This window comes from Haladaptatus rarus (genome assembly GCF_054177585.1).
In genome coordinates this window covers 167,046-276,948 of sequence record NZ_JBPEHG010000002.1, presented here as the reverse complement: position 1 = coordinate 276,948, position 109,903 = coordinate 167,046, and the positions used below count along the sequence as shown (strand labels likewise).

Sequence of the window (109,903 nt, the reverse complement as noted above, 5' to 3'; positions counted from 1 at the left end):
CAGCTACGCGAACTGAGGAGTGGATGATGCCGACGGCCAGTCCCGTGGCGACGGGTTATCTTCCGCTGCTGTTTCGGCCGGCCCTTAGCTCCACGTGGTGTCGGTGGCCGCTTGGCCCACGCAGTTGTCGCGGGTGAGCGCGAACGGATGTGAGCGCGAGTCGTGGAAGAGGTTCTGAAACTTGTTTTCAGGTTCTCTTCCTTTGGTTCAAATCCTGCAGCGCCCATTGTTCTGCGACGAACGACGGTGATGAGCGACGGAAACCAAACGAAAGTGGATGATTCAGCCGATGATTCAACTGATGACGATGACGACGAAGAACAGGAGAACGATCTCGTTGACGATCCACGAGTTCGTATTCATCCAGTCGCGAGCCTTCGGCAGGAAGGCTTCCGCTCGGTCACCGAACGCGAGGAGGGTGAGTGACGGCAGTGCGAGAAACAGGAGCGTGACGAGGATGAATGGAAGGGAGTCCGTCCACGGGAACCCCCGAGCCGCGAGGTAAGAGCCGACGGAGACGGAAGTGAGGATGTCGGTCGGGAAGAATCCCAACAGGAGAAAGCCGAGCCTGAACGAGAACCGGGGGGTCGCTTTCTCAAGCTTTCCCATCCACTCTGGCGGCTCCGATTCCTCTCTCGTCCGGTAGGTATTCACCATGGCGACGAGGAGCAGAACGAGGATGATGATGTCGAGGAGGCCCTTCGAAGCCCCTTGGTCGGTCGCGCCGTCGCTGAAGACGTACGCGAGTAAAACGACGAGTGAGATCGAGAGTGCCGCGCCGAAGACGAATGCAGTGGAGTTCCGTCGCCAGTTCTCGCTCGTGGCCAGGAAGATGGCACTGAGTATCTGCGGCCCCGCGACCATCACGAACGCCAGTGGAAGGATTTCGAGAAAGCTCATGGCTCGACCAGCTCCCTCTTTCCGCCGACCAGCTCCCAGTTACCTTTCCCCCTATCTGCTCTCGGTTCAGATGTCCCGTCCATGATTCCCCCTGCGATCGAAATCTGCTCTCCGGGTCACTCCCTGGTTCACGAATACTATCTGACTCGTCCCGTCACCCCCTCTGGGATACGCCGTGAGTGAAGTTTGACCATACGCTACGATTTCCAACAAGATAAGTACGAATGGCGTAACCACCGACCCACACGGGTCAGATGGATTCGAATGACTCGTGGGTTACCACCTGACGAGCGTGTTAGCCAATCGTTATGCCGATTGTCACCATCGAACATAGCATGGTGTGTCCGTATCTCGAATACAGCGACGAAGGTACCGAAACGACGTTCGACGAGCCACGGGCCTTCTGTACCGTCATCGATGAGTTCGTCCAGCCGATGCGGGCGGACATCTGCAACGATCGGTACGATTTGAACCACGACCGCCACTGCGAGATATACCGCGACCACGACACGACAAAAGATCACACAACAGCGAACGACCGGGCCGCACCGAACGTCGAGGATGACGACGGATGAGCTACGAGACGTATCTGGCAGGAGAGCCGGTCATCGTCACGGCGGCGCTGACCGGCGGCGTCCACGGGAAAGAAGCCAACCCGAACATGCCGGAGACGCCGAAGGAGATCGGGCGTGCCGCCGCCGCAGTAGAGGAAGCAGGTGCCGCCATCGTTCATCTGCACGCCCGCGAGCCGAACGGCGAACGATCGTTTGCAACCGAGCGATTTCAGGCGATAGACGACGCCGTCAGAACACACGCGGACGACGTCATCATCCAGCACTCGACGGGCGGGACGGCCGCCCCAATCGAAGACCGTCATCTCCCGCTTCGAACCGACCCCACGCCGGAGATGGCGTCGCTCGACATGGGACCGCTGAACCGATACGACCATCTGACGAGCGAGAACACGCGATCGATGGTCGACGGACTCTACGACGAGATGGTAGAGCGCGGTATCAAACCGGAACTGGAGATGTTCAACGACGGCCATCGGAACGAGGTGTACGGCCTCCTGGAACGCCGCAACTTAGACGACCCTGTGTACGCGACCCTCATCTTCGGGCCGGGTACGCTCACCCGACCGCACCCAAAGAATTTCCTGAACGCCATCGACGACCTGCCCGATGGCGCGCTGTTCAACACGCTCGGATTTGGAAAGCACCAGCTACCGTTCGCAACGATGGGTATCCTGTTCGGCGGGCACGTCCGAGTAGGGTTGGAAGATAACGTCTACTACCGCCGGGGTGAACTCGCCGAGAGTAGTGCCCAGCTCGTCGCGCGCGTCGTGCGTGTCGCAGATGAACTGGGCCGTGAGGTCGCGTCACCCGCACAGGCACGGGAGATTCTCGGACTCTGATTCGCATCGTACTCTACGATCCTCACAGACCGCGTTATTCAAGCAATCTGACCCTCACTTTCTACTCGAATGCTTCCCCTGTTCCACGATCTCTCCGGCGAGACGGTGCTGGTATTCGGTGGAGGACGTGTCGGTCTCCGGAAGGCTCGCTACTTCGCGCGGGAGGCGGAAGTCGTCGTCATCGGTCGGGAGTTCGCCGACCGAAACGTCACATTCCCGTTCGACGCGGTCGAAGTACACCTCCACCCGGACGACGTTTCGGCGTGGTTCGACCGCGCCGCCCCCGCACTCGTCGTCGCCGCGACCGACGATAGCACACTCAACGACGCTATCGAAACCGAAGCACGAGAGCGAAGTATACTGGTCAACCGTGCCGACCAACACGGCGACCGCGAGGCCGGGAGCGTCGTCGTCCCGGCGACGATTCGAGACGGAGGCGTCGTCACCGCAGTCGCAACCGGTGGCCGAAGCCCCGCCCTGAGCAAGTACCTGCGACAGCGAATCGAACCGCTTCTCGATGGCGCGGACGCGATGGCAGACCTGACAGCCGACGTCCGAGAAGAGTTGAAAAGCGAAGAAGTATCAGCCGAAGATCGACGCAAAGCGATTCGAGCAGTCGTCGAGTCGGACGCCGTCTGGAACGCGCTTGCGGCCGGAGACGATGGCCGAAAGGAAGCGAACGCCGCGATGGAAGACGCTCTCGACCATTCACCTATCCGAGACTGAGGCTTCCGCAACCATCACTCGATACTGAGCGTTCCGTCACCACCTGGGTTCGGTGCGATCTCCTCCCCCGTCCGGCGGTCGATAACGTGGATGACGCCAGCGTCCTTCTTCGCGGGGCAGACCTCCGCAGCACGGACGTTCTCGGGGAGTTCGTCGTCAGAGAAAAAGTACTCCTTCGGTGTTCCGAGGCCGGTCGAGAAATCCATCTCCCAGTTGGCGGCGACCTCGGCACATTTGCCAGCGCCGAAACAGCGTGCTCCTTCGAAGACGATCTTGTACGGCTTCTCCGAAATCGGTGGGGTGTTCGTCACGGTTCGAACCCCCGCAGTGCGTCGAGTGTTTCGGCTGCGCCTCCGTCAACGATGGTCTTCCGAGCGATCAGAAGCCCTTCATCGAGTGACTCGGCGTCACCGCCGGCGTAGATCCGGAACGCGGCGTTGAGCGCGACTGCGTCGGCGAAGCCTCCCTCGCGCTCGCCGGACAGTACGGATTCCGTGATCTTTGCGGAATCGGTGGCTACGTCACCGACTTCCAGATCGTCGCGCTCGAAATCCATCCCGTAGTTCGCCGTCTCGATCTCGTAATCGTCCAGTTCACCCGACTCCTCGTTCCATTCGGCGACCTTGGTGTACCCCGGTCGGATGTCGTCGTAACCCTCCAATCCCTGGAACAGGATGGCTCGCCCGACGTTCGACGTTCGACTCTCTCGCAAGGTATCGACGATACGTTTCGCAAACGAGAGGTGATAGAAGCTTCCGAGATGAACACCTGCGTCGCCGGGATTCGCTAGCGTCTCGATCGTGTTCACGAACGTTCTGACGCCGACCGCAGTTCGGCGGTCGCGAAGGGCATCGACGTTCGGATTGAACCGCGACTGGTCGTAGAAGCCGAAGCCGACCGAATCGACCATCTCAGCGCTCGCTTCCGGGTCGAGATCGGTTTCGACACCGAGTTCGGCCAGTACGTGGCGATAGGCACAGCCCTCCGAAACCGGTACACGGTCACCGCTGTGGACGACGACGGGCGTTCCCGAAGCGGCCGCCACGACCCCCGCTGCCACGCCGAGAAGTGCCGTCTCGTCCTTGCCGTCGTAGTTCGCACCGCAATCGACCGGATCGGCATCGGGGCGAGCCACCGCGACCGAACTGTCGCGCATCGCGTCGAGGAATCCCGCCAGTTCCTCGGGCGTGTTGCGTTTCCAACGGTTCGCCACCCAAAATCCGCCGAGTGTCGTGGGGTCGGCATCGCTCGCAAGGACGCGTGCGAACGCCTCGTAGGCCTGTTCGTAGCTCATGTCCTCGGCCGATTTCGGCCCGGAACCGACCTGCGACATCAGCTCTCGAAGCGACATCATTCGACCCCCCTGTCGGAGACTGCCGTTTCCGTCGCAGGAGAGAGGCCCACCGATGGCGCGCCTTGCAGGAACTCGGCGACACGGTCACGGACGGCTACCACGTCACCGATGACTGTCACGGCGGGCGGTTCGATGCCGACTTCGTCCCGGCGCTCGACGATGGTATCGAGTGTTCCCGTGACGGTGAACTCCGCATCTCGGGTCGCTTTTTCGACCATGGCGACCGGCATCTCCTCGGGAACACCGCCTGCTCGCAAGGCAGCGACGTTGTCGGGAAGTCGGCCGACTCCCATCAGTATCACGAGCGTCCCGCCTGCTCGCACGTTCGCGGCCAGCGCGTCCCAGTCGAGCGCACTCTCCGCTTTCGTCGGGTCTTCGTGACCCGTGACGACGGTGACGCTGGACGCGTGCTCGCGGTGCGTGACCGGGATACCGGCGACTGCTGGCCCGGCGACCGCACTCGTGATTCCGGGGACGACCTCGAAGTCGATGCCCGCGGCGGCGAGGTGCTCTGCTTCCTCGCCGCCGCGACCGAACACCGTCGGGTCACCGCCTTTCAGACGAACTACGTCCTTGCCTTCCCGTGCTTTGCGAACCAGCAGGCGATTGATCTCCTCCTGCGTGGTGCGCTCTCCGTTCGGGCCGGGACGCTTGCCGACCGAGATGACCTCGGCCGTCTCCGAGCAGGAGCCGACGATTCGGTCGTCGGCCAGCCTGTCGTGAAGGACAGCGTCCGCCTCGTCCAGTAATTTGCGTGCCTTTACCGTCAGCAGTTCCGGATCGCCCGGCCCTGCGCCAACCAGATAGACTGTTCCAGTGTGCATCGAATCACCGCTCGTCTGCGAGTCGCTTCGCCCGACGGTACCGCGATCGATAGCGGTTCGCGGGGTCACTCACCTCGCCATCACGGACGGTTCGCCCGTCGGTGACGGCGTCTCCGCGCTTCGATTCATCCCTCTGTTCGACTTTCAGAAACTCACGGCACGCCGAGACGAACAGCGAACACGGTTCTCGGCATGGGAATACGCCATCGCCGCGCGGAACGTCGAGTTCGTCGTCCTCGGTCGCGTCCCACTCGCGGCGCTTGCAACACTGCGAATCCACACAACAGGCTTCAGTAGCGTATTCGAGCACCTCTCGGTCGAGTTCCTCGACCTCGGCGTAGATGCCGGTCTGGCGTGCTGCCGTCTCGTCGAAATGTGTCACGTCGAGGTGGCTTTCGCGCTCTCGATGCCAGTTGGCGACCGTCGCCGGGTAGACGTACTCGACCATCCGATAGAGGTCGTCGCCATCCTGCGTCTCGAACGACCAGCCGGATGGCAACGTCGGCGCACTCTTCAGCGGCCTGTACGTGCCATCGTCTGTGAACCGCGACAGGTCACGTATCGCGGTCGGGTCATCGTAGGTCGCGAGGTCTGCGTCGGTCGTGGTGTCGGCACCGGCATCGTCCGCCACTCGGCCCCCGACGGCCTCGTGGTCGTCTACGTGGCGAGCCTCGTACCGGCGTTCGTATTCATCGCCCTCTTCGGAAAGCGAGACGGAGAGCACGAGTTGCCCCCACGTCCGGGTGACGCCGGTTCGGAATCTTCCGTCGGTTTCGGCTCCAGTTTCGACGAGCGCATCGTAGCGTTCCGGAACTGGCTGATCTGCGTGCTCCAACCAGCGCAGGAACGCCCGGCGATGGGTGCCGTACCCCCGGACGATGCGGTTCCAGTAGTACCAATTCGAGATGTATCGTGGGTGGTCACGGGCGACCGAGCGGAACTCCGATCCGGTGAGACCGTCGCGTCTCGTCTTCGGCGTCTCGATCGAAAACTCGTCGTCGGTGCGAGCGACTCGGAGCCCGTCGAGATCGACGCCATCGGTCGCTGCCTGCGCGAGTTCGTCGATTTCGTCGGGCTTCGAATCGCGGAATCGATCGTTCGTCTTCGAAATCGATCTTTTCGTCTCTATCGCTGCACCGACATCCATCGCTCGTTCGAGAACCACGTCGGCGACCAGCGGTTCCGTTCCCACGGCACCCGAGTACCAGACCGTCCGTCCCGCCACGTCGGCAGGCACGTCGTAGCCTGCGCTCGCGTCGTCGGTCAGTCCGATGTCCTCCGGGATGTCCTCCTGTGTGTGGTAGCCGTCGGCGACGAACAGGGGAACGACGACGATTTCGTCGCGCTCGAAGTGGCTGGTGAGGTCGTCGATCCGGGGTTCTTCGTCCATGAACAGTGCTCGAACCTCCCCGAATCGGTCTCGCCTGCGGATACGTTCTGCGTGCGTTCGTGTCGCTCGAGCGCTAATCTCGTTGCGCTCCGTGCCATGGCCTACGATGGCGAGACCGGTTTCCGACCCGACATCGCCACCGGTCACGCGCTCGGCTCGTCGAACGACGACCTCGGTCATCGCCTCGTGTGTCCCAACGGGGTCGGTGTAAGTCACCGATTTCTCTTCGTCGAGGCTCCAGCCGTCGGCGATTCGAAGTTCGCGGGGGATCACCTGCTCGGTGAAATACCCCTCGCTGGTGAACAGCGGGACGACGTACACATCGTCGCTCTCGACGGTTCGAAGCACTTCGCGTGGCGACGGCTCTTCCTTCCAGAACGCCTCGTGGACCCCCGAGAAGACGTTTCGAGAGCGGAGTTCGTCAGCGTGATCGTAGAGCGGTTGGGCCGACTGGGAGTCGAGATGCGAGCCATGGCCGACCAACACGAGCGCCGCGCGGGTCATTCTTCTCGGACGTCGTCGGCTCCCCGGCGCTCCGAGAGATGTTCCCAGATCTCGGTGCAGCCGCTCCCGTCTGGCACCTCGTTCAGATGGTCGTCTTCCGCGGAGTCGTCCGTCGAATGGTCGTCTTCCGAGTGATCGTTCGCCCGGTAGTCCTCCAGCTCAGCCATTCGTCGTCACCTCTCGGTTCACCGGTTCGACGACCGAGTAATCGTCCAGATACCAGCGTTCGTCTGCGTTGCGTCGTGTCATCACCCCACGGTTTACTGTACGACTCCTAAACGGTGCGTCTTGGCGTAATTCCGGCCGATGCTCCCACGTTTCGGTAAGATTCGTGGGTTTCTCTGACGGGCGTGAAACCGGAACTTCTCGCGTGTACGTCGAGAGGGAGACGGTGGCGGTCGTTTCGCGGGTCGTGACGTGTCATACGATGCGGCGGCAGTTGCGCCTGCCGACGCGCTGAGGGTGTGGGGAGCCCGAGATGGTGGTATGACCACCGCGATTCGCACGCTGGACGAGGGTGCGTGGGTGAACGTAAACGACACCAGAACCGTCGGCGTCAGTGACATCTGGAAGCTCGCTCGTCACGACATCTGCGACTGCGACGTCGCATTCTTCCTCGTCGAGGTGTTCATCGACGTTGGCGTCGATGGGCGATGGGTCGAGGCGCGCGCTGCTGGCCAGTGTATCGGCTGTGGTGAGCGCGGGACGACAGGGTGGCTCCGGGTCGGGCACGTCGATGACGACGAGTTTCGCTCGATCGCCGTCGAGACGGTTCACCGGCCGGGAGGAGTAATGACCGACGCATGAATTGCCACCGACGTCCGTCGATTTCGCCGCCTCGTAGCTACCCGTGATACTTGCCGACATTCCCGACCCCCGGCGGGGATTGACGGGGAGAACGGGGGTTTACGGGTGGGTTCTGTACGATGAGCCATGCCGACCGATGTCGAGAAGTGGAAAGACGAGGTCTACGGAAAAGAGATACGCGAGCATATCCTTCGATTTGCGGATGAAGGATGGGACTCGATTCCCGACGACGAACACGATGCGTGGTTCGAGCGGTTCAAATGGTGGGGATTGTACCACCAGCGCGACGGCCAAGAGAGCTACTTCATGATGCGAATCGGGCCGCCGAGTGGCGTGCTCGAACCCGGCCAACTCCGGGTCATCGGGGAGATCGCACGCGACTACGCGACCGGGCCAGCCGCGAACCCCGAATTCGGCAACGGCTTCGCCGACGTGACGACGCGGCAGGCGGTTCAGCTTCACTGGATCAACGTCGAAGACGTCCCCGAGATCTGGGACCGATTGGAGAATGCGGGCCTCTCGACGATGCAAGCCTGTGGCGACTCGTGGCGCAACATCGTCGGTTGTCCGGTCGCCGGAAAGGACGAGCGAGAGTTCGTAGACGCGCTTCCGGTGGTCGAAGATCTGGAAGAGAATATGAAGGGCAATCCCGACTACGCGAACCTTCCGAGGAAGTGGAAGGTGTCGGTCACGGGCTGCCGCGAAGGCTGTGGACAGGGCGACATCAACGACATCGGCATCGAACCCGCCGAGAAGGAGGTCGATAGGGAGACCGTCCGTGGATTCAATATCCGCGTCGGTGGTGGACTGGCCGGACGCGAACCCCGCTTCGCCCGTAATATCGACGTGTTCGCCGAACCGGACGAGGTCACGCCCATCCTTGGCGGACTTACGGGCCTGTTCCGCGACTACGGCAACCGCGACAATCGGCGCCGCGCCCGTATCAAGTTCCTCGTAGACGAATGGGGGCCGGAGAAGATTCGGCGCGTCCTCCAGGAGGAGTACGTCGAGTTCGAGTTGAAGACGGCAGGCAACGACCTCCGCGAGGAGTACTCGTACAACGCTGGCGTCCCTGACGACCACGGCCACGCCGACCACGTCGGCGTCCACGAACAGCCCGACGGAAACTACTACGTCGGACTGAACGTCCTCGTCGGACGCGTCGGCGCGGAGGATATGATAAAATTGGCAGACATCGCCGACAGATACGGCTCCGGCGAGGCTCGCCTGACGCAACGCCAGAACATCATCCTGACCGACGTTCCGGAAGCGAATCTCGACGCGATGCTGGACGAGCCACTGCTCGACCGGTACAGCCCCGACCCGCATCCCTTCCAGCGCGGGTCGATCGCCTGCACCGGAACCGAGTTCTGTTCGCTCTCCATCGTTGAGACGAAGAACCGGCAGGTGCGCCTCTCGCGCTGGCTGCGGGAGAATGTCGACCTTCCGGAGGACGTCGAGAACTTCCACATCCACCTCTCGGGCTGTACCGCCTCCTGTGCACAGCCCCAGATCGCCGACATCAGCCTCCGGGGGATGAAGACGCGCAAGGACGGTGAACCGGTCGAAGCCCTCGACATCGGTCTCGGCGGCGGTCTCGGCGAGGATCCCAGCTTCGCGTCGTGGGTTCGAGAGCGTATCGCCGCGGACGAGGTGCCCGGCGCGATACGGAATCTCATCGCGGCGTTCGAAGAAAACCGCGAGGAACGCGAGCGAGACGGCGAAGTCGTCGAGCGAGAGACGTTCCGCGAGTTCGTGCAGGCCCACGACGAGGAGGCGCTGGCCGAGTTCTTGGAACCCGAGGAGACCTCCTACGACGACCCGTACATGCACAACACGAAGAAGACGTGGTATCCCTACGCCGAGGACGACGCGATGGACGCAAGCCCGGCTCCGAATAGTCCGGACGGCTCGAACGACGCGGTCGCTGGTGACGACTGAGATGGCAGACCGCGTGCTCTCGGTCACCGCCTCCACCACCTTCGATCTCGTGGATGCCGTCGTGGAGGGCCACGGCTGGACAGAGGAGGCCGTCGGGATTCTGAACGTCACGACCCCGAAGGGCGAGGAGGCGCCAGAGGAAGTGCTGTTACAACTGGAGTTGGACAACACCGGACTGGAGAATCTACCCGCCCACGCCGAGACGGTGTCGCTGTCGCCAGCACAGGCGCGGGAGTTGGCTGGTGAGTTGGAACGGTACGCAGAGTCTGCAGAGGAAGCGTAACCGCGGGTCGGCAGAAAACCGAGGGTTTGCGGCATCTTTCGAGTAAGCAGTCGTTTCGAAGCACACGTTGCCGTAACGTCTATCGTGGTTCCAGGACGGATTCGCACCGCGATAAAGCTCTCGTGGAACAGTCCGTAACGGTTCGTTTAATGCCCGTTTAACTTTAGCCACCGACACCATCCCGAATATCGGGGACGATACTATGCCCCAACCACAAAATGGCGGAGACGACCGCAACGACAGCAGTCAGCAACGGTCACGAGAAACTGCTGGACAGGGCGGTGCGAATCAGCCGCGAGAGCAGTCGAGACGTGGTCGTGAGAAGACGAGCATGTCGGATCGGCTCGCCAAGACCGGTCTTCTGTCCGGATTGGCGATCGTCGGCTTCGTGTTGTTGCTGTTCGCGCTCGGCCAAGCCGTCGGTTTCGACCTGCTGGGACTGGTCGCTGACGTGGTCAGCTCCCAGACGGGGCGTTGGCTCGTCGTCGCGCTCTTCGCCCTGCTCCTCATCGGAGTTGCGGAGCGGGGACTCCGTGGATCGTTCAACGACATCTAACGCTCCCCGACTCGATTTTGTTACGGTGTGAAGTCTGGCACGCAGTATCTATTCAATCCATCCTGATATTGCTCGTCGCACAGGCGCAGGTCTCGACCGGATCGAGAACGTCGTCGATGGGCATCGCTTCGCCACAATCTGTACAAAGGATATGTGTACCGGAGCGCCGCTGCTTCTCTCGGTAGTATTCGAGCGCACGTCTGCCGATTACCGCCGCAGTTCCGACGCCGACTGCGCTCATCAGGATGGTGTCAAATTTGCTCGCGCGTGCCATGCTGGCTCAAGGTTTGGCCAGTGCCTTAAAGCTAATGCTGCAATTATCCAGAATAAGTCTTGTGGCGTTCTCTCGGTTCCGCGACGCAAGCGGTTCTTATAAACATCAGTTCGACGTAGAACTGTTCGTATGATTTCCCTCACGGGTTCAGTTGTCGGGTTCGTCGTGAACCTCCTTATCGGCGCGCTCGGCATCTACATCGGTGCAAGGGTCGTAACGGGAACCGACGACTACGGATACGCGCTCATCACGGCCATCGTCGGGTCGATAATCGGGGTCATCGTCGCGTTCATCTTCGGCTGGTTATTCGGGTGGATCGTCGTACTCGTCGCGTGGATATGGGTCATCAACTGGCGCTATCCCGGTGGGTGGGGCAACGCCATCGGTATCGGCCTCATCGCGTGGCTCTCGGTCGTCGGTATCACGTACGTCCTGGTGACCCTCGAAATCCTCACGTCCAAGATGCTCGGCATCCCCGGCATCTAACCGGAACTGCGGGTATCTAACCGCACAGCGTTCTAATCGCCTAGCTCTTCTCCGATCAGATCGACCGCGTTCCGAACAGCCCCGACCGAGGAGAGATATCCCGCGCCGACGGTCGTTTTCAGTGCCTTGGCGGCGGTGCCGGTCACCACCGTCGGCCCGATCTGTGCGACCGCACCGTCACCGACCGAGACGAGCCAGCCCGGCGAATCGAAGGTGAACTGCTGGAGTCGTGGGTCGAACACGTCGTCGCCGCCATCGACGAGCCGAGCGATGTTTTTGGCGACGACTCGTGCCTCGCGCACGGCGGCTTGCGCGCTCGCAGGAACCGGTTCGCCGTCGCCGTCCACGACCTGTGCGGCGTCGCCGACGACGAAGGTTCCGTCGCCGAGTCGAAGCGTGCTATCGACGCGGGCGCGGTCGCCACCCAGAGCGTCCGGGCCGCGAATCCCTCCCGTCCAGACGAACTGGTCGTAGGTAAGTTCGGTTCCATCTATCAGGACGATCTCGTCCTCGTCTGCGTGCTCGACCGCAGTTCCGGTTCGAACGTCGACGTCGCGCGCTTCGAGTTCGCTCCGAATCGCCTGCTGGAAGTTCGCCGGGAACGATGGTGCCACCTCACCGAACTGCTCCAGCAGAACGATCTCCGTGTCGAACGATTCTTCGCGGGCGAACGCCGCGAGTTCGCCCGCGATCTGGACACCCGACAGTCCCGCACCGCCGACCACGACGCGTCCGCCCTCGTTCGTCAGGAAGTCGTCCCGAATCTCGTGGGCGTGGTCGAGTCGCTTCAGGGGTGTCGCGTGCTCCTCGATACCCGGCAAATCGTAGAAGGCGGTCTCCGCACCGAGACAGATGCCAGCGTAGTCGTACGCCAGTTCCCCGTCGTCGAGGACGACGCGGTTCGCGTCGGGGTCGACCGATTCGACACGGGACGTCCGTATCTCGCAGTCGAGCACGTCTTCGAGTGGGATCAGGATATCGTCGGCGAGGGAGGGTCTACGGACGACGCGGTGGAGTTCGTGCTGGACGAGATGGTCGCCCGTCTGTTCGACCACGACGAGGTCTATGTCGTCAGGGAGGGAACGTTCGAGTTTTCGGGCCAGCGTAAGACCGGCGTAGCCCGCGCCGAGGACAGCGACTTTCATGAAGGGAGGGTAGGAAGAGGGAGCCTAAAGGCGTGTTCCCCGCTAGAACAGGGAGTCGCTCTCTGGTAGCAGTTCGGCAGGGCCGCCGACCTTCCAGCTCATCGTCTCGACACCGCACTCGGCGACGATTTCTTCGACGTACTCTACGTGGTCGGCGGTCGTGTTGACGTACACACTCGCACCCGTGTCGGTGGAGAAGTAGACGGGGATGTCCTCTTTCTCGCGGAGTCGGCGAACCGCGTTGAAGATCGCCAGCGTTTCGGGTTTCCAGTACACCCACCCCGCCGGGCCGGTCATGGTCGTCGCCGCGAGCGAGAGCGAATCGTGTTCCGCGGTCTCGAAGATGCGGTCGAAGTCCCCGGCGCGAAGCGCGTCACGCATCTCGACGAGTTGGTCGTGGATGTGCGCGAGTCGAGCTTCGAACATGTGGCTGTCCGCGGCCTCGCGGTGGGCCTCCTCGGTCTCTTTGTACGCGGGGACGAGTCCGGCGACGATCCGTACGTCGTCTTCGATGGGCGATTCGAGTCGCTCCGAGCGACAGTCGTGGTCGTTCAGTCCTGCGTGCAGGTCGGAGAAGCCACCCGTCACGGCCCGTGCCGCCGAGGAGGAACCGAGGCGCGCGATGGTCGAGATTTCGGGATGAGTCAGGTCGAGCCCTGCCGCTTCTACAGCGGCCATCGCCGCCGCGGCGAAGCCGGACGACGACGAGCCGAGGCCGACGTTCGAGGGGAAGCTGTTCTCGCTCTCGAACCGGACGCGGGTGTCGATCTCGGCGAGTTCGCGCACGCGCGAGACGACTGTACTGACGCGGTCTGCCTTGCGGCCCGACAGCTCCTCACCGTCCACGACGAACACGTCGCTGTCCAACGACTCGTCGAACTCGACGGTCGTCTTTGTGTGGCTCGGGGCGGTACAGACGCTGATGCTGTCGTGGTAAGGGAATCTGCGTTCCGTATCGCGCATCCCGTGGTACTTGACGAGCCCCTGGATGGGGTGAGCTTTCGCGGTCGCTTTCATACGTCGATGGGTGCGTGATGGGCGTTTAAACGCTGTGGAATCCCGCCCGTGGCGAAGATATAGTGATGAAAACGCTGGAAAACGATTGGTATTTGGAGCTACTTCTCTTGTCGCTCCACTCCCGCGAATCACTGGAATCGAAGGCGAAGCAGAGTTACGAACTGACGCTTGAGCAAAGTCACGTCGTCGGTATTCTCGATGGTTGCCACTGGCGCGACGTAGCCTTAACGTTAGTAGTATCCTCGCATCCACCCGAATCAGCCATCTCGATAACTTCCGGCACACGCTACGCCAGATTTCACTCACGAACTGCGAAAACGGAGCGATTCGGTTCAGAACCGTTCTCGAAATCGCCCTCTCGACCCTGTTTCTCAGTCTTTGCGCTTGACGACGTCACCGAGGGTGGTGCCCCCGGTCGAACTGCCGCCGCTCCACTCCTCGTCGTCGGCTCCCGCACTTCCGGCGGTGAGACTGATGCTGAGCTTTCGCTCCAGTTTCTTCTGGACGCTGTCGCTCGGCAGGATGTCGCCGTGTTCGAGCTTGCGGATCAGGCTCGCCTTCTCGTTGAGTTCTTTGGCGAGGTCTTCCTGACTCAGTCCTTCCGCTTCGCGTGCGTTGCGAATCCGGTCGTCGTAATCCGGCGCAATCTCTTCCATGTCGTCGAACATGTCCGAACGCCGTCGGCGCGAACCACCCGACGACCCCGAACTACCGGTGCTGGTGCTCGACCCACCTGAGGACGAAGACGACGAGGTGGAGTATTTCGTCGACGTCGAGGACGACTGTTGGGTTTTGACCTCGGTCCCGAAGCCGACACAGTTGTCACACACGTCCAACTCCGCGCCTTCGACCTTGATCGTCTTCGGAGAGGCCGTTTCTGCACCGCACATCTCACACTGAACCATGTGTTGATGTTTACCGCCTCGACTGATAAATTGCACGCCACGTTATGCCAGTGCGCGCCACGAGTAGTAGAATCGCTGGAGTGCCGTCAGATGGCCGATGACGGCGAACAAACCGAGTAACAGCGTGACCAACGGGTAGCCAGCGACCGAGGTGACGAAGGCAGCGACCGCGCTGACCACGCCGATGAGCGCCAACCGGTCTGCTCGCCCGAGCAGACCACCGTAGACGCGGTCTAGGCCGACCGCCTGCGCTTGCGTGCCAAGATAAGAGGTCATCAGCACGCCCGTCACAGCCGCCAGTCCGAGCGCGTACTGGCCGAGACCCGCCGCGAGACCGACGATGAGGACGATGTCGGCGTAGCGGTCGAGCACGTGATCCAGCAGGTCACCCGCCGCGGAGTCGGTTCCGAGTTCGCGCGCCAACGCCCCATCGAGCAGGTCGAGCCAGCCGTTCATGAAGACGAGTATCGCACCGACGAGATACCAGCTCGGGGTATCTGCGCCGAGATAGAACGCCCAGCCAGCGCCACCAGCGAGTGCGAAGGCGACGACGCTGACGGCGTCCGGGGTCAGTCCAACCCGCATCGACGCTGAGACGAACGGGCGAAGTGCACGGTTTGCGACGGGGCGAAGTTGGTCGAGCGTCATAGGTACTCCAGATAATCGACAGTTCCAGCGGAAGGCGCGCGCTCCCCCCGGATAACCGCTTCGATGTCCGCCGCGACGGCCTCCGGCGTGCGGTCTGTCGTATCGATCTCGTACACCGAGTCCGTACCGTGTTCCGCGACCGCTTCAGAGAGGATCACGTCGAGGGCTTCGCTTTCGGCGTTTTCTTCCGCCTTCGATTCCGATTCGCCGCGTTCGATCAGTCGTTCTCGCAATCGCTCTGGATGACACCGCAGGACGATGACCCTGTCCGCTTCGAAGTGGTGCGCGAGATGTGAATCGAGGAGTAGGTCGTCGCGCTGCTCGGCCAACCACGCTCGAATCGCGTCGAAGTCCGCGAACAGGCTACCGCGTTCGTCGTCCGTCCCCTCGTTCAGCCCTTCTTCTCGAATCACGTCGTTCAGATGGACGACGTCGAGGTCGGAGTCGACCAGTTCGGTCGCCGTCGTCTTCCCGGTTCCGGGTGTCCCGGTGATTGCGACCTTCACTCCGACAACACCTCGTTGAGTTCGCTCACTGCTCGTCGCGTCTCCGATTTCGTCCCGCAGGTGATGCGCACGCAGTCCGGAAGCCCGAAACTCGTACAGTCGCGGAGGATGACGCCGCGTTCCTGGACTGCCGCCGCGACAGCACTCGCGTCACCGACCGCTGCGAGCACGAAGTTCCCGTGGCTCTCCCACGTCGGGGCGTCGAGTTCGTCGTAGATGTACTGACGCGCCCATCGCGCCGTCTCGACCGACCTCTCGACGTGGTCGCTGTCGGAAAGCGCGGCGAGTCCCCCACGACACGCGAGTTCGCTCGCGGCGAAGGGCGTGTTCACGCGAGCGTAGGCGTCCGCCCACTCGTCGGGGACGACCGCGTAGCCGAGGCGAACGCCCGCCAGTCCGTAGGCTTTGGAGAAAGTTCGAAGAACGGCCATATCGTCGCGCTCCGAGAGGAGCGAGATCGCACTCGGTGCGTCGGCATACTCGCCGTAGGCCTCGTCCACGAGCACGAGGGTCTGGTCGTCCGTCTCGTCGGCGATCTTCTGTACCGCATCCAACGAGAATCGTCCGCCGGAGGGGTTGTGGGGGCTAGTGAGATAGACGATTCGCTCCCCGTTATACGCCGAGAGCACGGTATCTGCCGTGAGTGCGAACCCGTCGTCTTTCGAGAGGCGGTACTGGTTCACCTCGCCGTGGTGGTAGCGTGCGCTCATCCCGTAGTAGGCGAAGCCGGGTTTCGGCACGAGGACGGTGTCGCCGGGATCGAGCATGGCCCGTGCAATGTAGTCGAGTGCGCCATCGCCGCCGTTCGCCAGCCAGATCTGCGCCGGTTCGACGTTCCACCGTTCGGCCAGTCGAGCGGTAAGGTCGGTGTGTGACGCTTTCGGATACGAACTCGCGTTCGCTGCCGCCGTCTGGATGGCGTCCACCGCCGCCGGACTCGGGCCGAAAGGGTTCTCGTTCGACGCGAGTTTCACGAGGTCGTCGGGGTCGAATCCGAGCTCCCGAGCGACCTCCTCGATGCCCCGTCCGGCCTGATACGCGACGTGCGCGGAGAGGTCTCGTGGTTCCATATCGGGACGGAGTGACCGACCGCCCTTAAGGATGGCCACCCGAGCCAGCACGCCTAAGGATTCCCGTATCGACCCATTCGTGGGGGTTGTACAATGACACACCATCGACACGACCAGCCGCGTCGCGATGACGAACGCGGATCGCAGATTCAGCGATACGGCGGGCCGAGGGGGAGCGAGCAAGAACGTCGCGGTCGGGAACAGCGACGCCGGGAACGGGAGCGTCAGCAACGACAGCGACGGTACGGACGTCGACGAGTGCAAGGACAGCAACAGCCGGGTTCACAGCAGGGTGGGCAGCACCAAATGGAGCAACGACAGGTCGGCCAACAGCAGGTCGGTCGGCAGGAATCACAGCAACGGAGACGACAGCGACGGGAACAGGAGCGACGACGACAGCAACAGCGTCGCTACGGCCAGCAACGGCGGAGCCAGAAGCAAGGAACCGGTCGGCAGGAAGCCAGCCGACGAGGAACGAGCCAGCAGGACCTGCAACAGTTCGAGCAACAGCAAGGGCAGCGCCGTCGAGAGCAACAGCGGCGTTTCAGAGAAGAGCAACAGCGACGGCAACAGGGACAACAAGGACAGCAGGGGCAACGGCGACAACTTGGACAGCAGAGTCGGCAACGACAGCAAGGACAGCAGTGATAGCAACGACAGCGAGGATGTAACGACAGTTCGGACGGCAGCACCGATAGCGCTGACGCCGTCTCGACCCTGATTTTTCAGCCACAGTGCTCAAGCGGCGAACCGATGTAACTCTTCGAGTATGATCCATCGATTGCCTACCAGCAAGAGGAAACCATGACACGGATCGGCTACACGCTGTCGAGCGAGGAACACGGGCCGAACGAACTGGTCGAACACGCTGCCCGAGCGGAGGAGGCCGGATTCGAGTTCGCGTCCATCTCTGACCACTTCCACCCGTGGGTCAGCCAGCAAGGAAACGCACCGTTCGTCTGGTCGACCCTCGGCGGGGTGGCACAGGCGACCGCCGACCTACCGGTCGGTGTCGGAGTGAACTGCCCCGTCATGCGAATCCACCCGGTCAACGTCGCGCACGCCGCAGCGACCGCCGCGACGATGTTCGAGGGCGATTTCTTCCTCGGCGTTGGCACGGGCGAGCGACTGAACGAACACGTCACCGGGGAACACTGGCCCGAGCATAGCGTTCGCCTCGAAATGCTCGAAGAAGCCATCGAGATCATCCGGAAACTGTGGCAAGGAGGCCAACAGAGCTACTACGGCGACCACTTCACCGTCGAGAACGCTCGGCTCTACACCTTGCCGGAAGAACCACCATCGATCATCGTCTCGGCGTTCGGCGAAAGCGCCGCAGAGGCCGCCGCAGAACTTGGTGACGGATTCTGGAGCGTCGGCCCACAGGACGTTGTCGAGACGTTCGACGAGGCCGGTGGCGAGGGACCACGCTACAGCCAGATGACGGTCTGCTACGCCGAAGACGAAAAGGACGCCATCGACACGGCCTACGAATGGTGGCCGAACACTGCGCTCGCTGGCGAACTCAACTCGCAACTCCCGACCCCGACACACTTCGAGCAGGCCTGTGAGATGGTCTCGCGGGAGGATATCGCCGAGGGGAGCATCGTCACCGACCCCGACCCGGATACACACGTCGAGAACCTGCAGCAGTTCTTCGACGCGGGCTACGACAACGTCTACGTCCATCAGGTCGGCCCGGATCAGGATTCTTTCTTCGACTTCTACGAGAACGAAGTGTTGCCGCAGTTCGAGTAAGCAACTTCGAACAGATGATGGCCCTGCTGACATAGACAAATCCTTTCCCACTGGCCCTCTCACGCGAAACTGTGACCTCCTCATCTACACCGGACGAAACACCTCGAATCCTCGTCTCGGGCGAGACGCTCGTGGACTTCCTGCCCGAGCGTCCCGGCCCACTCTCGGAAGTGCCATCCTTCGAGCGCAGACCGGGTGGTGCACCCGCGAACGTCGCGGTCGCTCTTGCCCGACTGGACGAAACACCGTGGTTCTGGACGCGCATCGCCCGCGACCCCTTCGGCGACTTCCTGGCCGACACGCTCGCCGCCGACCTCCCCGAGCGGTTCGTCGAGCGCGACCCCGACGCGAAGACGACGCTGGCGTTCGTGACCCACGACGAGACTGGCGACCGCGAATTCTCGTTCTATCGAGACGGGACGGCTGATACTCGAATCGAACCGGGAGGCGTACCGGACGACGCACTTACCGAACTGGAGTGGGTCTACGTCGGCGGCGTGATGCTGGCTTCCGACCCGGCTCGCAGGGCCACGTTCGACCTCGTAGAGCGTGCCCGCGAAGCCGATTGTACCGTCGTCTTCGACCCGAACGCCCGCCCGGAACTCTGGCCCGACGGCGGCTTTGCCGAGGCGGTTCACGAGATGCTCGCCCTCGTAGACGTGGTGAAAGCGACCCCTGACGACCTCCAGATGGCCGGTTTCGAGGCCGAGGGAAGAGAAGTTCTTGCAGCCGAGGTCTGCGAGACAGGACCACATACCACTTTGCTCACGCTCGGGGGCGCAGGTGCGTACGCACGCGCGACCGACGATGCTCCGTGGGGTGCCGATACCGCGAGTCACGCTGGCTACGACGTGTCGGTCACGGACACGACGGGTGCAGGAGACGCCTTCACCGCAGGCGCACTCGCATCACTGGCCGACGGAGAACCACTCTCCGAGGTGCTCGCGTTCGCCAACGCTGTAGCTGCCCTGACGACGACTGAGCCAGGTGCCATGACGGCACTGCCAGACCGCGATTCTGTCACGCAGTTTCGAGAATCGTAATTTTACCAGAGTGATTCGCAACGCCACTTTTAAGCCATTTACGAAGAATCCGAAGAACAGACCACGACTGAGAACACATGGCAGATACAACAGGCGACACGACATCGGATACGACGCTCGAAGAGGCGTCGTTCGTGGAGTACGGTATCGACGACAAACCACCGGTTCTGGAATCGGTCTTTCTCGGCTTCCAACACTACCTGACGATGATCGGCGCGAACATCGCCGTCCCGCTGGCGCTGGCGGGTGCGATGAAGATGCCGGCGGACCAGACGGCGCAGTTCGTCGGCACCTTCTTCGTCGTCTCCGGGCTCGCAACGCTGGCCCAGACGACGTTCGGGAACCGGTATCCCATCGTGCAGGGTGCGACGTTCTCGATGCTCGCGCCTGCGCTGGCTATCATCACCGTCATCGGCGGTGGTTGGCGCGTCACCCTGCTCGAACTACAGGGTGCAGTCATCGCGGCTGCCGCGGTGGAAGTGCTGGTCGGCTATCTCGGACTGATGGGGTGGCTGAAAAAGCACCTCTCGCCGGTCGTCATCGCGCCGACCATCGCACTCATCGGACTGTCGCTGTTCGGCGTCCCGCAGATCACCGACGTGAACCTCGCGGCTCCCGGCGCACAACAGAACTGGTGGCTCGTCGGTCTCACGCTCGGTCTCATCATCCTCTTCTCGCAGTATCTCGACAATCATCGAGCGTTCCGCCTCTTTCCGGTTCTGCTCGGCGTTATCGCGGCGTGGTTCATCGCGTTCGTGCTGTCGTGGACGGGATTCTACGCCCCCGGAACACCAGGCTACGTGGACTACGGACAGGTCGCAAATGCCCAGCTCATCCAGCCCGTAATGCCCCTTCAGTGGGGGATGCCCCGGTTCACGCTCCCGTACATCATCGGGATGTTCGCTGGCGTCGTCGCCTCGATGATAGAGAGTTTCGGCGACTACCACGCCGTCGCCCGCCTCTCGGGTGTCGGCGCACCGAGCAAGAAGCGGATCAACCACGGCATCGGAATGGAGGGTGTCGCCAGCGTCTTCGCCGGAATCATGGGAACCGGAAACGGTTCGACCTCCTACTCCGAGAACATCGGTGCGATCGGTCTGACCGGGGTCGCCTCGCGGTACGTCGTCCAGATCGGCGCGGTCATCATGCTCTTCGTCGGCTTCGTCGGCTACTTCGGTCAGCTCGTGGCGACCATCCCCGGCCCCATCGTCGGCGGGTTGTTCATCGCCATGTTCGGACAGATCGCCGCGGTCGGCTTATCGAACCTGAAGTACGTCGACCTCGACTCCTCGCGGAACCTCTTCATCGTCGGTCTGGCCCTGTTCGCAGGGCTCGCGATTCCGGCGTATATCGGAAATATCGGTGCGGGAATGGAACAGGGCGGTGCCGAACTGTTCCAACAGGGGATGGCGAACGTCGCGGTGCTCGGTCCAGTGCTCGGTAGTGACCTCGTTTCGAACACGCTGTACGTCATTCTCGGCACCGGTATGGCGGTCGGTGGCATCGTCGCGTTCGTCCTCGACAACACCGTCGAAGGCACCCGAGAGGAGCGCGGACTCGAAGCGTGGGAGGCCATCACGGAAGACGAAAGCGACTTCCAGAGCGCCTTCGAGCGATTCGGCTCCAGTGGCGGTTCCGACCCGACGAAGGCTGACTGAGTCGCGCCCGATCTTTTGCTGTTCTTATCAACGATCCGCCCATAGCTCTCACTGCTCTCACCGAGGAACCACCCACAGTCTTTTATTCTCACCAATCGTGATTACTGGTAGCACGCACCAGCGATAATTCTATGACGGCAAACGAATCGGAGACCACGACGGAATCGCCAACCGACGACCCTGCAACCAACGACTCATCCCCAGAAGACCCAGAATCTCCGACCGACGATGGAGAGGAACAGAACGACGAGTCGGAGATAGAAGCACTCCGTGACGAACTCGAAGCGACGAAAGAACGACTCCGCGCCGTCGAGCGAAATCTGCGATGGATGGCTCAACAACAGGCTGCAGAGACTGGGAAGAGTATCTGTCCGCAGTGTAACTCGGGCGGTGCGCTGACGGTCGAACGAACCGCGACCGGAAAGAAGAAAGTCCAGTGTACCAACTGCGGCCAGCGGTTCATCTGACGACGACCCGGCGCGTCCGCGGGCCGTCGCAGTCCACGAACAGTATCGACTGCCACGTTCCCAGTTGGAGATCGCCATCCTCGACAGGAATCGTCACGTGCTCACCGAGCAACATCGACCGCAGATGTGCGTCCGCATTATCGTCCAATCGGTCGTGCTGGTAGTCCGCTCCTTCGGGAACCAACCGTGACAACGCGTCTTCGAGGTCGGTGAGCAGGCGACCTTCGTTCTCGTTGACCACCACCCCGGCGGTGGTGTGAGGAACGAAGACGGTGCAGGTGTCGGCATCGTCCCCGACCCCTTCTGCGACCCGATCCGTGATATCGACGATGTCCACGCGCTTCGAGGTGCTGACTTCGAATTCCATACCGTGACTTCGACCCGTGATGCCTAAATCCCCGGCCTGAAATGAAACATACATGAAATAACAACAGACTGTCGCGCGGTTTTGCAGGGAGCACGACCTGGATGCGCCGCCCGCCTACCGACTCCTCGACCTCGCGTCGGAGGTCGGTGAACTGGCGAAAGACGCGAACGAATCGACCGACTATGGCGCGGATCCCGACGCGATAGCCGTCAACGCTGACGAGGTGGGCGACGCGTTGTTCGCGCTCCTGTCGCTCGCCGAATCGCTGGACATCGACGCCGGAGCGGCCTTGACCGAAGCGATGGCGAAGTACGAATCTCGAATCGAAGCCACAGGCGAGGCTGGCTCTGGACAGTAACGCAAGGAGAGTACCGTGAGAAATTTACTCCATCGAGGAGTGGTGACCCCATGCACGAGCGAGCGCGAGAGTTCAGCGAGCGTGCCGACGAGGAGTACGGTTTCGAGGTCGACGTTCACGAGTTCTCCGAAGGAACGAAGACCGCCGAGGACGCCGCCGACGCCATCGGCTGTGATGTCGCCCAGATCGCCAGCAGTCTCGTCTTCCGCACGGGTGACGAGCTCGTCGTCATCGTGACCAGCGGGGCGAACCGAGTGAGCGAGGCGAAACTGGCCGCCATCGTGGGTGTGCCGGAATCCGAGGTCGGAATGGCCGACGCTGGCGTGATTCGAGAGACGGTCGGCTGGTCTATCGGTGGCGTGCCACCCTTCTGCCACGAGGCCGACCTCCCGATGTTCATGGACGAGACGCTCACGGATTTCGAGACGGTGTGGGCCGCCGCCGGAACGCCGGAAGCCGTCTTCCCGATATCGCCCGAAACACTGCGTGAGCTCTCCGGAGCGACCGTCGCCGACGTGAGCGAGTGATCGAAATCTCCGCCACCGAGTGAAAGAAACCGAGGTGATCGAGCAATCGAAAGGCCGATTTTCGTGCCGTTCTATCGGTCTCCTATGAGCCTCTTCGGAACGGCGCTGCTGGTTGTCGTGGACGTGACGCTCAGGATCTGACTCGGGAGCATGATATTCTTCTCGTTCATCGGCGCGCCGACGACCTTCGACGTGCTTGACGATGCTGCCGGGCAGGTGGTGAACGCCATCTTCCCGAAGTATTACGCCTTCGGTCAGATACTCGGATTCGTCGCTTTTGCCGCAGCCTTCGGCGCGCGAAGTGAGGGGGTATTCGACCCGAATCAATCACTCGCGATCTTGATTCTGCTACTGGTCGCGCTTTCCGCAACCCTCTACTCCCGAGCGGTGCTCATCCCGAAGATGGAGGACGCAGGGGAGGACGGTTTCGCACAGTACCACAAGCAGTCGGTTCTGTTGAACGGGATGACGATGCTCGCAGTCGCAAGTGGACTGGTGCTCTCACACCTATGAAAGGCACGTACACCTTGCTGATCGAACTCGTCGAACCTGCAGTGATCGAGTTCGGCGCGAAAGGCGTTCGAACCCTCGACTCCGGCTGGTTCGCCTACACGGGAAGCGCCTTCGGGTCGGGTGGCTTCTCGCGCATCGACCGGCACGAGCGCGTCGCATCAGGCGACCTCGACGTTCGGCACTGGCACATCGACTACCTGCTCGGTCATCCCGCCACCCGACTCGTGGCCGACGTGCGGACGCCGGACGAAGACGTCGAATGCGAGGTTGTTCGGGGAATCGACGCTGAACCGGTAGCCGGTATCGGAGCGTCGGACTGCGACTGTGACACCCATCTTCAGTTCACACCCGACCGTGACACCCTCGTACGGATGGTTCGCCGAGCGCACGACTGCGTCGGACGATGATTCCCGCGCACCGAGACGCGGGCACTACTTTTAATCCCGTTCTCGCTGATTTCCAAACGATGGGTAACCGTGCACTAACAGACCTCTTCGCGCCGTCACGAGTTGCCGTCGTCGGTGCCTCCGAAACCGACGGCTCCATCGGTCACGCTATCATGGCGAACATGGTAGCAGACTTCGACGGCGAGACGGTGCCCGTAAATCCGAACCACGACGAACTGTTCGGCCTAGAATGCTATCCTGACCTCGCTTCCGCCCCGGATATCGACCTCGTAGTGGTCGTCGTCCCGGCGCACATCGCGATCGACGTGGTGCGTGAAGCGGGTGAGGCAGGCGTGCAGAACGTCGTCGTCATCACTGCCGGGTTCGGCGAAACGGGACGCGAAGGAGCAAAACGAGAACAAGAACTGCAGGAAGTCGCAGCCGAATACGACCTCAACGTCGTCGGCCCGAACAGCCTCGGGGTGTTGAGCACGCCCGTCGGCATGAACGCGACCTTCGGCCCGGACAACGCCTTGTCGGGGTCGATATCGTTCATGAGCCAGTCGGGAGCATTCATCACCGCGGTGCTCGACTGGGCCAACGACCAGGGACTGGGCTTCAAAGACGTGGTATCGCTCGGAAACAAGGCCGTACTGGACGAGACGGATTTCGTCCGGGCGTGGGGCGACGACCCCGAGACGGACGTGATACTCGCCTACCTCGAAGGTGTCGAGAACGGCGAGGAGTTCATCTCGGCGGCCCGCGACGTGACCGACCACACGCCGATCGTGATGGTGAAATCCGGTCGAACCGAGGCCGGGGCGCAGGCCGTTTCGTCGCACACGGGGACGCTGGCAGGCAGTGACCGTGCCTACGAGGCAGGGCTGGAACAGGCAGGCGTCTTGCGAGTGGACAACGTTCAAGAACTGTTCGACTTCGCCCAGATGCTCGCCGGACAACCCCTGCCCGAACGAAGCGACGTGGCGATCGTCACGAACGCAGGTGGGCCGGGCGTGATGTCCACCGACGCTGTCGGCGATTCGAACCTCTCGCTGGCGTCGTTCTCCGAATCGACGCTCGACGCGCTCTCGGAGGCCATGCCGGACGAAGCGAACATCTACAACCCCATCGACGCCATCGGGGACGCGGACTTGGACCGCTTCCGCGATGCGATCGACCTGGCGATGGGCGACGAGAACGTCGGCGCGACGGTGGTGCTCTCCGCACCGACGGCAGTTATCGACTACCGCGAACTCGCGGAGACGATCGTCGAACTACAGGAGAAACACGAGAAACCGGTCGTCGCAGCCCTGATGGGTGGTGGCCGGACGGAAGACGCGAAAGAAGTGCTCGGCGAGAAGGGCATCCCGAACTACTTCGATCCAGCACGTGCGGTTCGGAGCCTCGACGCGCTCGTCACGTACAAAGCGATCAGCCAGCGCGAGTACGAAGAATCGACCGCCTTCGACGTGGACAGAGAGCGTGCAGAAGCGATCCTTTCGCGGGCGAAAGAGCGCGGCGACAACCGCCTCGGCGTGGAAGCGATGGGACTCCTCGATGCCTACGGAATCCCGACGCCGGAGGGCAGTATCGTCGATACGCCGGAAGACGCGGTGGCTACCGCACAGGATATCGACGGGGACGTGGTGATGAAGATCGTCAGTCCCGACATCTTGCACAAATCCGACATCGGCGGGGTGAAGGTCGGCGTCTCGAACGAGGACGTGTACGACGCATACGAAGACCTCGTCACTCGAGCACGCAACTACCAGCCCGACGCGACCATCCTCGGCGTGCAGGTACAGGAGATGGTCGACCTCGATTCGGGCACCGAGACCATCATCGGGATGAACCGCGACCCGCAGTTCGGCCCGCTCTTGCTGTTCGGACTCGGCGGCATCTTCGTGGAGGTCATCGAAGACACCACGTTCCGTGTCGCACCCGTGAGCGAGCGCGAAGCCCAGGAGATGGTCGACGAGATAGAGGCCGCACCCCTGCTTCGGGGTGCGAGGGGCCGCGACCCTGCCGACGTGGACGGTGTGGTCGAAAGCCTCCAGCGCCTGTCACAACTCGTCACCGATTTCCCTGCGATCCTCGAACTGGACGTTAACCCCCTCGTCGCCACGCCAGACGGCGTGCGCGCGATCGACATCAGACTGACCGTGGATACGGACGAACTATGAACACGATACTCGTCACCGGAACCGAAGATAGCATAGGCAAGACCGCCGTCTCCCTCGCACTGGCGCGACTCGCACAGGAGCGTGGGCTGTCGGTGGGCTACATGAAACCCAAAGGAACCCGCCTCCAGAGTCACGTGGGCAAGACGTTGGACGAAGACCCGATGCTGGCCCGCGAACTGCTCGGACTGGATGCGGAGATGCACGAACTCGAACCCGTCGTCTACTCGCCGACCTTCATCGAGCAGGCCATCCGTGGCCGCGAGAACTCGGACGAACTCCGCGAACAGATCCGGACGAGCTTCGAGTCGCTGGCCGAAGGCACCGATCTGATGATCGTGGAAGGCGGCGGCAACTTCACGACGGGCGGTATCGTCAACCTCACCGACCCCGAGGTCGCCGACTTGCTCGACGCCGAGGTACTGCTCATCTCGCGCTACGAGAAGGGAAGCGACGTAGACGATCTGCTCGCCGCCGTCCACGACGTCGGCGAGCGACTCTCCGGTGTCCTGTTCAACGGGGTGGCGAACACGGTCTTCGACCCGCTCGAAACCGACGTGGTTCCATTCCTCGAAGAACGCGGCATCCCCGTCCTCGGCGTCGTTCCGCGCCAGCAAGACCTCGCGGGCGTTACCGTAGGTGACCTCGCGGCAGAACTCAACGCCGACTTGCTCACGGACGCCGACACCGACGCCTTCGTCGAACGTTTCCTCGTCGGTGCGATGAGCGGCGACAAGGCACTACGCCATCTCCGCCGGACGAAAGACGCCGCCCTCATCACCGGGGGCGACCGCCCGGACCTGCACACCGTCGCGCTGGAAGCGCCCGGCGTGAAGTGTCTCATCCTGACCGGTGGCTTCCGCCCGCCGGGAGCGGTCATCGGCAAGGCGGAGGAGAAGGGCGTCCCCATCCTGCTCGTGCAATCGGACACCCTGACGACCATCGAACGCGCCGAAGACGTGGTTCACAGCGGTCGCACCCGCGACGAAGAGACGGTCGAGCGGATGCAGGAACTCCTCTACGACCACGCCGACGTAACGGCGCTGGTGGGTGAACCGGAGATAGACGAAGAGTAAGGACGCGTCGTCTATCGATCAGGCCCGTTTTCGGTGAAAAGCGATCAAAAAGGTGTGCGAATCGGTTCTACTAATCCGCGTGCTGTGCTCCCGAGTATCGAGAAGAGTGCGAACTTCGAGTGGACTTCGATTCGGGTTCTGACTCGGACGTCATGTTGAGTGGGTGGGGCGAACGAAGTACCGCGATGAGGCTCCACATGATTCCCGTGAGAAGCGACCCGGCGGCAGAGAGACTCATCCCGAGGGTGAAGAACGCGGTTCCGTAGATGATACCGATAGTCGCGGACGGAAGCGAGGTACCGAGCGGGATGTTCGCCATCGAATCGCGGAGGGTGGGCACGAGAACGAGGAGCGAGAAGACGCTCCCGGCGAGGAAGACGATATCCTGCCACATCATTCTCTTACCTCCACTGGTGTCGTTGTTTGGAAGGGCATCTTTCTCATCGAAACATCGTAGGAGAGTGCAGTTAATAAGTCTTACTCACTTCCGAGTAAAAATTTCTGAGAGAGTGTGACACGGTAACCTTCGGCTCACAATTCTAGCTATCTCACCTCACGCAAACCACGACGCAATCTGGCGATTCTGTATCGACGACCCCCGGTTACTACCGGCTGGCGCGCTTCGACGACCCCGGTATCGTAATCATCCCTTTCACCGTCTCAACGTCCATCGCTCGCTCGAACGCCTCGCTTATCTCGTCGACGCCCGATTCGAAGTCCACGATTCCCTCGACATCCACGACGCCGTCCGCCAACAGGTCGATGGCGGTGGGGTAGGTGTTCCGGTAGCGAAACGAACCAGATACGTCGAGTTCGTTGTCGATGAGTTCGCCAGTGTCGAGCGGAATCTCGTCGTCCTGCGCGAGACCGACGAGTACGATGGTTCCACCCCGTCGAACCGCGTCGATGGTCGTGCGAATCGCCGGAACAGCACCGGAGGCTTCGATGACCACGTCCACTCCCTCACCATCGGTGAGGTCGGTGACCGCCTCGGACAGATCGCGCTCTCGCACGTCGATGGTGGCGTTGGCACCCCGCGATTCGGCGAGACGAAGTTTTTCGGGTACCACGTCGGAGACGAACACCTCGGTCGCACCAGCGGCGCGAACTGCCTCCATCGCCAGCAGTCCGATCGGCCCGCAGCCGGTCACGAGCACCGAGTCACCGACGCCGACGTTCCCGCGGCGGGCGGCGTGGATGCCGACGCTCAAGGGTTCACAGAGCGCGCCCTCGCGGAGCGACACCGACTCCGGTAATCGGTACACGAAGTCGGCGGGCCACGCGACGTACTCCGCGAACGCGCCATCGTCCGGCGGGGTCGCCATGAACGTCACGTCCGGGCAGAGGTTGTACTCGCCGCGCTTGCAGTGTGAACAGCGCCGACAGGGGACACCCGGTTCGAGTGCCACGCGGTCGCCGGATTCGATGTCGGTTACCTCCGCGCCCACTTCGACCACCTCCCCCGCACTCTCGTGTCCAAGCACGAGCGGCGATTGCACCACGTAGTCGCCGATCCGTCCGTGTTCGTAGTAGTGAACGTCCGACCCACAGATGCCGACCTCGCGCACCGCAACGAGCACTTCGTCCGCGTCGGGCGTCGGTCGCTCGCGGTCTTCGATCCGCAATCGTCCGGGTTCGTCCAGAACAGCTACTCGCATACGTCGTGGGTTGTGGGTGCAGGAACGTGAACGTTGAGCCCGATTCGCACTGTCGCACGCTGGTTGTACTGGTTTGTACTATTTTCTACTGAAATGTACTGGACACGACCGCTCTACGGTTCGGAGATGTATCCTCGTCACAATACGAGAGATGACAGTGTAGTCGTCGTTCTCCGGAAACCGAACGTACTTACGCGATCCTGACTGACTAGTCAGTTAATGACTCAGCGGAGCGATGCGTCGGACACCCGCGAATCCATCATGCGTGCAACGTACTGCGCGCTCTGTGAACACGGGTACGCTGACCTGACGATGCAGGACATCGCCGCGGAGTTCGAGAAGAGCAAATCGCTCATCCACTACCACTACGAGACGAAAGAAGACCTCTTCGTCGCCTTCCTCGACTACCTGTTAGACCACCTCCACGAACACGTCGAGACTATCGAGAGCGACGACCCCGCGGAACGATTACGGGAGATACTCGGACTCCTGATGTCCGGGCCGTCGGACGGCGAGAACCGGGATTTCCACATCGCTCTGTTCGAGATCCGAGCGCAGGCACCTTACAGCGATGCCTACCGCGAGCAACTCCGGCGAAACGACCGGTATCTCCACGACCTCGTCGCAGACATCGTCCGCGACGGCATCGAGCAAGGGAAGTTCGAGCCGATCGACCCCGACGAGACGGCCACGGTCTTGCTAGCCGCCATCGATGGGGTACGGATTCGGCGCGCCACGCTCGGTGTCGACGACAGGACCGACGTCGTCGACGACTTGCTCACGCGGTATCTCGGCCAGGGGGCCCGGGAATGAACGCGCAGGATTTCGAAGTGAACCTGACGGAGGGGCGACTGCTGAAACCCTTGCTCGTGCTCTCGTTTCCCATCGTCCTCTCGCAGTTGATGCAGGTCGCCTACAACCTCGCGGACACGTTCTGGGTGGGTCGGCTCGGGCAGGACGCCGTGAGTGCGCTCTCGTTTTCGTGGCCGCTCGTCTTCCTCATGATCTCCGTCGGGGGCGGGTTCACGGTGGCCGGTACCGTCCTCGTCGCGCAGAACAAAGGTGCGGGCAACCACGACCGCGTCGACCACCTCGCGGGCCAGACCATCGCGTTCGTCATCGTCGTGGCGATGGCCTTCTCCATCTTCGGGTGGCTGTTCGCACCGCAGATGCTCACGCTCATCGGGACGACGCCCGGCACGGACGTCCACGCCTTCTCCGTGGAGTACACCCGCGCGATCTTCCTGGGCGTTCCGTTCGTGTTCGGCTTCTTCATCTTCCAGGCGCTCTTGCGCGGGTGGGGCGACACAACGACGCCGATGTTCCTCATGCTGTTCGGCGTAGTCATCAACGTCGTGTTAGACCCCTTCTTCATCCTCGGCTTTCAGGGGAATCCCCTCTTCGAGTATCTCGGCCTGATGGGACTCCAGACCACGCTCTATCAGGCGACCGGCTTCACCGGGTTCGGTGTCCAGGGTGCTGCGATAGCCACCGTCCTCTCGCGCGGTATCGGCGCACTCGTCGGATTCGGCCTGCTCTTTTCGGGACGGGTCGGCATCCACCTCTCGCTGGACGACCTCATCCTGCGTGCCGAGTCGGTGCGGAAGATCGTAGAAATCGGTGCACCGACGAGCGTCGAACAGAGTACTCGGGCGCTCGGAATCACGGCCCTCACCGCGCTCGTCGCACTCGCCGGAACCGACGCGGTCGCCGCATTCGGTATCGGAAATCGCCTCACTTCGCTGGTGTTCCTCCCCGCACTCGGGCTCGCGCAGGGCACCGAAACGGTCGTCGGTCAGAACCTCGGCGCGGGGAACGTCTCGCGTGCGAAACGTGCGGTCTACCTCGCAACGGCACTCATCACCGCGGTTCTCGCCGTCGTTGGTGCCATCGCGTACCTCTTCGCGGAACCGATCACGAGCATCTTCATCACTGGCGATGGGGCAAAACAGGTGATCGAGATCGGTGGAGACTACCTTCGGATCATCGGCCCGACATTCTTCGGCATCGGCGTCTTCAGGATCGTCTCGGGTGGATTCCGCGGCAGTGGCAGCACTCGGGTGGCAATGATGCTTTCGATCCTCTCACTCTGGGTGTTCCGACTTCCACCTGCCTACGCATTCCTCGACTGGTATGGGATGGGAGCGTCGGGCATCTGGTACGGCGTGGCGCTCTCGAACGTACTGACCGCCATCGTCTCGGTCGCGTGGTTCCTCCGTGGAACGTGGACGGAATCGGTGGTCGAACCGTCACGGAAAGCGACCCTCGCCGACGACTAACGTACCGGGAGAGCGTCCCGACGTTCGAACTCGGTATCGTGGCGTTCCGGTGTGAAGCCGGAACTCACGGTTCGGAAGACGGTCTCCGGGTCGCGCGTCTTCCGCCAGTGCCAGCGCGTGCGAGCGAGAAGCGAGAGCTTTCGCAGGGTGCCAAGCGACGGTTCTCGGGAGAGCACGTCGTACTGCTGCGCTCGAATCACGCGATGATAGTCCGCGTAGAGCACCGCGGCGAGGAGGACGGAAAACTGGCAATCGGTGGGGAGATACTGGATACCGGCGACCCCGTCCCAGTACAGCGATTCGGCCCGCCGAAGTTCGTCACGCATCGCGGCCGCGAACCCCTCGGAGAACTCCGACCGGCGGATCTGTTCGTCCGTGACGCCGTGGCGGTCGAGCGTCGTCTGGGGCAGGTAGATCCGATCCCGGTCTCGGATGTCTTCGCGCACGTCGCGCAGGAAGTTGGTCAACTGGAACGCCTCGCCCAGTGCCGTCGCGTGGGGGCGGGCGCGCTCGGGATCGTCCGCGCCCATGATCGTGAGCATCATCCGCCCGACCGCAGCCGCTGACCCGTCCATATACGTCTCCAGTTCGGTGTAGTTCGCGTAACGCGATTTGTCGATATCCGTTTCCATCGCGTCGATGAACTCACCCACCGATTCGTCCGCGATGCCGTGCGATTCGCGGAGTTGCTGGAACGCTTCGAGGACGGGGTTTTCGGGGTCCGTTTCCCCGAGCGCCTGTGCTCGAAGGGATTCGAGTCGTTTCGCCTGCGCCTCCGCCGGAACACCGTCGGCGTCGTCGACGACTTCGTCGCAGATGCGAAAGAACCCGTACAACACGTACGTCGGGTGGCGGATGCGCTTCGGGAACAGTTGCGTGGCGAGGTGAAACGTTTTCCCGGTTCGTCGCTGTATCGATCTCCCCATCCGTACCTGTGTGTCTGTCATTGCATACCAGTCCGGAAGTAGACGAACCTAGGCTGGTGCGTAAAAAAAGCACGATGCCAAACCTGTTCGGGGTTCCGTGGCACTGGGTGCGACTCTCCGGTACTTTTGTACTTTTCTTCTCCGCTTCCTAAGAAGAAAACAACATAATAAAGTTGATACCGAGTGGGTCACTACGGAGAGATACCGATGAACAGACGGACGTTTCTTGCGACGAGTGCCGTTTCCGTCGCAGGAGTGAGTGGCTGTCTCAATCAAGGCAGTGGATCTTCGAGTGGCTCATATCCCACACCTGAAGACGGTGACACCGACGGCTACCCCCCGGAGTTCGATAAGAAGCCGAAGAAGCTGAACGTCGATCCCTCGACGTTCGAAACCAACGCACAGGATGGCGAGAACGTTCCACTCGCACCGCTCTCCGTAGTGTACAACTGGTACAAGCGTGGCGAGGCCCGCATCGTGGACGCACGCGGGACGAAACAGTACAAGACCTCACATATCTACGGTGCAGTGCTCAGCCCAGCACCAGGTGTCGAGAAACTCAGTAATGATCCGGTGACGGATTGGCCCAAAAAAGACCGCATCGTCTGCTACTGTGGCTGCCCGCACCATCTCTCATCGATGCGCGCGGCCAAACTCATGAAGAACGGCTACGAGAACGTCTTCGTCATCGACGAGGGCTACTGGGCGTGGCACGAGAAGGGCTATCCGATTCGCGGCCAGAAAACGTCGTACAACCCGCTCGCGTACGTCATCGACGGGGTCGTCGACCCGGCATACGTGGGTGGAACGGCCTGGGCGCGTCACCTCTCCACCGGCCAGAACGAAGCGACCGATATCCTCGGCGATGGCACGTACTCGATGCACATCAAGTTCCACGACGTGACCCCCGATAGCGTTATCACGGTCGAAACACCAGAATACGAGATCGAGGGAACGATAGCCGAACTCTCGTCGCGGGTCATCACTGGCTGAGATCTCCGCGGGAGTCATCACCGGTCCACGTCTCCGCAGGTTCATATCTGTCACTTAAATGTCTTCTTTTAGTCATCATTCGGATGAGACGAGCGACGTTTCTCAACCTTTATAATGGTTGTAGTGAGTGACCGGTACTCAATGATACGGTGTAGTCAGGACGGCTGTGGCTGGGTCGCCATCGCGCCTTCCGAGCAGGCTGCGTGGAAACAGTACGAATCTCACATCATGCGTGAACACGTCGAGACGGTCGAGATGGACGTTCCCGAGGGATGTATCCAGGTTCGGACGGACGACGGAGAGTGGAAGACGATGTCTGCCGAGGAAGCGCGCAAGTTTTACAAGAAGGATTAAGCTGCGAGTTCCTTGTCTAGCGGATCTTCTAAGTCGCCGAGAACAGCTTCGAAGGCATCCGTCGCGGTCACCAGTCCGACCACGTCGTTTCCGTCGAGCACCAGCGCGAGCTCCTGATTCTCGACCTGAAACAGGTCGATGACGTCGCTGACGCTGGTGTCTGCGGCGACCGTCAACGAGTCGTGCGCGATGTCGGTGAGCGTCACGTCACCCGATTCGAGTTCTTCGTAATGACTGATGACCGCCGGTGCGTAGACGTTTCCGCGGTGCTCGTCCAGTGAGCCGTCGATGAGTGGATACCGAACGAGTGGACTCGATTCCATCCGCTCCAGATTGTCCTCGATGGCGTCCTCGGTGGAGAGGGCGATGATGTCCTCACGGGGGACGACGATATCACGGACGGGAACCATCCCGATCTGAAGGGCGGCGAGAACCTCCTCTTCGCGTTCCTGGGAGATGTCGTCCACCTGAGCGAGTGCGTCACCCATCTGGCGGTGGAGGTCGGCCCGACTGACGATATCACGGTCGCCATCTTCGCCCCCTTCTCCCTCTTCGGCTTCCGTCCACGAGCGCGTGATTTCGACACCGAACAGCCCGAGCAACCCTTTGGCGGCTTTGTCGGCCACGACGATGACGGGGGACATGAGCTTCGTCCACCAGTAGAGCAGACCGGAACCGTATCGGGCGGCGAACTTCGTCCGCTCGATACCGAGATACGTCGGGGCCTGTTCACCGACGATGACGTGCAAGAGATTGATGAGTGCGAGCGCGAGGATCGCCGAGAACGCGTGTGTCGAACCCGAACCCATCCCGACCGCCTTCAGAATCGGATTGAAGATCTTTGCGACGGCGGGTTCGGCTACCACACCCAATCCAACGCTCGCGATGGTGATCCCTAACTGACAGCCGGAGAGATAGATTTCGAGTCGGTCGGTCATATCCCACGCCCGGCGGAGCCCGGTCGAGTCTTCGAACTCGCTTGCGTCGAACTGTCGAACGCGCGTCATAGCGAACTCGATGAGAACGAAGTAGGCATTCATCAGCAAGAGAAACACGCCACCGAAGAGCCGAAGCACGGTCAAAACGTCTACCATTGTCCACTTCTAATCCGGGAACCCTCCTAACTTTGATGGAGGGGTGAAAGTCGTTGGTAGGTTCGTTCACATCATTTAAACCGGTACGTTGGTGGCGAATACTTTAGATACTAACCTATTAAAAAATATGTTGTATATTACAATAGTAACTATTATAATATCAGAACTTATGTAAAGTGTTGTGTCGAAACAAACAAGGCAGTCATTTCTGAAGGTGAGCGGTACAGTACTGGGTGGCATTGCAGTCGGTAGCACTGTCACGGCGGCAGAATCGACGGAACGGTTCATCGTCAAGTCGAACGACGTTTCCACGTCCGACCTCGACGCAAGTGGTGTCGAAGTCGTCCACGACCTCAGCGCGGTCGACCTACTGGTCGTCCGCGGAACCGAATCGGACGTACAATCGCTCGGTGGTGAGTACGCGCCGGATCTGGTCTACTCGCTCGACCTGCCGACCCCGGAATCGCCGATCACGCAGGAAAAATCGGCGACGGACGAGCCGTACTATCCGATCCAGTGGGACAAGCAGGAACAGAACATCCCGGAGGCACACGAAGTCACGCGCGGTGAGGATACTCGTGTCTCCGTCATCGACACGGGTGTCGACGCGAACCATCCCGACCTCGCGCACGCGGTGAACACCGATCTGTCGCGCAACTTCACGGACGACGGTGGCGATTACACCGACTCACACTACCACGGCACGCACGTAAGTGGTATCATCGCGTCCAGCGACCAGAACGAATTCGGCGTCGTCGGCTCTGCACCCGGTACCGACCTCGTCGCATGCAGGGTGTTCGAAGCAGAGGGCGGTGCTTCATGGGGCGACATCCTCGCTGCCATCCTCTACAGCGTCGAAATCGGGTCGGATGTCGCGAACCTCAGTCTGGGTGCGTACCCGGTTCCGCGGAACGAGGACGGATTCGGGGAGTTCTACGGCAGCGTCCTGACCAAGACGATGGCGTACGCACGCCGAAACGGCATGCTCGTGGTCTGTGCTGCAGGTAACGACGCAGCAGACCTACAACACGACGGTAACGTCATCAGCGTCCCGAACGAGGCGTCCAACGTCATGAGCATCAGCGCCACCGGCCCGATCAGCTTCAATTGGGGCGACGCAGGTCTCGAAGAACCGACCTACACCCCGGCCAAGTACACGAACTACGGGACGAACGCCATCGACGTGAGTGCACCCGGCGGAAACTACGACGCGAACTTCCCAACTGGTTGGTACTACGACCTCGTGTTCAACACCATCCCAATGTCGTACGGTGGCTACGCGTGGCTTGCAGGAACGAGCATGGCGTCGCCGCAGGTCGCGGCTGCTGCAGCACTCGTCAAGAGCGTCAACCCGGACTTCAGCGCGAGCCAGGTTCGCAGACAGCTCTGCAACACCGCGAATGACGTCGGAGACAAGGAGTACCACGGCCACGGTCATCTCGACACCAACGCCGCAGTTCGAGAATAATGACACACTACCGCACTTCTTTCGACGAAATCGCTCGAGTGATAGCGGTTGCTGGATCGAATCGTCGAGCGTTCATTCTGCCCGGCTTACGTGTCTGGCAGTTCGTATCATACGACGAAGAGGAACCTCCATCTTTTTGGTGGCGCTGTCAGTAGTATCCTACCAACAACATGGGTAGCTACGATCCACGTTCCGGAGGTCGTCGATGAGTCTTCTGGAACGATTGTTCGAGAACGTCACAGCGCATAGTCGCGTGGTCATCGCCGTGCTGCTCGTCCTGACGGTACTGGTCGGGGCAGGTGCGCCGATGGTGGAGCAGTCGTCGTCACTCGACCAGTTCCAGAGCGACAGCGAGGCGGCGAAGAAACTCGACTACATCGAGTCGAACTTCACGACCGGACAGGAGAACACGACGGTCGTACAGGTGATCGTCCGTGGGGACGACGTGCTGTCGAAAGACGCGCTCGTCAACTCGCTCGAACTCCAACAGCGACTCCGCGAGAACGAGTCGGTCAACGAGACGTTGGCAACCGAAACGCCGACTGCTGGCGTCTCGAACGTCATCGCGATCACCGCGATTCAACGGGAGAAGATCGCGGGGATTCGCGCGGATGGCGCGAAACTCCAGCAACGGAACCAACAACTGAACCAGACAGCAGCCCGACTGAGCGATGCCCTGAATCGGACGCGGGGACTGCAGCAGCAGTACGACCAGTTGAACGCCTCGAGGCGGGCAGGCAACGTCGACAACGAGACCTACCGCCAGCGTGCTGCAAAGATAGAAACCCAACTCGAACAGGTTCGCACGAACGCAACGACCGGACTCACTGCGAACCAGTCGGCGACGTTCAACCGAGCAGCGAAACAGGCTCGTGGGCTGCAAGCGCAACTCGACCAGTTGAACGCCTCGTATCAACGAGGTGATATCAACCAGAGCACATACCAGCAGCGTGCAGGCGAGGTTCGGTCGCAGTTCCAGCAGGTGTACAAACTCGGCACGCAGGGGGTGCTGGCGAACGAGTACGAGCAGCTTCAAAAGCAAAGTAAGGCGCTGAAAGAGCGGCAGGCCGCCCTCAAGAACGCCTCGATGCCGACGCTCGCCGAGCAGAAAGAGCAGCTGCGCTCGATGAACGAGTCGGAGATAGAGGACGTGACGAAGACGGTGCTCTCGGAGAACGCCAGTTCGAACGGGATGTCGAGTCAGGCGTTCGCGTTCATGCCGACCTCCTACGAACCCGGTAGCACCGAAGCGAACGCGACGATGATCATCGTCTTCCAGAAACAGGAGACGCAGTCGGTACAAGGGATGGCGACGACCGACCTGGTGGAGACCCAGAAAGCGATACAGACCATCGCACACGACGAACTCGACCGTGAGGCGATCGTCTTCGGAAGCGGTATCATCAGCGAGGAGATCGACCAGTCGATGGCCGACAGTCTCGCTATCGTCGGCCCGCTGGCCCTGCTGTTCGTCGTCCTCACCCTGCTCGTCGCCTACCGCGACCTGCTCGACATCCTCCTCGGTATCACGGGCATCGTCGCAGTTCTGGTGTGGACGTTCGGCTTCATGGGATGGATCGGTATCACGTTCAACCAGATCTTCATCGCCGTGCCGGTCCTGCTCATCGGGCTATCTATCGACTACGCGATCCACGTGTTCATGCGCCACCGGGAGGAGCGCGGCGAACACCCCGGCGAAGACGTCCGTGGGTCGATGCGCGTCGCCCTCGTGAGCGTGGGCGCGGCCCTGACGTGGGTGACCGCGACGACGGTCATCGGCTTCCTCTCGAACATGGTCAGCCCGCTGCCGCCGATACAGGACTTCGGTATCGTGAGTTCAGTCGGTATCGTGGCGGCACTCCTCATCTTCGGTGGGCTGATCCCGGCAATCAAAGTCGAACTCGACTCACTACTCGAATCACGTGGCTTCGACAGGAAGAAGCGAGCGTTCGGTACCGGCGGTGGCCTGCTCGGACGCACGCTCTCGATGGGTGCCGTCGCAGCGCGGAAAGCGCCGATCGTCGTCATCGTCCTCACGCTCCTCGTGAGTGGGGCAGGTGCCTACGGCGCGACGAAAGTCGACACCAGCTTCGCACAGGAGGATTTCCTCGCGGAAGACCCACCGGGATGGACGAAGCAACTGCCGGAACCGTTCAAACCCGCCGACTACTCGGCGAAGAAGCACCTCGACTACGTGAACGACAACTTCGTCCGGGAGGACTCACAGGCCCAGATACTCGTCCAGGGTGACGTGACCCGTGACGACGCACTCGAACAGGTACAGCGGGCACGCACGAGAGCCGCGAAGAAGAACGCGACCCTCGTCCTCTCGAACGGCGAACCCGAGGTCACGAGTCCGCTCTCGGTGATGGAACAGGTCGCGGCACAGAACGAGACGTTCAATGAGACGTTCGTTGCGGCGGACACCGACGGTGATGGTGTCCCCGACAAGAACCTGAAGAAGGTCTACGACGGACTGTACGCCGCCGCCCCCGAGGAAGCGGCAGGAGTCGTCTACCGCGAGGACGGCGAGTATCGCGCCCTCAGGATGACGGTTTCGGTGGAAGGTGGTGCATCGAGCGCCGCAGTCACCGAACAGATGCGCGACGTGGCCGATTCGTTCGAGGGACTCGAAGCGACCGCCACGGGGCAATCCATCGTCTTCGAGATCGTCCAGAAGCAACTGCTCGACACGGTTATCCAGAGTCTCGTCATCACGATGCTCGCCGTGTTCGCGTTCCTGATGTTCACCTACCGCATCACGGAAGGCAGTGCGACTCTCGGCGCGGTCACACTGCTGCCAGTCCTGTTCAGCGTGACGTGGATCTTGGGAACCATGTATCTGCTCGGCATGCCGTTCAACGTCCTGACGGGCATGATCACCAGTCTCACGGTCGGGTTGGGTGTGGCGTACAGCATCCACCTTTCGGAGCGGTACAACGTCGAACTCGAACGACGCGGGTCGGTGTGGGATGCGATGCACGTCAGTCTCACCGGAACCGGTGGCGCACTGCTCGGCAGTGCCGCGACCACGGTCGGTGGCTTCGGCGTCCTCGCGTTCGCCATCCTCCCGTCACTCCAGCAATTCGGCATCATCACGGGGCTGACCATCATCTACGCCTTCCTCGCCAGCGTGCTGGTGCTCCCGAGTCTGCTCGTCGTCTGGACGCGCTATCTCGGGCCAGGCGCTCGCGGAACCCTCGCAACCGAGTCGACGACCCCTGCACCGGGAGAGGATTGAGATGGACGAGGACGACGCCATCGATGCACTGACCGACCTCGGCCTCTCGAACTACGAGGCCAAGGTGTTCGTCGCCCTCCAGAAGTTGGGGACGGGGACGGCCAGAGACATCCACGGCGTCACCGACGTGCCACGCTCGCAGGTGTACGGCGCGGCGGAGAACCTCCAGGAACGTGGCCTCGTAGAGGTTCAACAGTCGAAGCCGATCCAGTATCGACCGGTCAGTCTCGAAGCCGCGAAAACCCATCTCCGAGATCGTTTCGAACGAACCCAAGAGCGAGCGTTCGACTATCTGGAACGCGCACAAAACGAGTTCGGAGAGGGGGACGAAGAGCGCGAAGACGTGTGGACGGTCGATGGACGCGAAGTAGTCAGCAGTCGTATCGAGCAGTTGGTGGAACAGGCCGAGTCGAGGGTCGTCTTCGGCGTCCACGACGCCTCCCTGTTCACGCAGCAGATCGCAGATGTACTCCAGGCACGAGCCGATTCGGGAGTCGAAGTTCTCGTCGTCGCTGACGACCCGGCGGTCCGAGACCGATTTGGCGACTTGCCGGTCATCGATCTGCCGGACGGTCCAGAGGAAGAACGCGCTGGCCGGGTGTTGGTCGTCGACGGTGATACCGTCCTCATCAGCGTGCTCGGTGATAGTGAGACGGCGATCTGGAGTTCACAGACCGGATTCGCGGCGATACTCAGCCAGTTCGTAGACGCGCGACTCGAAAACGCCACGAGAAACTGATTCGGCACCGCTTTCGGGCGACACCGGTAGACGTCGGATCATATCGGCGGCAGTTCGACGACGAACACCGCCCCACGAGGCTCGTCACCTTCGACCCGGACCGTGCCGCCCTACTGTTCGACAAGATAGAGACCGATTCCGGTTCCCGAACTGCTTATCCCCTGCTCGCCGCGCCCGAAAACGTCCGCTCTCCGGGTGTCCGAGTCGCCCGGCCCGTTGTCCGCGATGCGAATGCCGATGATAACACTCCGAACCTCGGCGTCGACCTCGACTCGCGGAGCGCCGGAGTTGTTGTGCTGTACTCTATCGTTGAACAGGTTGCTGAACACGGACGAGAGCATGTTGTTCGCCTGCACCTGCGCCACGGGAATACCTTGATAGGAACGTCTATTCTCTAATATTCGACCTCAGTGATGAGTTATAGATATGATGAGAAATCAGTGAAATTCAGTCTGACCTGACGATAGTTTTTACCAGCCGGCTCCTCACCGCGATTCCGTGACGTATTGCGGCGACGTCATCTGCACGACAGTTTAAATATCAAGCCGCCAAATCGTCCGGTATGCCGTGGTACGCCGTCGAAGCCCTGGACGATGCTATCGAGACCACGAAAGCCCTCTTGCTTCCCGTGGAAGTGCGGTCGTGGCTGAAACTCGCTATCGTCGTCTTCTTCCTCGGTAGCGCGAGCGTATCGCCACCGTCGGGTGGCGGCCCGCAGTACACCGTCGGGGCGAACGAACCGGTTCCGGGTGATCTGCCGATTCCGACCGACACCGTTTTCGCTATCGTCCTCGCTATCGTCGCTATCGGTCTGCTGGTCGTCCTGCTCTTTGCCATCGTCGGATCGGTGATGGAGTTCGCGTTCGTGGAGTCGCTTCGCACGCGGGAAGTTCACGTCAGGCGGTACATGAGCGACCATCTCGGACAGGGATTTCGTCTCTTCGGCTTTCGGTTCGTTCTCTTCCTCCCGATACTCCTCTCTATCGTCGGGCTGGTTCTGGCGTTCGTTCCGGCGGCCATTGGTGACGTGCCGAGCGTCACCATCGGACTCCTGGTGTTCATCGTCCCGGCCATCATCCTGCTCGGCATCTTCGTCGCACTGATCGATGGCCTGACGAGGAACTTCGTCGTCCCGGTGATGATACTACGAGGAGGTGGTGTCCTCGCAGGATGGCGGGCATTCTGGCCGACGCTTCGGGACCAGTGGAAACAGTACGGAGTGTACGTCCTGCTTCGCTTCGTCCTCACTATCGCTGCGGGGCTCGTCGTCTCGCTCGTCGGTGGTGTCGTCGCTATCGTCCTCCTGCTCCCGTTCGTCGTCCTCGGCGGACTGCTGTTCGTCGGGTTCGGTGGCCCTGCCGCATTGATGGCAAGTCCGAGTCTCGTTGCGGTAGCATCCTTCGGAATCCTCGCGCTGGCGTACGGCCTCCTCTTCCTGTTCGCACTGGCCGTCGTTCGGGTTCCGGTGCAGGCGTATCTCGGGTACTACGCCCTGCTCGTCCTGGGTGATTCGAATCGGGAGTTCGACCTCATCCCAGACCTTCGAGAAGAGATTCGCTAGAGTTTCGAGTCGAGTTGGCGGGAGACCGCATCGTCCCCGACGGGGCCGTTATCCCGAGCGAGGTGAACGAGCGGCGCGTTTTCCATCTTCAGCCATTCTCCTTCACCGTCGCTCGCGGCGGTAACCGAACGCTGGGTTTGGGGAAGTCCGTTCGCTCGGGTACCCGTCGTTCGTTCCCGCATCCCCGCCATCTGGAGCGGTCGTGGTTGCTCTTCGGTGACGAGGAACCGATGGCATGGGACGTCCGGGTCGTAGTTTCGCAGGGCGTCCCGATACTCGCGAGCGAGTTCGGCGGCCCGAGTCGCATCGTCGTGGTTCTCGAATCGCGTTCCAGTGATCGGCATCGGGCGCTCGCCCGTGTCGGCACATACGACGGAGAACTGTCCACTATCGTCGGCCAATCGCTCGATCTCGCGCCGTGTTCGTCGGAGGGTCTCGTCCATGTTTAGGCTAACCTAATCTCTTTTAGGATGGCCTAAAAACGTTGCGACTCATCCCGTGAGAACCGCGAGAAGGTGAAACGCGAGGGCTTTGTCGAGGGGGTCGTTCGCGTTCCCGCAGTGAGGTGACTGCACACAGGACGGGCAACCGGTTTCACAACCACAGGAACGGATCATCGTTCTCGTATTCCGCATGAGCGATTCGACCGTCTCGTACCCTTCGCGGGTCAATCCGACGCCGCCGGGATAGCCGTCGTAGATGAAGATGGTGCTCACGCCGGTATGGGGGTGGAGCGGCGTCGAGAGCCCCCCGATGTCCCGGCGGTCACAGAGCAGTTCGAGCGGGAAGAGCGAGATCATCCCGTGTTCTGCAGCGTGGATCGCCCCGCCGAAGTCGCCGTCCATCTCGCGCAGTTCGCGCTCCAGGTGGTCGGGTATCGTGAAGTAGAGTGCCTTCGTCCGAAGCGTGAGTTCGGGCAGGTCGAGTGACTCCTGTCCGAGGTTCTCGTCGCGTTTCGCGTTTCGCCGTTCGAAACCCGTGATTCGCTTTCGCATCGTCACGTCGGCAAAGCGAACGACACAGTCGTCGTGGGTCGAGAGCGTCTTCTCCTGGAGGTCTTCTTCGACCGTTATCTCCTTCTCGTGGAGCGTCTTCGTGTGGTAATCCGCCCACGTCGGCGAGAGTTCGGCCACGTCCCGAGACAGGTCGAGGTCGACGACCTCGTAAGACTGTCCTTGTTGGTGATAGATGGCACCGGGATGGGCGTCGTTCAGGGCATCGCTGAAGGGGAGGGAAGCAATTACTTCGTTGTGAGAGCGGTCAAGAAGGTCGATCTCCCGTTCGTCGATGGTTCGCAGACTCATCTCGTGTTGGGGGCTTCCGTCGCCGTCGTACACCCACCTGATTCCGCTACTGGTCTGGCGGCGTTCGAGGTCTCCCCGTGATTCGAGGTCGGTGACGAGGCCGGAAAATCGCTCGCCGAAGTACGCCTCGTCGTCGGGTGAGAGCCACATCTCGCGGGCGGCAGACGTGATGTGCGCAGGGAGCAGTTCCTCGTTCTCCGGGTTCACGACCGCCCGCTCGGGGTCGGCCGCGAAGAACTCGTCCGGGTTCGCCATCAGGTACTGGTCTAACTGGTCGTTCCCCGCGACGAGGGTGACGAGACTGGGGTCGGTTCCCCGACCTGCGCGTCCGGCCTGCTGGAACGCCGCCATCCGCGTTCCGGGATAGCCGTCGAGCAAGACGGCGTCGAGTCCACCGATGTCCACGCCGAGTTCGAGCGCGTTCGTGCTCCACGCGCCTCGAACATCGCCTGAGTGGAGACCGTCTTCGAGTTCTCGGCGTCGGTCGTTCCGAAGGGCGGCCTGATACGCGGCGATGTCCGACGCGATGTCGTGCTCCCCTCGACGTCTGAGTTCCTCCGCGCTCTCCATCGCGTAGCGTTCTGCGGCCTGTCGCGCACGGGTGAACACCAGCGTCTGGCAGTCGCGAGTTACGAGGTCGGCGAACAGTCGCTTCGACTCCCCGTGATTGGATTTGCGGCGCTTTGCCCCGCCGTACCGGTCGTCTTCGTACTCGGGGGGATTCCACAGCAGCCAGTGGGTCGCCCCCGTCCTGCTGGTGTTCTCGTCCACGAGGTGGAACGACGATTCGGGCTGGCTGGTCACCGCGCTGGCGTGTTCGACCGGATTGCCGATGGTCGCAGAACAGCAGACGAACTGCGGAGACGCGTCGAACCGGTCGCAGATACGGGCGAGTCGGCGCAACACGAGGGAGACGTGGCTGCCGAAGACGCCGCGATACTCGTGAACCTCGTCGATGACGACCGTCTCCAACCCCTTGAAAAACCAGTCCCAGAGTCGATGGGCGTAGGGGAGGAGTGCGTAGTGGAGCATGTCGGGCGTCGTGAGCACGACGGTCGGCTGGCGGCCGCGCACTGCTCGCTTTTCGTTCCTGTCGAGTCGGCCGGTGTACTGTGCGACCGACACCCGACTGCCGAAGCCCAGGTCGCGGGCGAGTTCCGCCAAGGTCTCTTCTTGATCGTTGATGAGGGCGTTCTGCGGGCCGATGTAGAGGGTGCGCCCGCCGTGGTCCATCGCTCGCTCGAACGCCGGAATCGTGTACGCGAGACTCTTCCCGCTCGCGGTCTGGGTGGCGATGACGACGTTCTTCCCGTCACGAACAGCTTCGACCGCCTCGGCCTGATGGCGATAGAGGCGTTCGATACCCCGGTCGTGAAGGGCCGATTCGAGACGAGATTCGAGGGGAACGTCTCGGAATTCGCCCTCATCGCCCGGGAGCGTCTCGTGGCGGGCGATCTGTCCCTCGTAGTAGGGTCGCCCGCGGAGCCAGTCGATAGTGTCCTGCACTGGACTGGTGTTGGGAGTGCAACGTCTAACCGGTTTCGTCGTCTGATGACGGTATCTTGCTTCGCCACGCGTCGGGGTGGTTCGTGTCACTTTCGAGAAGTCAGAATCCTGCCGAGCGGCCACCAGCAACCGTCGCTACGAACTATCGGCATCCCGTAAACCGACTCCTTTTGACTGCCGACTCCCTACCGTCACCCAATCGATGACCCTCACCAAGCGAATCATCCCGTGCATCGACGTGGACGTGGACGAAGACGGGAACCCGGCGGTTTACACGGGCGTCAACTTCGAAGACCTCCAGTACACTGGCGACCCAGTTGAGATGGCGCGACAGTACAACGAGGCAGGTGCTGACGAGTTCGTCTTCCTCGACATCACCGCCAGCGCGGAGGGGCGCGAGACGATGCTCGGCGTGGTCTCCGAGGTGGCCGACGAGGTATTCATCCCACTCACCGTCGGTGGTGGCATCCGCACGCGCGAGGACATCAAAGAGACTCTCCGCGCTGGTGCGGACAAGGTGTCGATCAACACCGCTGCGCTGGAGCGCCCGGAACTCATCACCGAGGGTGCGACGGCGTTCGGCAACCAGTGTATCGTCATCAGCGTGGACGCCCGCAGGCGCTTCGACGAGGACGGAGAGCACTACGCGCAAGTGGACGGCGAATCCTGCTGGTTCGAATGCACGGTCAAGGGTGGCCGCGAAGGAACCGACGTGGACGTTGTCGAGTGGGCAAAAGAGGCCGAATCGCGCGGCGCAGGCGAACTGTTCGTCAACTCCATCGACGCCGACGGGACGAAAGACGGCTACGACGTCCCCCTGACGAAGGCGGTCTGTGACGCCGTCTCGACACCGGTCATCGCCTCCTCGGGATGCGGTGGCCCGGAAGACGCCTACGAAGTGTTCACCGAGGCGAACGCGGACGCGGCGCTTGCGGCCTCTATCTTCCACTTCGGAGAGTACTCGATCCAGGAGGTCAAGGAGTATCTCGCCGAGCGCGACGTGCCGGTTCGGTTGTAAGACGGCGTTCAGCTGCTCCCTCGTTCGAGGGACCTCCGGAACCGAACAGTTTAATGCGCCATAATTTTTATCAGATTTATGAAGTGGCGATGTAAGTGGTGTGGACGGCCACACGCTGAAAACAGCCCACCGTGTGAGAGCTGTGGTCACGGGCGATTCGAGCAGACGGTCGTCCAGATGGCTCCGGAGGGAGATGGTGACTCGTTCGTCTGGGTGTGCACTGGCTGTGACCGCACCACCATGTTCACGGTGTGGTGGGATGACCTTCGAGAAGCGTACTCCGGAGTACGAAACCGTCGAGTCGGAGACCGACGCACCGGGGTATCTGGACCTTGCACGACCACTGCTTCCTGCCGTCCTCGTCGCCATCGTCTCGCTCGCGCTCATCGCATCGGGGATCGTTTCGCTTCCTGCTGGTCTTCTCTCGACACATCCGACCGTCTCGGACGCTCCCGGCCACGCCGATCAGGTATCTGACCTCGACCTGCCGACCATCGAGCAAGCAGTGCTCACAAAGATCAACGACCGGCGGAAAGCAACAGGGCGTGAACCACTGCGCAAGGATACGACACTCCAGCGAATCGCGACGTTCGAAAACCAGCAACGCGTCGTCTCTCAGTATCCAGGTGGTAGCGTCTCCGGGTCGGCGAAGGAGTTCAACTCCCCGTGTCGTGGTTCCATAACGTTGCTCGTGAACACTGCCAGTCCGTCGGTTACGGTTGAATCGTTCGAAGACGAATCGAGTCTCGCAGAGACCATCGTCAGCGGTATGTTTGCCCTCCCTGCGTGGGAGGAGACGGCTCTCTCTGCTGACGGGTCTGCAGGTGTGGACGTTCACGTCGGCCCAGACGGACGAGTGTTCGTCGTTCAGGCGTACTGCTGATTCGTCGTCATTCGGTGATCGAACTGGTGAGGCGTACCTCGGCGAGCGTGACGTACCGATCCGGTGGTAGCACAAAACTTATTCTCGGGACCAAACAGGTTAGCGTATGAATCGCCGTGCCCTCCTTTCGGCCTGTGGAACACTGCTGGCTGCTGGCTGCCTCGGAGACCGAACTGGTTCACCGGGGACGACCGACGAGACGACGCGAGTGACCACCGGAACCACGAGTTCGACGACGCGCTCCAGCAGCACGACGCCATCGACCAACACGACCCGGACGACCCACTCGACGTGCACCGCACGAGGGTCGGTCGAACCCACCGACCACGTTCTCGGTGCCGGTGGGTGCGATTCGGGTTCGGCCTCGGTTGCGCTCGAATTCGGGCAGGACGAGTTCTGTCACGCGTATCTTTTGTTGGATACCGGTCAGGGACAAGGTGACGCCGTCCAACTCAGCGAAGCCGACGTGACCGAACTGCCCGAACTCCAGAACGCGGTCGCGTATCTCGGCCCGGATTCGACGAGCGTTCGCGTTCGGACGAGCAAGCGACGAACCGACGAGATCTTCGACCATCTCGGCTCGCTCGCCGAAGAGTACGAGAGCACGACCCGATTCGCGTTCGACGGTCGAACGTTCGCACTCCTCGTCGCACAGGAGACGTGTGTTCTGACGACCGATACGACCGAAAATTAGGCGGCAGTCTCGAACGCCTCGCGGAAGGCGCTCGCTTTGTTCTTCACGTTCTGGGCACCGGCTTCCAGCGCGTCGAGGGGGTCGGTACCGTCCTCGGTCTTGAGACTGAGGATGGGGTCGGTCTGACCGCCGGACTGTTCGGGGTTCACGTCGTAGGTGGCCGCCGCGACGCCCTCGGTTTCGAGGAGCGCACCCTTGAGCACGTTCATGAACGTGTGGTTTTCGCCCCCGATTTCGATCTGGAGTTCGGTGTCGCTCTTCTCGATGACCCGCAGTTCCATACCCCCGAATTCTGCGTTGTCGCGTTTCAATCTTGCGAAGCGCGCGTTTCACGTCGGCGGAGCGTAGGTTCTCACGTCGTTTCGTCCGGCGGCTCCGTCCCGAGACGGTCCTGTCGGCGGTCGTCGGGCTTGTGGATGCGTCTGCGCTCCATGTACTGAGATCTACTGAATTGTACTGATTTGTACTGGCCGGTCGCAGTGGTGTCCAGCACCCTCGGAAGATGTCCCGCGGTCCGACAGAGTGGTAACTCACCTCTCGACGAGCGAAACGAAAACGAATGGTCGGGCTTAGATGCCCATCTCCGCGCCGAAGTACAGCACGACGACGAGGAAGATCCAGACGGCGTCCACGAAGTGCCAGTACATCGAAACCGTCGTAACCGAGAGGTGGCGGTCGGCGGAGTACTGACCGTAGAGCGCACGTACGAAGACGATACCGATGAGCACCGCACCCATGGAGACGTGCAGGCCGTGCAGGCCCGTCAGGCCGAAGAACGCGCTGTTGAACACGCCGCCCGTGAGCGTGAAGTGGTGGTGAACGATGAACTCGTAGTACTCCAGCACCTGCCCACCGATGAAGATGACGCCGAGCAGAAGCGTCGCGCCCAGTCCTGCGAGGAACCGACTCCGGTTGTTCTTCCGGAGTTCGACTTCCGCCCAGTGGAGCGTGACACTGCTCGCTATCAGTAGCAAGGTGTTGACGATCACGAGCGAAGTCGTCAGTTCGGGAAGCGAATCACCCGTCGGGGGCCACGTGCCCGTCCGGATGAAGAAGTAGTAGACGAACCCTGCACCGAACGTCGCGATCTCCGACCCGAGGAATGCGATCATGCCCCAGCGGAGTGCGCTCGCTCCGGCTTTGTTCGTATCGCGGCTCCAGAAGTGTTTGACGAAGGCGTGGTACACCCAGCCGTACAGTCCCGCGAGGAAGACGAAGGTGCTCCCGATGAACACTGCTGGGCCGAGTATCGGGCTGACGAGACTGTTCTCCCCGTTTCCGAGGATGAACAGCGCAGCACCGATGTAGAATCCTGCCCCGCCGATCGCTGTGATAAAGGGCCACCACGACGCCTCGCCGAAGCCTTTCGGCCAGTCTTCGACGGCCGGGAGGTGATGGCCGTGCTCCTCTTTCGAATCGTCCGTTACCGTCATACAGAGACCGTTACGGTTCGACTACTAAAAATGCACCCAAAACCCGCTGCTGGAACAATCCACGATTCGTGTTACCACGAAGCAAGCGACTGCTACCGAATACGACAGTCGAAGGGAGAAAAACCGGATTCAGGCCGAACTGTTGTTGCCGCCCGAATTGCTGTTGTTACCGCTCTGTCCACCTTTCTGCTCCTGGAGCCACTGCTGGTACTCGCTCTGTGAGACGACTCGAACTTTGCTCAGCATGTTCGAGTGACCGACGCCACAGTACTCGGCACAGTAGACCTGGTATTCACCCTCCGTCGTCGCTTCCGTCTTGATGACGTTGTGCTGGTTCGGGATGGCGTCCTGTTTCAGCCCGAGCGCCGGGGCGTGGAAAGCGTGAAGCCAGTCTTTCGACGTGATATTGAGATAGACTGGGCGGTCTTTCGGGATGACGAGCGTGCTCGCACCTTCGACGTTCTGTTGTGGGTAGTTGTAGCTCCAGATGTATTTCTCGGCGACAACTTCCACTTCGACCGCGTTCTCTTCCATGTTCTGCGCGTCTTGCGGCGTCGTCGTGACATACTCGTTCGCCATCACGCCGTAGGAAGCGTACCCAACGAACAGAAGGACGATGGCGGTGGCGACCGTCCACGTGATCTCCAGCCGTCGGTTCTCTTTGGTCGGGAGTGGGTCTTCGTTGTTACGGAACTTCCACACGGTGTAGATGAGGATTCCCTCGACCAGCACCGTGATCGGAATCGCCGCGTACAGTAGCTGCGTGTTCAGCGTCCGGATGAGTTCCTCGGTCGTCGAGTTGTATGCCAACACGGGGTCGACGGCGACCGTGAGGAGCGCCGCGCCGAGCACCGAGACGAACGCTATCCGCTTTGAATCCATACTGCCTTAGGCTTGGGAAGTACTCCATAAATATGTGCTGTCTTCGTCGTCGGGGGAAGTCGGATGGTCTAAGTATGCGGGAACGCAACTCCAGCACAACGGTGGCATTGCAGGATATCTCTTCAGGTCGATTCGAACGTGCATTGACAGCGACGGCAGTCGGCGTCTACCTGCTGGTCGTCGTCGGTGCAACCACATCGATAACGAACGCTGCAACGGCCTGTACGACCTGGCCCGCCTGTAACGGTCACTGGCTCGTCCCGTTGGACGATCCGAAACTCGCTCTCGCGTGGGGACATCGCGTCGTCGCGCTCGTCGTCGGTCTGCTCCTCGCTGTAACGACGTTGTTCGCGTGGGCACGCAAGAGACGGACGCGAAGACGTGTCCGTCTCGCGCTCTCCGGAGCCGCGACGCTCTATCCGGTTCAGATCGGATTGGGTGCGCTCGCCGCGACGACCCAGACGACCACGTCGTTCGCCGCGATCCACCTCGTCGTCGGGATGGCTATCTTCACGGGCACGCTGCTCGCACTCGCGTGGACGCTCGAACCCGCCGAAAAAGACGGCCCGATCGAGATGGGCATCCGGGACGCGGAGATGCCCGACGTATCGGACGTTGCACAGAGTCCATCCGGCCTCAAAGCGACCGCCAACGCCTACTTCCGGATGATGAAACCGCGGTTGATGTGGTTGCTGTGTCTCGTCGCGTCCGCCGGGATGGCGCTCGCGGCTGGACCGAACCTCGACGTCGGAACGGTCGTCGCAACCCTCACAGGTGGCGTCCTCTCCATCGGTGCGAGCGGGACGTTCAACCAGGTCTTCGAACGCGACGTCGACAAGCGGATGAACCGAACCGCCGACCGACCGACGGCGACGGCACAGATTCCTGTCCGGAACGCCATCGCCTTCGGCCTCTTCCTCTCGGCTGCTTCGCTCGCCGTCTTCCTCTCGGTGAATCTGCTCGTCGCCGTGCTGGGGCTGACAGCGATCGTCTACTACAGCGTGGTGTACACGCTCGTACTGAAGCCGAACACGGTGCAGAACACGGTCATCGGTGGCTTCGCAGGGTCGCTCCCGGCGCTCATCGGCTGGGCCGCAGTCACGGACGGTATCGGCCTTCCGGCGCTGGTGCTCGCAGGGATCATCTTCCTCTGGACTCCCGCGCACTTCTACAACCTCGCACTCGCATACAAGGACGACTACGCACGCGGGGGCTTCCCGATGATGCCCGTCGTCCGCGGTGAGGTCGAAACCCGGAAACATATCCTCCTGTGGCTTGGTGCGACGCTCCTTGCGGCGGGCGCACTCGCGACTGTGACGACGCTCGACTGGCTCTACGCGCTCACGACCGTCGTTTTCGGAGCCGTTTTCCTCCTGGCGGTCGTCAAACTCCACTACGACCGCGACGAGCAAGCGGCCTTCCGCTCGTTCCACGCCTCGAACGCCTACCTCGGGGCGCTCCTCGTCGCTATCGTCATCGACGCACTCGCACTATGAGCACTCGAATCGCGCGCTACCGACCGAGTGGCGAACGACTGCTGTGGGGAGCGGTGGTGCTGAACGCCGAATTCCTCTTGCTCCTGCTGTACTTTTCCCTCTCGAATCACTCTAGCGGCCAACTGCGCTATCTCCTCTACCCCTTCATCTGGATCAACGTCGCGCTGTTGGCGGTGTGGGGAACGAACCCTGTCGCAAAGAGCGAGCAACACAAGATACTGGGGATCGCCGTGGCGGTCGGCTACTTCATCGTCCTCGGCTACGTCGGTGGATTGTTCGGGCCCGGCCACTCGATGCCGGGAATGCCGACGGGGAATTTCAGAATCTCGTGGCTCCCGCCGGGCTGGGGACCTGCTCTGCTTTACAACGGCGATCTCGTCCGACTCTCCATCCTGCCGTTCAAGCTGATCGGCTATCTCGCGCTGTCGTATCTCGTCTACGCGACCGTGCTCGACGCTGCGGGATCGGTCGTCGCTGGCGTCCTCGGCCTGTTCTCGTGCGTGAGCTGCACCTTCCCGGTCATCGCCTCTATTGTCACTGGAATCGCCGGAGCGGGTACCGGACTGGCAGCGACGGTCGCCTCCGGTTCCTACGACATCTCGACGGTCGTGTTCGTCGTCACCGTCGCACTGCTGTACTGGCGACCGACGATGCGGCGACCGAAGCAGTGATCCGGGGATTGGAACGACACTGGAACGCTGACGAAACGTCGATCTACAACGAATCTGCCCACTGTTCCAGCAACCGACGATATTCGGTCGCTCGCGTATCCGCGTCGGCGTCGGTCTTTGCCAGTATCGTCTCGAAGTTCTTCATCATCCGGACGAGCGTCGCAAGCCGATACAGCTGATGGCGTTCCCAAAAGCCCGAATCTCGCGTGAGCGAGTTCGTCCGATCGTACCCCTCGTACAGTCGCTTTCGGAGGGTTTCCTGTCGCTTTTCGCTCAGTTCGGGTCGGTTCGTCAGAACCGCCTCGGTCTGCACGAGTTCGTACTCCGCGTGGCCGGTCGCCGGCTCACCCCAGTCCAACACGGCGTTCGTCACCGTCCCTCCATCCCACGACCCCGCCACTGCATCTGAATCGAGGACGAGGTTTGCGAGCCGGTAATCGTGGTGCATGAGCACCGGTTCGAAGTCGTCGTCCAATCGTCGGGCGACCGTCTCGGCGTGCGATCTGATGCTGGAAACGAGGTCACCGAACCGCGTGTCAGCGAGTCGGTCGGCGTTCGCCTTCACCGCCGTCTCGAACAGTGTTGGCCAGTTTTCGAACGCCGAGGAGACACGAAGCGTTCCGGCGTCGTCCGGTCGCACCGGACCGAATCCGTCGAACGAGAAACTGGCGTGTAACTCCCCAAGATTGCGACCTGCCTCGAAACAGGCCCGTTCCAGGACATCCGGTGGCAACTCGTCGGGGCGCAGTTCGAGCGTTCGCCCTTCGACCGCCTCCATGACGAAGTACGGTCTTCCAAGGGCGTTGCCAGCGTCCGGCCCGAGCATGTCGCCAGCCTCCGACCAGCCAGTGCCCGCCCCGCCGATGTTCGACCCGAGGACGCGCGGAACGGGAATCGCGGTTCGACTGGCGACGAGTTCGAGCAAGCGTGGTTCGACCCGGAATGCGTTCTCGTCGGTGGCGGTAGCGACCTTTAGCACGACTCGCTCCGGGTCGGTCGTATGGTCGGCTTCCCCACCATCGCGTTCGATGGTGAGCGAGTAGACCGCGTTCTTTCCGTGCTCTACTGGGGTTACATCCACGATTCGAGCGTCCGGCAACACTACCCCCATCGCAACGCGAACCTCGCTAACGGAGAGCGGGTCGTTCGACGAACCGATTCGCTCGTCAGAACTATCTCCAGACATGCACGATTCGAGCGACGGACAGTTGCCTGATATACTTTCTCGGGTACCGAATCGAACCTCTTACCTGCGAACGAGGGTAAGGTTCGAGCATGACTGACACGCTCGTCGCCGAGAACCTTCGAAAGCGATACGGCGATACTGTCGCGCTCGACGGCGTCTCGCTCTCGGTCGACGAAGGCGAGGTGTTCGCGCTCATCGGCCCGAACGGTGCGGGGAAGACGACGCTCGTTCGGGCGCTCACCGGGACGACCGTTCCCGAAGAGGGAAGCGCGTCCGTGCTGGGTGTCCACCCTGCAGACGTCGAGAAGTCGCGGATCGGCCTGCTCCCGCAGTCGTTCGACCCACCCGCTCGGCTGTCGGCGCGGGAACTCGTGGACTACTACGCGGGGTTGTACGACGACGCTCGTGATCCGGACGAGATACTCGCGGACGTAGGACTCGCCGACACCGGAGCAACGTGGTACGAGAATCTCTCCGGCGGGCAACAGCGACGAGCGTGTGTGGCGGCGACGCTGGTCAACGACCCAGACATACTCTTTCTGGACGAACCGACCACGGGTATCGACCCGGCAGGCCGCCGAGCACTCTGGTCGTTAGTCGACGAACTCGCGGCGGGAGGAACGACCGTCTTCCTGACGACACACTACATGGCCGAAGCCGAGCGACTTGCCAACCGAGTCGGACTGCTCGCAGATGGTGAACTCGTCGCAGTCGGTACACCCGAGTCGCTGATCGCCGAGCACGGCGGCGAGAGTCGCCTCGTCGTGGAGACGACCGCGTCACGCGCGACAGTCGATACTGCGTTCACCGTCGAAGAGATCGAGACTGGCCTCGTCTTCGATGGAGTCTCTCCAGCAGACATCGGGGGGGTCGTCGGCGAGTTGAACGACCGTGGCATCGAGTACGAGGCGTTGACGTGGACCGAACCCGACCTGGAAGACGTGTACCTTCGGTTGACGGGCGCGGCACTCGGCCCTGAAGCGACACGGCAAGCGGGGACAACCACTATCGCTGGAGGGGATCGATGACCGCCACGGGACGGGTTCGCGCGGAGGCGGGCGCGGCGTGGCGGTCGTTCCTCCGGCGGCGTACCGCCGTCTTCTTCACGTTCTTCTTCCCGGTCATCCTCATCCTCATCTTCGCGGTGCTCGTGCAGACGAACCCCGGCGAGGGCGGGTCGGGTGGCGGTCTCTTCGCGGAGCCACCAGCGTACTACCTGCCGGGCTACCTCGCCGTCGTCGTGCTGTTCACGCCGCTCTCGCGCGTCGGAAGTTCGGTCTCGCGCCACCGGGAGTCCAATCGCTACGAGAAGCTGGCGACGACACCCCTCACGCGCGCGGAGTGGTTACTGGCGCACACCCTCGTCAACGTCGTCATCATCGGACTGGCGGGCCTCATCATCCTCGCGCTGATGGCGCTCGTGACGAACGCGGGCACCTCGTTCGCGGTGTTGCCACTGGTCGCCGTCTTCGTCGCGCTGGCGGTCGCGCTCTTCTGCGGCGTCGGCGCACTCCTCGGGAGTTTCGCCGACTCGCAGGACGGCGTCATCGCGGCGAGCAATGCGATCGCGTTACCCCTCCTCTTTCTTTCGGACACGTTCGTCACGCCAGACCTCCTGCCAGCGTGGTTTCGCCCCGTGATGAACCTCTCGCCACTGACCTACTTCGCACGGGGTGTTCGGGAGCTGACGTACGACGAACCCAGCATCACCGTCGTCGGGCAATCGGGTCTGCTCGATAGCTGGGGATTCAATCTCGTGGTGCTCGCGGTGCTCGCGGTGTTGTTCTTCGTCGCCGGATCGCGTGCGATTCCACGAACGGATTGATCGGATTCACCGCCACGGATTTCGTCAGACCGTCTTCTTCATCGCTCGGCAGGACGGAGTGGTCCCGTCATCCAGTTTAAAAGTAAGGGTGTCAGTCGAGCCAGATTACGCTGGAATCGTCCAGCCGTAGATGTGATTGAGCATGACGTAGGTCACGACGCCGAGAACGAGCGAGACGATCCACGACCCGGCAGCGATTCGCCCGACGTTCGCGTGTTTCGTGTTCCGGAGTTCGGCAGGCGTATGCGTAAGCCCGAGGACGAGGGCGAAGAGGACGACCGGAACCGCGACGACCGAGAGGATGATGTGAATCGCGAGCATGATGAGGTAGGCGTAGTACGGGAATCCCTCGACGAGGATGTGTTTCTCGCCGCCCGCGCCACCGACCTTCGTGAGATAGAGCGCGAGGAAGACGAGGATCAGGCTGAACGCGGTGAGCATGGCGGCGCGGTGTTTCTTGACTTCTCCCTTGCGAATCCAGTACCAACCGAGGACGAGCGAGATGGTCGCCACGCTGTTGACGACTGCGATGGCATCGGAGAGGAGATTGACCGTCTCGATGCTGATTCGCGGGTAGATCGGGAGGACACCCGCGAACGTTCCGAGAACGAGGACGTAGCCGAGCACCGAGAGCACCGCCGTCGTCTTCACGGGACTCTCCCGAGCACGCTGTCGCGCAGTCGCCATTTCCATGCGCGGGAGTTAGGAGCGATGTGGTAAGGTGCCTTCGCTTCTACCTCAGTCAGTCTGTGCTGCAGTCGTCCATGCTACTATCGACTCCGCCTCGGCTGGCTCCGTCGAGACTGCTTCTGATTCGACTGCCTCGATCCCGATCTCCACCGAGACCGCCTTCGATTCAACCACCTCCACCGCAACGACTTCCACCGAGACCGCAAACGTGCTGGGGAAAATACCGCAACCGCACTGCAACAGCCACACGTCTCCCCAACCGACTGCGTTTCTCGGCCTGCGGCCTGCGATACCCATCCACCGTCGGAGACAAGTTCCGACTGCGCGCTTCGCCCCAGTGCTCATCCACCGTCAGAGCACGCTCTGACGAGCCATTCGCTCACGAAGACCCCGCACGAGAGTCTGGCGCTGGCGGCTCAGACGACCGCTCGCGGTTGCACCGCTCGCTTTCGAGGTTGCTCCGAAACCGCGTTGTCCTCGTCGCCACGCCAGCGCGCGCCGGGGTGGGTTGTGCCGATTTGTTGTTTGTCGTGTCGATCTGTGGTATCGAAATTGCTTGCCGAACTCGCGTCTCGCGGTAATCTGTCGAACTGGCGAAAAACGTCGTTTTCTCGTTTGTTTATCAACTTGACTTGTCCTTTGACAACTGGGATTTCACACGTATTTCCGTTAAAGTGAAACCCGAACACCGGGAACTGTGTCGTATGAGCGCAGATCAGGAACAGCAGTCGATTCGCTGCCTCGTCGCAAAGGTCGGTCTCGACGGCCACGACCGCGGCGCACACGTCATCGCCCGCGCCTTCCGCGACGCAGGATTCGAAGTCATCTACTCCGGTCTCCACAACGCACCCGACGAGATCGTTCAGGCCGCAGTGCAAGAGGACGTGAACGTCCTCGGTATCTCGATCCTCTCGGGCGCACATAACACCCTCGTCCCCAAGGTGATCGACGGGCTGAAAGAGTACGACGCATTCGAGGACACGCTCATCCTCGTCGGGGGCGTCGTCCCGGACGACGACAAGAAAGAACTCAAAGACCTCGGTGTCTCGGAGGTGTTCGGGCCGGGCACTCCGATGGAAGAGACTATCCAATTCGTCCGCGAAAACGCGCCCGAACGATGAGCGCGAAGCACGCTGAACTCCTCTCCGACCTCCTCGCGGGGAAACACCGGGCATTGGCGCGTGTCATCACCAAGATCGAGAACCGCGAACCGGGCCACCGCGACCTCGTCTCGGAACTCCACGCGCATACGGGTCGCGCCGAAGTCATCGGCATCACCGGAAGCCCCGGCGCTGGCAAATCGACGCTCGTGGACAAGGTGGCGAACTACTACCGGGAACGCGGTGAGACGGTCGGCGTCATCGCTATCGACCCCTCCTCGCCCTTTACGGGCGGTGCCGTCCTCGGCGACCGCATCCGGATGGCGAGCAACGTCGGCGACATGGACGTGTTCTTCCGGTCGATGAGCGCACGCGGCAGTCTCGGCGGTCTCTCCACCGCGACGACGGACGCCGTGAAAGCACTCGACGCCTTCGGCAAGGACAAGATAATCGTCGAGACGGTCGGCGCAGGACAGAACGAGATCGATATCGTGAAAACCGCCGACACGGTCGCCGTCTTGGTGCCTCCCGAGAGCGGCGACACCGTCCAGATGCTCAAGGCCGGTATCCTCGAGATCGGTGACGTGTTCGTGGTGAACAAAGCCGACCTCCCCGGTGCAGACCGGGCAGTGTCCGAGCTCAAGGAGATGATCGAGATGCGCGGCCACCAGCCGACACCCGAGTTCGCAGACGGCCTCGAAGGCTACGACTGGAAACCCCGCGTGATCGAGACGGTTGCGAAAGACGGAGAAGGCGTCACCGAATTCGTCGAACTGCTGGACGAACACCACGAAATCCTCGAATCGACGGGGATGCTGGAAGCGAAAGCCCGAACCCGCTACGCCGAAGAGATTCGAGCACTCTTGCGCGAGGACGTGAACGCTCTCGTCGCCGAGGAGATCGCGGCACAGGGTGGCATGGAGAAACTGGTCGAAGACGTGCTCGAACGCGAAACCGACCCGTACGCCGTCGCAGACGAGGTCATCACGCCCATCGAAGACTGCGTACACGACTGATTTCTGGCACAACGGCTAAACCCGTTCGCACCGCTTTTGTAGGTATGAAACTCCGCCGACTCGTCACAGCCACCGCTGGGGGACTGGGACTCGCCGCACTCGTCAATCAGAGCGTCGCACAGCGTGCGGAACCACTCGACCCACCGCTGGAGGGACACCAGGGCACCTATCGCTGGCGCGGATTCGACGTCGCCTTCACCGAGGCGGGCGACCCGGACGACCCCGACGTGCTCTTGCTGCACGGCATCCACGCCGCCGCGTCGAACAAGGAGTTCGACCAGATTTTCGCCCAGCTCTCGACGCAGTACCACGTCATCGCACCGGACTTTCCGGGCTTCGGGCGCTCTACGCGCCCGCCGGTCGATTACTCGGCGTCGCTGTACACGTCCTTCGTCGTCGATTTCGCCGACGACATGACCGACGACGCCATCTGTATCGCGTCGTCCCTGTCCGGGGCCTACGCGACGCTCGCACAGAACGAGACGGGCGCGTTCTCACGGCTGGAACTCATCTGCCCGACCGCCGACACCGGCCCGCGTCGCGCGTGGCTGCGGGCACTCCTGCGGTCGCCGGTCGTCGGAACTGCGCTGTTCAACGCGCTCGCCAGCAAGCGGTCGATTCGACGGTTCAACGAGCGTGATGGCTACTTCAGCGAAGCGTCGTACACCGAACGCGACGTGGAGTTCGAGTGGCAGACCGCCCACCAACCGGGTGCACGGTTCGCACCTGCATCGTTCGTCTCGGGCTATCTCGACCCGGATGCCGACCTCGGCGACGAACTCGCGGCAGTGGACGTGCCGGTGACGCTCGTCTGGGGGCGGGAAGCGAAAGTTACACCGCTCGAAGATGGAGAAAAGCTCGCAGACGAAGGGGATACGCGGCTCATCGTCTTCGACGAGGCCCGACTCCTCCCGCACGCCGAACATCCCGGCCCGTTCTTGGACGTGCTGTTCGACGAGTTAGCGCCGCTCGAACAGCAGTAGTCGTTCGCCGGTCGTCTCCGACTCGCCGACGGACGCCGTGACTTCGGTTCCGACTTCCACTTCTCCGTCCGCCACGCCGGTCAGCCGCACCGGGCCGAAGTCGGCGACGGCGGTCGTGTACGGCGTGTCGTCCACGAACGACGGTGCGGCGACGTGAACGACGGTGTACGTCTCGATCTGCCCCGTCTCGGGCAGGGGAGTCTCTTCGAGGTCGGTCGCTCCGCACTCCGGACAGATTCGACGCGGCGGCAGTGAACCGTGGCCGTTCTCGCATTCGAGATAATAGCCCTCGTCTTCTGCGACGGCGTCTAACCACTCGTCGTAGCCTTCGTTCGGGTGGTCGCTCATTCTTTCACCTCCAACACGTGAACGGTAGCACTGGCGACGGTACCACCAGCGTTGTGTGCGACGCCAGTTTTCGCGTCCGGGACGGCGTCACTGTTCGGGTGGTCGCCGCGCAGGATTCGCGTCAGCTCCACGATCTGGCTCGTCCCCGTCGCACCGACCGGGTGGCCTTTCGCCTTCAGGCCGCCGGAGAGGTTGACCGGACGTTCGCCGTCGCGGGTCGTCTCGCCGCGTTGGGCCGCGCCGATACCTTCACCGGGTGCGTAGAAGTCGAGGGCTTCGAGCGCCAGCACTTCGGCGATGGTGAAACAGTCGTGAACCTCGGCTACGTCCACGTCAGTCGCGTCGATGCCTGCTTCCGCGTAGGCTTCCTCGGCGGCCTTCTCCGCGGCGGGTGAACGAGCGAGATGCTTTCGACCCTGGAGCGCCATGCGATCGCCGCCCTGTCCGGTTCCCGTGATGGACACCGATGCGTCGAGTCCGTGTTCCGCCGCGAACTCGTCGCTGACGAGCACGGCCGCTGCCGCGCCATCCGTGATGGGGCAGGCGTCGAACAGTCCGAGCGGTTCCGCGATCATCGGCGCGTCGAGTGCCTGTTCGACGGTGATCTCTTTCTGGAACTGGGCGTGTTCGTTGGGCAGTGCGTGCTCGTGGTTCTTGACCGCGATCTCCGCCAGTTGCTCGCGTGAGCCACCGAACTGGTCGAAGTAGGCGCGAGCCATCAGCGCGTACGCTCCGGGGAACGTCATCCCGTTTCGCACTTCGTAGAGGTCGTCTGCGGCGATAGCGAGTGCTTCCGTCGAACCCGCCGTTCCGAGGTTGTTCATCCGCTCTGCGCCGCCGACGATGAGGGCGTCTGCCTCACCGTTCCGGATGTCTTTCACGGCCTGTCGAATCGCCACACCGCTGGAGGCACACGCGCTCTCGTAGCGCGTGGCGGGCGCGCGAACCCCTGCGGCCTCGGCCATCAGTGGTCCCTGGTGGCCCTGGTGTTCCGCCAACTCGCCCATGAAGTTGCCGTAGTAGAGTGCTTCGATGTCGTCACGGGAGACGTCTGCGTCGTCGAACGCTGACGCGCTCGCTTCGGCGAAGAGGTCTCTTCCGGTTCGTTCCGGATGCTTCCCGAAGTGGGTCAACCCGACTCCCGCAATCCGAACACCTGTCATACCAGAGCGTACGGGAGGCGCAGTTAAGAAAGCCACTCCTTTCGATTTCGTGAGACGAAAGAGGAAAAGAGAGTGTAGGGATTACGACACCGCGAGGTCGTCGGCGTGCTTGATGACCTCGACTGCGTCGGCGTCGATGGCTTCGGTGTCGAGCCAGTGTGGAACGTAGTTTCGCGTCTCGAAGTTTTCGCGCTCGTCTTCGGTGCCGATGACGCACCAGAGCTGTGGTTCGTCCGGGCCGTGCCAGTCACCTTGTCGGGTGACGGAAAAGCAGACCTGCTCCTCGCCGTCGTACTCGATGATGGCGTTCTTACGGATGCCGGGATTTCCGTGGATGATGAGCCGCTTCATACCCGGCGATTCGGAAGGCGGTCAATTAAGCGCTTCGAAGGGTGTCACGCGGGCGTCGAACCCGGTCGTGCGCTGGATGTTCAGTCGTACGCGGGCACGTTGTTCATGTGGGAGACGATCTCGTCGCCCAGATTGTCGAGGTAGCCCGAGTGGTCGTCCCCGACCTGAGAGGTCACGTCGAACTCGTTGTAGTTCGGCGCGGGCGTGTTGCCGCTCTCGTAGCCCGTCTCACCGAGCGCCTGATCGAACTCGTAGCTGTTGTAGATCCACTGGAGCACGTCGTCTTCGTGGCTATGGTAGTTGAACGTCGCCGTCGATTCGTTCCGGATGGCGTAGTAAGTGTCAGACCACTCTGTCGTCGGTGCTTCGTTGTCCTGGGCCGCACCGAGCATGTGGATGGAGTAGACCTCGTACCCGTAGGCGTCCCACGTCGAATTCACGTCGAGGTTGCGGAGCGAACTGAGCACGACCTGTGCGCCGAGCGAGTGACTCACGAACCGGAGTGTCGAGGACGGACAGGCAAGTTTGTAGTCCAGCACGAACTGAGCGAGTTTCGCCCCGTTCTGCTGTGCGACCTCCTGGGCCGTCCCCCAACCGTAGTCCCAGTCGCCGCTTCCGGCGTCGTTGTCCCACGAATAGCCGATGAGCGTTCCAGTGTAGCCCGCATTTTCGAGGCTGTTCTTCGCGTCGAGGAACTTTTCCTTCGCATCCTGTTCGGGGTCGTCGCCTTTCTTGTGCCAGCCGTGGATGAACACGGTCAGGTCGTCCACACAGCCGACATCGACGCCCGGCACGTCGCCCGTCGTATCGTAGCTCGTCTCCGTCTCCCAGGAGACGCGGTTTCCGTCGTCGTCGAAGTGCCCGCGCGTCGAGACGATGGGAATCCCGTACCGTTCTGCGCTCGTGATGCCGGTGCCGAGCGTTCCCAGCCCGGTTGCGGCGACGCCTGTCTGCTTGAGGAATCGTCGTCGGTTAACATCTGTCATGGTCGTACAGGATATGATACTACCCTATCTATAATCAAAATTTTTGTTTATATAATAGAATCAAACGGGCGCTTACGGAGAGTTATCGGTGCCGAACCGACCGAGCCATCGGACTCGAAACCAAACGGGTTTTAAGCACTGGTCGTCAAATCCTCCGTAAGGTCGATATCTATGCAGATGCCACGACGCTTTAACACGTACTGCCCGCACTGTCACGCACACCACGAACACGAAGTCGAAAAGGTTCGTACCGGTCGCCGGACGGGAATGAAGTGGGACGCTCGCCAGCAGAAACGCGGTAAAGCTGTCATCGGTAACGCTGGTGGTTTCTCGAAGGTGCCCGGTGGAGACAAGCCGACGAAGAAGACCGACCTCAAATACCGCTGCAGCGAGTGTGGCAAAGCCCACCTCCGTCCAGGATGGCGCGCTGGCCGACTCGAATTCCAGGAGTAAATCATGGCAGGTAACTTCTACACCGTTCAGTGTCCGGACTGCGAGAACGAACAAACCCTCTTCGGAAAAGCGGCAACCGAAGTCAACTGCGTCGTCTGTGGTCACCGACTCGCCTCCCCGACCGGCGGTGAGGCCGAAATCGACGGCGACGTCGTAGAAACGATTCAATCCCGATGAAATACAGTGGCTGGCCCGAAACTGGCGAACTCGTCGTCGGAAAGGTCGATGAGATAGAGGACTTCGGGGTCTTCGTCGACCTCGAAGAGTACGAGGAAAAGCGTGGTCTCGTCCACGTCAGCGAGGTCGCCAGCGGGTGGATCAAGAACGTCCGCGACCACGTCAGCGAAGGCCAGACGGTCGTCTGTAAGGTGCTCGATGTCGACGAGGGGTCACAGCAGATCGACCTCTCCATCAAGGACGTCAACGAGCACCAGCGAAGCGACAAGATCCAGGACTGGAAGAACGAACAGAAGGCCGACAAGTGGATGTCGCTCGCGTTCGGCGAGGAGATGGCAGACGAACAGTACACGCACGTCGCCAACGAACTCTATGCCGAGTTCGGGAGCATCTACGACGGCTTCGAGCAAGCGGCTATCCACGGCCCGGAAGCACTCACCAGCACCGACCTCACCGACGAGGAAACCGACGCGCTGGTCGAAACGGCCCGTGAGAACGTCTCGGTGCCCTACGTCAACGTCACCGGCTACGTCGATCTCCGAAATCCGGGGAAAGACGGCGTCGATGCCATCAAGGAGGCGCTGAAAGCCGCCGGAGGCAACGGCGACATCCCCGAAGAGATCGAACTCGACGTGACGTACGTCGGTGCGCCCGAGTATCGAATCCGGGTCAAGGCACCGAACTACAAGACTGCCGAGGCACAGCTCGAAGAGAGCGCGGCCCGTGCTGAAGCGGTCATAGAAGAGGTGGGTGGTACCGCCGTCTTCCACCGCGAACGTCACACCGACGACGAATGAAATCAGACATCCGGGTGTGTTCCACGTGGAAGACGGAGCACGACCGCCCGGTGTACACCCTTTCTGCGACGTGTCCGGAGTGCGGAGCCGAGGCGATCAACAGTGCACCGGCCCCGTTCGATCCTGCCGACCCCTACGGCGAGTACCGACGCGCTCTTAAGCGGCGCGCCCGCGAATAAGCCACATGGACGAAGTTGATATCGAGATCGTCGCCAATCCGGACCTAGAATCACCGGTACTCATCGAAGGACTGCCGGGCGTCGGCCACGTCGGCAAACTCGTCACCGAACATCTCCTCGAAGAGAAGGAGTCCGAACTCGTTCGTCGGGTGTACTCCGAACATCTGCCTCCGCAGGTGAGCGTCGGCGACGACGGAACGACCGAACTCGTCTGCATCGAACTTCACGCGCTGACCCTGGACGGACAGGACGTGCTCGTATTGTCCGGCGATTATCAGGCACAGGACAACGTGGGACATTACCGCCTTACCAACGCCTTCCTCGACATCGCCGAGGAGTTCGGCATCGAGCGCACCTTCGCACTCGGCGGCGTGCCGACCGGCGAACTCATCGAAGAGTACGACGTGTTAGGCGCGGCGACCTCGGCCGAGTTCGTGGACGAACTCGAAGACGCTGGGGTCGAGTTCCGCGAGGACGAACCGGCAGGCGGCATCGTCGGAACGAGCGGACTCTTGCTCGGACTCGGCAAGCGACGAGATGTCGAAACCGCGTGCCTGATGGGTGAGACGAGCGGCTACCTCGTCGACCCGAAGAGCGCACAGGCGGTGCTCGAGATTCTACAGGACGTACTCGGCTTCGAGGTCGATTTCGGTTCGCTCGAAGACCGGGCAGAGGAGATGGAAGAGGTCGTCGGCAAGATAGAGGAGATGGAGGCACAACAGACCGCCGTTCCGTCGGACGACGACCTCCGATACATCGGTTAGAACAGCGACGACTCTTGTCCACTGTAGACGTGATAGAGTGCGGAAACGAGAAAGAGCGCGAGGAACGTCCACGTCCAGAACTCGAAATCGAGCAGCGGCACGGAAAACAGGTTCAGCTTCGTTGCGGAGAGAACGAGGATTTCGAGCAAGCCGAGACCGACGTAGTAGACCGCCCACGAGACGTCGTGGTGAGGAACGACTTCCATATACACCTCCACTTCTCGAATCCGGTCTTCGAGCGTGAGTTCTTTCGACCGCTGGTCGTACGTCACGATACCGAGGTCGTCGAGCTTCGGGAGATGCGTCTGGTGGAGGGAGACGTAGACACTCTTTCGGACATTTCGTGGCGGCGGTGATTCCCCCGTCTCTATGGTGGCGATATGTTCAGACAGTTCGTCGACCGTCAGCATCCCGTCCGTCTCCCGGAGGTATCGAAGAGTCTCGCGCCGCCGGTCGTTCCGGAGGACGTTGTGAATCTCGCTCTCGTCGAGGTTCTGGCCCCCCTCCGGTTGTGTGAGTTTCATGGTGTAGACAGCGGTGGCTTTCTCTGCGGGCGTTATTCATACACATCATAACCGATGGGTATTAACTTTACTATTATTCCATTCGAAAATCATAGAAAGTTTTCCTGTGGTGAAACGCCGGTCAAATGGTGTGGAAGGCAAACCGGTTCGCCTTACTTATCACGGCGGGAGTTTCTTTATCGTTCGTCCCGTATACGAGTAGCATGCCCGACTGGTTGGTCGACGGTCTCTGGCTCTCGTTGGCGGCGGCGGTGATAATCGCCGGGATCTTCGTCGTCGGGGTACGCCTGTTTCCGACCCAGAAAGCGACGAACGCCACCTACGTGTTCGGCGAGGGGAAACGCCGGACCGAGATTCGGCAGTATCTCCGCGCCATCGGGGAAGATTTCGCCGAAGACCACTTCGTCGCAGGCCAACACGTCGCCTTCTATCTCCCGAAGCGAGACGTCGCCATCACCTTCGACGCGCGGGCCTTCTTCCGCATCGAGAAGTCCGAGACGTTCGCCGTCCTCGTCGAACACGAGATGCCGGGCTACCATCTCGGCGACCGCCTTCCGTTCGAGACGCCGACGTTAGACCAGGAAGAGGCGGTCGATACCACGCGGGCCGCGTTCGCCATCCTCGGACTGCCGACCAGCGCGACGCTCTCGGAGATCAAAGCGGCGTACCGCGACAAAGTGAAAGACGTCCACCCCGACCACGGCGGAACACAGGAGGAGTTCCAGCGGGTGCGCGAGGCGTACACGACCGCGAAACGACGCGCCAGTTGACCTTCCGCTAGCTGACGTTCGCCACTTCGTACGCCACGCCGCCGTCACGGAGCGCATCCGTCACCCGTCCCACGCTATCTGCGGTTGCGACGATGACCACGTCGAGTCCACGCTCTGCCGCCTCGGCGGCGACTTCACCGGTCGCAAACGTCACGTCCGGGTCGATATCTGCGGCACGGAGGGCGACGACAGCTTCGACGCCGGTCGCAGCGAGTACGTCACTGTCCTCGCACGCTCTCGCCAGTGCATCCGAATCGACCGAGCGACTCCCGCCGGAACGAACCGGAGGTATCTGATACACCGTCACCCGACCCGGTTCGAGATCGATGATTCCCTCGAACTCCGTGACACCGACCTCTTCGCCAGCCGTCGCGTCCGTCGTAGCGACCCCCGTCGCTGGCCCTTCGTCGCCCGGTGAGGCGTGGAGCAGCCCGTCCCGCAGGGAGAGCGTCACCGACGACCCTTCCTCGATGTCGGTCGTCGCTATCGCTGCGTCCTCGCCGACGTTCCCGAGGATATCGTCGGTGACGTGATCTGCGAATCGGCGAACGTCGGTGGCGGATTGCAGAAGCCAATCGACGCCCTCTTTCGTCACGCTGTAGCGCGACCGACCTTCCTTCTCGACCAGTCCGTCGTCGACGAGTCCCCGGATGTACTCGCTCACGGCTTGACTCGTGACGCCGACGGCGTCGGCGATCTCGCCCTGACTCACTGCGGGTTGTCGAGCCGCGATCTCGGCGAGGATGCGAAACCGCGTCGCAGCACGTTTGTCCTCCAACACGTCGGCCATGCCCGAACAGTCGGGTGGCACGATAAAAATACCAGCGGTGTCCCGCCGTTTTCCGACCGTGAGGACGAGCGTCAGGTCTATATTTCGGGACGACAAGTGTCGAACAGTGACTGCAGTACTCCCCGACGCGTCCTTCGTAGCTCTCCCCGACGCGCCCCTCGCGATCCTCCCCGGCGTGTCCCTCGTAGCCCTTCCAGACGTGTCTCTCACAGCTCTCGCCGACGTACTCGCGTGGCTCGTCATCGTCGCGTTCGTCGCCACCGCCCTCCTCGAACGGTACGACCGACAGATAGCCCGAACCATTGGTGCCGGTGCATGGGTGCTATTCGGCGTGTTCTGGGGCGTCCTCTTCCCCCGGTTCGCCTTCGAGATGAAGAGTTTCGTGGAAGGCGCACTCAGCCTCGCCGCGGTTCCCCTCTGCGTGTACGCTGGTTACCAACTCTACTCGGGGCGGGACTCGCTGTTCGTGCTTTCGCGGGCAGTGGCAGCGATGGGTGTCATCTACCTCCCGTTTACGAGCATCGAATTCCTTCGAGAGTGGCTGGTCGAACAGGTGAGCTACCAGACGAACGTCGTCATCGAACTGCTCGGATACGATCCTGAGTTCACCACGGCGAAGGAGAACGGCTACCACAGCGCGTTCATCTTCACCGACGAGACGGGGCACTCCTACTACACCTACCTCGTCCTCGCCTGCACCGGCATCGGAAGCATGAGCATCTTCGGCGGCCTCATCGCGGCGGTGAAGGCACCGATCCGCCGGAAGCTCAGGGCGTTCGCGCTGGCCGTCTCGATCATCTGGGTGCTGAACGTCGTCCGCAACGTCTTCATCGCGTTGGCCTTCGGCAACCAGTGGTTCCAGTACTTCGTCGGCCCCATCAGCAGTCTCGTCGGCTACAGCGACCCGAACATGGTGTCGTTTTTCATCGCCGACCGCGTCCTCAGCCAACTGCTCGCAGTGGTCGCACTGGTCGGCATCCTGTGGCTGGTCGTCCGCGACCTGCCGGAACTGCTGACGGTCATCGAAGACGTGGCGTACCTCGTCACGGGCAACGAGTACGACCTCTCCCACGTCATCGGCCGCGACGACAGCACCGCCCAGGGCGACGCCACCATCCGGGCCGATGGAGGACGCTGAGTTCGCAGACCGGGCGGCCTACCTCCCCGGTGCAGACGCGCTCGTTCTCGCAGACCTTCACATCGGGAAGGACGCCACCTCCAGCGTCGAACTTCCGCTCGGTGAACGACGTGACCTGACGAGTCGGATCGCGACCTTGCTCGACCGGTTCGCTCCAAGCGAAGTCGTCCTCGCGGGCGACGTGCTCCACGCGTTCGACCGGATTCCCAACGACGTACCGGACACCCTCGCCGACCTCCGGACGCTCGCCGACGAAGCAGGCACGGAGTTCGTCGCGGTTCGGGGCAATCACGATTCGATGCTCGACGAACTGACCGATACCTGTGACGAGCATCGTCTCGCCGACGACACGCTTGTCTGTCACGGCCATGCAGAACCCGAAACCGACGCCCCGCACTACGTGGTCGGCCACGACCACCCGGCCATCGAGATCGAAGGGAAACGACGACCCTGCTATCTCTGGGGACCGGAGACGTACTGCGATGCGGACGTACTCGTTCTCCCGGCGTTCACTCGACTCGCCAGCGGAACCGTGATAAACGGGATGCGGGGACGCGATTTTCAGTCTCCCCTCGTCGCCAGTGCCGACCCACTTCGGCCGATCGTCCGCGACGACGAGGCGAACGAGACGTACCGATTTCCACCGCTCGGGCAGTTTCGGAAGATGCTGTGAGCGTGAGATAGCGGACGACCGTAACCGTGAGCGACAGACCGGTCACAGATCCTCGTACACTGCGCGGGCAGCCTTTCGCCCGCTCTCCATCGCGGCGTTGAGCGAGGAGGCTTCCGTGTAATCGCCCGCGAGGTAGACCGCTTGCTGGCCGGTTCGATTAGCTGGTAGAGAGTCGAAGATTCCGGGCAGTTGGGCGAACTGCGCGAACCCGATTCGGTCGGTGTGCAGGTGTTCGAGGTTCGGAAACGTTCGCTCGGGATACCACTCTCGGAGCGTCTGCCGAACCACTTCGGATAGTTCGTCGTCGGACTGCTCGGGGGTTCCGAGGAACGTCGCGGAAAGCAGTTCGCGGTCGTCCGGTGCGTACTCGGGCGCGACCGCGGACAATGGGACGATCTCGTTCGGTGCATCGTCCGCCACGTTCAACACGATCCGGTTTCCCGCATCGAGTGGCCCGTCGTGGGCGAAGTACTGGGTGACACAGCCTCGGGCCTCGGTCGGAATCGATTCGACGCCGGTCAACTCGCGGGCGGATTTCGGGTCTGTGGCGACGATGACCGCGTCGACAGAGAACGTTTCGTCGCCGACTTCGATAGCCACCTCGTCACCACTCGACTCGACTGCCGACACTTCGTCTCCAAGGTGAATCGTGGCACCTCCCCTCCGCGCTTTTTCCGCCAACTGTTCGGAGATCGCCCCCATTCCGTCTGCTGGAATCGCTATTCGCCCGGTCGAGAGCATCTTGAAGGTGAACTCGAATACCTTCTTCGACGTGGAAAGCGACCGGTCGAGCGTGATGCCGCCGTAGAACGGCCCGGCGAAGCGGTCGCAGAACGCCTCCGAAAATCCCTCCTCGCGGAGGTACTCCTCGATGGTCTGGTCGTCTCCGGCGAAGATTTCGCGGTTCGGCTTCCGGGTGAGTTCGCGCCGGAGTTGCAGGACTCGAACTTTGTCGGCGAGATGCACCTCGCGGTTCGTCGCCGACTCGAAGAGGGTTCGAGGGTCGCGGAACGGGTCGGCCAGCACCGACCGCCTGCCGGGTCGGGCCAGCACTGCGCCGGGGGCGAAATATCGCAGGTCGAGCGCGTCGTAATCGAGTTCGCGTCGTGCGGCGGGGTAGTCGGTAAAGAGCACCTGGAATCCCCTGTCGAAGACGAAGCCGTCTTCCCTTCGGGAGCGAACTCGACCACCGACTTTATCCTCACTTTCGAATAGCTGTACGTCGATCCCCAGCTCGGCGAGCCGTCGCGCTGCGACCAATCCCGCGAGTCCTGCCCCTGCGACGACGACGGTTGTCATGGAAGGTAGTCGGCAGTGTCAGGTAAACGTCTCTTGGCCTAACTGATGGGGTCATCTTCGATATCGGGCGTCGAGTCCAGTTCGAAAATCACGGTGCTGGACAGCGAACTCGGCGAGCAGTCGATTGACCGAGAAGGTGGCGACAGTCGGTTTGCGAACTACCGCTCCACCAGCAGTGACCGAATCTCGTCACGGAACTGCGTCGCCCTGGGGAGTTCGTCCAGGGAAAACCACTCCGCTACCTCTATTTTTTCTTCGCCTGCGCGCACACGACCGCCCACGCGCCGGGCGACGAAGCCAGCCTGCAACACCGGCACAAGAATCGAGTTTCCGTAGTCGAATCGAAGCGTCTCGGTGAACAGCAGGTCGGTCACCTCGCAGTCGATTTCCGTCTCCTCTCGCGTCTCGCGTTCGGCAGTCTCGGCGGGTCGTTCTCCCCGTTCTCCTTTTCCGCCTGCTGGTTCCCACGCGAACGAGTGCCCCGAATCCCGTATCAGCAGGATTCGCCCGTCGTCCACGACGAAACAGACCGCGACCCACGGGAAGATGTCGTCCGGCGTGGCTGGAAAATCGTGTTCCGACACCCGGATCGGGTCGCGCTCGCGGTGGGGAACCTCGCCCCATCGTTCCGTCAGCGAAGCGCGAAGGGTGTCTGCACGCTCCGCGAGTTCCGACCGGACTGCCGCCGGTTCCATACCTGACAACTATGGTACAGGGGTAAAAAGACGGGGGATGAACAGGGCTTAGTGCCCGCCCGCGAAAGTCCGGCTATGGAGACGACGGACGCTTTCATCGGCCTGACGTGCGTTGATTGCGACGAGACGTTCGACGCGGACGTGGGGACGCATCGCTGTCCCGACTGCGGCGGCATCCTCGACCCGGACTACGAGTACGACGAGATCAGCCTCTCGCAGAGCGACCTCGAATCCCGACCGTTCGAGACGATGTGGAAGTACGAAGAACTGCTTCCCTTCTCGCACGACTCGGCGGTGACGATGGACGAGGGTGCGACACCCCTGGTCGAGTGTCCGAACCTCGCCGAGGAGATGGGTGTCGGGCGCGTACTGCTCAAAGACGAAGGGCGTAACCCGACCGGGACGTTCAAAGACCGCGGGCAGACGATGGCGGTGACGGCGGCGACCCAGCACGGCGCGAGTGACGTGGCGCTCGCCTCCGCCGGAAACGCCGGGCAGGCGGCCTCGGCCTACGCCGCCCGTGCCGGACTCGACTCGCACGTCTTCCTCCCGACGCGCTCCGGGTTCACGAACAAGGCGATGGTGAACGTCCACGGCGGCGACCTGACCGTCGTCGAAGGGCGGATCGGCGACGCGGGAACCGCCTACGCGGACGCCATGGAAGACGAGGACTGGTACTCCGTCCAGACGTTCGTCACGCCCTACCGTCACGAAGGAAAGAAGACGATGTTCTACGAGGTCGCCGAACAGATGGACTGGGAGATCCCCGACGCCGTGGTCTACCCCACGGGTGGCGGTGTCGGACTGGTCGGCATGCACAAGGCCGCAAAGGAGTTCCGCGACCTGGGCCTGACCGACGACCTTCCGGCGATGTACGCCGCCCAGGCTACCGGATGTGCGCCCATCGTGAAAGCGTGGGACGAGGGCAAAGCGGTACACGAAGCATGGGAGACCCCTGACACCATCTGCGGCGGTATCGAGATTCCCGACCCCGGCGCGAGTCCGCTCATCTTAGACGCAATCCGCGAGAGCGACGGCGGCGCAGTAGCGACCAGCGACGCTGAGATACTCGATTCTGCGGTCGCAGTCGCACAGCAAGAAGGACTGGAGATGGGGGCGACCTGCGCCGCCGCCGCGAGCGGTGCATGGGAACTCGCCGCGCTGGGCGAGTTCGACGAAGACGATACGATCGTCCTGCTCAACACGGGCGCGGGCAACAAAGACGACGACGTGCTCCGCAGTCACCTGATGAGTAAGGGAATCTGACTCGAACCGCTACCGTTTCACCCGTAGTTTTTTATCGAAAGCCGGAACCAAAGCGACCCAGATGGTTCACTGCAAGCGGACACGCGCAGACACGAAAGGAAAACTGTCACGGCTTCCGAGTAGAATCTCGATGAAAGAGAAGAAAAGAGGTGGTCGGTTGACTAGAGGAAGTCCTTCTCGACCAGTCGCTCGATGGCCTCCTCGATGCGGTCGATATCCGCCGCGTACGAGATTCGCGCGTAGCCCGGTGCGCCGAACGCGCTTCCCGGCACCGTGGCGACGTGGGCCTCTTCGAGCACGTCTTCACACCACTGCTGGTCGTCGTCAGCTACGGGTAGCATCAGATAGAACGCACCGTCGGGCGTTCGAACGTCCACGTCGTGCTGACTCAACAGGGCAACGAGGCGGTCTCGGCGCTCGTGGAACGCTTCCACCATCTCGCTGACTTCGTGCTCGGTGTTTTGGAGTGCTTCGACGCCAGCGCGCTGGACGAAGTTCGTCGCCGAGGAGACGGAGTGAGAGTGAAGTTTCGCCGCCTGTGAGACGAGTTCCTCGGGGGCGGCCAGATAGCCGAGCCGCCAACCGGTCATTGAGTAGGCCTTCGAGAAGCCGTTTATCGTGATCGTGCGCTCGAACATCCCGTCGAGCGTGGCAAGACTGGTGAACTCCATGCCGTAGGTGATCTGCTCGTATATCTCGTCGCTGATGACGGTCACGTCGTGTTCGACTGCGAGGTCGCGGACACCTTCGAGTGCGGTATCGGAGTAGACTGCGCCGGTCGGGTTCGACGGAGAGTTGACGATGATCAGTTCGGTATCGTCGGAGACGGCGTCACCGAGATCGGCGAGCGCCGGTTCGAGTTTGAAGTCGTGGGGCGCGAGATCGACGCGCGTCAGGTCACCGCCTGCGAGTTTCACCATCGCCTCGTAGGAGACCCACGCCGGGTCGAGGAGGACGACTTCGTCGTCTTCATCGACGACCGTCTGTACCGTCTCGTAGAGCGCCTGCTTCGCGCCGGGCGTAACGATGACATTGTCCGCGCCGTAGTCCAGACCGTCCCCCTGGAGTTTCTCGGCGATGGCTTCACGGAGTTCCGGGACGCCTTTCGACGGCGGATAACCCGTGTGACCGGCTTCCATCGCCTGTTCACACGCATCGACGACGGTATCGGGTGTGGCGAAGTCGGGTTCGCCAACGCTCAGATCGATGACGTCCACGCCGTCGGCTTCGAGTTGCGAGGCGAGACTGCTGATGGCGAGCGTCGCACTCGGTTCGACGCGCTGGATTCGGTCGGAGAAGTTCATCGGAGTTCCTCCACGAGGTCGATCGCACCCTCGACGGTTCGTGCGCCAGCGTCGGTGCGTTCGTGGGCCTCTGCCGCCGACATCCCTGGGCCGATGATCCCGAGCGTGACGGGTTTATCACGGTCGAGACTCACGTCGGTCAGTTTCTGGGTCGCAGCGGTAGCGATAACCTGGTCGTGGTCGGTGTCACCGGTGATGATCGCTCCGAGCACCGCGACGGCGTCGATGTCGTCCTGTCGGGCGAGTCTGTCGGCGGCGAGTGGCGTGTCGTACGCTCCTGGGACGTGGATCGTCTCCGCGATCTCGACATCTCGTTCTTCGACTGCTTCGTGTGCTGACGCCTCCATCTGTTCCGTTACTGGCGCGTTGAACTCCGCAACGACGAGTCCGAGCCTTACCATGTGTGGCGGGAAGCCACCCCGATTAAAAGAACTACCGCTCTCCGCAACGCTTGTATCCCCTCTCCGTCTTGAGAGAAAACAATGAAATCAGGCGACCGCCCATCGACCGGATGGGTGACGAGAAATCGATGTCTCGCTGGCGTTCTCGCGGTTACGGCACTGGCGCTGGCGCTCCGTCTTTTTCGTCTCGGTAATCGGTTCGCCCACTGGGACGAGGCTCGCGTCGGGTATTGGATCCTCCGCTACCAGGAGACTGGTATCTGGGAGTACCACGCGATCATCCACGGACCGTTCTTCCCGCAAGTGAACAGCATCCTCTTCCAGTTGTTCGGCGCGAGCGATTTCGTAGCTCGGCTGCCGGTCGCGGTCGTCACCGGCCTGCTCCCGATGGCCGCGTGGCTCTACCGCGACCATCTCCGTGATTCGGAGATGATAGCGTTGGGATTGTTCTTCGCCGCGAATCCCATCTTGCTCTACTATTCGCGGGTCATGCGAAACGACGCGTTGCTCGCGGCGTTCATGCTGTTCGCGCTCGGCTTCTTCCTTCGTATGCACGCGACAGGAAAAGTAGGCTATCTCTACGCCGGAACCGCCGCCCTCGCACTCGGGTTCACGACCAAGGAGAACGTCCTGCTCTACGTTCTCTCGTGGCTCGGTGCGGCGGTGCTGTTGCTCGACCACCGCCTGTTCCTCGCACGTAACGAGGACAGAGGATGGACGGGGTTGCTCGCCGAGCAGGCGATCCAGTCGGGGCGGTGGCTGTCGCGGTTCGCACCGCACCTCGGGCTCGCGCTCGTCGAGTTCTTCGCTATCATCGTCTACTTCTACGCACCGCGGGCACGTGGGGTCGAAGGAGCAGGTCTCTGGAAAGCGTTCGGAAACCCGACGATGTTCGGTGCGGTAGTGATGGAAGCGACGGTCGGTTCGTGGAACGAGTTCGCCGGGCAGTGGGCGAAGAGTCAGGGCCACTCGTATCTCCCGTACTTCGAGCACTTCGTGGGCGTTCTCCAGCAGGGTGCCCTACCACTGCTCGTCCTCGCGGTCGTCGGGTTCGTTGCGGCACGGTACGTGGACGACCGACCGCGCGACCTCGTCTCCTTCGCCTTCTACTGGGGTGCGGTCAGCATCCTCGGCTACCCGCTCGTGACCGACATCAAAGCGCCGTGGGCGACGGTTCACGCGGTCGCACCGCTCGCCATCCCGGCTGCGGTGGGTGCCGGACTCCTCTACCGCTGGGGCCGAGAAGCGTACGAGGACGACGACACGTCGGGAACCGCCGTCGCCGTCTTCATCGCCTTCCTCGTCGTCGCGCAGGTCGCGTTTCCGGCGGTTTCGGTCGTCTATCTCCATCCACAGGATTCGGATGTCACCACACTGTTCGGTGAAGAGCAGGACAACGAGATCGTCCAGTGGGGCCAACCAGCCGACGGGATCAAACCGACGCTGATGAAGGTGCAGGAGGTGTCGCGGGCAAACGAGGACGGAACGGACGTACTCTACTACGGATTCATCAACGAGCAGAGCGATTACATCTTCTTCGTCCCGAACGAAGGCGACAACGACCGCTGGCCCGCCGCGAGTGGGTGGTACAACCGCCTTCCGCTGCCGTGGTACACCGAGATGGCCGACGCGAACGTCGATAGCACGCTGAAAAGTGAAACGGTCGGCGAACGACAACCGCCGGTCGTCATCACCCGAACCAAGAAGAAATCCGAGGTCGAGCCACATCTCGACGAGTACGTCGTCTACGACCACGAACTCACGCTCTGGGGGAGCGAGACGACGATCTACATCAAGAAGAGCGCACTCCAGAAGGCCGATTCAGCTGCATAAACGTGCATATTCTTCGCTGAAGTTGGCAAATCTTATGCACCCACAGCGATAACCGCTGGCTACATGGTTACGGCTTCACCGCCTACGCTCGGTGTCGTCGGTGGCGGACAACTCGGTCGGATGCTCGCCGAGGCGGCCGCTCCGCTCGGCGTCGAACTGGTCGTCGTCGACCCGACGTCGGATTGCCCGGCATCGCCGGTCGTCCGCGATCAGATAGTCGGCGACTTCGACGACCCGGAGGCGATCCGAGAGCTCGCATCCCGAGTGGATGCACTGACGTTCGAGATCGAACTCGCCGACCCCGACCTGCTCGAATCGGTCGGCGAGGAGCACGACGTGCCGGTTCACCCCGACCCCGACACGCTCCGGATGATACAGGACAAACTCGTCCAGAAGCGAACGCTACGAGAGAAAGGCATCCCGGTGCCCGATTTCCGCGCCGTCGACGATCGCGACGACCTGCTCGAAGCCGGTGAGGAGTTCGGCTATCCGATGATGGTGAAAGCTCGTCGCGGCGGCTACGATGGCAGGGGGAACCTCCCCGTCGAATCGCCTGTCGACGTCGACGACGTGCTCGCCGAGATGTCCGGCGACCTGATGGTCGAGGAGTTCGTCCCGTTCGAGCGCGAACTCTCGGTCATCGCGGTCAAGGGAGCCGACGAGGTTGCGACGTTCCCGGTCGGCGAAAACGTCCACGAAGATGAGATCCTCCGCGAGACGATCGTTCCTGCACGCGCACCCAAGCGAGTGCACGAACGTGCGGAGACGGTCGCGCGGGACGTCGTCTCGGTGCTGTCCGGGCGCGGTGTGTACGGCGTCGAGTTATTCGAGCACGAGGATGGGACGATCTCCGTCAACGAGATCGCGCCGCGGCCCCACAACTCGGGACACTACACCATCGAAGGCGCACTCACCTCGCAGTTCGAACAGCACGTTCGGGGCGTCCTCGGCTATCCGCTCGGTGCGACCGACCTCCGAAGTTCCGTCGTGATGTCGAACGTTCTCGGCGACGTTTCGGAGGCCCAACCAGCCGACTGTTCCGGACTCGAAGCCGTTCTCGCCACCCACGGCGCGTCGTTCCACTGGTACGGCAAGCGCGAGGTGCGCCCTCTTCGGAAGATGGGTCACGTCACACTCGTTGGTGATTGCCCCGCCAGTGGCTCGACTGCCGACGAATCGTCCACCGGAGACACAACCACCGATGAATCGTCCACCAGCGACCTGCTGGCCGAAGCGCGTTCGCTCACAGACACACTCACGTTCCAATGACCACAGACGAAGTAACGACGCTCATCGAACAGTTCGAAGCCGAAGCAGAACGCGATCGAACGCCGGAGGAGACCCCCGACGTGGGCATCGTCATGGGAAGTGACTCCGACCTCGACGTGATGTCGGGGGCCCACGACGCGCTCACCGAACTCGGTTTCGAGGAAGTGACCGACTACGACGACCCGCCGGAGGGACGGTTCACCTTCGAGACCTACGTCGTCTCGGCCCACAGGACGCCCGAACTGATGTACGCCTACGCGAAGACGGCGGAAGCGCGGGGACTCGACGTCATCATCGCCGGGGCGGGCGGGAAGTCAGCCGACCTCCCGAACATGACTGCCTCGCTCGCGTATCCACTCCCCATCATCGGCGTGCCGGTGCAGGAGAAGTCCGTCTCGTCGGTCATCGGAATGCCGACCGGAGCACCCATCGTCGCCGTCGATGCTGGCAAGTCCTTCAACGCCGCACTCTCCGCAGTACAGATACTTGCGCGCGAACACGACGAACTTCGGAAACGACTGGTCACGTATCACGAAGCACTTCAGGAAAGTGTCGGCGAAGTGTCGCGCCGTCTGCACGAGGATGGAACACCGGCATTCAGAGACCGAACGTAAGCTATCACTCTTCTGCCTACTCTGTTCCGGTGGTCGTTCGATCATCACAGGAAACGTGATGTTACGGAAAAGAAAGCGTCAGTTGCCACGAGACGCCTGGAGAAGGGTCTCTCCGGGCTAAATCGCAAGAATCAACGCTTATAGGGGTGCGCTCACAAAAGACCGCCTGCTAGGAGAATACCGGTATGAATCCATGGGTAGCTATTGGCGCGTTGGCGCTGGTGGGGCTTGTCATCCCGTTGAGTATGATGATGGTTTCAAGCCTTCTCAGACCAACCGTGCCAGAACAAGGCAAATCCGCCACCTACGAGAGCGGTGAAATTCCAACCGGGACGACGCGCATTCGCTTCAACATCCAGTACTACATGGTTGCGCTGCTGTTCGTCGTCTTCGACATCGAGACGGTTCTCATCTTCCCCTGGACCGTCATCTATCGAAACGCCATCGAAAGTGGCGTCAGTCTGGTGACGATACTCGTCCCAATGTTGGTTTTCATCGGTGTACTCGTCGTCGGCCTCGCGTGGGCTTGGCGTAACGGTGCGGTGCGGTGGGTTCGCAGCCCCCGCGGAACGCAACGGAGTGTTGAACAATGAGCAACGAACCACGGGAATTTATTCAAGGTAGTACAGCCCCGCAGACGAAGACCCGTGAGGCTCGAATGGAGGGCGTCGACAGTCGCTTCAACTCGAAACTGCGGGAAGCGTTCGGCGCATCGCCGTTCATCCTCACGAAATTCGACAAGTTCATGAACTGGGTGCGGGGGTCGTCGATGTTCATGCTGCAGTTCGGTATCGCCTGCTGTAGCATCGAGATGATGCACACCTACGCGGTCAAACACGACTTAGACCGCTTCGGTTCCGGTGTGCCACGCGCCTCGCCGCGACAGGCCGACGTGATGATCGTCCCCGGGACGATCGTCTCGAAGTTCGCGCCGCGCATGAAGCGCGTCTACGACCAGATGCCCGAACCCAAGTTCGTCGTGAACATGGGATCGTGTGCCATCAGTGGCGGCCCGTTCCAGGAAGGATACAACGTCATCAAGGGTGCAGAAGAGGTCATCCCGGTGGACATCCACGTCCCCGGTTGCCCGCCGCGCCCCGAGGCACTCGTCTACGGCGTCGTGAAACTGCAAGAGCGCATCGCCAACGGCGAGAGCAGTCCGGTGACGGTCAAACCGTACGAACTGGAACAGTTCGGTGACTTGGAACGCGACGAACTGGTCGAGACGCTCGCAGATCAGATCGACGAGGATTCGCTCGTCATGCGTTACAACTGGGCTGATTCACCATGAGTTCGCAAGAAGAGCTACCGACCAGCGTCGAGCAGCGAGATGGCGACGAACTCGCCGACCTGCTCGGCGACCACCTCATCGGTCGGGAAGAACACCTGAACGCACCGGGATTCGTCATCCGTCCGGACGAAGTAGAGGACGCGCTGACGATCCTGCGCGACGAGGCCGGATTCGACCACCTCTCGATGCTCACGGCACAGGACTACGAAGACCGCTACGAGAGCATCTACCATCTGAAGAAGTACGACGACCCGACACAGGAAGCGAGCGTCGTCGTGCCGACTCCCCGAGACGCGCCAAAGAGTCAGTCGGCGGAACCAGTCTACCGCACTGCAGATTGGCACGAACGCGAGGCCTACGACCTCGTTGGCATCGACTACGAAGGTCACCCCGACCTTCGACGTATCCTGCTCCCCGAGACGTGGCAGGGTCATCCGCTGTCGCTGAACTACGACCAGGATCGACCACAGATCGTCTCGTTCAACGAGCACAAGAACCCGATCGAGGAAAGTCACCCCGGCGACGATGCGGATACGATGTTCCTCAACATCGGGCCACACCACCCCGCAACGCACGGGGTGCTTCACCTCAAGACGGTACTCGACGGTGAACAGGTGGCCGACGTCGACCCGGACATCGGCTACCTCCACCGCTGTGAGGAGCAGATGGCTCAGAACGGCACCTACCGCCACCAGATCATGCCGTACCCCGACCGCTGGGACTACGCGTCGGCGGGCCTGCTCAACGAATGGGCCTACGCGCGCGTGGCCGAAGACTTGAACGACCTCGACGTTCCGGAGTACGCACAGATCATCCGGACGATGGGCGCAGAGCTGTGTCGCATCGCGTCGCACATGCTGGCGCTCGGGACGTTCTGTCTCGACATCTACGGCGACTTCACGGCCATCTTCATGTACGCGATGCGCGACCGGGAGATCGTCCAGAACATCCTGGAGGATCTGACCGGTCAGCGGATGATGTTCAACTACTTTCGGCTCGGCGGTGTCGTCTGGGACATCCCCGAACCGCGCGAGGAGTTCTTCGAGAAGGTTCGAGACTTCCTCGACGGCCTGCCGGAGGTGCTCGACGAGTACCACGACCTCATCACAGGCAACGAGATCTTCCAGATCCGCACCATCGACACGGGTGTCCTCGAACCCGACGTCGCCAAGCAGTACGGTGTGACCGGCCCGGTCGCACGCGCTTCAGGCATCGACTACGACCTGCGCCGTGACGACCCCTACGGTTACTACGACCAGCTCGACTGGGACGTCGTCACCGAAGACGGCTGTGACAACTACGCGCGACTGCTCGTTCGGATGCGCGAAGTCGAGGAGTCGGCGAAGATCATCGACCAGTGTGTCGACCTGCTCGAAGACTGGCCGGAAGACGAGCGCGAGATCCAGTCGAACGTTCCCCGGACGCTCAAGCCGGACGCGGACACCGAAACCTACCGCGCCGTCGAAGGTGCGAAAGGTGAACTCGGCATCTACATCCGCTCGGACGGAACGGACAAGCCGGGTCGGTTCAAGATCCGCAGTCCGTGTTTCTGTAATCTCTCCGCGCTGCAAGAGATGTCCGAAGGGGAGTACATCCCCGACCTCGTCGCTACGCTCGGTAGTCTCGACGTGATCCTCGGGGAGGTGGACCGATGAATTTCGTCCCATTACAGGGTAAAAGCCCGGTTCTCCTTCCAGAAGAGATCGCTCGTGCGCTGTTCGGCAACTCGCCTGCCGCGTGGCAGGAACTGCTGTCGGCGTTCCTCGCCGCAGCCATCGTCGGCACCATCATGCTGACGATGACGGCGTTCGCCGGTCCGTGGGCGAAGCGGAAGATCACGGCGGCGTTCACCGACCGTATCGCGGTCAACCGAGTCGGCCCGTTCGGCCTGCTCATCATCATCGCCGACGCAGTGCGGCTGCTGTCGAAAGAGCTCATCATCCCCGAAGGCGCAGACCGACCTGCCTACGACCTAGCCCCGATCATCATGGCGGGGTCGGCACTGCTCGGGTTCGCAGTCATCCCGATGGGATCGCTGTTCGGTATCAACCTGCAGCTTTCTGACCCCGAGACGGGACTCGCCTACGTGTTCGCCGTCGCGTCCATCGCGACGCTCGGAGTGACGATGGGTGGCTACGCATCGAGCAACAAGTACTCGCTTCTCGGTGCGCTCCGCGCGGTGGCACAGAACATCGCCTACGAGATTCCGCTCGTCGTGACGGCGGCGTCCGTCGTCATCTTCGCGGGCACGCTCCAGACGAGCCAGATAGTTGCAGCACAGCAGGAGACGCTGCTCTCCATCGCCGGATTCAGCATCCCTGCGTGGTACGCGTTCGTCAACCCGTTCGCGTTCGTGCTGTTCATGGCAGCGAACCTCGCAGAAGTCGGACGGAACCCGTTCGACATTCCGGAAGCGCCGACGGAGATCGTCGCAGGGTATCAGACCGAGTACTCCAGCGTGTACTTCGTGCTGTTCTACCTCGGTGAGTTCCTGCACATCTTCCTCGGTGGTGCGATCATCGCCACGGTCTTCCTCGGTGGCCCGGACGGCCCGGCGTCGGGTTCGTTCGGCTTCATCTGGTTCACCGTCAAGATCTGGGCCGTGTTCCTGTTCACGCAGTGGGCACGGTCGGCGATTCCGCGCGTTCGGATCGACCAACTCATCGAGATCGGCTGGAAGGGCATGCTCGTGCTCTCGTTCGCGAACCTGGTTCTCACGGCCGTTATCGTGGGGGTGATGCTATGATCGGATTACTCAAATCGATGGCAACGACGATGAAACACGCACTGGACGGCTCGACGTTCACGGTCGAGTACCCGGACGTAGCACCCGAAGTGAGTCCACGCTTCCGTGGCATCCACAAGTTCAGCCAGGAGCGCTGTATCTGGTGTCGGCAGTGCGAGAACGTCTGCCCGAACGACACGATCCAGATCGTGCAGGACGACCAGCGCAACGGCGAGCAGTACAACCTCCACGTCGGCCAGTGTATCTACTGCCGACTCTGCGAGGAAGTCTGCCCCGTCGACGCGATCTTGCTCACCCAGAACTTCGAGTTCACGGGTGACACGAAAGACGATCTGGTCTACAACAAAGAACAGTTGAAGAACGTCCCCTGGTACAAAGACATCGACCCACTCCAGTCCCGCGAACCAGACCGTGGTGCGTGGATCGGAGAGGGCGAGGGAGCAGTCGATTATCAGTAAACACGCCCGTCTCGAAATGTTAAAAGGGCGTTTCTGCAAACCAATAGGTGACTGAAATGGCATACGAGATGATCGCGTTCGGGCTGTTCGCCGCCATCACGGTAGCGAGTAGTCTGGGCGCTGTCCTGGTGCGGGACGTGTGGCATGCCGCGCTGTTGCTCGGCGTTTCGTTGCTGAGCTTCGCGGTCCACTACGTCATGCTGCAGGCGGAGTTCGTTGCGGCGATGCAGATCCTCGTCTACGTGGGCGGGGTTCTCATCCTCATAACGTTCGCCGTCATGCTCACACGTCAAGCAAGTACAGAGGAGGTGACCAACGCATGAGTTCGCGGCCACGGATGCGCGACCCGTCGACGATGCTTCCCGGTGTCGTCGCGGTGATGCTGTTCGGTGTCCTCGCTGTGGTGTTCCTCGGCGCGTCGTTCCAAGACGCGGCAGGCTTCCCGAACGGAGCCAACATCACGGCGAGCATCGGCTACGCGATGTTCAACATCTTCGGTGTGGGCGGCGATAGTATCGTCCAGAGCGAAGGGTTCCTCATCGCATTCGAGATCATCGATCTCGTCCTCGTCGCGGCGCTGGTGGGTGCGGTGATGCTCGCCCGCCGCGAAGGGGAGAATCTCACGTCCGCACTCCGCACGGATGGCGGACGTGAATCGGGAGGTGACGACGAGTAATGGCAGTATCAGTACAGTATTACCTGCTGCTGTCGGCTGCCGTGTTCTGCACGGGCTTGTTCGGCATCCTCACCCGAAAGAACGCACTGATGTTCCTCATCAGCGTCGAGCTGATGCTCAACGCTGCGAACATCAACCTCGTCGCGTTCTCCCACTTCCATGGCAACCTGACCGGCCAGACGTTCAGCCTTTTCACGCTGGCGCTGGCCGCAGCCGAGGTCGCAGTGGGTATCGGTATCATCCTCGTGCTGTATCGCAACTTCAAGGACGTGGACGTAACCCAAGCGACGACTATGAGGTGGTAAAATGGCGGCAACAGCATTCGAACTGGCACCGTTGATCGCACTCCTGCCGTTCGTATCGTTCCTGATCGCACTGTTCGGCGGCGAGTTCGCCCGGAAGATGCTTCCGAAGGGCGGCGCACTGCCGGGCATCGTCGCCACGGGTGGTTCGCTCGTCCTCTCGCTGTGGGTGTTCCTCACGGTGTCGGGCGGCAATTTCTACCACGAGAACCTCGTGTGGGTGAGTGGACTGGAAACGTTCGACCTGCACTTCGGCATCTTCCTCGACCCACTGTCGGCGATGATGCTCGTCATCGTCTCGCTGGTCGCGTTCCTCGTCCACATCTTCAGCCTGGGCTACATGAACGACGAGGGCGAGACGGGCCTGCCGCGTTACTACGCCGGTCTCGGCCTGTTCACCTTCAGCATGCTCGCGTTCGTTTTCTCGGACAACCTGCTGATGGCGTTCATGTTCTTCGAACTCGTCGGGCTGTGTTCGTACCTTCTCATCGGGTTCTGGTTCCGCAACCCCGGCCCACCGAGCGCCGCGAAGAAGGCGTTCCTCGTCACCCGCTTCGGGGACTACTTCTTCCTCATCGGCGTGGTGGCGGTGTTCGCCACCTTCGGAACTGCACAGTTCGCGGGCGACCACTCGTTCGTCCACATGGCCGAACAGGCGCTCGGCGAAGGCGGCGCTGATGACGTGACGACGTTCTTCGGTCTCGGGCCGCAGGCGTGGTTCTCCGTTATCGGTCTGCTGGTGCTCGGCGGTGTCGTCGGCAAATCCGCGCAGTTCCCACTGCACACGTGGCTGCCGGACGCGATGGAAGGCCCGACGCCCGTCTCTGCACTCATCCACGCGGCGACGATGGTCGCAGCAGGTGTGTACCTCGTCGCACGGATGTACGGGTTCTACGCCATGCTACCGACGGTGCTCGCCATCATCGCGTTCATCGGCGGTTTCACCGCACTGGTCGCGGCGACGATGGGCGTCGTCAAGCGCGAGATCAAACAGGTGCTCGCGTACTCCACCATCTCCCAGTACGGCTACATGATGCTCGGACTGGGTGCCGGTGGCTACGTCGCGGCGACCTTCCACCTGATGACCCACGCCTTCTTCAAGGCGCTCCTGTTCCTCGGAGCAGGGTCGGTCATCATCGCCATGCACCACAACGAGAACATGTGGGAGATGGGTGGTCTCAAGGAGAAGATGCCGGTCACCTACTGGACGTTCCTCTCCGGATCGCTCGCACTCGCGGGGATCATCCCGTTCGCCGGGTTCTGGTCGAAAGACGAGGTGCTCTACGAAGCACTCGTCCACGGGATGTCGAACCCCATCCTGCTCGCGGCGTACGCGATGGGACTGCTCGCGGTGTTCTTCACCGGATTCTACACCTTCCGGATGGTCTTCCTGACCTTCCACGGCGAACCCCGTACCGACACGGCGCGGAACCCGCACGGCGTCCGCTGGAACGTCAAGTTCCCGCTCGTCGTGCTCGGTATCCTCGCTGCCGTCGCCGGTCTCGTCAACATGGTGCCGGTGGCAGAGCTTCTCCACATGGAGAACATCGAGTTCCTCCACCGGTGGCTCAACGGCCCGGTCGAGGCGACCGGCGCTCACCACTACGAGGAACTCGTCAAGGAGTTCGCCTACGGTGAACCAGGACACATCTCGCCGCTGATCCCCGGTGCGGTGTCGCTTGTGCTCGCACTCGCGGGTGCGGGACTCGCGTGGACGCTCTACAACGTCCCCGACCCCGTCGAGCACACCGACAAACTGGGCAGCGCGAAGACGCTCCTGTTCAACAACTACTACCAGGACGAGTATCAGGTCTGGCTCGCAACCGGCGTCACGCTCCCGCTCGCACGCGCGGCGGACAAGTTCGACCAAGGCGTCATCGACGGCGTGGTCAACGGCATCTCCAGCGTGAGCCTGTTCGGCGGTAGCCGCATGAAGCGGATCCAGAGCGGCATCGTGACGAACTACGCGCTCATGCTGGCGCTCGGCTTCGTCGTCCTACTCCTCGTCATCGGCTTCACGGGAGGTTGGTTCTAGATGATGATCGAAGCACTCATCGCGATTTCACTGCTCAGCGCGTTCGCAGTGTTCCTCGCGCCCGACAAGGTCGCAGGAAAGCTGGCGTTCGTGTTGAGTCTGCTCCCGCTCGGCGGGAGCCTCTGGATGTACAGTGCCTTCGACGGCAGTGGGAACGCCCTGTTAGGTGGTTCTCTCGCCTTCGAAGAGACGTTCAAATGGGTCGCACTCGGCCCGTACACCTTGAACTGGCACGTCGGTCTGGACGGCATCAGCATGCCGCTTCTGGTGTTGACGACGGTGCTCACGCCGCTCGCCATCTTGGCGGCGTGGACGCCGGTCGACACGCGCCAGAGCCAGTTCTACGGCCTGATGTTGTTCATGGAGACGAGCCTCCTCGGCGTCTTCTCGGCGCTGGACTTCTTCGTCTGGTTCGTCTTCTGGGAGATGGTGCTGGTGCCGATGTACTTCCTCATCGGCGTCTGGGGCGGCCCGCGCCGCAAGTACGCGGCGATCAAGTTCTTCGTGTACACGAACGTCGCCTCGCTGGTGATGTTCATCGGCTTCATCGCGCTCGTCTTCGGACTGGGCGACTCGGTGACCACGTGGGACTTACCCGCCATCACGCAGGCGTTGAACGACGGCCAACTCAGCGGACTCGGCACGATCGACGCGAACACCCTCAAGGTCGTCGCGTTCTTCGCCATGTTCGCTGGATTCGGCGTGAAGGTACCCATCGTCCCGTTCCACACGTGGCTGCCGGACGCTCACGTCGAGGCACCGACGCCGGTGTCGATCATGCTGGCAGGGGTCCTGCTGAAGATGGGGACGTACGCACTCCTGCGCTTCAACTTCACCATGCTTCCCGGCGTGGCGAAGGACTTCGCGCTGCTCATCGCCATCGTGGCGGTCGTGAGCGTCATCTACGGTGCGATGCTCGCACTGGCGCAGACCGACCTCAAGCGGATCGTCGCGTACTCCTCTGTGTCGTCGATGGGGTACGTCATCCTCGGACTCGTTGCGTTCACGATGTACGGCGTCGGTGGCGCGACGTTCCAGATGGTCGCACATGGTCTCATCTCGGGTCTGATGTTCATGGCGGTCGGCGTCATCTACAACACGACCCACACCCGGATGGTCTCGGACATGTCCGGGCTGGCGGACAAGATGCCCATCACGGTCGCGGTGTTCGTGGCGGGCGCGTTCGGCTACATGGGACTGCCCCTGATGGCCGGATTCGCGGCGGAGTTCTTCATCTTCGTCGGCGCGTTCCAGTCCACCGTGCTCGCTGGCACCGCGCTGGGAACCCACGGTCTCGCGCTGTTCACGGCGGCGGCGATGTTCGGTATCGTCATCGTCGCGGGCTACCTGCTCTTCGCCATGCAGCGCACCCTCTTCGGCCCGTTCGACATCGAAACGGACTACGAGGTCGGACGCGCCGCGTTCCACGACGTGGCACCCCTCGTGGTGCTCATCCTGCTCGTCATCCTGCTCGGTGTCCAACCGGACATCTTCTACGGGATGATCCAGGACGCCGTGGGTGAGATGGAACTTATCAGCGGAGGTGGTCACTGATGGCACAAGCGTTCACGTGGCCGACGTGGGCCGCGATGGCTCCCGCCATCGTCCTCGGACTGACGGCACTCTTGCTGTTGGTCGTGGACAGCATCGACCCCGACACGAGCAACCGCCCGCTTCTCGCGGGTATCTCGACACTCGGCGCAGTCGTCGCTGGCGGTCTCGCGGTGTGGTTCATCGCCTCCGGAACGGGCGAGACACCCATCGACCTCTACGACGGTGCGCTGGTCGTCGACACGATGAGCCTGTTCTTCGCGCTCATCTTCGCCAGCGTCACCGCGCTGGTGTGCATCGCCAGCTACGACTATTTGAAAGGTCACGACTACCAGGCGGAGTACTACTCGCTGGTCGTCCTCGCGGCGACGGGCATGACGCTGATGGCGAGTTCGAACAGCCTCGCGACGGTGTTCGTCAGTCTCGAACTGGCGAGCCTCCCGTCCTACGCGCTGGTCGCCATCCTGAAGAAGAACCGCGGGAGCGTCGAGGCAGGACTCAAGTACTTCCTCATCGGTGCGCTCTCGTCGGCCATCTTCGCCTACGGTATCAGCCTCGTCTACGGCGTCACTGGTCACCTGCAGCTGGGCCAGATCGCGTCCAACCTCGGAACCGAAGGTCTCGCGGGCGTCCTCGGCATCGGCGTGCTGATGGTGCTCGGCGGCTTCGCGTTCAAGACGGCCTCGGTGCCGTTCCACTTCTGGGCACCCGAGGCGTACGAAGGCGCACCCGCACCCATCTCGGCGTTCCTCTCGTCGGCCTCGAAGGCCGCCGGGTTCGCCGTCGCATTCCGCGTGTTCGTCACCGCGTTCCCGATCAACGAAGTGGCGAGCACGGTGGACTGGGTGCTGGCGTTCCAGATACTCGCCGTCGTCACGATGACGCTCGGCAACTTCGCCGCAGCGACCCAGGACAAGGTCAAGCGCATGCTCGCGTACTCCTCGATCGGGCACGCTGGCTACGCGCTCATCGGCCTGGCCGCCCTCTCCGGCGGGAACGACAACTGGGTCATGGGCGGTGCGATGATGCACCTGCTCGTCTACGGCTTCATGAACACGGGCGCATTCCTGTTCATCGCTATGGGCGAACACTGGGGTCTCGGTCGGACGTTCGAGGACTACAACGGCCTCGCGACGAAAGCGCCGATGGCCTGTGTCGCCATGACGGTGTTCATGTTCAGCCTCGCTGGACTCCCGCCGTTCGCGGGCTTCTTCAGCAAGTACGTCCTGTTCGCGGGCGCGGTTGGCGCCGGATTCTGGTGGCTCGCCGCCGTCGGTGCCGTGAACAGCGCGCTGTCGCTGTTCTACTACAGCCGCGTCGTCAAGGCGATGTGGATCGAAGACCCGTCGGGCGAGTTCAACATCCGGAGCACGCCGACGGGCCTCTACGTCGCAGTGCTCGTCGCTGCCGTCGCAACGGTGCTCCTGCTCCCGGCGTTCGGCCCCGTGGCCGACACCGCGATCAACGCCGCCACGACGCTGTTCGCCTGAGAACGGACGTTTCGATCTCACACGGATTTTTTCGGTGTTCGATTCCCGCAGCCCGACTTGGACCTTCGAGTAGTGATTCCGCTGTGGGCCGAGGAATGGACAAGCGATTGGAACAGACCGAGGCAGTCACCTCGTCGCCCGTAATCACAGAGCAGCCTCCATCGCTATCGATAGCCGTGCTGGATGTTTCATTACATTTCAGTACAATCCAGTAGAGATCGGTACAAAGAACCGTCCACAGCCGATTTTTAGCTTCGACCCCACTCCATCCTCGACCCGTGTTCGGTGCTCGATTTCGTGAATGTCCAATCCGACGGGTATCATTCACCAATCTCCACGAAATTACGTTCGCTGGCGTCTTCCCAACAGGCTTTAGGTCTCTGGACAGCAAGCGGAGGTAGAATGGTATCGCGGCTCATGCTCGGCTGTGGCTCCGTCGGGCATGCACTCGTCGAGTCGGTGGCTGACCGCCCCGGAAATATCGTCGTCGTGGACGAGAACGAGAGCAGAGTCGAAACGCTCCGCACGGAGGGCATCTCGGCGACGCGGGGCGATCCCACCGATCCCGACACGATCGCGTCCCGCCCGTTCGTGGATATCGCGTTCGTTGCCGGGGACGACCCGGAACGAAACCTGCTGGCGGCACGGGCACTCCGCGAAGAGCATCCGAACGCCTACCTGGTCGCCTACACGGGTGAGTACCCCTCGGAGTCGGTACACGATGAGTTGGCCGCCGTCGCCGACCGACTGGTCGATCCCGGCGAGGCGGTCGTAGAGCACCTGCTGTCGATGGCCGACGACGACGCGGTGTTCCGAACCAACGAACTCCAGCGCGTGCTCCGCGGCATCGACGGGAAGCTCGGTATCTTCATGCACGACAACCCCGACCCGGACGCCATCGCCAGTGCGATCGCACTGGAGGAGCTCGCGGAGGCCGTCGGTACCGAAGCCGAGACCTGCTACTACGGGGCCATCTCCCATCAGGAGAATCGCGCGTTCGTCAACCTCCTCGAACTCGACCTGCGACATCTGGAAGACGAAGACGACCTCTCGGAGTTCGCGGGTATCGCGCTCGTCGATCACTCCAGTCCGGGCGTCAACGACCAACTACCGGAGGAGACGCCCGTGGACGTGGTCATCGACCACCATCCGCCGAGCCACCCCGTCGAAGCGGAGTTCATCGACCTCCGGATCGACGTCGGCGCGACGAGTTCCCTGCTCGCCGACCACCTCGAACACCTCGGTATCGAACTCGACGAACACGTCGCAACTGGGCTACTCTACGGCATTCGCGTAGATACGAAGAACTTCACCCGCGAGGTGTCCGAGATGGACTTCGAAGCGGCGGCATTCTTGCTCCCGCACGCCAACACGGGGACGTTGGAGCGCGTCGAGAGTCCATCTATCAGCCGCGATACGTTCGATATCATCGCCCGAGCGATACGAAATCGCGAGCTCGATGGCTCGGTGTTAGCGAGTTGTGTCGGGTCGCTCTCCAACCGTGATGCGCTGGCGCAGGCCGCAGACCGCCTGCTGAACATGGATGGGGTCAACGTCACGCTCGTCTTCGGGTTCATGGACGGCATCGTGTACGTGTCCGCGCGCGCTCGCGGCACGGACGTGGATCTCGGCGAGACGATGCGGGCCGCGTTCGGACAGATCGGCAGTGCAGGTGGCCACGCGGATATGGCCGGAGCGCAGATTCCACTCGGTCTGCTCGGCGAGGTCGAAGACGAAGAGGAAGCGTCACTCTCGACCATCGTCGGCGAGATCATCACCGATCGCTTCTTCGAGACCGTCCGTTCTCGTCCGGGTATCGACGAGTATGGCGGGAGCCGCGAACGGATCGCCTCGTTCGACATCAAGCTCGCCGAGAGCGACGAGTAACGGTCGGGAAGCTTTTTGTCTGCTAGCGCATGGATACTCTGCATGGACGAGGCCGAGGAGGAAAACGGTCGCCGCACGTCACCTAACGTTCGAACCCTCTCAGATGGTGGGACAGAGGGAATCAAAGCCAAGGTCGGAGATTACATGACTCGCGACGTGGCGACCGTCTCCCCGGATGCGAGTGTCGAGGAAGTCGCCCGCCGAATCGCAGAGAGTGACGGACACAACGGATTTCCGGTGTGCGACGGGCGGCGCGTCGAGGGGTTCGTGAGCGCGCGCGACCTCCTGCTCGCCACCGACAAGGAACCGATATTCAAGGTGATGACTCAGGAACTCATCGTCGCGCACCCCGACATGGACGTGAACGACGCGGCGCGAGTCATCCTTCGGTCTGGTATCCAGAAACTCCCGGTCGTCGACGACGCGGGCAATCTCGTCGGCATCATCAGTAACACGGACGTCATCCGCAGCCAGATCGAGCGCGTCACGCCCGAGAAGGTGGGCAAACTCATGCGAACCCTGGAGTCCATCCACGATACCGAGGTGTCACAGAAACGTCGCAAAGTCCCACTCGCCGACCTCGTGCCGACCCAGAGCAAAGTGTACGCCGACGAACTGGAAGGCCGGGTGTACGAGATGGAGCGTGGACTGGCCGAACCCCTCGTCGTCATCGAGAACGGACACACCCTCTTGCTGGCAGATGGACATCACAGAGCGAAAGCCGCCGACAGGCTCGACATCGAGAAGATGGACGCCTACGTCATCGTCACCGACCACCGGGTCGAACTCGGGATGGCAGAGACGGCCAGAAAGGAAGGTTTGGAAACCATCGACGACATCCAGGTGGTCGATTACGCACGGCATCCACTGGTCGAGACGACGAAACGATTGCAGTAGCCAGTCACGTTCATGGCGGTCGTCTTAGTCTACTGCCACGACGACCGTCTTATTCTACGCTCACGACGGTCATCTCCTCGTCGAGCGTCAGCGTCGGAGCGTCGTCGTCGGGATCGACGGTGACACGAACCCGGTATGGGTCTTCGGAAACGACCTCCGTCAGTGAGTCGTTTTGGACGAAATCGAACGAGAAGAAGGGAACGTCACGAACGTCGACGTCACGCTCGTGGAAGTACGATACGACCGCCGGATGGCGGATGACGGTGCCCGCAACCGGGAGGTGCATTTGCATCCAACACGACGCACAGTCGAATTCGGTGACCAGTTGTCCACCGTCGGTTCGGTGTGGTTTCAATTACTAGACTGAAAGCGGCTTCTGGAAACCATTATAATCCTTACACGATTGGTACGACCATGAGCGTTGAACTCGGTCGACCGACTTCGGAAATTACCGAAGAGACGACAAGCACGGGTGAAACCGTCGTCAGCGTCGACAACCTACAGAAGCGATATGGAAGGGGTTCGGACGCGGTGACCGCCGTAGACGGCGTTTCATTCGACGTGGATCGTGGTACTGTGGTCGGCTTGCTCGGCCCGAACGGGGCAGGCAAGACGACGACGATCAAGTCGATCCTCGGCCTGGTCATCCCCTCCGAAGGCCGAGTGACCGTCAACGGTATCGACGTTCACGCCGACACGAAGCAGGCCTACCGTCACATCGGAGCGATGCTGGAGGGAGCACGTAACGTCTACTGGCGACTGACCGTCAGGGAGAATATCGCGTTCTTCGCAGCACTCGGTGGTCGGTCACCCTCGGCGGTTCGTAACCGCGCCGACGAGTTGCTGGACGCCTTCGGCCTGATGGATAAATCCGACGAGACCGTCAACGACCTCTCGCGAGGGATGAAACAGAAAATGTCGCTGGCGTGTACGCTCGCCCGCGGCACCGACGTGGTGTTCCTAGACGAACCGACGCTCGGCCTCGACGTGGAGAGTTCGGTCGAACTCCGGCGCGAACTCCGCCGACTCGCCGAACGGGAATCCATCACAGTCGTCCTGAGCAGTCACGACATGGACGTCGTCGAAGACCTCTGTGAGCGCGTCATCATCATGAACGAGGGGACGATAATCGCAGACGACTCGGTCGGGAACCTCATCGAGTTGCTCCGGACACGGGCCTACCGAATCACGGTCGATGGGTCGGTGTCCGACTCGACACGCGAACGGCTGACTCGGCGGTTCGACCCTGACGAATGGGAGCGTGTCGGTGACCGCGAGCGATTCGACGTGGCACTAGCTGACAGCGACGAACTCTACGATGTCTTCGACACCCTCCACGCTGCCGACTGTTCGCTCGATGGTGTGGACGCGATGGAGCCAGATCTCGAAGCGGTGTTCCTCGAACTCACCAACGAAGGTGGTCACTGATGGAGGGACGTCTGAACCTGTTTCGTGCAATCCTGCGGAAGAAGGCCGTCCTGCTCGTTCGGTATCCGGTGAACACTGTCTCGCAGTTGGTGACCATCTATGCTCTGTTCGCCATCGTCTTTTTCGGTGGACGTGCGGTCGCTGGCCCGGCGATCACCGATTCGATAGATGGCATCATCGTCGGGTTCTTCCTCTTCACCGCAGCCATCGTGGCCTACTCGGGACTCTCGTGGAACATCACCCGTGAAGCGCAGTGGGGAACGCTCGAACAGTTGTTCATGTCGCCACTCGGCTTCGGAACCGTCATGAGCCTGAAAGTCGTCGTGAACGTCATCTTCAGCCTCCTGTGGGGTGTCGTCGTGCTGGCGTTGATGTTGCTCACGACGCAGACGAATCTGACCCTCGACCTGCTCACGGTCGGGCCACTTCTCGTCCTCGCCGTCGCCTCCGCTGTCGGCGTCGGGTTCGTCTTCGCTGGCCTCGCACTGCTGTACAAGCGCATCGAGAACGCCTTCCAACTCGTCCAGTTCGGCTTCATCGGCCTCATCAGCGCGCCGGTCGAGGCGTATCCGGCGTTGCGGTGGCTTCCGCTCTCGGAGGGGAGTTACCTCCTCCGGCGAGCGATGTCGGACGGTGTCCACCTCTGGGAGTTCCCGGCGGAGAGTCTCGATATCCTGCTCCTCACGGCGACAGGTTACATCGTAGTTGGATACCTCTTTTTCGACCGGGCACAGCGCCGTGCGCGCCAGAAGGGCGTCCTCGGCCACTACTGACGGCGCTCGGCCGCTACTGACGGCCCTGGGTTTTCGACCGACGAAGGGAAATCACAATCACTCCTCGAAAAACGCTCACCGAATCCTTAATGGATTGTCCGGCAGAAAATACGGACATGTACGACGAGGACGACCTGCAGGAGATCCAGCAGGCCCGAAAGGAGTGGGAAGACGACACCCTCTCGCCCGTTTTGGAGCGGTTCGGCGAGCGAAAGGATCGCTTCGCCACCGTCTCGAATCTGGAAGTAGACGACCTGTACGACCCGACGGATGTCGCCGACATCGATTACGAGGACGACCTCGGCTTCCCCGGTGGGGAACCGTACACTCGCGGCGTCTACCCGACGATGTATCGCGGTCGGACGTGGACGATGCGCCAGTTCGCCGGATTCGGAACCGCAGAGGAGACGAACGAACGATTCCACTACCTCATCGAGAACGGCCAGACCGGTCTCTCGACCGCCTTCGACATGCCGAGTCTGATGGGCAAGGATTCGGACGACCCACTGTCAGATGGGGAAGTCGGCAGGGAGGGCGTGGCCGTAGACACCCTGCGCGACATGGAGATCCTCTTCGAGGGAATCGACCTGGACGAGGTCTCGACCAGTTTCACGATCAATCCGAGCGCACCGGTCATCTTCGCCATGTACGTCGCGCTGGCGGACAATCGAGGAGTGCCTCGTGAGAAGCTTCGCGGCACCTTCCAGAACGACATGCTGAAAGAGTTCATCGCGCAGAAAGAGTGGGTCGTCCCGCCAGAGCCGTCGCTCGATGTCGTCACCGACACGGTGGAGTTCGCCATCGAGGAGACACCGAACATCAAACCCATCTCCATCTCAGGCTACCACATCCGCGAGGCCGGTTCGACGGCGGTACAGGAACTCGCGTTCACGCTCGCGGACGGTTTCGCCTACGTCGAGGACGCGATGGAGCGCGGACTGGACGTAGACGCCTTCGCGCCACAGCTCTCTTTCTTTTTCAACTCGCACAACTCGCTGTTCGAAGAGATCGCCAAATTCCGCGCGGCACGGCGCATCTACTCGACCGTGATGGACGAGTGGTACGGTGCGGAAGACCCGAAATCGAAGCAGTTGAAGTTCCACACGCAGACTGCGGGGCAGTCGCTCACGGCCCAGCAACCGCTCAACAACATCGTCCGCGTGACGATCCAGGCGCTCGCAGGCGTCCTCGGCGGCACCCAGAGCCTCCACACGAACAGCTTCGACGAGGCACTCGCGCTGCCGAGCGAGGAGGCGGTTCGCGTCGCCCTGCGCACCCAGCAGATCATCGCGGAAGAGAGCGGTGCGGCGGATATCATCGACCCACTCGGCGGGAGCTTCGCCGTCGAATCGCTGACCGAGGAGGTCGAGGAGAAGACGATGGCGTACATCGAGGAGATCAAGGAGATGGGCGACGGCTCGGTGCGAGACGGCGTTTTGGAGGGCATCGACCGGGGCTACTTCCACCGCGAGATTCAGGAAGCTTCCTACGAGTACCAAGAGCGCGTCGAAGACGGCGAGGAGGTCGTCGTCGGTGTCAACCAGTACGAGATCGAGGAAGACACTCGGCCCGACATCCTCGAGGTGGACGAGGATACCCAGGAACGCCAACTTGCCCGACTCGCCGAGGTCAAAGAAGAACGCGACGACGAGGCTGTCGAGGCCGCCCTCGACGACCTGCAAACCGCAATCGACGAGGACGAGAACGTCATGGCTGCCATCGTCGATGCAGTGAAAGCCTACGCGACGATGGGCGAGATAATGCAGGTGTTCGAGGCGGAACACGGCTCGTATCAAGAGAAGATCGGACTGGCCTAAGCACGTTCAGACCAACCTGAACACCTTCGCTCGATTGCCTTTTTCCCGGATACATCGTCCGTCGTGGCAAATCTTTATGCTTCTCCTTAAAGCACGCTAGCATGGACACATGCCAGACGATACCGTGGAACTCGAAGCTCGGCTCGAAGAGGCGGAATCGTTCGAGCCACCGGAATCGTTCGTCGAGCAGGCGAACGTCTCGGACGAAGGAATCTACGAGGAGTTCGAGGAGAACTGGCCGGAGTGTTGGGAGCAGGCCGCAGAGCTACTCGACTGGTACGACGAGTACGACACCGTACTGGACGATAGCGACGCACCGTTCTACGAGTGGTTCACGGGCGGGTCGCTCAACGCTTCGTACAACTGCCTCGACCGACATCTGGACGAACGAGGAGACGAAGACGCCATCGAGTGGATCGGCGAACTCGGTGACACGCGAACCTACACCTACGAGGAACTCCACCGCGAGGTCAACGAATTTGCGGCAGCACTCCGCGAGATGGGCGTCGGCGAGGACGACGTCGTGACGATGTACATGCCGATGGTGCCGGAACTCCCCATCGCCATGCTCGCCTGCGCGCGCATCGGCGCACCGCACAGCGTCGTCTTCGCTGGATTCTCCGCCGACGCGCTGGCGACCCGGATGGAGAGCGCCGCGTCGGAGTATCTCATCACCTGTGACGGCTACTACCGGCGGGGAGACCCACTTCAGCACAAGGAGAAAGCGGATAAAGGGCTCTCGCAGGTCGACCACGACGTGAACGGTGTCGTGGTCGTCGACCGACTGGGAGACGAGTACGACCACCCGATGGCCGACAACGAACACGATTACGGCGACCTCGTCGCGGAACAGGAGGGTGCCGAGGTCGAACCGGTCGAGCGAGACGCCGAGGACATGCTCTTTTTGATGTACACCTCCGGTACGACCGGCCAACCGAAAGGGGTCAAACACACGACCGGAGGCTACCTCTCCTACGTGACGTGGACCTCGCAGGCGGTGCTCGACATCGAACCCGACGACACCTACTGGTGTGCCGCCGACATCGGTTGGATCACGGGTCACTCCTACATCGTCTATGGGCCACTCGCACTCGGGACGACCAGCGTGATGTACGAGGGGACGCCGGACTATCCGGAGAAAGACCGACTCTGGGAGTTGGTCGAAGAGTACGGCGTGGACATCTTCTACACCGCGCCGACGGCCATCCGGGCGTTCATGAAGTGGGGAAGCCAGTATCCGGAACAGCACGACCTCTCCAGTCTCCGTCTGCTCGGAACAGTGGGCGAACCCATCAATCCCCGAGCGTGGAAGTGGTACTACAAACACATCGGCGACGAGTCCTGCCCCATCGTGGATACGTGGTGGCAGACCGAGACGGGCGGGATGATGATCACGACCCTCCCCGGCATCGGAACGATGAAACCCGGCAGTGCGGGGCCGCCGCTCCCCGGCATCGACGCCAAGGTCGTTGACACGAAAGGTGACGAGGTCGAAGCGGGACGTGCGGGCTATCTCACGGTACAGAAACCGTGGCCCGGCATGCTCCGAACCGTCTACAAGAACGACGACCGGTACATCAGCGAGTACTGGCAGGAGTATTCCGACCCCGACGCCGACGAATGGGTGTACTTCCCCGAAGACGGTGCGAAACTGGACGACGACGGGTACATCACCGTCCTCGGACGCGTGGACGACGTCATCAACGTCTCCGGGCACCGCCTCGGGACGATGGAGATCGAAAGCGCCATCGTCGGCGTGAACGGTGTCGCGGAAGCCGCCGTCGTCGGTGGCCACCACGACGTGAAAGGCGAGGCCGTCTACGCCTACGTCATCACGGAGGAGGGCCACGAGGGCGACGACGAGATGCGCGAGCGAATCGTCGCGGGCGTCGAGGGCGCGATCGGCCCGATCGCCCGTCCCGAGGAGGTCGTCTTCACCCCCGAACTCCCGAAGACGCGCTCCGGGAAGATCATGCGCCGGTTGCTCGAAGATATCGCCAACGACGAGGAACTCGGCGACACCTCGACGCTCCGGAACCCCGACGTGGTGGAGGACATCCAGCAGAAGGTCAACAGCGACTAGCGACGACGGGCGGTTTCGACAGTGGATTTTTTCGATCGTCTGTTCGTGGACGCTGAGCGATAGCGAACGGTCGGTGGACTAGCAAGTAGTTCGGGCAGTACATTTCAGTACAAAACAGTAGGAATTAGTACAACATGCGAATGAGGTGACTTTGTCCTCGAAAAGTCTCAGTTGTTCTCTGTGGGATGAACGAGTTGCTGCAGTAGCATTGTCCTCGAAAGCCCCCGGTCGCTCGACTCGGGCGTCTCGTTGCGCTCCTCATCTCCTTCGCTCCGCTCAGTCGACTTACGGTGCTTACGTCGCCGTCCTTCGCCGAGACGCCCGGCCCCTTTCAGTCCCACCCCGCACCGCCACGCCCTCGTCCTCCCCACCCTCCCCACTCCCTACGGTCGCTCGTCCTTCACGCGCGTTCCTCGCACGCGCCACCGCATGCATGGCTAATCAGCCACCGAGCGTCCACACCAGTTTGACACGAAAACGCGTTAGCCCGTTCAATCTGTTTCCTGGCGGAATGAAAGGGCGAGGCCGGTACGCGAAGCACGACGAAGTAACCACCGCAGGGAAGGCGCGAAGCGCCTGCACGAGGAGCGCAGCGAGGTCTCCGCGAACGAATGTGAGCGGAGGGCAGCGAGAGCGAAGCTCTCGCGTGTCGCGCGAGCGTAGCGGCCGAGGGCTTTCTGGGACAACGATACTACGGTGAGTTACCCGATACGACGAGAACATCGATAAGTATCTAAAACCGACAAAGAGGAATCATCTCGCCAAACTCACAGTCGCCGGTAGAATCGTTGCCGTCGCCGACACCCTTTTGACCACGACCGCAGTACAGGAGACCACATGGTCGCACAGACGATGGATCGCGTTCCGCACGAACAGTAGACGACCAGTTCTAACCACGGGAGTTGAATGCAAATGTTGACCAGTAACCACGCAGTCGCTCGCACGGGGCTCGACGCCGCCGCGTTGAAGCCCGCAGAGTGCGACGTCCGCCGCGCGCTGGAGCTTCCCTTCGATACCATCACGATCGACTACGAAGGGCGCGAACATCTCCCGGATTCCGAAACGGTGGCCGACCTCGCCGCCGAGAAGGAGGTTCGGATGACCGTCCCCGTCAGGGCGGATGGCTTCGACCCCCTTGGCGACGACTCACTCTACCGGAAGCTCCCGGACGACGTCGCGCAGGTGCTCGTCGCCGGACACCCCGCGTATCTCTCCGAGCGCGAGCGATCGCGGGCGGTCGCCCCGCGCTTCGGAGCGGCGCTCGACCGTACGTCCGACGCGTGGGTCGGCACCGAGGGCGTCGAACGGATCGCCGCAGCGACGGGCGCGGCGCAGTTCGAACTCCTCTCGCGCTCGACCGCCCGTGACCTGCGGGCGCTCCGGGCCGCCGGATTCGAAGACACCATCGCGGTGTACGCGCCGACCGTTCTCACCGACGACGAGGACGCCATCCTCGACGCAGTCGGCGCATACGTCGCTCGTCGCAAGCCGGTCGCGCGAGCACTGGCCAACACGCCGGATGCTGAAACCACGACCGACGCTCGCGCCACGGGACGCGCCCGTGACGTGCTCTCGTCGGCGAGCCGTGATTTCACGCTCGTCGGCACGGCAGACCAGGTCGGCGAGCAGGTCGCGGCGCTGAAAGATGCTGGCGCGGATTACGTGGTGGGGTATCCCGCACGGGGAGTCGAAACGTTCCTCGACTAACCGTCGGTTTCTCGTTCATCTCGCGTTCGCCGCGATACCCAGTTTGAAATACTGCGAACGCAATCCCCAGTTCATGAGTCACCTCGCAGAACACACGACGACGACGGCACGCGACGCCCTCGCCGACACCGATGTCGCACTCCTCCCGACGGGAAGCGTCGAACAACACGGCCCGGCGCTCCCGCTCGGCACCGACTTCATGGCGGCCGAAGCTGTCGCACACAGCGTGACCGACCGCGAGAACGTGGTCTGTCTCCCGACGATTCCGGTCGGCGTGAGCGAACACCACCGGCAGTTCGACGGGACGCTCTGGACCGACCCGGCGACGTTCGAAGACTACATCTCGGATATCGTCGCCAGCATCGCCAGCCACGGCGTCCAGCGGGTCGTCTTCGTGAACGGCCACGGCGGCAACAGCGGCGCACTCCAGCGCGTCGCCCGCCGAGTCCGCCGCGAGGAGATCGCCTTCGCCGTCCCGTGGAACTGGTGGGGCGGTATCGGTGACGTGTTGGACGACGAGTTCGGCACCGGAATCACGCACGCAGACGAGATCGAGACGAGCATGATCCTCGCTATCGCAGACGACCTCGTGCGCGAGGCCGCGCTCGCAGATGCGGAAGCGGGCGCGAACGACACGTGGGGAACGGACGTGTTCGGCGCGAACGTCGGTTTCGACACCATCGACTTCTCTGACAGTGGTGTCGTCGGAACACCGACCGACGGCTCACGTGAAGCAGGCGAACGACTGCTCTCGGCGTCGAGCGAACAACTCGGCGCGCTGGTCGAGTGGCTCGCGGAACAGGAGATGGCAGCCCTCTGGCCACAGGAACACCGATGACCGTCGCCATCGTCGGCGGTGGCGCTCTCGGCGTGACGGTTGCCCACGACCTCGCGGTTCGCGGCGAAGACGTGGTGCTGTTCGAGAAAGGCGAGATTCCGAACGAAGACGCGAGTACGGGCCGGGCCGCAGGCGTGCTGTACGACGCATTCGCCGCCCCCGAGGACGCCCGCGTCGGCGACCGAGCGATCGAGCGATTCCGCGAGTTCTCCGGAACCGGCGGATTCGAGTTCGTCGAGACGCCCTACGTCTGGTTCGCTCGAGAGGGCGACGAAACGCGTGCAGAAGCCATCCGCGAGCAGGTGCCGCGGATGCAGGAACAGGGGCGCGACGTATCGTTGCTCGACCACGAGGAACTCGCCGACCGCTATCCGGCACTGAACACGGACGACGTGGGTGTCGCCGCCATCGCCCGGAACGCGGGGCGAACCGACCCCGGAAGCTACGCGAAGGCGATGGCCGACGAGGCGGAACAGGCGGGTGCAGAGATTCGGACGGGTGTCGAAGCCAGCGTCCGAATCTCCCCACCCCGCGTAGACACCGTAGATGGTGAAGATGGTGAAAACAGCGAGGAGAGATTCGACGTCGTGGTCGTCGCCGCGGGCGCGCACACGAAGCGCGTGCTCGCGGACGCCGGAGTTTCCGTTCCGCTCAAGCCATACAGGGTACAGGCACTCACCTGTGCGTTCGAGGGAGACGTGCCGATGGTGTACGACGCGACCGGGGGCTACTACCTGCGACCGCATCCCGAGGGGTTGCTCGCGGGGGATGGCACCGAAGAGGTCGAGAGCGACCCGGACGAGTGGATGCAGGACGGGGACGGAGAGTTCCAGACCGCGATGCAAACTCGCCTCGCTCACCGCCTCGATCTCGGCCCAAACGCCGATTCGAGTTCCGATTCGAGTTCCGGCCCGAACTCCGGGCCAGCAGTCGAACGCGCGTGGGCCGGACTCTGTACCGCGACCCCCGATTACGACCCCCTTCTCGGTGAGCTTCGTCCGGGACTCTACGTCGCAGCGGGATGGCAGGGCCACGGATTCATGCGTGTCCCCGCCCTCGCCGAAGCACTCGCGGAGGACGTCCTCGGCGAAGGGGGAATCCCCGAGTTCGACCCGACGCGCTTCACCGGCGACGAGGAGTTCGACATCGTGGAAGGGATGGGCGTGGAGTAGACTACGGATCGACTATCGTTCGACCAGTCAAAAAACGAGCTGCGTCTACGCTTCGGCTTCGGCCTTCGGTACACGAACCTCCAGCGTCCCCGAATCGGTCAGTGTGGCCGACGCGCTCTTCGCGTCGACAGCAGCATCCTCCGGGAGTTCGACGCGACCGTCGAGTGACATCCCCCGTCCGGGGAACACCATCTCGAATCCTTCGTGAAACTCTCGGAAGCGGTCGATCCGGACGAGCACCGCACCCTCCGAGAATCGAACCTGTACGTCGCTTCCCGTCGCTCCCGCCGCGTCGAAGACCACGAGGTAGGCGTCCTCGCTTTCGAGCAGGTCGGACGGGATAGGCCGGGATTCCTGTACCTTGCTCGCAGCACGGCCAACTCGCTCTGCGACAGCCGTCACGGTCGAGCGCCCGAGGTTCCGGAATGTCATAGTTCGATCGCTTCGAGACAGTCGGTTCCGCCACAGTACGGACACTGGAAGTCTCCCACACCGACCTCGTCGGGCATATCGTAGGTGTAGTGCAGCTCGAACATGTCCAGTTCACAATCGCCGTCCGTGCATCGCACCTCAAGCGTCGCGGGCATAGACGACGATACGGTACGGACGAAAATAAACGCGTGGACTCCGTCTGGATTCACCTTTTTGGTTACTCCCAGTTGCCGAGTTGCCGTCCTCGAAGGGCTCCTTCGTCGCTTTGATTTTGGTACGATTGCCGAGAAGCGTTCTTCGAAATCCCCCGACTGCGAACGTCTGGGGGGCTTTCGAGGACATCGAAGCAGTCGCATTATCATCAATCCAATCACCTCGAAACCAGCGACTCGCAAAAGGCCATCCCGCCGCCGAGAGAGTGTAGTCACCGTTTTATCTATCGAGCGGCAAACCCGGTGTATGACCGACCCCGCGACCCTCGACGTGACGCTCGTAGACGGCTACGTCGACGAACCGGCCCACTTCGGCGTGCCGCCGTACATCTCGACGTATCCGCGCTACACCGCCGGAGCACTCGTGGACGCAGGGGTACCCGAAGGACAGATCACCTACCACACCATCGATGAACTGCGCGAGGATAACGCGAAGTGGGGTGACGTGGCCGACGCCGACCTGTTCATCTACATCGGTGGGATGACCGTCCCCGGAAAGTACGTCGGCGGGACCCCCGCCGAACCCGACGAAGTGCGGAAGATGGCGTGGACTGCCGACGGAACGAGTCTGATGGGTGGTCCCGTCAAGTTCGGCGTCGGCGACGAGAACGCTGGCGGCACCGAGACGGCACGCGACGACCTCGATTTCGACTTCGTGGCGAAGGGCGACGTGGAGGCTGCCGCCTTCGACCTCGTGGAGAGTGGGCTGGAAGGCTTCGGCAACCGGATGCGCGACAACGAGGAGATCGACCGCTGGGCCGAGACGGGCGCGTTCGTGGTCGAACAGCACCCGAACCATCCCGACTACCTCATCTGCGAGATGGAGACCTCGCGGGGCTGTCCCTACCGCTGTTCGTTCTGCACGGAACCGCTGTACGGCAACCCCTCGTTCCGCCAACCTGAATCCGTCATCGCGGAAGTGTCGGGACTCTACGACCGCGGTGCCCGGCACTTCCGTCTGGGACGACAGGCAGACATCCTCGCCTACGGTGGCGACGGCGAGAAACCGAACCCAGACGCCCTTCGGGAGTTGTACGGCGGCATCCGCGAGGTAGCACCCGACCTCGGGACGCTCCACCTCGACAACATGAACCCCATCACCGTGGTCGAGTGGCCCGAACTGGCGCGGGAGGGTATCCGGGTCATCGCCGAGCACAACACGCCCGGCGACACGGCGGCCTTCGGGCTGGAATCAGCAGACCCCGTCGTGCAGGAGGAGAACAACTTGAACGTCACCGCCGAGGAGTGTTTCGAGGCCGTGAAGATCGTCAACGAGGAGGCCGGATGGCGACCCGGAGAGGCTCGTGCGGACGCGCCGACCCACGGCCCCGACGCCGCCACCCGACTGCCGAAACTCTTGCCCGGCATCAACCTCCTCCACGGGCTGAAAGGCGAGCGCCGGGAGACCTTCGACCACAACCGGGAGTTCCTCCAACGCGTGTACGACGAGGGGCTGATGCTCCGCCGGGTGAACATCCGGCAGGTGATGGCCTTCTCCGGAACCGAGATGGGGTCGGTGGGTGCGGACATCGCCCACGACCACAAGAAGCTGTTCAAGCGGTACAAGCGCGAGGTGCGCGAGGAGATAGACAACCCGATGCTCCAGCGCGTTGCATCGCCGGGAACAGTCCTGCCGAACGTCCACCTCGAATATCACAAAGATGGGCGAACCTTCGGGCGACAACTCGGGACCTATCCCCTGCTGGTCGGGATCCCGGGCGAGCGCGAACTCGATCGAACCATCGACGTGGCGGTGGTCGACCACGGCTATCGTTCCGTGACTGGAGTACCCTACCCCCTCGACGTGAACAGCGCGACGATGGACGAACTCACCGCAATTCCAGGGTTAGGAAAGCAGCGCGCCGGAAACGTCATCGTCAACCGCCCCTACGAGACGCCCGACGACCTCGCCGACACGGTGGACGTCGACCTGAGCAAGTTCGCCTCGGCAGAGAAGCCGGGAAGCGCGGACTGAAACCGACATCATCACGAATCTGCCAGCGACCACCGCCGAACCGATCGAAGCGAGTGTTCCACGGTGGCGAGCGATAGGCAGGTGACACAACCGCCAGAAATCGCTTGGCGACACAACCACTCGGAACCGCCTGGTGACGCAACCGCTAGAAGCTAGCTTATCCGCCGGAAAATCGAAGATTTTCCGGGCCAAGGAACCCCCGAAGGAGCGTCGAAGACGCGACTGAGGGGGTGACGCAGTGCTTTTGGTCGAGCTTTTACAGGGAGACGGTTCTCGCTCGCGTGCCGTCGCACGCGAGCGAGAACCCGCGACCGTCGTAAAAGCTCGTTTCAGAACTCTTCGTCGATGATCTCGCCGACGGCGAAATTCGACTTGACTTCCGTGATCTCGACTTTCACGCGCTCGCCGATCTCGGCACCGGGGACGATGATGACGTACCCCCGTTCGACGCGAGCGATGCCGTCGCCTTGCTTCCCGATATCCTCCACTTCGACGTAGCGAATCTCACCAGCTTCGACGGGTGGCTGTGGTTCCGACGAGACGGTAGTTGAGTTGTTTTCGGAGGGCGTAGCTGTCGTCGTCTGGCTTTCGTCCGATTCAGTTTCCGTCTCGCGCGAGATGAGCGCAACACGGTAGGTTTCTCCCGGTTCGACCGAACCCGTGTCGATTTCACGTTGTGGGATGGTGACGACGTAGTCGTCGCCTTTCATAGTAACATCAGCGCTGAACAGACACAGGAGCTTGTCAGAGATTTCCAAGGGTCGTAGACCTCCAGTTGATACCAAGTAGTCAACCATTAAAGAATTATCGAACACGACCTTTTGCTGCGGTCGAGGGCCTGCGGGCGCGCAACGGCACGCGCCCGCTGGCCGTCTCCCTGCCAAAAGGTCGATCAAAAGCATTCCTCCCTCACTCCGTTCAGTCGTCGGCCCGCTCGCTCGTCGCTTTCGCTCCTTCGCTCGCGGTGAATACGCTAGCCTCTAGCGGTTATGTCACCAGCAGACGACTGGTGGTTGTGTCACCTGTCTATCGCTCTCGCTGTCACTTCTCGTATGGAGTTCCGTCGGGGTTCTTCGGGCCTTCGGAGTCGTAGACGACGATGTCGCCTGGATCCGGGTCGGCGTATTCGTAATTCTCCCGCACCCCGATTGCCTCTTCGAGTTCGCGGATCGCACGGGTTTTCAGGGCGTCTGCCAGTTTTTCGGCGTGCTCGCGGTCGATATCGCGTCCCAATCCCTCGCACTCGTGGGCGCGAACGAGGCCTGATTCGTCGACTGCCTCGCCCATCGGTTGGCTCGTCCCTCCGAATGCGACACTGAAGGGGTACGTCTGGCAGATGAGGGGGCGGTCGGGATGTACCGAACACGCACCCATCCCCTCCGCATCCTCCTCGTAGAATCGGCAATCACCGCAGTCGTCGGTCTGAAGCGCCCACTCGAACGTCTGCCCCGCTCCATCGGTCAGACCGTAGGGCATGGGTCGCGCTACGTCTCGGAAATCGTAGTCCGTTTCGGCCTGCAAATCGCGCACCTCGTCCGGGAACACCGTGGCGGTGTGAGGCTCGTCCGCCTCGCTCGTACAGCAGGCTCCACAGCGCGTACACTCAAATCCGATGTCCTCGATAGCGTCCGCGAGGTCGGACGCGTCGAGAGACCTCGCACGCTCCAGTTCGGCTTCCAGACTCTCCACAGACGAGAGTACACGCAGGCAGGGAAAGTCATTGCGGGACAGCGTGCTTCATCGTGGGACTGCGCGCTCGCCGTCCCACTCCACGTCTCCCTCGACCGCCAGTTTTTCGAGATGGGCGGCCACCGTCCGCTCCGCGAACTCCCTGACGGAGGAGATATCCTTCTCGTAAGTCGCATCGGTTATCTCGGCGAGCGTGCTCGCACCGCCTCGTACCGCGGCTCGTACCTGCTTCTCGCGGGCGAGTCTGTGGTCGATGACGCGACGGATCGTTTTCCGAGGGTCGTCGATGACCGGCCCGTGTCCCGGATAGAGGGTGTCCGGATTCCGGGCGTACAGCCGCCGGAGCGAGGTCAGGTAGGCGCGCAGGTCACCCTCTCCAGCAGCGACGACGACGCTCCCCTCTGCGACCACGAGGTCGCCAGCGATGATCTCGTCGTCGGTCGAAAGCGACACGTGGTCAGGTGCGTGACCCGGCGTTTCGACGACGGTCAACGGACCGACCGTGGTTCCCTCACGGAACGTTCGGTCGGGGTCGACTCCCGTGATCGATGTGAAACGTTCTTCGCGTCCCTTGCGTGCCCAGACCGTCGCGTCACAGGCGTCTGCGTAGTGGGCGACCCCGCCGACGTGGTCTGGATGGGTGTGCGTCACGAGAACGTGTTCGACACCACCGACTGCCCGGTCGAGTTCGTCGGTTCTCCCTGCTGGGTCGACCAGGACGGTATCGACGACGTAGGCATTGGTCGCGCCGTGTGGGGAGAGCGTGTCGGTCGGAACGGAGATGGGATTCATGGGCGGGGAGACGAAGGCCATCGGGAAAGTCCTCACGCAATCTGGTTTGTAGATCGTTCGAAGGAAAACGGGACGATGGGAAAGGAGTTCAGTCGTTGAGGATGTAGACCTGCTTTCGTGCGTCGCGGAAGCTGTGGCGCGAGACGACGAGGTCTTGCTCTTCGAGGCGGGTCAACGCGTAGCGGACGGTTCGGTCGGGAAGGAGCGACTCGTCGGCGAGTTGGCCCTGCGTCAGTGGTTCTTCGGTCTCCAACACCTTGGCGACGAGTTTCGCACTCGGGGGGAGTTCCCTGAGACGTTCGCGGAACTCGCCCGCCGGTTTTCTTGCGGTCGTACTCATACTACCACAGGCCCGGACGTCAATGGTAAAACTTGGCTATAGGCACGTCTATACAATATGGACACCTTAATCGTGTTTATATCACACTTTAATATTGTGACAGATCGGGAGAGATACGTCGGAATCGGTCGGGCAGAAGGTACACCACTCCTCCCGTCGAAGGGAGAATATGGAACGGATTCCAGAGAAGTATCACGACCTGTTCGAGCGAAAATCGTTCGCGAACTTCGCGACCGTCATGCCCGACGGGACGCCACAGATAACCCCAGTATGGGTCGGATACGAAGACGACCATCTGCTCGTCAACACCGCGACAGGCCGCCAGAAGGAAAAGAACGTCCGGCGCAACCCGAAGGTCGGAATCGACGTCCTCGACCCGGACGACCCCTATCGGTACGTCTCGGCTCGTGGTGAGGTCGTCGAAGTGACCGAGGACGGTGCGGTCGAGCATATCAACGAACTCACGAGGCGCTACATGGGCCAAGACGAGTATCCGAACCTCGACGAGGAGGAGGGCGAGCGAGTCATCATCCGAATTCGACCCGACCGCGTCGTGACGAACGGCTAGGAATTTCGGTCGGCTAGTTTGTCTGTCTTCGGCGGTTCACTGTGACGGTTGTACGTCCCGAGGACGCAGTCACAGTCCGGACAGTGGACGATGACGGTTCGTTCGTACTCGTGACGGACGAGGTCTTCGGCGGTGAACTCGCCGCCACAGTGGGTACAGGTTGGCATCGAAATCCGACAGTCTCTATGCTACCCATACCCAAAGTCGTTCGCCTGTCCGGTTCCAGTATCGTTTTATGCCCCGGAAGAAGTACTCCTCAATGAACCAAGTGTGAAGGGGCAGGAGTGGTACCAAGCGACTGAGGTGGCCGAGGAGTACGAAGAGAAACGATTCTCCCGCGGCGGGCGGCTGATCGACCGACGCGAGAAAGAAGCTGTTCTCGACGCTATCGGGCCAGTCGAGGGAAAGCGCGTCCTCGAGATCGCCTGCGGAACAGGTCGGTTTACAGTCATGCTTGCCGAGCGCGGGGCCGACATCATCGGTCTCGACATCTCGGCAGCGATGCTCCAGCAGGGACGCCACAAAGCAAAGAATGCGGGCGTCGCAGATCACCTGGAGTTCATGCGCGGTGACGCGGCCCGGCTTCCGTTCCCCGACGACCACTTCGATACGGTGTTCGCCATGCGATTTTTCCATCTCGCAGACACCCCCGCGTCGTTCCTGAGCGAGATGTGCCGCGTCTCCAAAGAGCAGGTGTTCTTCGATACGTTCGCGGGGCCGAGTACGCGAAGCATCTACAACTGGCTCTTGCCGATGGGGTCGCGGCTCTACTCGCTCGAAGACGTGGAGAAACTGCTCGCCGAAACCGGTCTCACGCTGGTCGGTGCCGAACACGACTGGGTGCTCCCCTACGGCTTCTATCGGAAGATCCCCGACCCCGTCGCGGAGCGCATTCGAGAGATGGACACCGCCATCGGCGAGACGGTCGTCGGCGACCATCTCGCGTCCGTCTCCTACTGGAACGCTCGCGTCGAGTGACAGACGACGAACGCGTGCCGAATTGCTTTTACGTACTCGGTATCTGAAAGGCGGGTATGAACCTGTCCGTGGTGGTTCCGACGCTCAACGGTCGTGAGCCACTGAAAACCTGCCTCGACGCACTTGCGCGTCACGCGCCCGACGCCGAGGTGGTGGTGGTCAACGGGCCATCCGCGGACGGAACGACGGGAATGGTGTGTGACCGCGACGACGTGAGTACGCTGGTCGAGGTCTCGGATCGGAACCTCAACGTCGCGCGGAACGCCGGAATCGCGGAAGCCTCCGGCGACGTCATCGCATTCGTCGGCCACGACGTGGCGGTCGAAGAGTCGTGGTACGACGGTATCGAGGCCGCGATGGCGACCGACGCCGAGGTGGTCACTGGCCCGGTTCATCAAGCAGTGCGGGCGGGCATGACGACCCAGACGGTCGAGTCGCGAACCATCGCCGGACGGGACGTGACCTACTTTTCGGGCCAGAACGTCGCGTTCACCCGCGACGCCATCGAAGCCGTCGATGGATTCGACGAGAACCTTCGTACCGGTGGTGCCCGCGACTGCGCCCACCGACTCGCGGGCCAGGGGCGGTCGGTCACGTGGGAGCCGACGGTGAGCGTGAGCCGCGACGAGACGGACGAGGAGGGCATCGAACGCGAGTGGGACGTGAAATATCGCTCGCTCGCCTATCGGATGGTCAAAAACTACGGCCCGCGTCTGACCGTCTTCCGACGGACGTTCCGCGACGCCATCACCGACGCCCGCGAAGCCGGGCGCGACGTGGCGGCCGGCGACGCCGAGCCCACCTTCTGGGCGAGTTGCGGAAAGCGCGTATTCAAGGGCATCGCCAGCGGCACCAGAGACGGGGCGCTCGCTCGCGTACGCGACCGGAGCGTTGCTCGGAATCCGGCAGGCGTATCCTCACGGGCAGACCGCGCCGTGGAACGCTACGACTGGCGCGACGAGGAATGATGGATTTCGAGGGACGACAGCGGTTCTGGTGAGGGCGTCGCTCCGTGATTGTACTGATTTGTACTGAAATGTACTGGCGTGAGTTTGTCATCTAGCAACTGAAAACGGTGTCATCGTCTTCGAAGTGAATGGATTCGGTGGCGGCGAGAATCACCGAGAGCGTGGAAAATCGAGTACTGAGGCTCGAACCGTCGTAGTCGGTACACCGCAAACACCTCCCACCACGAACGCTCTGAAGTCGGTCGTTACGTCTCGCTGTCCGAGGCGAGCGCCCCGATGACGCGCGAGGGATTCTTCGAGAACACCTTTCGCATGGCGTCTTCCGGCACGTCGAGGGTCAGGACCTCCATCACAGCGACGTTCGGATGGGCGTTGGGAGCACCACTGCCGAACAGCACGCGGTCGGGATGTTCCATGATGGCGCGTTCCATCTGCTCTCGATAGCGAACGAAACTCGTGTCCAGATAGTAGTCGTCGTGAGAATCCAGCAGATCGATGGCCTCGTCCATCAGGTCGCGGTTCAGTGGATAGCCACCGAAATGCGAGAGGATGACGGGGAACGACCGGTCGAGCAGTGTTGCCGCCGCCGTACTGGGTGGGAACCCCTCACCCGCGTGGACGATCAGAGGGAGGCCGACGTCCTCCAGTTGGTCGAGCACGTCGTCGTCCGGCAAGCCGTCGCACGTCGGGTCGATCTTGAATCCGTGGAATCGATCGTCTTAGGCGTACTGTTCGATGTCGTCCGGCGCTGTGTGCCACTCCTTGCGACTCGCACCGAAGTTTCGAAGTCGCGCCGTGGCACTTCCAGTCGGATCACGCGGGCCGTTGATCCTCGCGAACGCGACGAACGGACGTTCGACGCTCCGCCGGGCGACGGCGTTGTTCGCGCGCAGATAGCTTTCGCCCTCGTGCGGGCCAGGGAAGACGACGGTGGTGACGACGCCCGCCTGGTGCATCTCGCGCTCCAGTTTCTCGGGCGAGATCGCCCGTCCACGCGCCGTGACGAACTCTTCGACGGGGAGGCGGGAGTGTACGTCCACGACGCGAAAGCGGTGCTCCAGTTCCAGCATCGCACAATTCTTCGGACGTCACCTACTTAGAATCTATCGGTCGGCGGTTCGCAAGTGGACACGGGACATGTGTTTTCGTGGCACCCTGCGACCGCAGTAGAAATCTTTATATAGAATATCAATCATTCGTTATACTGATGTCAGAATCAGGCTTCGGACAGCGACGCATGGGCGGACGACCGATGTTCATCCTCAGCGAGGGGACGGAGCGCACACACGGTCGAGACGCTCAGTCCTCCAACATTACCGCAGGAAAGGCGGTAAGTGAGGCGGTACGTACCACGCTCGGTCCGCGTGGAATGGACAAGATGCTCGTCTCCGACGACGGCGATGTCGTCATCACCAACGACGGGGCGACCATCCTCAACTCGATGGACATCGAGCACCCCGCCGCACAGATGATCGTCGAAGTCGCACAGACGCAGGAAGACGAGATCGGCGACGGCACGACAACGGCCTCGGTGCTCGCCGGTGAACTCCTCGCCAAAGCGGAGAACCTCCTCGAACAGGACGTTCACCCGACGACCATCGTGGAAGGGTACGCCCGCGCCCGCGACATCGCCGTCGAAGCGATCGACGACCTTACCCTCGAAGCGGACATCGACGACGAAGTTCTCCGACAGGTCGCCGAGTCCAGCATGACCGGTAAAGGGACCGGCGACGTGACGACCGAACGACTCGCCGAGGTCGTCGTCGGAGCCATCCGCCACGTCGAAGGTGAAGACCGCGTCGAGCGCGACGACGTTCGCGTCCACACGCAGACCGGATCGAGTTCCAGCGCGACGGAACTCATCGAAGGCATCGTCACCGACACCGAACCCGCACACAAGAACATGCCACGCTCGGTCGAGGACGCGACCATCCTCGCCACCGACGGTACCTTCAGTGTCCGCGAAACGGAGATCGACGCGGAGTACTCCGTCGACAACGTCGACCAGCTCACTGCCGCGATGGACGCGGAAGACAAGCAACTCCGTGACCTCGCCGACGCCATCGCCGACGCAGGTGTCGACGTCGTCTTCTCGCACTCCTCCATCGACGACCGTACCGCGTCCTACCTCGCCGACCACGGCATCCTCGCCTTCGAGGACGTGGACGACGACCTGACGACCGCCATCGCACAGGCGACGGGCGGCAAGCGTACGGGCAAACCGGACGACATCGACGACGACGAACTCGGCCACGCAGACCAGGTCTACGTCGAGAAGTACGGCGACGACGACCTCGCATTCATCGAGGGCGGTGCAGCCGCGAAGTCCGTCACCGTCTTCGTCCGCGGTGGCACGGAACACGTCGTCGACGAACTGGAGCGCGCGCTCCAAGACGCACTCGACGTCGTCTCCTCCGCCGTCGACACCGGCAACGTCGTCCCCGGAGCAGGCGCGACCGAGATCAACATCGCTGGCCGCGTCCGCGACGACGCCGCAGGCATCGAGGGTCGCCAGCAACTCGCGGTCGAAGCCTTCGCCGACGCCATCGAAGTGCTTCCCCGCACGCTCGCGGAGAACACCGGCATGGACTCCATCGACGCGCTGGTCGACCTCCGCGCAGCCAACGACGACACGCCGGGCCGCGCAGGCATCATCTCCTCCGGCGAGACCGGTGAGATCGCAGACCCCGTCGAGGAAGGCGTCATCGACCCCGCCAAAGTCAAGAGTGAAGCCGTCGAGAGCGCCACCGAGGCCGCGACGATGATCGCGCGCATCGACGACGTCATCGCCGCGAAGTAGACTTCGGCAGTCACCCATTCTCCCGATTTTCACATCCGAGTAGCAAACGCTAACCATCCGGAACGTCAACCTCCGGCGATGAGCGACCGTGTCATCTCCAGTCGCCCCGTCTTTCTCGCTA

The 109,903-nt window shown here is 62.0% G+C and carries 120 protein-coding genes and 3 pseudogenes (1 of these 123 running past the window's edge); 75 read left to right on the top strand and 48 right to left on the bottom strand.

The annotated features are described in order from the left end of the window. Window positions 1-294: 294 nt before the first annotated feature. A complete protein-coding gene (locus tag ACR3FE_RS06575; protein ID WP_458206283.1) occupies window positions 295-900 on the bottom strand; it encodes a GAP family protein in 606 nt (201 codons plus the stop codon). Window positions 901-1,235: 335 nt separating this feature from the next. Here ACR3FE_RS06575 and ACR3FE_RS06570 point away from each other — a divergent pair, with 335 nt between their 5' ends. From ACR3FE_RS06570 to ACR3FE_RS06560, 3 genes are all read left to right on the top strand, one after another. Then, entirely contained in the window at window positions 1,236-1,475 is a 240-nt protein-coding gene (locus ACR3FE_RS06570; RefSeq protein ID WP_458206282.1) for a hypothetical protein, read from the top strand. Continuing rightward, window positions 1,472-2,314 carry a beta-keto acid cleavage family enzyme gene (locus ACR3FE_RS06565; RefSeq protein ID WP_458206281.1) on the top strand — a complete coding sequence of 281 codons (843 nt, stop codon included), beginning with the start codon at window positions 1,472-1,474 and terminating at the stop codon, window positions 2,312-2,314. Before ACR3FE_RS06570 ends, ACR3FE_RS06565 begins: the two co-directional genes overlap by 4 nt. Window positions 2,315-2,383: 69 nt before the next feature. After that, entirely contained in the window at window positions 2,384-3,040 is a 657-nt protein-coding gene (locus ACR3FE_RS06560; RefSeq protein WP_458206280.1) for a precorrin-2 dehydrogenase/sirohydrochlorin ferrochelatase family protein, read from the top strand. A gap of 14 nt (window positions 3,041-3,054) precedes the next feature. Here ACR3FE_RS06560 and ACR3FE_RS06555 read toward each other — a convergent pair whose 3' ends face one another. The 6 genes and pseudogenes from ACR3FE_RS06555 to ACR3FE_RS06530 form a co-directional block, all read right to left on the bottom strand. Beyond that, entirely contained in the window at window positions 3,055-3,351 is a 297-nt protein-coding gene (locus ACR3FE_RS06555) for a ferredoxin (RefSeq protein WP_458206279.1), read from the bottom strand. After that, a complete protein-coding gene (locus ACR3FE_RS06550; RefSeq protein WP_458206278.1) occupies window positions 3,348-4,391 on the bottom strand; it encodes an anthranilate phosphoribosyltransferase in 1,044 nt (347 codons plus the stop codon). The genes ACR3FE_RS06555 and ACR3FE_RS06550 overlap by 4 nt, the downstream gene beginning before the upstream one ends. Beyond that, window positions 4,391-5,218: a uroporphyrinogen-III C-methyltransferase gene (gene cobA, locus ACR3FE_RS06545; protein WP_458206277.1), complete on the bottom strand. Its 828-nt coding sequence runs from the start codon at window positions 5,216-5,218 to the stop codon at window positions 4,391-4,393. Before cobA ends, ACR3FE_RS06550 begins: the two co-directional genes overlap by 1 nt. Before the next feature lie 4 nt (window positions 5,219-5,222). Further along, entirely contained in the window at window positions 5,223-6,098 is an 876-nt protein-coding gene (locus ACR3FE_RS06540) for a DR2241 family protein (RefSeq protein WP_458206729.1), read from the bottom strand. Between the two features lie 6 nt (window positions 6,099-6,104). Then, a pseudogene (locus ACR3FE_RS06535) lies at window positions 6,105-7,112 on the bottom strand (CbiX/SirB N-terminal domain-containing protein); the annotation flags it as partial. Continuing rightward, window positions 7,109-7,279, bottom strand: a complete 171-nt coding sequence (locus tag ACR3FE_RS06530) for a hypothetical protein (protein WP_458206276.1) — start codon at window positions 7,277-7,279, stop codon at window positions 7,109-7,111. The pseudogene ACR3FE_RS06535 and the gene ACR3FE_RS06530, both read right to left, overlap by 4 nt. A gap of 319 nt (window positions 7,280-7,598) precedes the next feature. Here ACR3FE_RS06530 and ACR3FE_RS06525 point away from each other — a divergent pair, with 319 nt between their 5' ends. From ACR3FE_RS06525 to ACR3FE_RS06510, 4 genes are all read left to right on the top strand, one after another. Then, the gene (locus ACR3FE_RS06525; RefSeq protein WP_458206275.1) at window positions 7,599-7,919 is read left to right on the top strand and encodes a DUF8134 family protein; all 321 of its coding nucleotides are present in this window, start codon (window positions 7,599-7,601) and stop codon (window positions 7,917-7,919) included. Between the two features lie 126 nt (window positions 7,920-8,045). Beyond that, complete coding sequence (locus ACR3FE_RS06520) at window positions 8,046-9,860, top strand: nitrite/sulfite reductase (RefSeq protein ID WP_458206274.1); 1,815 nt, start codon at window positions 8,046-8,048, stop codon at window positions 9,858-9,860. Window position 9,861: 1 nt separating this feature from the next. Next, on the top strand, window positions 9,862-10,143 hold the full coding sequence (locus tag ACR3FE_RS06515) for a DUF6360 family protein (protein WP_458206728.1): 282 nt from the start codon (window positions 9,862-9,864) through the stop codon (window positions 10,141-10,143). Between the two features lie 202 nt (window positions 10,144-10,345). After that, on the top strand, window positions 10,346-10,699 hold the full coding sequence (locus ACR3FE_RS06510; RefSeq protein ID WP_458206273.1) for a hypothetical protein: 354 nt from the start codon (window positions 10,346-10,348) through the stop codon (window positions 10,697-10,699). A gap of 52 nt (window positions 10,700-10,751) precedes the next feature. Here the strand turns inward: ACR3FE_RS06510 and ACR3FE_RS06505 are convergent, their stop codons facing one another. Next, window positions 10,752-10,973 carry a hypothetical protein gene (locus ACR3FE_RS06505; RefSeq protein WP_458206272.1) on the bottom strand — a complete coding sequence of 74 codons (222 nt, stop codon included), beginning with the start codon at window positions 10,971-10,973 and terminating at the stop codon, window positions 10,752-10,754. Between the two features lie 129 nt (window positions 10,974-11,102). On the opposite strand from ACR3FE_RS06505, the gene ACR3FE_RS06500 reads away from it, so the two are divergent. Next, window positions 11,103-11,459, top strand: a complete 357-nt coding sequence (locus ACR3FE_RS06500) for a hypothetical protein (protein WP_458206271.1) — start codon at window positions 11,103-11,105, stop codon at window positions 11,457-11,459. Window positions 11,460-11,491: 32 nt separating this feature from the next. Here ACR3FE_RS06500 and ACR3FE_RS06495 read toward each other — a convergent pair whose 3' ends face one another. The 6 genes from ACR3FE_RS06495 to hisC all read right to left on the bottom strand — a co-directional run bounded on the left by ACR3FE_RS06495 (window position 11,492) and on the right by hisC (window position 16,750). Further along, entirely contained in the window at window positions 11,492-12,604 is a 1,113-nt protein-coding gene (locus ACR3FE_RS06495; protein WP_458206270.1) for an NAD(P)/FAD-dependent oxidoreductase, read from the bottom strand. Between the two features lie 42 nt (window positions 12,605-12,646). Then, the gene (gene mvaD / locus ACR3FE_RS06490) at window positions 12,647-13,621 is read right to left on the bottom strand and encodes a phosphomevalonate decarboxylase MvaD (protein ID WP_458206269.1); all 975 of its coding nucleotides are present in this window, start codon (window positions 13,619-13,621) and stop codon (window positions 12,647-12,649) included. Window positions 13,622-13,992: 371 nt separating this feature from the next. After that, window positions 13,993-14,526: a multiprotein bridging factor aMBF1 gene (locus ACR3FE_RS06485; RefSeq protein WP_458206268.1), complete on the bottom strand. Its 534-nt coding sequence runs from the start codon at window positions 14,524-14,526 to the stop codon at window positions 13,993-13,995. 42 nt (window positions 14,527-14,568) lie between these two features. Beyond that, entirely contained in the window at window positions 14,569-15,174 is a 606-nt protein-coding gene (locus ACR3FE_RS06480) for a CDP-alcohol phosphatidyltransferase family protein (RefSeq protein WP_458206267.1), read from the bottom strand. After that, window positions 15,171-15,680, bottom strand: coding sequence for an adenylate kinase family protein (locus ACR3FE_RS06475; protein ID WP_458206266.1), 510 nt, complete (start codon window positions 15,678-15,680; stop codon window positions 15,171-15,173). The genes ACR3FE_RS06480 and ACR3FE_RS06475 overlap by 4 nt, the downstream gene beginning before the upstream one ends. After that, the gene (gene hisC, locus ACR3FE_RS06470) at window positions 15,677-16,750 is read right to left on the bottom strand and encodes a histidinol-phosphate transaminase (protein ID WP_458206265.1); all 1,074 of its coding nucleotides are present in this window, start codon (window positions 16,748-16,750) and stop codon (window positions 15,677-15,679) included. Before hisC ends, ACR3FE_RS06475 begins: the two co-directional genes overlap by 4 nt. Window positions 16,751-16,843: 93 nt before the next feature. Here hisC and ACR3FE_RS06465 point away from each other — a divergent pair, with 93 nt between their 5' ends. From ACR3FE_RS06465 to ACR3FE_RS06445, 5 genes are all read left to right on the top strand, one after another. Further along, window positions 16,844-17,398, top strand: coding sequence for a hypothetical protein (locus tag ACR3FE_RS06465; RefSeq protein ID WP_458206264.1), 555 nt, complete (start codon window positions 16,844-16,846; stop codon window positions 17,396-17,398). Window positions 17,399-17,554: 156 nt separating this feature from the next. Next, complete coding sequence (locus ACR3FE_RS06460) at window positions 17,555-18,508, top strand: TIGR03557 family F420-dependent LLM class oxidoreductase (RefSeq protein ID WP_458206263.1); 954 nt, start codon at window positions 17,555-17,557, stop codon at window positions 18,506-18,508. Window positions 18,509-18,579: 71 nt separating this feature from the next. After that, entirely contained in the window at window positions 18,580-19,551 is a 972-nt protein-coding gene (locus ACR3FE_RS06455; RefSeq protein ID WP_458206262.1) for a carbohydrate kinase family protein, read from the top strand. Between the two features lie 77 nt (window positions 19,552-19,628). Beyond that, entirely contained in the window at window positions 19,629-21,209 is a 1,581-nt protein-coding gene (locus ACR3FE_RS06450) for a uracil-xanthine permease family protein (RefSeq protein ID WP_458206261.1), read from the top strand. Window positions 21,210-21,340: 131 nt separating this feature from the next. Then, window positions 21,341-21,676 (top strand): zinc ribbon domain-containing protein, encoded by a 336-nt coding sequence (locus ACR3FE_RS06445; RefSeq protein WP_458206260.1) that lies wholly within the window; start codon window positions 21,341-21,343, stop codon window positions 21,674-21,676. On the opposite strand, the gene ACR3FE_RS06440 is transcribed toward ACR3FE_RS06445, so the two are convergent. Further along, window positions 21,669-22,043 carry a secondary thiamine-phosphate synthase enzyme YjbQ gene (locus ACR3FE_RS06440; protein WP_458206259.1) on the bottom strand — a complete coding sequence of 125 codons (375 nt, stop codon included), beginning with the start codon at window positions 22,041-22,043 and terminating at the stop codon, window positions 21,669-21,671. The genes ACR3FE_RS06445 and ACR3FE_RS06440 overlap by 8 nt on opposite strands. 97 nt (window positions 22,044-22,140) lie before the next feature. Here ACR3FE_RS06440 and ACR3FE_RS06435 point away from each other — a divergent pair, with 97 nt between their 5' ends. The 6 genes from ACR3FE_RS06435 (at window position 22,141) to ACR3FE_RS06410 (ending at window position 27,083) form a co-directional block, all read left to right on the top strand. Beyond that, window positions 22,141-22,401 (top strand): MazG nucleotide pyrophosphohydrolase domain-containing protein, encoded by a 261-nt coding sequence (locus ACR3FE_RS06435; RefSeq protein ID WP_458206727.1) that lies wholly within the window; start codon window positions 22,141-22,143, stop codon window positions 22,399-22,401. 50 nt (window positions 22,402-22,451) lie between these two features. Then, on the top strand, window positions 22,452-22,928 hold the full coding sequence (locus ACR3FE_RS06430; protein WP_458206258.1) for a YbaK/EbsC family protein: 477 nt from the start codon (window positions 22,452-22,454) through the stop codon (window positions 22,926-22,928). A 150-nt stretch (window positions 22,929-23,078) separates the two neighbouring features. Then, a complete protein-coding gene (locus tag ACR3FE_RS06425; RefSeq protein WP_458206257.1) occupies window positions 23,079-23,441 on the top strand; it encodes a DUF4149 domain-containing protein in 363 nt (120 codons plus the stop codon). Beyond that, a complete protein-coding gene (locus ACR3FE_RS06420; RefSeq protein WP_458206256.1) occupies window positions 23,438-23,848 on the top strand; it encodes a GIY-YIG nuclease family protein in 411 nt (136 codons plus the stop codon). The genes ACR3FE_RS06425 and ACR3FE_RS06420 overlap by 4 nt, the downstream gene beginning before the upstream one ends. A gap of 59 nt (window positions 23,849-23,907) precedes the next feature. After that, window positions 23,908-26,010: an acetate--CoA ligase family protein gene (locus tag ACR3FE_RS06415; protein WP_458206255.1), complete on the top strand. Its 2,103-nt coding sequence runs from the start codon at window positions 23,908-23,910 to the stop codon at window positions 26,008-26,010. Next, window positions 26,007-27,083 (top strand): phosphotransacetylase family protein, encoded by a 1,077-nt coding sequence (locus ACR3FE_RS06410; RefSeq protein WP_458206254.1) that lies wholly within the window; start codon window positions 26,007-26,009, stop codon window positions 27,081-27,083. Before ACR3FE_RS06415 ends, ACR3FE_RS06410 begins: the two co-directional genes overlap by 4 nt. A 70-nt stretch (window positions 27,084-27,153) precedes the next feature. Here ACR3FE_RS06410 and ACR3FE_RS06405 read toward each other — a convergent pair whose 3' ends face one another. Both ACR3FE_RS06405 and ACR3FE_RS06400 read right to left on the bottom strand, forming a co-directional pair. Continuing rightward, the gene (locus tag ACR3FE_RS06405) at window positions 27,154-27,480 is read right to left on the bottom strand and encodes a hypothetical protein (RefSeq protein WP_458206253.1); all 327 of its coding nucleotides are present in this window, start codon (window positions 27,478-27,480) and stop codon (window positions 27,154-27,156) included. A gap of 208 nt (window positions 27,481-27,688) precedes the next feature. Then, a complete protein-coding gene (locus tag ACR3FE_RS06400) occupies window positions 27,689-28,741 on the bottom strand; it encodes an NAD(P)-dependent alcohol dehydrogenase (RefSeq protein ID WP_458206252.1) in 1,053 nt (350 codons plus the stop codon). Window positions 28,742-28,960: 219 nt separating this feature from the next. Here ACR3FE_RS06400 and ACR3FE_RS06395 point away from each other — a divergent pair, with 219 nt between their 5' ends. Beyond that, the gene (locus ACR3FE_RS06395) at window positions 28,961-29,554 is read left to right on the top strand and encodes a TetR/AcrR family transcriptional regulator (RefSeq protein WP_458206251.1); all 594 of its coding nucleotides are present in this window, start codon (window positions 28,961-28,963) and stop codon (window positions 29,552-29,554) included. Further along, entirely contained in the window at window positions 29,551-31,020 is a 1,470-nt protein-coding gene (locus ACR3FE_RS06390; RefSeq protein WP_458206250.1) for an MATE family efflux transporter, read from the top strand. Before ACR3FE_RS06395 ends, ACR3FE_RS06390 begins: the two co-directional genes overlap by 4 nt. Here ACR3FE_RS06390 and ACR3FE_RS06385 read toward each other — a convergent pair. Then, window positions 31,017-31,967: a phytoene/squalene synthase family protein gene (locus tag ACR3FE_RS06385; RefSeq protein ID WP_458206249.1), complete on the bottom strand. Its 951-nt coding sequence runs from the start codon at window positions 31,965-31,967 to the stop codon at window positions 31,017-31,019. The genes ACR3FE_RS06390 and ACR3FE_RS06385 overlap by 4 nt on opposite strands. Before the next feature lie 186 nt (window positions 31,968-32,153). Between ACR3FE_RS06385 and ACR3FE_RS06380 the strand changes: the two genes are divergently transcribed. Then, window positions 32,154-32,939, top strand: a complete 786-nt coding sequence (locus ACR3FE_RS06380; RefSeq protein WP_458206248.1) for a rhodanese-like domain-containing protein — start codon at window positions 32,154-32,156, stop codon at window positions 32,937-32,939. Between the two features lie 141 nt (window positions 32,940-33,080). Beyond that, on the top strand, window positions 33,081-33,293 hold the full coding sequence (locus ACR3FE_RS06375; RefSeq protein ID WP_458206247.1) for a hypothetical protein: 213 nt from the start codon (window positions 33,081-33,083) through the stop codon (window positions 33,291-33,293). Here ACR3FE_RS06375 and ACR3FE_RS06370 read toward each other — a convergent pair. Further along, entirely contained in the window at window positions 33,290-34,387 is a 1,098-nt protein-coding gene (locus ACR3FE_RS06370) for a CNNM domain-containing protein (RefSeq protein ID WP_458206246.1), read from the bottom strand. The two genes, ACR3FE_RS06375 and ACR3FE_RS06370, sit on opposite strands and share 4 nt — an antisense overlap. 181 nt (window positions 34,388-34,568) lie before the next feature. On the opposite strand from ACR3FE_RS06370, the gene ACR3FE_RS06365 reads away from it, so the two are divergent. From ACR3FE_RS06365 to ACR3FE_RS06355, 3 genes are all read left to right on the top strand, one after another. Then, entirely contained in the window at window positions 34,569-35,855 is a 1,287-nt protein-coding gene (locus ACR3FE_RS06365) for a S8 family serine peptidase (protein WP_458206245.1), read from the top strand. A gap of 205 nt (window positions 35,856-36,060) precedes the next feature. Further along, window positions 36,061-39,096, top strand: a complete 3,036-nt coding sequence (locus ACR3FE_RS06360; RefSeq protein WP_458206244.1) for an MMPL family transporter — start codon at window positions 36,061-36,063, stop codon at window positions 39,094-39,096. Window position 39,097: 1 nt separating this feature from the next. Further along, window positions 39,098-39,835 (top strand): TrmB family transcriptional regulator, encoded by a 738-nt coding sequence (locus ACR3FE_RS06355; RefSeq protein WP_458206243.1) that lies wholly within the window; start codon window positions 39,098-39,100, stop codon window positions 39,833-39,835. Between the two features lie 110 nt (window positions 39,836-39,945). On the opposite strand, the gene ACR3FE_RS06350 is transcribed toward ACR3FE_RS06355, so the two are convergent. After that, window positions 39,946-40,200 carry an ATP-binding protein gene (locus tag ACR3FE_RS06350; protein WP_458206242.1) on the bottom strand — a complete coding sequence of 85 codons (255 nt, stop codon included), beginning with the start codon at window positions 40,198-40,200 and terminating at the stop codon, window positions 39,946-39,948. Between the two features lie 197 nt (window positions 40,201-40,397). On the opposite strand from ACR3FE_RS06350, the gene ACR3FE_RS06345 reads away from it, so the two are divergent. Further along, complete coding sequence (locus ACR3FE_RS06345) at window positions 40,398-41,396, top strand: DUF7544 domain-containing protein (RefSeq protein ID WP_458206241.1); 999 nt, start codon at window positions 40,398-40,400, stop codon at window positions 41,394-41,396. Here the strand turns inward: ACR3FE_RS06345 and ACR3FE_RS06340 are convergent. Next, window positions 41,393-41,839, bottom strand: coding sequence for a DUF7552 domain-containing protein (locus ACR3FE_RS06340; RefSeq protein WP_458206240.1), 447 nt, complete (start codon window positions 41,837-41,839; stop codon window positions 41,393-41,395). The two genes, ACR3FE_RS06345 and ACR3FE_RS06340, sit on opposite strands and share 4 nt — an antisense overlap. Before the next feature lie 48 nt (window positions 41,840-41,887). Further along, window positions 41,888-44,206, bottom strand: a complete 2,319-nt coding sequence (locus ACR3FE_RS06335; RefSeq protein WP_458206239.1) for a DEAD/DEAH box helicase — start codon at window positions 44,204-44,206, stop codon at window positions 41,888-41,890. A gap of 202 nt (window positions 44,207-44,408) precedes the next feature. Here ACR3FE_RS06335 and hisF point away from each other — a divergent pair, with 202 nt between their 5' ends. The 3 genes from hisF to ACR3FE_RS06320 all read left to right on the top strand — a co-directional run bounded on the left by hisF (window position 44,409) and on the right by ACR3FE_RS06320 (window position 46,801). Further along, complete coding sequence (gene hisF, locus ACR3FE_RS06330) at window positions 44,409-45,224, top strand: imidazole glycerol phosphate synthase subunit HisF (protein WP_458206238.1); 816 nt, start codon at window positions 44,409-44,411, stop codon at window positions 45,222-45,224. 226 nt (window positions 45,225-45,450) lie between these two features. Next, window positions 45,451-46,107 (top strand): spore germination YkwD domain-containing protein, encoded by a 657-nt coding sequence (locus ACR3FE_RS06325; RefSeq protein ID WP_458206237.1) that lies wholly within the window; start codon window positions 45,451-45,453, stop codon window positions 46,105-46,107. A gap of 106 nt (window positions 46,108-46,213) precedes the next feature. Further along, window positions 46,214-46,801 (top strand): hypothetical protein, encoded by a 588-nt coding sequence (locus ACR3FE_RS06320; RefSeq protein ID WP_458206236.1) that lies wholly within the window; start codon window positions 46,214-46,216, stop codon window positions 46,799-46,801. Here the strand turns inward: ACR3FE_RS06320 and ACR3FE_RS06315 are convergent. The 4 genes from ACR3FE_RS06315 to coxB all read right to left on the bottom strand — a co-directional run bounded on the left by ACR3FE_RS06315 (window position 46,798) and on the right by coxB (window position 49,116). Then, a complete protein-coding gene (locus tag ACR3FE_RS06315; protein WP_458206235.1) occupies window positions 46,798-47,082 on the bottom strand; it encodes a DNA-directed RNA polymerase subunit L in 285 nt (94 codons plus the stop codon). The genes ACR3FE_RS06320 and ACR3FE_RS06315 overlap by 4 nt on opposite strands. Before the next feature lie 71 nt (window positions 47,083-47,153). Further along, entirely contained in the window at window positions 47,154-47,294 is a 141-nt protein-coding gene (locus ACR3FE_RS06310) for a hypothetical protein (RefSeq protein WP_458206234.1), read from the bottom strand. A 76-nt stretch (window positions 47,295-47,370) separates the two neighbouring features. Further along, the gene (locus tag ACR3FE_RS06305; RefSeq protein ID WP_458206233.1) at window positions 47,371-48,234 is read right to left on the bottom strand and encodes a cytochrome c oxidase subunit 3; all 864 of its coding nucleotides are present in this window, start codon (window positions 48,232-48,234) and stop codon (window positions 47,371-47,373) included. 129 nt (window positions 48,235-48,363) lie between these two features. Continuing rightward, a complete protein-coding gene (coxB, locus tag ACR3FE_RS06300) occupies window positions 48,364-49,116 on the bottom strand; it encodes a cytochrome c oxidase subunit II (RefSeq protein ID WP_458206232.1) in 753 nt (250 codons plus the stop codon). 74 nt (window positions 49,117-49,190) lie between these two features. Here coxB and cyoE point away from each other — a divergent pair, with 74 nt between their 5' ends. Together cyoE and ACR3FE_RS06290 are read left to right on the top strand one after the other, a co-directional pair. Continuing rightward, window positions 49,191-50,612 carry a heme o synthase gene (gene cyoE / locus ACR3FE_RS06295; RefSeq protein ID WP_458206231.1) on the top strand — a complete coding sequence of 474 codons (1,422 nt, stop codon included), beginning with the start codon at window positions 49,191-49,193 and terminating at the stop codon, window positions 50,610-50,612. Beyond that, complete coding sequence (locus tag ACR3FE_RS06290) at window positions 50,609-51,283, top strand: DUF7546 family protein (protein ID WP_458206230.1); 675 nt, start codon at window positions 50,609-50,611, stop codon at window positions 51,281-51,283. Before cyoE ends, ACR3FE_RS06290 begins: the two co-directional genes overlap by 4 nt. Window positions 51,284-51,326: 43 nt before the next feature. Here ACR3FE_RS06290 and ACR3FE_RS06285 read toward each other — a convergent pair whose 3' ends face one another. Further along, window positions 51,327-52,469, bottom strand: coding sequence for a phosphotransferase family protein (locus tag ACR3FE_RS06285; RefSeq protein WP_458206229.1), 1,143 nt, complete (start codon window positions 52,467-52,469; stop codon window positions 51,327-51,329). A gap of 89 nt (window positions 52,470-52,558) precedes the next feature. Between ACR3FE_RS06285 and ACR3FE_RS06280 the strand changes: the two genes are divergently transcribed. Both ACR3FE_RS06280 and ACR3FE_RS06275 read left to right on the top strand, forming a co-directional pair. Continuing rightward, entirely contained in the window at window positions 52,559-53,497 is a 939-nt protein-coding gene (locus ACR3FE_RS06280) for an ABC transporter ATP-binding protein (RefSeq protein WP_458206228.1), read from the top strand. Beyond that, the gene (locus ACR3FE_RS06275; protein WP_458206227.1) at window positions 53,494-54,294 is read left to right on the top strand and encodes an ABC transporter permease; all 801 of its coding nucleotides are present in this window, start codon (window positions 53,494-53,496) and stop codon (window positions 54,292-54,294) included. The genes ACR3FE_RS06280 and ACR3FE_RS06275 overlap by 4 nt, the downstream gene beginning before the upstream one ends. A gap of 105 nt (window positions 54,295-54,399) precedes the next feature. Here ACR3FE_RS06275 and ACR3FE_RS06270 read toward each other — a convergent pair whose 3' ends face one another. Together ACR3FE_RS06270 and ACR3FE_RS06265 are read right to left on the bottom strand one after the other, a co-directional pair. Next, entirely contained in the window at window positions 54,400-54,987 is a 588-nt protein-coding gene (locus tag ACR3FE_RS06270; protein ID WP_458206226.1) for a DUF420 domain-containing protein, read from the bottom strand. A gap of 45 nt (window positions 54,988-55,032) precedes the next feature. Continuing rightward, window positions 55,033-55,329 carry a hypothetical protein gene (locus tag ACR3FE_RS06265; protein WP_458206225.1) on the bottom strand — a complete coding sequence of 99 codons (297 nt, stop codon included), beginning with the start codon at window positions 55,327-55,329 and terminating at the stop codon, window positions 55,033-55,035. A 359-nt stretch (window positions 55,330-55,688) separates the two neighbouring features. Between ACR3FE_RS06265 and ACR3FE_RS06260 the strand changes: the two genes are divergently transcribed. From ACR3FE_RS06260 to ACR3FE_RS06250, 3 genes are read left to right on the top strand one after another with little or no spacing between them, the layout of a single operon-like run. Beyond that, complete coding sequence (locus ACR3FE_RS06260; RefSeq protein WP_458206224.1) at window positions 55,689-56,105, top strand: cobalamin B12-binding domain-containing protein; 417 nt, start codon at window positions 55,689-55,691, stop codon at window positions 56,103-56,105. Then, on the top strand, window positions 56,102-57,100 hold the full coding sequence (meaB, locus tag ACR3FE_RS06255; protein WP_458206223.1) for a methylmalonyl Co-A mutase-associated GTPase MeaB: 999 nt from the start codon (window positions 56,102-56,104) through the stop codon (window positions 57,098-57,100). The genes ACR3FE_RS06260 and meaB overlap by 4 nt, the downstream gene beginning before the upstream one ends. 44 nt (window positions 57,101-57,144) lie before the next feature. Next, the gene (locus ACR3FE_RS06250; RefSeq protein WP_458206222.1) at window positions 57,145-58,083 is read left to right on the top strand and encodes an alpha/beta fold hydrolase; all 939 of its coding nucleotides are present in this window, start codon (window positions 57,145-57,147) and stop codon (window positions 58,081-58,083) included. On the opposite strand, the gene ACR3FE_RS06245 is transcribed toward ACR3FE_RS06250, so the two are convergent. The 4 genes from ACR3FE_RS06245 to ACR3FE_RS06230 all read right to left on the bottom strand — a co-directional run bounded on the left by ACR3FE_RS06245 (window position 58,060) and on the right by ACR3FE_RS06230 (window position 60,931). Then, the gene (locus ACR3FE_RS06245) at window positions 58,060-58,431 is read right to left on the bottom strand and encodes a Zn-ribbon domain-containing OB-fold protein (protein WP_458206221.1); all 372 of its coding nucleotides are present in this window, start codon (window positions 58,429-58,431) and stop codon (window positions 58,060-58,062) included. The two genes, ACR3FE_RS06250 and ACR3FE_RS06245, sit on opposite strands and share 24 nt — an antisense overlap. Beyond that, window positions 58,428-59,594 carry a thiolase domain-containing protein gene (locus ACR3FE_RS06240; RefSeq protein WP_458206220.1) on the bottom strand — a complete coding sequence of 389 codons (1,167 nt, stop codon included), beginning with the start codon at window positions 59,592-59,594 and terminating at the stop codon, window positions 58,428-58,430. The genes ACR3FE_RS06245 and ACR3FE_RS06240 overlap by 4 nt, the downstream gene beginning before the upstream one ends. Window positions 59,595-59,675: 81 nt before the next feature. Further along, on the bottom strand, window positions 59,676-59,945 hold the full coding sequence (locus tag ACR3FE_RS06235; RefSeq protein WP_458206219.1) for an HAH_0734 family protein: 270 nt from the start codon (window positions 59,943-59,945) through the stop codon (window positions 59,676-59,678). A gap of 80 nt (window positions 59,946-60,025) precedes the next feature. Then, window positions 60,026-60,931 (bottom strand): twin-arginine translocation signal domain-containing protein, encoded by a 906-nt coding sequence (locus ACR3FE_RS06230; protein ID WP_458206218.1) that lies wholly within the window; start codon window positions 60,929-60,931, stop codon window positions 60,026-60,028. A gap of 171 nt (window positions 60,932-61,102) precedes the next feature. Between ACR3FE_RS06230 and ACR3FE_RS06225 the strand changes: the two genes are divergently transcribed. The 5 genes from ACR3FE_RS06225 to ACR3FE_RS06205 are packed head-to-tail and all read left to right on the top strand — an operon-like array spanning window position 61,103 to window position 63,301. Next, window positions 61,103-61,384 carry a 50S ribosomal protein L44e gene (locus ACR3FE_RS06225; protein WP_458206217.1) on the top strand — a complete coding sequence of 94 codons (282 nt, stop codon included), beginning with the start codon at window positions 61,103-61,105 and terminating at the stop codon, window positions 61,382-61,384. A gap of 3 nt (window positions 61,385-61,387) precedes the next feature. Next, entirely contained in the window at window positions 61,388-61,561 is a 174-nt protein-coding gene (locus tag ACR3FE_RS06220; protein ID WP_227355123.1) for a 30S ribosomal protein S27e, read from the top strand. Next, window positions 61,558-62,358, top strand: coding sequence for a translation initiation factor IF-2 subunit alpha (locus ACR3FE_RS06215; protein WP_458206216.1), 801 nt, complete (start codon window positions 61,558-61,560; stop codon window positions 62,356-62,358). Before ACR3FE_RS06220 ends, ACR3FE_RS06215 begins: the two co-directional genes overlap by 4 nt. Then, window positions 62,355-62,537, top strand: a complete 183-nt coding sequence (locus ACR3FE_RS06210) for an RNA-protein complex protein Nop10 (RefSeq protein ID WP_458206215.1) — start codon at window positions 62,355-62,357, stop codon at window positions 62,535-62,537. Before ACR3FE_RS06215 ends, ACR3FE_RS06210 begins: the two co-directional genes overlap by 4 nt. Before the next feature lie 5 nt (window positions 62,538-62,542). Beyond that, entirely contained in the window at window positions 62,543-63,301 is a 759-nt protein-coding gene (locus ACR3FE_RS06205) for a proteasome assembly chaperone family protein (protein ID WP_458206214.1), read from the top strand. Here the strand turns inward: ACR3FE_RS06205 and ACR3FE_RS06200 are convergent. Beyond that, on the bottom strand, window positions 63,298-63,825 hold the full coding sequence (locus ACR3FE_RS06200) for a DUF7344 domain-containing protein (RefSeq protein WP_458206213.1): 528 nt from the start codon (window positions 63,823-63,825) through the stop codon (window positions 63,298-63,300). The genes ACR3FE_RS06205 and ACR3FE_RS06200 overlap by 4 nt on opposite strands. A 203-nt stretch (window positions 63,826-64,028) precedes the next feature. On the opposite strand from ACR3FE_RS06200, the gene ACR3FE_RS06195 reads away from it, so the two are divergent. Continuing rightward, a complete protein-coding gene (locus ACR3FE_RS06195; protein WP_458206212.1) occupies window positions 64,029-64,595 on the top strand; it encodes a J domain-containing protein in 567 nt (188 codons plus the stop codon). A gap of 7 nt (window positions 64,596-64,602) precedes the next feature. Here ACR3FE_RS06195 and ACR3FE_RS06190 read toward each other — a convergent pair whose 3' ends face one another. Next, window positions 64,603-65,385 carry a DUF7839 domain-containing protein gene (locus tag ACR3FE_RS06190; RefSeq protein WP_458206211.1) on the bottom strand — a complete coding sequence of 261 codons (783 nt, stop codon included), beginning with the start codon at window positions 65,383-65,385 and terminating at the stop codon, window positions 64,603-64,605. Window positions 65,386-65,584: 199 nt separating this feature from the next. Between ACR3FE_RS06190 and artA the strand changes: the two genes are divergently transcribed. Both artA and ACR3FE_RS06180 read left to right on the top strand, forming a co-directional pair. After that, window positions 65,585-66,523 carry an archaeosortase A gene (gene artA, locus ACR3FE_RS06185; protein WP_458206726.1) on the top strand — a complete coding sequence of 313 codons (939 nt, stop codon included), beginning with the start codon at window positions 65,585-65,587 and terminating at the stop codon, window positions 66,521-66,523. Beyond that, a complete protein-coding gene (locus tag ACR3FE_RS06180) occupies window positions 66,510-67,196 on the top strand; it encodes a metallophosphoesterase (protein ID WP_458206210.1) in 687 nt (228 codons plus the stop codon). The genes artA and ACR3FE_RS06180 overlap by 14 nt, the downstream gene beginning before the upstream one ends. Before the next feature lie 42 nt (window positions 67,197-67,238). Here ACR3FE_RS06180 and ACR3FE_RS06175 read toward each other — a convergent pair whose 3' ends face one another. After that, window positions 67,239-68,495 (bottom strand): NAD(P)/FAD-dependent oxidoreductase, encoded by a 1,257-nt coding sequence (locus ACR3FE_RS06175; RefSeq protein WP_458206209.1) that lies wholly within the window; start codon window positions 68,493-68,495, stop codon window positions 67,239-67,241. A gap of 158 nt (window positions 68,496-68,653) precedes the next feature. Further along, on the bottom strand, window positions 68,654-69,190 hold the full coding sequence (locus tag ACR3FE_RS06170) for an NUDIX domain-containing protein (RefSeq protein WP_458206208.1): 537 nt from the start codon (window positions 69,188-69,190) through the stop codon (window positions 68,654-68,656). Window positions 69,191-69,265: 75 nt separating this feature from the next. Between ACR3FE_RS06170 and ACR3FE_RS06165 the strand changes: the two genes are divergently transcribed. Next, window positions 69,266-70,456: a threonine synthase gene (locus ACR3FE_RS06165; RefSeq protein WP_458206207.1), complete on the top strand. Its 1,191-nt coding sequence runs from the start codon at window positions 69,266-69,268 to the stop codon at window positions 70,454-70,456. A gap of 161 nt (window positions 70,457-70,617) precedes the next feature. On the opposite strand, the gene ACR3FE_RS06160 is transcribed toward ACR3FE_RS06165, so the two are convergent. Both ACR3FE_RS06160 and ribH read right to left on the bottom strand, forming a co-directional pair. After that, window positions 70,618-71,760, bottom strand: a complete 1,143-nt coding sequence (locus ACR3FE_RS06160; RefSeq protein ID WP_458206206.1) for a pyridoxal phosphate-dependent aminotransferase — start codon at window positions 71,758-71,760, stop codon at window positions 70,618-70,620. After that, window positions 71,757-72,161, bottom strand: coding sequence for a 6,7-dimethyl-8-ribityllumazine synthase (gene ribH, locus ACR3FE_RS06155; RefSeq protein ID WP_458206205.1), 405 nt, complete (start codon window positions 72,159-72,161; stop codon window positions 71,757-71,759). The genes ACR3FE_RS06160 and ribH overlap by 4 nt, the downstream gene beginning before the upstream one ends. Before the next feature lie 81 nt (window positions 72,162-72,242). Between ribH and ACR3FE_RS06150 the strand changes: the two genes are divergently transcribed. The 16 genes from ACR3FE_RS06150 (at window position 72,243) to ACR3FE_RS06075 (ending at window position 89,210) form a co-directional block, all read left to right on the top strand. Continuing rightward, entirely contained in the window at window positions 72,243-73,994 is a 1,752-nt protein-coding gene (locus ACR3FE_RS06150) for a flippase activity-associated protein Agl23 (RefSeq protein ID WP_458206204.1), read from the top strand. Between the two features lie 63 nt (window positions 73,995-74,057). Continuing rightward, complete coding sequence (locus tag ACR3FE_RS06145; protein ID WP_458206203.1) at window positions 74,058-75,263, top strand: 5-(carboxyamino)imidazole ribonucleotide synthase; 1,206 nt, start codon at window positions 74,058-74,060, stop codon at window positions 75,261-75,263. Next, on the top strand, window positions 75,260-75,877 hold the full coding sequence (gene purE / locus ACR3FE_RS06140) for a 5-(carboxyamino)imidazole ribonucleotide mutase (protein WP_458206202.1): 618 nt from the start codon (window positions 75,260-75,262) through the stop codon (window positions 75,875-75,877). The genes ACR3FE_RS06145 and purE overlap by 4 nt, the downstream gene beginning before the upstream one ends. Before the next feature lie 185 nt (window positions 75,878-76,062). Then, entirely contained in the window at window positions 76,063-76,470 is a 408-nt protein-coding gene (locus tag ACR3FE_RS06135; RefSeq protein ID WP_458206201.1) for an NADH-quinone oxidoreductase subunit A, read from the top strand. Next, on the top strand, window positions 76,467-77,168 hold the full coding sequence (locus ACR3FE_RS06130; protein ID WP_458206200.1) for an NADH-quinone oxidoreductase subunit B: 702 nt from the start codon (window positions 76,467-76,469) through the stop codon (window positions 77,166-77,168). Before ACR3FE_RS06135 ends, ACR3FE_RS06130 begins: the two co-directional genes overlap by 4 nt. After that, entirely contained in the window at window positions 77,165-78,823 is a 1,659-nt protein-coding gene (locus ACR3FE_RS06125; RefSeq protein WP_458206199.1) for an NADH-quinone oxidoreductase subunit D, read from the top strand. Before ACR3FE_RS06130 ends, ACR3FE_RS06125 begins: the two co-directional genes overlap by 4 nt. Then, entirely contained in the window at window positions 78,820-79,914 is a 1,095-nt protein-coding gene (locus ACR3FE_RS06120) for a complex I subunit 1/NuoH family protein (RefSeq protein WP_458206198.1), read from the top strand. The genes ACR3FE_RS06125 and ACR3FE_RS06120 overlap by 4 nt, the downstream gene beginning before the upstream one ends. After that, window positions 79,911-80,372, top strand: a complete 462-nt coding sequence (locus ACR3FE_RS06115) for a NuoI/complex I 23 kDa subunit family protein (protein ID WP_458206197.1) — start codon at window positions 79,911-79,913, stop codon at window positions 80,370-80,372. The genes ACR3FE_RS06120 and ACR3FE_RS06115 overlap by 4 nt, the downstream gene beginning before the upstream one ends. A gap of 56 nt (window positions 80,373-80,428) precedes the next feature. Next, window positions 80,429-80,695: an NADH-quinone oxidoreductase subunit J gene (locus ACR3FE_RS06110; protein WP_458206725.1), complete on the top strand. Its 267-nt coding sequence runs from the start codon at window positions 80,429-80,431 to the stop codon at window positions 80,693-80,695. Continuing rightward, on the top strand, window positions 80,692-81,048 hold the full coding sequence (locus ACR3FE_RS06105) for an NADH-quinone oxidoreductase subunit J family protein (RefSeq protein ID WP_458206196.1): 357 nt from the start codon (window positions 80,692-80,694) through the stop codon (window positions 81,046-81,048). The genes ACR3FE_RS06110 and ACR3FE_RS06105 overlap by 4 nt, the downstream gene beginning before the upstream one ends. Continuing rightward, window positions 81,048-81,353, top strand: coding sequence for an NADH-quinone oxidoreductase subunit NuoK (gene nuoK / locus ACR3FE_RS06100; RefSeq protein WP_458206195.1), 306 nt, complete (start codon window positions 81,048-81,050; stop codon window positions 81,351-81,353). The genes ACR3FE_RS06105 and nuoK overlap by 1 nt, the downstream gene beginning before the upstream one ends. 1 nt (window position 81,354) lies before the next feature. Next, window positions 81,355-83,385: an NADH-quinone oxidoreductase subunit L gene (nuoL, locus tag ACR3FE_RS06095; protein WP_458206194.1), complete on the top strand. Its 2,031-nt coding sequence runs from the start codon at window positions 81,355-81,357 to the stop codon at window positions 83,383-83,385. Next, window positions 83,386-84,939 (top strand): complex I subunit 4 family protein, encoded by a 1,554-nt coding sequence (locus ACR3FE_RS06090; protein WP_458206193.1) that lies wholly within the window; start codon window positions 83,386-83,388, stop codon window positions 84,937-84,939. Continuing rightward, the gene (locus ACR3FE_RS06085) at window positions 84,939-86,426 is read left to right on the top strand and encodes an NADH-quinone oxidoreductase subunit N (RefSeq protein WP_458206192.1); all 1,488 of its coding nucleotides are present in this window, start codon (window positions 84,939-84,941) and stop codon (window positions 86,424-86,426) included. Before ACR3FE_RS06090 ends, ACR3FE_RS06085 begins: the two co-directional genes overlap by 1 nt. A gap of 402 nt (window positions 86,427-86,828) precedes the next feature. Next, window positions 86,829-88,313 carry a DHH family phosphoesterase gene (locus ACR3FE_RS06080; RefSeq protein WP_458206191.1) on the top strand — a complete coding sequence of 495 codons (1,485 nt, stop codon included), beginning with the start codon at window positions 86,829-86,831 and terminating at the stop codon, window positions 88,311-88,313. 144 nt (window positions 88,314-88,457) lie between these two features. Further along, on the top strand, window positions 88,458-89,210 hold the full coding sequence (locus ACR3FE_RS06075) for a CBS domain-containing ParB/RepB/Spo0J family partition protein (RefSeq protein WP_458206724.1): 753 nt from the start codon (window positions 88,458-88,460) through the stop codon (window positions 89,208-89,210). A 49-nt stretch (window positions 89,211-89,259) separates the two neighbouring features. On the opposite strand, the gene ACR3FE_RS06070 is transcribed toward ACR3FE_RS06075, so the two are convergent. Continuing rightward, on the bottom strand, window positions 89,260-89,565 hold the full coding sequence (locus tag ACR3FE_RS06070) for a DUF7351 domain-containing protein (RefSeq protein WP_458206190.1): 306 nt from the start codon (window positions 89,563-89,565) through the stop codon (window positions 89,260-89,262). Window positions 89,566-89,624: 59 nt separating this feature from the next. On the opposite strand from ACR3FE_RS06070, the gene ACR3FE_RS06065 reads away from it, so the two are divergent. From ACR3FE_RS06065 to ACR3FE_RS06035, 7 genes are all read left to right on the top strand, one after another. After that, window positions 89,625-90,638: an ABC transporter ATP-binding protein gene (locus ACR3FE_RS06065; RefSeq protein ID WP_458206189.1), complete on the top strand. Its 1,014-nt coding sequence runs from the start codon at window positions 89,625-89,627 to the stop codon at window positions 90,636-90,638. Continuing rightward, window positions 90,638-91,411, top strand: a complete 774-nt coding sequence (locus ACR3FE_RS06060; RefSeq protein WP_458206188.1) for an ABC transporter permease — start codon at window positions 90,638-90,640, stop codon at window positions 91,409-91,411. Before ACR3FE_RS06065 ends, ACR3FE_RS06060 begins: the two co-directional genes overlap by 1 nt. Before the next feature lie 116 nt (window positions 91,412-91,527). Then, the gene (locus ACR3FE_RS06055; protein ID WP_458206187.1) at window positions 91,528-93,228 is read left to right on the top strand and encodes an acyl-CoA mutase large subunit family protein; all 1,701 of its coding nucleotides are present in this window, start codon (window positions 91,528-91,530) and stop codon (window positions 93,226-93,228) included. Window positions 93,229-93,337: 109 nt separating this feature from the next. After that, complete coding sequence (gene acs, locus ACR3FE_RS06050; protein ID WP_458206186.1) at window positions 93,338-95,311, top strand: acetate--CoA ligase; 1,974 nt, start codon at window positions 93,338-93,340, stop codon at window positions 95,309-95,311. 912 nt (window positions 95,312-96,223) lie between these two features. Then, window positions 96,224-97,018: a DUF7388 family protein gene (locus tag ACR3FE_RS06045; protein WP_458206185.1), complete on the top strand. Its 795-nt coding sequence runs from the start codon at window positions 96,224-96,226 to the stop codon at window positions 97,016-97,018. A 73-nt stretch (window positions 97,019-97,091) separates the two neighbouring features. Continuing rightward, window positions 97,092-97,856 (top strand): creatininase family protein, encoded by a 765-nt coding sequence (locus tag ACR3FE_RS06040; RefSeq protein ID WP_458206184.1) that lies wholly within the window; start codon window positions 97,092-97,094, stop codon window positions 97,854-97,856. After that, entirely contained in the window at window positions 97,853-99,028 is a 1,176-nt protein-coding gene (locus ACR3FE_RS06035) for an NAD(P)/FAD-dependent oxidoreductase (protein WP_458206183.1), read from the top strand. The genes ACR3FE_RS06040 and ACR3FE_RS06035 overlap by 4 nt, the downstream gene beginning before the upstream one ends. 51 nt (window positions 99,029-99,079) lie before the next feature. Here the strand turns inward: ACR3FE_RS06035 and ACR3FE_RS06030 are convergent. Both ACR3FE_RS06030 and ACR3FE_RS06025 read right to left on the bottom strand, forming a co-directional pair. Then, window positions 99,080-99,460 (bottom strand): annotated as a pseudogene (locus ACR3FE_RS06030) (Hsp20/alpha crystallin family protein); the annotation flags it as partial. Further along, complete coding sequence (locus tag ACR3FE_RS06025) at window positions 99,457-99,615, bottom strand: DUF7559 family protein (RefSeq protein WP_458206182.1); 159 nt, start codon at window positions 99,613-99,615, stop codon at window positions 99,457-99,459. The pseudogene ACR3FE_RS06030 and the gene ACR3FE_RS06025, both read right to left, overlap by 4 nt. A gap of 304 nt (window positions 99,616-99,919) precedes the next feature. On the opposite strand from ACR3FE_RS06025, the gene ACR3FE_RS06020 reads away from it, so the two are divergent. Then, a complete protein-coding gene (locus tag ACR3FE_RS06020; protein WP_458206181.1) occupies window positions 99,920-101,647 on the top strand; it encodes a radical SAM protein in 1,728 nt (575 codons plus the stop codon). Between the two features lie 329 nt (window positions 101,648-101,976). Here ACR3FE_RS06020 and ACR3FE_RS06015 read toward each other — a convergent pair whose 3' ends face one another. The 4 genes from ACR3FE_RS06015 to ACR3FE_RS06000 form a co-directional block, all read right to left on the bottom strand. Next, entirely contained in the window at window positions 101,977-102,405 is a 429-nt protein-coding gene (locus ACR3FE_RS06015; RefSeq protein WP_458206180.1) for a TRAM domain-containing protein, read from the bottom strand. Window positions 102,406-102,688: 283 nt separating this feature from the next. Beyond that, window positions 102,689-103,336: a YkgJ family cysteine cluster protein gene (locus ACR3FE_RS06010; protein ID WP_458206179.1), complete on the bottom strand. Its 648-nt coding sequence runs from the start codon at window positions 103,334-103,336 to the stop codon at window positions 102,689-102,691. Between the two features lie 48 nt (window positions 103,337-103,384). Further along, complete coding sequence (locus ACR3FE_RS06005) at window positions 103,385-104,149, bottom strand: MBL fold metallo-hydrolase (protein ID WP_458206178.1); 765 nt, start codon at window positions 104,147-104,149, stop codon at window positions 103,385-103,387. A 67-nt stretch (window positions 104,150-104,216) separates the two neighbouring features. After that, window positions 104,217-104,468: a MarR family transcriptional regulator gene (locus ACR3FE_RS06000; protein WP_458206177.1), complete on the bottom strand. Its 252-nt coding sequence runs from the start codon at window positions 104,466-104,468 to the stop codon at window positions 104,217-104,219. A 169-nt stretch (window positions 104,469-104,637) separates the two neighbouring features. Between ACR3FE_RS06000 and ACR3FE_RS05995 the strand changes: the two genes are divergently transcribed. Beyond that, window positions 104,638-105,036: a PPOX class F420-dependent oxidoreductase gene (locus ACR3FE_RS05995; RefSeq protein ID WP_458206176.1), complete on the top strand. Its 399-nt coding sequence runs from the start codon at window positions 104,638-104,640 to the stop codon at window positions 105,034-105,036. Here the strand turns inward: ACR3FE_RS05995 and ACR3FE_RS05990 are convergent. Continuing rightward, window positions 105,033-105,203, bottom strand: coding sequence for a hypothetical protein (locus tag ACR3FE_RS05990; RefSeq protein ID WP_458206175.1), 171 nt, complete (start codon window positions 105,201-105,203; stop codon window positions 105,033-105,035). The genes ACR3FE_RS05995 and ACR3FE_RS05990 overlap by 4 nt on opposite strands. A gap of 103 nt (window positions 105,204-105,306) precedes the next feature. On the opposite strand from ACR3FE_RS05990, the gene ACR3FE_RS05985 reads away from it, so the two are divergent. Both ACR3FE_RS05985 and ACR3FE_RS05980 read left to right on the top strand, forming a co-directional pair. Continuing rightward, window positions 105,307-106,014 carry a class I SAM-dependent methyltransferase gene (locus tag ACR3FE_RS05985; RefSeq protein WP_458206174.1) on the top strand — a complete coding sequence of 236 codons (708 nt, stop codon included), beginning with the start codon at window positions 105,307-105,309 and terminating at the stop codon, window positions 106,012-106,014. 56 nt (window positions 106,015-106,070) lie between these two features. Then, window positions 106,071-106,982, top strand: coding sequence for a glycosyltransferase family 2 protein (locus ACR3FE_RS05980; protein WP_458206173.1), 912 nt, complete (start codon window positions 106,071-106,073; stop codon window positions 106,980-106,982). Between the two features lie 245 nt (window positions 106,983-107,227). Here the strand turns inward: ACR3FE_RS05980 and ACR3FE_RS05975 are convergent. Further along, window positions 107,228-108,052, bottom strand: a pseudogene (locus ACR3FE_RS05975) (amidohydrolase family protein). A gap of 167 nt (window positions 108,053-108,219) precedes the next feature. On the opposite strand from ACR3FE_RS05975, the gene thsA reads away from it, so the two are divergent. Together thsA and ACR3FE_RS05965 are read left to right on the top strand one after the other, a co-directional pair. Then, a complete protein-coding gene (gene thsA, locus ACR3FE_RS05970) occupies window positions 108,220-109,782 on the top strand; it encodes a thermosome subunit alpha (RefSeq protein ID WP_458206723.1) in 1,563 nt (520 codons plus the stop codon). Window positions 109,783-109,860: 78 nt separating this feature from the next. Next, window positions 109,861-109,903 carry the 5' portion of a DUF7520 family protein gene (locus ACR3FE_RS05965; RefSeq protein WP_458206172.1) on the top strand. Its footprint extends 221 nt past the window's final position, so only the first 43 of its 264 coding nucleotides appear in the window; the start codon lies at window positions 109,861-109,863; its stop codon lies beyond the right edge, outside the window.

Coding starts and splice junctions, on each gene's coding strand:
- ACR3FE_RS06305 (WP_458206233.1), bottom strand. CDS start 48,234: ATGACGGTAACGGACGATTCGAAAGAGGAGCACGGCCATCACCTCCCG.
- hisC (WP_458206265.1), bottom strand. CDS start 16,750: ATGGAACCACGAGACCTCTCCGCGCACGTCGCGTATCAGGCCGGACGG.
- ACR3FE_RS06280 (WP_458206228.1), top strand. CDS start 52,559: ATGACTGACACGCTCGTCGCCGAGAACCTTCGAAAGCGATACGGCGAT.
- ACR3FE_RS06190 (WP_458206211.1), bottom strand. CDS start 65,385: ATGGCCGACGTGTTGGAGGACAAACGTGCTGCGACGCGGTTTCGCATC.
- purE (WP_458206202.1), top strand. CDS start 75,260: ATGACCACAGACGAAGTAACGACGCTCATCGAACAGTTCGAAGCCGAA.
- ACR3FE_RS05990 (WP_458206175.1), bottom strand. CDS start 105,203: ATGCCAACCTGTACCCACTGTGGCGGCGAGTTCACCGCCGAAGACCTC.
- ACR3FE_RS06440 (WP_458206259.1), bottom strand. CDS start 22,043: ATGGAATTCGAAGTCAGCACCTCGAAGCGCGTGGACATCGTCGATATC.
- ACR3FE_RS06570 (WP_458206282.1), top strand. CDS start 1,236: ATGGTGTGTCCGTATCTCGAATACAGCGACGAAGGTACCGAAACGACG.
- ACR3FE_RS06060 (WP_458206188.1), top strand. CDS start 90,638: ATGGAGGGACGTCTGAACCTGTTTCGTGCAATCCTGCGGAAGAAGGCC.
- ACR3FE_RS06135 (WP_458206201.1), top strand. CDS start 76,063: ATGAATCCATGGGTAGCTATTGGCGCGTTGGCGCTGGTGGGGCTTGTC.
- ACR3FE_RS06145 (WP_458206203.1), top strand. CDS start 74,058: ATGGTTACGGCTTCACCGCCTACGCTCGGTGTCGTCGGTGGCGGACAA.
- ACR3FE_RS06210 (WP_458206215.1), top strand. CDS start 62,355: ATGAAATCAGACATCCGGGTGTGTTCCACGTGGAAGACGGAGCACGAC.
- ACR3FE_RS06450 (WP_458206261.1), top strand. CDS start 19,629: ATGGCAGATACAACAGGCGACACGACATCGGATACGACGCTCGAAGAG.
- ACR3FE_RS06505 (WP_458206272.1), bottom strand. CDS start 10,973: ATGGCACGCGCGAGCAAATTTGACACCATCCTGATGAGCGCAGTCGGC.
- ACR3FE_RS06485 (WP_458206268.1), bottom strand. CDS start 14,526: ATGGTTCAGTGTGAGATGTGCGGTGCAGAAACGGCCTCTCCGAAGACG.
- ribH (WP_458206205.1), bottom strand. CDS start 72,161: ATGGTAAGGCTCGGACTCGTCGTTGCGGAGTTCAACGCGCCAGTAACG.
- ACR3FE_RS06085 (WP_458206192.1), top strand. CDS start 84,939: ATGGCACAAGCGTTCACGTGGCCGACGTGGGCCGCGATGGCTCCCGCC.
- ACR3FE_RS06270 (WP_458206226.1), bottom strand. CDS start 54,987: ATGGAAATGGCGACTGCGCGACAGCGTGCTCGGGAGAGTCCCGTGAAG.
- ACR3FE_RS06405 (WP_458206253.1), bottom strand. CDS start 27,480: ATGATGTGGCAGGATATCGTCTTCCTCGCCGGGAGCGTCTTCTCGCTC.
- hisF (WP_458206238.1), top strand. CDS start 44,409: ATGACCCTCACCAAGCGAATCATCCCGTGCATCGACGTGGACGTGGAC.
- ACR3FE_RS06090 (WP_458206193.1), top strand. CDS start 83,386: ATGATGATCGAAGCACTCATCGCGATTTCACTGCTCAGCGCGTTCGCA.
- ACR3FE_RS06045 (WP_458206185.1), top strand. CDS start 96,224: ATGTTGACCAGTAACCACGCAGTCGCTCGCACGGGGCTCGACGCCGCC.
- ACR3FE_RS06250 (WP_458206222.1), top strand. CDS start 57,145: ATGAAACTCCGCCGACTCGTCACAGCCACCGCTGGGGGACTGGGACTC.
- ACR3FE_RS06500 (WP_458206271.1), top strand. CDS start 11,103: ATGATTTCCCTCACGGGTTCAGTTGTCGGGTTCGTCGTGAACCTCCTT.
- ACR3FE_RS06400 (WP_458206252.1), bottom strand. CDS start 28,741: ATGCGAGTAGCTGTTCTGGACGAACCCGGACGATTGCGGATCGAAGAC.
- ACR3FE_RS06245 (WP_458206221.1), bottom strand. CDS start 58,431: ATGAGCGACCACCCGAACGAAGGCTACGACGAGTGGTTAGACGCCGTC.
- ACR3FE_RS06240 (WP_458206220.1), bottom strand. CDS start 59,594: ATGACAGGTGTTCGGATTGCGGGAGTCGGGTTGACCCACTTCGGGAAG.
- ACR3FE_RS06130 (WP_458206200.1), top strand. CDS start 76,467: ATGAGCAACGAACCACGGGAATTTATTCAAGGTAGTACAGCCCCGCAG.
- thsA (WP_458206723.1), top strand. CDS start 108,220: ATGGGCGGACGACCGATGTTCATCCTCAGCGAGGGGACGGAGCGCACA.
- ACR3FE_RS06530 (WP_458206276.1), bottom strand. CDS start 7,279: ATGGCTGAGCTGGAGGACTACCGGGCGAACGATCACTCGGAAGACGAC.
- ACR3FE_RS06260 (WP_458206224.1), top strand. CDS start 55,689: ATGAGCGCAGATCAGGAACAGCAGTCGATTCGCTGCCTCGTCGCAAAG.
- ACR3FE_RS06285 (WP_458206229.1), bottom strand. CDS start 52,469: ATGTCTGGAGATAGTTCTGACGAGCGAATCGGTTCGTCGAACGACCCG.
- ACR3FE_RS06510 (WP_458206273.1), top strand. CDS start 10,346: ATGCCCCAACCACAAAATGGCGGAGACGACCGCAACGACAGCAGTCAG.
- ACR3FE_RS06515 (WP_458206728.1), top strand. CDS start 9,862: ATGGCAGACCGCGTGCTCTCGGTCACCGCCTCCACCACCTTCGATCTC.
- ACR3FE_RS06460 (WP_458206263.1), top strand. CDS start 17,555: ATGACACGGATCGGCTACACGCTGTCGAGCGAGGAACACGGGCCGAAC.
- ACR3FE_RS06445 (WP_458206260.1), top strand. CDS start 21,341: ATGACGGCAAACGAATCGGAGACCACGACGGAATCGCCAACCGACGAC.
- ACR3FE_RS06410 (WP_458206254.1), top strand. CDS start 26,007: ATGAACACGATACTCGTCACCGGAACCGAAGATAGCATAGGCAAGACC.
- ACR3FE_RS06275 (WP_458206227.1), top strand. CDS start 53,494: ATGACCGCCACGGGACGGGTTCGCGCGGAGGCGGGCGCGGCGTGGCGG.
- ACR3FE_RS06345 (WP_458206241.1), top strand. CDS start 40,398: ATGCCGTGGTACGCCGTCGAAGCCCTGGACGATGCTATCGAGACCACG.
- ACR3FE_RS06525 (WP_458206275.1), top strand. CDS start 7,599: ATGACCACCGCGATTCGCACGCTGGACGAGGGTGCGTGGGTGAACGTA.
- ACR3FE_RS06205 (WP_458206214.1), top strand. CDS start 62,543: ATGGACGAAGTTGATATCGAGATCGTCGCCAATCCGGACCTAGAATCA.
- ACR3FE_RS06265 (WP_458206225.1), bottom strand. CDS start 55,329: ATGAGCACTGGGGCGAAGCGCGCAGTCGGAACTTGTCTCCGACGGTGG.
- ACR3FE_RS06375 (WP_458206247.1), top strand. CDS start 33,081: ATGATACGGTGTAGTCAGGACGGCTGTGGCTGGGTCGCCATCGCGCCT.
- cobA (WP_458206277.1), bottom strand. CDS start 5,218: ATGCACACTGGAACAGTCTATCTGGTTGGCGCAGGGCCGGGCGATCCG.
- ACR3FE_RS06170 (WP_458206208.1), bottom strand. CDS start 69,190: ATGGAACCGGCGGCAGTCCGGTCGGAACTCGCGGAGCGTGCAGACACC.
- nuoK (WP_458206195.1), top strand. CDS start 81,048: ATGGCAGTATCAGTACAGTATTACCTGCTGCTGTCGGCTGCCGTGTTC.
- ACR3FE_RS06480 (WP_458206267.1), bottom strand. CDS start 15,174: ATGACGCTCGACCAACTTCGCCCCGTCGCAAACCGTGCACTTCGCCCG.
- ACR3FE_RS06550 (WP_458206278.1), bottom strand. CDS start 4,391: ATGTCGCTTCGAGAGCTGATGTCGCAGGTCGGTTCCGGGCCGAAATCG.
- ACR3FE_RS06195 (WP_458206212.1), top strand. CDS start 64,029: ATGCCCGACTGGTTGGTCGACGGTCTCTGGCTCTCGTTGGCGGCGGCG.
- ACR3FE_RS06315 (WP_458206235.1), bottom strand. CDS start 47,082: ATGGAACTGCGGGTCATCGAGAAGAGCGACACCGAACTCCAGATCGAA.
- ACR3FE_RS06290 (WP_458206230.1), top strand. CDS start 50,609: ATGAGCACTCGAATCGCGCGCTACCGACCGAGTGGCGAACGACTGCTG.
- ACR3FE_RS06420 (WP_458206256.1), top strand. CDS start 23,438: ATGAAAGGCACGTACACCTTGCTGATCGAACTCGTCGAACCTGCAGTG.
- ACR3FE_RS06065 (WP_458206189.1), top strand. CDS start 89,625: ATGAGCGTTGAACTCGGTCGACCGACTTCGGAAATTACCGAAGAGACG.
- ACR3FE_RS06120 (WP_458206198.1), top strand. CDS start 78,820: ATGAATTTCGTCCCATTACAGGGTAAAAGCCCGGTTCTCCTTCCAGAA.
- ACR3FE_RS06200 (WP_458206213.1), bottom strand. CDS start 63,825: ATGAAACTCACACAACCGGAGGGGGGCCAGAACCTCGACGAGAGCGAG.
- ACR3FE_RS06160 (WP_458206206.1), bottom strand. CDS start 71,760: ATGAACTTCTCCGACCGAATCCAGCGCGTCGAACCGAGTGCGACGCTC.
- ACR3FE_RS06000 (WP_458206177.1), bottom strand. CDS start 104,468: ATGAGTACGACCGCAAGAAAACCGGCGGGCGAGTTCCGCGAACGTCTC.
- ACR3FE_RS05980 (WP_458206173.1), top strand. CDS start 106,071: ATGAACCTGTCCGTGGTGGTTCCGACGCTCAACGGTCGTGAGCCACTG.
- ACR3FE_RS06370 (WP_458206246.1), bottom strand. CDS start 34,387: ATGGTAGACGTTTTGACCGTGCTTCGGCTCTTCGGTGGCGTGTTTCTC.
- cyoE (WP_458206231.1), top strand. CDS start 49,191: ATGCGGGAACGCAACTCCAGCACAACGGTGGCATTGCAGGATATCTCT.
- mvaD (WP_458206269.1), bottom strand. CDS start 13,621: ATGAAAGCGACCGCGAAAGCTCACCCCATCCAGGGGCTCGTCAAGTAC.
- ACR3FE_RS06110 (WP_458206725.1), top strand. CDS start 80,429: ATGGCATACGAGATGATCGCGTTCGGGCTGTTCGCCGCCATCACGGTA.
- ACR3FE_RS06425 (WP_458206257.1), top strand. CDS start 23,079: ATGATATTCTTCTCGTTCATCGGCGCGCCGACGACCTTCGACGTGCTT.
- ACR3FE_RS06390 (WP_458206250.1), top strand. CDS start 29,551: ATGAACGCGCAGGATTTCGAAGTGAACCTGACGGAGGGGCGACTGCTG.
- coxB (WP_458206232.1), bottom strand. CDS start 49,116: ATGGATTCAAAGCGGATAGCGTTCGTCTCGGTGCTCGGCGCGGCGCTC.
- ACR3FE_RS06150 (WP_458206204.1), top strand. CDS start 72,243: ATGAAATCAGGCGACCGCCCATCGACCGGATGGGTGACGAGAAATCGA.
- ACR3FE_RS06115 (WP_458206197.1), top strand. CDS start 79,911: ATGATCGGATTACTCAAATCGATGGCAACGACGATGAAACACGCACTG.
- ACR3FE_RS06005 (WP_458206178.1), bottom strand. CDS start 104,149: ATGGCCTTCGTCTCCCCGCCCATGAATCCCATCTCCGTTCCGACCGAC.
- ACR3FE_RS05995 (WP_458206176.1), top strand. CDS start 104,638: ATGGAACGGATTCCAGAGAAGTATCACGACCTGTTCGAGCGAAAATCG.
- ACR3FE_RS06495 (WP_458206270.1), bottom strand. CDS start 12,604: ATGAAAGTCGCTGTCCTCGGCGCGGGCTACGCCGGTCTTACGCTGGCC.
- acs (WP_458206186.1), top strand. CDS start 93,338: ATGCCAGACGATACCGTGGAACTCGAAGCTCGGCTCGAAGAGGCGGAA.
- ACR3FE_RS06520 (WP_458206274.1), top strand. CDS start 8,046: ATGCCGACCGATGTCGAGAAGTGGAAAGACGAGGTCTACGGAAAAGAG.
- ACR3FE_RS06560 (WP_458206280.1), top strand. CDS start 2,384: ATGCTTCCCCTGTTCCACGATCTCTCCGGCGAGACGGTGCTGGTATTC.
- ACR3FE_RS06395 (WP_458206251.1), top strand. CDS start 28,961: ATGACTCAGCGGAGCGATGCGTCGGACACCCGCGAATCCATCATGCGT.
- ACR3FE_RS06230 (WP_458206218.1), bottom strand. CDS start 60,931: ATGACAGATGTTAACCGACGACGATTCCTCAAGCAGACAGGCGTCGCC.
- nuoL (WP_458206194.1), top strand. CDS start 81,355: ATGGCGGCAACAGCATTCGAACTGGCACCGTTGATCGCACTCCTGCCG.
- ACR3FE_RS06055 (WP_458206187.1), top strand. CDS start 91,528: ATGTACGACGAGGACGACCTGCAGGAGATCCAGCAGGCCCGAAAGGAG.
- ACR3FE_RS06430 (WP_458206258.1), top strand. CDS start 22,452: ATGCACGAGCGAGCGCGAGAGTTCAGCGAGCGTGCCGACGAGGAGTAC.
- ACR3FE_RS06075 (WP_458206724.1), top strand. CDS start 88,458: ATGACTCGCGACGTGGCGACCGTCTCCCCGGATGCGAGTGTCGAGGAA.
- ACR3FE_RS06165 (WP_458206207.1), top strand. CDS start 69,266: ATGGAGACGACGGACGCTTTCATCGGCCTGACGTGCGTTGATTGCGAC.
- ACR3FE_RS06355 (WP_458206243.1), top strand. CDS start 39,098: ATGGACGAGGACGACGCCATCGATGCACTGACCGACCTCGGCCTCTCG.
- ACR3FE_RS06125 (WP_458206199.1), top strand. CDS start 77,165: ATGAGTTCGCAAGAAGAGCTACCGACCAGCGTCGAGCAGCGAGATGGC.
- ACR3FE_RS06220 (WP_227355123.1), top strand. CDS start 61,388: ATGGCAGGTAACTTCTACACCGTTCAGTGTCCGGACTGCGAGAACGAA.
- ACR3FE_RS06380 (WP_458206248.1), top strand. CDS start 32,154: ATGAACAGACGGACGTTTCTTGCGACGAGTGCCGTTTCCGTCGCAGGA.
- ACR3FE_RS06565 (WP_458206281.1), top strand. CDS start 1,472: ATGAGCTACGAGACGTATCTGGCAGGAGAGCCGGTCATCGTCACGGCG.
- ACR3FE_RS06360 (WP_458206244.1), top strand. CDS start 36,061: ATGAGTCTTCTGGAACGATTGTTCGAGAACGTCACAGCGCATAGTCGC.
- ACR3FE_RS06320 (WP_458206236.1), top strand. CDS start 46,214: ATGAATCGCCGTGCCCTCCTTTCGGCCTGTGGAACACTGCTGGCTGCT.
- ACR3FE_RS06575 (WP_458206283.1), bottom strand. CDS start 900: ATGAGCTTTCTCGAAATCCTTCCACTGGCGTTCGTGATGGTCGCGGGG.
- ACR3FE_RS06225 (WP_458206217.1), top strand. CDS start 61,103: ATGCAGATGCCACGACGCTTTAACACGTACTGCCCGCACTGTCACGCA.
- ACR3FE_RS06020 (WP_458206181.1), top strand. CDS start 99,920: ATGACCGACCCCGCGACCCTCGACGTGACGCTCGTAGACGGCTACGTC.
- ACR3FE_RS06340 (WP_458206240.1), bottom strand. CDS start 41,839: ATGGACGAGACCCTCCGACGAACACGGCGCGAGATCGAGCGATTGGCC.
- ACR3FE_RS06035 (WP_458206183.1), top strand. CDS start 97,853: ATGACCGTCGCCATCGTCGGCGGTGGCGCTCTCGGCGTGACGGTTGCC.
- ACR3FE_RS06105 (WP_458206196.1), top strand. CDS start 80,692: ATGAGTTCGCGGCCACGGATGCGCGACCCGTCGACGATGCTTCCCGGT.
- ACR3FE_RS06180 (WP_458206210.1), top strand. CDS start 66,510: ATGGAGGACGCTGAGTTCGCAGACCGGGCGGCCTACCTCCCCGGTGCA.
- ACR3FE_RS06215 (WP_458206216.1), top strand. CDS start 61,558: ATGAAATACAGTGGCTGGCCCGAAACTGGCGAACTCGTCGTCGGAAAG.
- ACR3FE_RS06465 (WP_458206264.1), top strand. CDS start 16,844: ATGACACACCATCGACACGACCAGCCGCGTCGCGATGACGAACGCGGA.
- ACR3FE_RS06025 (WP_458206182.1), bottom strand. CDS start 99,615: ATGCCCGCGACGCTTGAGGTGCGATGCACGGACGGCGATTGTGAACTG.
- ACR3FE_RS06415 (WP_458206255.1), top strand. CDS start 23,908: ATGGGTAACCGTGCACTAACAGACCTCTTCGCGCCGTCACGAGTTGCC.
- ACR3FE_RS06080 (WP_458206191.1), top strand. CDS start 86,829: ATGGTATCGCGGCTCATGCTCGGCTGTGGCTCCGTCGGGCATGCACTC.
- ACR3FE_RS06385 (WP_458206249.1), bottom strand. CDS start 31,967: ATGACAGACACACAGGTACGGATGGGGAGATCGATACAGCGACGAACC.
- ACR3FE_RS06040 (WP_458206184.1), top strand. CDS start 97,092: ATGAGTCACCTCGCAGAACACACGACGACGACGGCACGCGACGCCCTC.
- ACR3FE_RS06235 (WP_458206219.1), bottom strand. CDS start 59,945: ATGAAGCGGCTCATCATCCACGGAAATCCCGGCATCCGTAAGAACGCC.
- ACR3FE_RS06175 (WP_458206209.1), bottom strand. CDS start 68,495: ATGACAACCGTCGTCGTCGCAGGGGCAGGACTCGCGGGATTGGTCGCA.
- meaB (WP_458206223.1), top strand. CDS start 56,102: ATGAGCGCGAAGCACGCTGAACTCCTCTCCGACCTCCTCGCGGGGAAA.